The organism is Streptomyces filipinensis (assembly GCF_014649495.1).
Classification (GTDB): domain Bacteria; phylum Actinomycetota; class Actinomycetes; order Streptomycetales; family Streptomycetaceae; genus Streptomyces; species Streptomyces filipinensis.
Window position 1 is genome coordinate 336,692 of sequence record NZ_BMTD01000004.1, and the last position, 114,588, is coordinate 451,279.

Consider the following 114,588-nt stretch of genomic DNA (forward strand, 5'->3'; position numbering starts at 1 on the left):
CCTCCACGGCGACCGTTTCGTGCACCGCCACCTCCAGCTGTTCCTCGACGGCCTGCGGGCGCCCGCCCGTTCCGTCCTGCCGGGCACGGCCGTCACCATCAAGGAGCTGCGCGCGTGCTGACCGATTAGTTCGGCTCCCGATCCCAGTCCATCCCTACGGCACGTAGCAGCAGCCGCGCTCCTCCCCGCTACGGCCTTCCTCACCGCGGCCCTTTTCTCGGCATTTTTCCGTCACGAAGTCCCGAAGTGGGTACCTCCATGTCCGACACAGCCCGCAAGGCTCCCGGCGCCGGCCTGACCGGCGACGCCAACCGCTGGAAGGCGCTCGTCTTCATCGCGCTGGCCCAGTTGATGGTCGTCCTCGACGCCACCATCGTGAACATCGCTCTGCCGTCCGCGCAGACGGACCTCGGCATATCCGACGGCAACCGGCAGTGGGTCGTCACGGCCTACGCCCTCGCCTTCGGCGGCCTGCTGCTGTTCGGCGGCCGTATCGCCGACAAGTGGGGCCGCAAGCGCGCCTTCGTCACCGGCCTGGCCGGCTTCGCCCTCGCCTCCGCGCTCGGCGGCGCCGCCACGACCGGCGCGATGATGTTCGGCGCCCGTGCCCTGCAGGGTGTCTTCGGCGCGCTGCTCGCCCCGGCCGCGCTGTCGCTGCTCGCCGTGATGTTCACCGACGCCAAGGAACGCGCCAAGGCGTTCGGCATCTACGGCGCCATCGCCGGCGGCGGCGGTGCCGTCGGCCTGATCCTCGGCGGTTTCCTCACCGAGTACCTGAACTGGCGCTGGACCTTCTTCGTGAACATCCCCTTCGCCATCGTCGCCGCGGCCGGCGCCTACTTCGTCATCCGTGAGCCCGAGGGCGGCCGCAACCGCTCCCCGCTCGACATCCCCGGCGTGATCCTGTCCACCCTCGGCCTGGTCGCCCTCGTCTACGGCTTCACCCGCGCCGAGTCGGACGGCTGGAGCGACGCGGTCACCATCTCCATGTTCGTCGCGTCCGCGGTGCTGCTCGGCGCCTTCGCGTGGGTCGAGTCCCGGGTCAAGGCCCCGCTGCTGCCGCTGCGCGTGGTGACCGACCGCAACCGCGGCGGGATCTACCTCTCCCTCGGCCTCGCGATCATCGGCATGTTCGGCCTGTTCCTCTTCCTGACCTACTACCTGCAGGTCGTGAAGGGCTACTCGCCGGTCAAGACCGGCTTCGCGTTCCTGCCGATGGTGGCCGGCATGATCACCGGTTCCACCCAGATCGGCACACGGCTGATGACCCGGATCCCGGCCCGCTTCCTGATGGGCCCCGGCTTCCTGGTCGCCTCGCTCGGCATGCTGGTGCTGACCCAGCTGAAGATCGACTCCGCGTACGGCACCCAGCTGCTGCCCGCGATGGTGCTGCTCGGCCTCGGCATGGGTACGGCGTTCATGCCGGCCATGTCCCTGGCCACCCAGGGCGTCCAGCCTCGCGACGCCGGTGTCGCCTCCGCGATGGTCAACACCTCGCAGCAGGTGGGCGGCGCGATCGGCACCGCCCTGCTGAACACCATCGCCGCGTCCGCGACGACCTCGTACGTCAAGGACCACATCGCCGGCGCCACCACGAAGCCGCAGCAGCAGCTGGTCGGGCTCCAGGGCATGGTGCACGGCTACAGCACCGCGATCTGGTTCGCCGTCGGCATCCTCGGGCTCGCCGCCCTGATCGCCTTCACCTTCGTCAACGCCGGCCGGCCCGGCTCCACCACGGTGGCCTCCGGTGAGGGTGCCGGGAGCGTCGAGGACGAGGTGCCGGTGCCGGTGGTGGCGCACTGAGGTGCCCCCTCGGCGGAGCCGGAAAAGGTCCGCCCGGCGGGGCCCGGGAAGGTCCGCTCAGCGGAGCCAGGGAAGGTCCGCACCCGCTTCGTTGGGCTGAAGGCCCTCGGCGATGATCTGCATGATCTCGCCGAGGGTCTTCTGCTGTTCGGGGCTGAGCCGGTCGAACATCGCCTGCCGTACGGCGGCCACATGGCCGGGCGCGGAACGCCCCAGCACCTCGGCCCCCGCCTCGGTGAGCACCGCGAACTGACCCCGCTTGTCCGAGGGGCAGTCCTCACGGCGCACCCAGCCGTTCTTCTCCAGCCGCGCGATCGCGTGCGACAGCCGCGAGCGGGTGATCTTGGCCTGCATCGCCAGCTCGGTCATCCGCAGCCGGCGACGCGGGGCCTCGGCGAGGCCGACGAGAAGGCCGTAGTAGATGTGCGGCATGCCCGCGTCGCGCTGCAGCTGCCGGTCGAGGTGGTCCTCCAGCAGGGTGGTGGCGTGCAGGTAGGCACGCCAGACGCGCTGTTCCTCGTCGGTGAGCCAGCGGGGCTGTGCGGCGGAGTCGGATGCCGTGTTCATGTGTCCCACTGTACGAGTCCGCTCCTTGAAACTTGAACAAGTCGGGCGTATCGTCGGGCGTAGAGCTTGAGAGTTAAAGCAACTCGCATCTCGCATCTTGCAACTGGCTGCTCGCGAGCGCCGATGTGCGCTCGCCGGCGCCTGCGTCCACGGGAGCCGCCGTCATGTCCACCACCGCACAGGAGAAGCCCGCCGCCGGGCCGGAGCGCATGCCCGCCCTGTACCTCAGCCACGGCGCCCCGCCGCTCGCCGACGACCCCGTCTGGCCCGGCCAGCTCGCCGCCTGGTCCGCCGGCCTGCCCCGGCCCCGGGCGATCCTCATGGTCTCCGCCCACTGGGAGGAGGCCCCGCTCGCGCTGGGCGCGGTGGACACCGTCCCCCTCGTCCACGACTTCTGGGGCTTCCCCGAGCACTACTACCGGGTCCGGTACGACGCCCCCGGCGCACCCGAGCTGGCCGCATCCGTCCGCGGGCTGCTGCGCGCCCCCGGCACCCCCGTCCAGGACATTCCCGACCGCGGCCTCGACCACGGCGCCTACGTCCCCCTCGTCGAGATGTTCCCGGCCGCCGACATCCCCGTCCTGCAGATCTCCATGCCCACCCTCGACCCGGTCCGCCTCATGGACATCGGCCGCAGGCTCGCGCCCCTGCGCGACGAGGGCGTGCTGATCGTCGGCTCCGGCTTCTTCACCCACAACCTCGCCGCCCTGCGGCACACCGGCGGCGGCGTGCCCAGCTGGTCCTCGGAGTTCGACGACTGGGGCCGCCGCGCGCTTCAGGCCCGCGACTGGGACGCCTTGCTGGACTTCCTGAACAAGGCCCCGGCCGGCCGCTACGCCCACCCGCGCACGGAACACTTCGCCCCGCTGTTCGTCACCATGGGCGCGGCCGAGGCGGGCGGGGAGCTGGACGCGCAGAAGTCGGTGATCGACGGGTTCTGGATGGGGATGGCGAAGCGGTCGGTGCAGTTCGGCTGAGCCGCGGCCCCGGTCACAGGTCCTTCTCGTACCAGGCGACGTCCCAGTAGCGGCCGAACTTGCGGCCGACCTCGCGGTACGTGCCGACGTGCCGGAAGCCGAAACGGGCGTGCAGCCGGCCGGAGGCCTCGTTGGGCTGGGCGATCCCGGCGTAGGCGCGGTGGACGTCCTCCTCGGCCAGTGCCTTGAACAGGGCGTCGTAGAGCAGCGTGCCGACGCCGCGCCGCCCCGCGTCCGGGGCGACGTACACCGAAACCTCCACGGACGTGGCGTACGCGGGCTTCGGCCGGTAAGGGCTGGATGTGACGTATCCCAGAACGCGCTGTGAATCGCCCTCCGGATCGCCTTCCGTGGCAACCATCAGGCGGTACGGGCCGTCTTCCGGGTGGGAGAGCAGCCAAGGGCGGCGCTCTTCCGGAGTGAAGACCGCGGTATCGAATGTGATGGCCGTCTCACGCACGTAGTGGTTGTAGATCGCGGTGAGGGCGTCGAGGTCCCCCTCGACTCCTGGCCTGACCTGCACCTCTCTACGCTCCGTCGGCATCTCGCCTCCCTGTGTGGCGGAACAGGGTACTGCATGATCAGAAAAATTGGGGGACGGGTTGGGAATTCTGTCCGGATTCCAGTCGTTGTTTCCCACGGATGCAGGGCACTCGGAGAGAGTCCCAGTGACACTCCCCCCGATGCCGAGCGTTCAGCAGGACCACCCGCCAGCCCACCATCGCAAGGGAGCACGCATGGCAACCCGTGCCGTCGCCCGTCGTAAGTCCGCCACCGGCGAGACGGCCGACTCGGCAAGCAGTGTTCGCGCTCATGGCGGCGAGATCGCGGACCGCGACCTGGTCGGCATGTACCTCGACGAGATCGCGCGTACGCCGCTGCTCGACGCCGCCAAGGAGGTCGAGCTGTCCCAGACCATCGAGGCGGGTGTCTTCGCGCAGCAGGTCCTCGACGGTGAGGAGGAGTCCAGGACGGACGCCAGCCGCGAGGAACTGGAGGCGCTGGCCGCCGTCGGCGAGCGGGCCAAGGACGTCTTCATCCGTTCCAACCTCCGCCTGGTCGTGGCGGTCGCCCGGCGCTACCCGCGCAGCGGCCTGCCCCTGCTCGACCTGATCCAGGAAGGCAACGCCGGCCTGGTGCGCGCGGTCGAGAAGTTCGACTACCGCAAGGGCTTCAAGTTCTCGACGTACGCCACCTGGTGGATCCGCCAGGCGATCACCCGCTCCATCGCCGACCAGTCCCGCACGATCCGGCTCCCCGTCCACCTGGTGGAGGAGCTGGGCCGTATCCGCCGCGTGCAGCGCGAGTTCAACCGTGAGAACGGCCGCGACCCGGAGCCCGCGGAGATCGCCGTGGAGCTGGGCACGACGCCGGAGCGCGTCATCGACGTCCTCGACTGGGCCCGCGACCCGGTGTCGCTGAACATGTCGGTGGACGACGAGGGCGAGACCCAGTTCGGTGACCTCCTGGAGGACACCTCGGCGGTCTCCCCTGAGCAGTCCGTCCTGACCCTGCTGCGCAGCGAGGAACTGGACGACCTGATCGGCCGCCTGGACCAGCGCACGGCCTCCATCATCAAGATGCGGTACGGCATCGAGGACGGCCGCGAGCGCACCCTGACCGAGGTCGGCAAGGAGCACGGCCTGACCCGCGAACGCATCCGCCAGATCGAGAAGCACGCCCTCCTCGAACTGAAGAAGCTGGCCCGCGACACCGGCTTCGACGCGGCGGCGTAACAGGTGCCGGGGGGTGCCGGGTGCGCGGGGCCTGGGCGCGGCGTGTGCCGCAGCGGGGTGGGTGCCGGGTGCGCCGGAGCCGCTCCGCTGCGGCGGGGCCGCCCGGCGTGCCGCGCGTCCGGCCCACCGGGCGGCGCACGGTGCGCCGAGGCGGGTGGTGTCTTGGGGGCTTACGGTGCCCAGGGGGCGCGCACGCCGGTGGCGAAAGACGGCGCAAACATGACGTGGTCCCCTCGCTTCAACGCCCGGGTCCGCGGGAAAAACCCTTCCGGGTCCAGCAGCATCCAGGCCCCAGGAACCGCACTCCCCATGCACCGCGCAGACCGGCCGACCCCACGCGCCCCCACCGCACCACAGAGCCAGGTCCCGACGCAATCCCCCCCGGCGCCGGGACCTTCCCCGGCCGGGCTCCGGCACCCATCCCCCCTGGGTGCCGGAGCCCGGCTCTTCCTTGCCCGGCAGGCCCGCCCCTGTGCCCCAAGCAGCCGCCGAACGCCTGAGGGGGATTCAAGTCCGCGCGGACGGGAGAGCGGTGACGCACTCATGGAATGGCGGCCCACCCCGTACCTGAACCCCGGGGTGGACCGCCGGATGGCAGATTCTGCCACATGGGCATAGCCTGCCGGGATGAGCACCACCCGCAGCGCCGCCCACCAGCCGTTTTCCGCCTCCTCGCCCCTCTCGCTGACCGAGCGCCGGAAGGCCGAGACCCGGATGGAGATCGCCCGCGCGGCGGCCGCCCTGTTCGTCCGCCAGGGCCTGCGGGCGACCCGCGCCGAGGACATCGCGCAGGCGGCGGGCATCGCACCGCGGACGTTCTACCGGTATTTCGCCACCAAGGAGGAAGCGGTCGCGCCCCTCTACGCGGCGGGCGCGCAGCGCTGGACGGAAGCGGTCCGCTCGGCGCCCGACGGGCTGACCGTACCGGAGGCGCTGGAACACGCCGTCCACCACACCCTCACGCCCGGCGTCGCCGTCTCGGCTGCGTCCTGGGAATGGGTCCGCACGCTCATCCGTCTGGCCGGTGACAGCCCCGCCCTGCGCAAGGTCTGGGCCGAGGTGTGCCAGGCGTCGGAACAGAACCTGGCCGAGATCCTGGCGTCCCGCACGGTGTCAACGGGGCCGGGGGGCAGTGGACTTGAGACGAGCGGGACCGGCGGTCCGGCGGCAGGCGAGGACGCCGAGGGGAACGCGGGGGCCGAAGGATCGGAAGCGGCCGAGGGAGCGGAAGGGGCCGCGGGCGTCGAGGGGGGTGCGGGAACGACGGGAGTCGAAGGGGGCGCGGGAGTCACGGGAGCCGACGAGGGCGCGGGGGCGGTGGCCGGAGGGGACGCGGGAACCAGGCGGGTCGAAGGGGGCGCGGGAGGCGGCATCGTTGCCCTGTGTCCCGCGGCTGCCCCCGTACCGGTCACCCCCGGCCACCGCCTCACCGCGGCCGTCGCCGGTGCCGCCGTCCGTGTGGCCGTGGAGGCCTGGGCCGCCACGTCCTGCCCGCCCGCCGGTCCCGAAGGCCCCGCGGCCCTGGCCCTGCGCAACCTCGCTTCCCTGCGGGGCTTCGACTGGAGCGGCGGGCGTGACCGGTCGTCACCCTGACGCCCCCTCCTGGGCGCCGCCCGTCCCCGCCCGGCTCAGTCGCGCGCCCAACTCCCTCACACAGGACACCAGTTCAGCGGGCTCGTGCACCGTGAACTCGCAGTCGGTCAACGCCAGCCGCACCGCCAGCCACTCCACCGAATCACCGGAGGCGCCCCGCAGCACACAACCGCCCTCACCGTCGTCCTCCGGTGTGCCGAGCCACGCCGGAAGCCGCGCGGAGACCTGCTCCGCCGACGCGGCGAACCGCACCGCGAACTCATATGTCTCCTGCCGCCGTTGGATGGACTGCCGCAGGTACTCGGCGGCGTTGCCCGTCGGCAGCTCCCGCGGCGCGAACCGGGCTCCGGTCGCGAACGGCTCGCTCACCCGGTCCACCCGGAAGGTCCGCCAGTCGGCGCGGTCGAGGTCGTAGGCGACGAGGTACCACCGCCGCCCGGTCGACACCAGCCGGTGCGGTTCGGTCAGCCGCCGCGACTCGCTGCCGTCCTTGTCGCGGTAGACGAACCGCAGCCGCTCGTGCCCCGCCACCGTCGAGGCCATCACGGTCAGCGTCTCCGGCGCGATGCTCGGGCCGTCCCCGATGGTCAGCGGTGTGGTCGCCGCCTGCAGCGTGGACACCCGGTGGCGCAGCCGGGCCGGCAGCACCTGCTCCAGCTTGGCCAGGGCCCGTACGGACGCCTCGTCCACGCCCGCCACGGCATGACCGGCACCCGCCCGCAGGCCCACCGCGATCGCCACCGCCTCCTCGTCGTCCAGCACCAGCGGAGGCATCGCCTTGCCCGCGACCAGCCGGTACCCGCCGTCCGCGCCCTTCGTGGCCTGCACCGGATAGCCCAGCTCCCGCAACCGGTCGATGTCCCGCCGCACCGTTCGACGCGACACCCCGAGCCGCCCGGCCAGCTCCCCACCGGGCCACTCCCGCGGGGTCTGGAGAAGGGAGAGGAGCTGGAGGAGCCGGGCCGGAGTGTCCGTGGTCATAGATACGAGAATGCCGCAGCACTAGGACATGATCTGACCTAATAAGGGCCTACGTTCATCTCATGACCCCGAACGACCCCACGGCCGCCCCGGCGGCGCCTGTCGCACCTCCCTCCGACCGATCCCGCTGGCTCGCCCTGGCCATCGTCATGACCGCCGCCTTCATGGACCTGGTCGACGTGACGATCGTCAACATCGCCATCCCGTCCATCGAGCGGAGCGCGAACGCCTCGGTCAGCCAGATCCAGTGGATCACCGCCGGTTACGCCCTGGCCTTCGCCGCCGGTCTGATCACCGGCGGCCGTCTGGGCGACATCCACGGCCGCAAGCGGCTGTTCCTGATCGGTATCGGCGGCTTCACCCTCGCCTCCGCGCTGTGCGGCTTCGCGGCGAACCCGGAGATGCTGGTGGCCTCCCGCATCCTGCAGGGCGGCATGGCGGCGATGATGGTGCCGCAGGTCCTCTCGATCGTGCACGCCACCTTCCCGGCGCACGAACGCGGCAAGGTGTTCGGCATGTTCGGCGCGGTCGTCGGTCTGGGCGCGGTCTCCGGCCCGCTGCTCGGCGCCCTGCTGACCGAGTGGAACCTGTTCGGCCTGGAATGGCGTCCCATCTTCCTCATCAACCTCCCCGTGGGCGTCGTGGCCTGGCTGCTGGGCCGCCGCTTCATCACCGAGTCGAAGGCCCCCAAGGCGCTGAAGCTGGACCTCGTCGGTGTCGCCCTGGTCTCGCTGGGCCTGCTGATGCTGCTCTACCCGCTCACGCGCGGCCGGGAGCTGGGCTGGCCGCTGTGGGGGTACGTCTGCATGGCCGGTGCGCTCGTCGTCTTCGCGGCGCTGGTGTCGTACGAGAAACGGAAGGCGGCCAGGGACGGTTCCCCGCTCATCGAGCTGTCCCTCTTCCGGGTGAAGAGCTTCGCCGCCGGCATCGCCGTGCAGACCGTCTTCGGTGTCGCGCTCGGCATCTTCTTCCTGGTCTGGACGCTGTACATGCAGATCGGCCTGGGCTGGAGGCCGCTGCGGGCCGGGCTGACCGGCGTACCGTTCTCCCTCGCGGTGTCCACGGCGGCCGGCCTGTCGGTGCAGCAGCTGGTGCCGAGGTTCGGGCGGAAGGTGCTGCAGGCGGGCGCGCTGGTGATGGGCGCGGGCGTGCTGCTCTATCTGTGGGAGGCGCACCGCTACGGCCTGTCCATCACCTCCTGGCAGATGGCCCTGCCGCTGGTCGTGATGGGCGTCGGGATGGGGCTGATCGTCGCCCCGCTGACCGACGCGGTGCTCTCGGAGGTTCCGCGTGAGCACGCCGGTTCCGCGTCCGGCCTGATCAACACGGTGCAGCAGATGGGCAACGCGCTCGGCCTCGGGCTGGTCTCCGTGGTGTTCTTCGGCGAGATCGGCGAGCGGACGCCCCCGGACCGGGTCGGCCTCGCCTTCGTGCACGCCTTCCAGCACGCGCTGTGGTGGGTCGCCGGGATCATGGGCGTGATCTTCCTGCTCATGTCCGCCCTGCCGAAGCGGCCGGCGCAGCATGCGGAGGGGGCGGCGGAGGCGGACCTGCCGGAGGCGGAGAAGGAGCCTGAGCTGGTGCGCTGACCCGGCGCGACGGCAGCAGGGCCCGGCACCGACCAGGTGCCCGGGCCCTGCTGCCGTCCATGTGTCCGTTCATGCCCGATTGGAATCCGAACCTGTTTACTTTCCGGAAGGCCGGGCGTACGCTCGCAGGGAAACCACACGTTCGGGCATCCGTCGGAAATGAACGGACATCGGGTCTCGGGCGGTGGGCATCGCACAGCGGGCATCGGACATCGAGGCGGAGGCCAGCGACATGTACGCACCGGAACGGCAGCAGGAGATCCTCCGGCTCGCACGTGACGGCGGCCGGGTGGACGTGCTGTCGCTCGCCGAGGAGTTCCAGGTCACCGCGGAAACGATCCGCCGCGATCTGAAGGCCCTCGACCGCGCCGGCCTCGTCCGCCGGGTGCACGGCGGAGCCATCCCGGTCGGCCGCCTCGACTTCGAACCCGACCTCAGCGAGCGCGAGTCCACCGCCGCCGACGAGAAGGACCGCATCGCCAAGGCCGCCCTCGCCGAACTGCCGGCCGAGGGCACGATGATCCTCGACGCCGGTACGACGGTCGCCCGCCTCGCCGCCGCGATCCCGCTGGAGGCCTCCCTGACCGTCGTCACACACAGCCTCCCCATCGCCGCCCGCCTCGCCGACCACCCGGGCATCCAGCTCCACCTGGTCGGCGGCCGCGTACGGCACCGCACGCGCGCCGCGGTGGACGCCTGGGCGCTGCGTGCCTACGGCGAGATCCGCGCCGACGTACTGTTCGTGGCCGCGAACGGCTTCTCCGCCGAGCACGGTCTGACCACCCCGGACCTCGCCGAGGCCGCGGTCAAGCGAGCCGCGGTCGCCGCCGCCCGCCGCGTGGTGCTGCTGGCCGACTCCGCCAAGCACGGCCAGGAGCACTTCGCCCGCTTCGGCGACCTGAGCGACGTGGACCTGCTGATCACCGACAGCGGGCTGAGCCCCGAAGACGCGGCCGTCATCGAGCGCGGCGGCACGGAAGTGGTACGCGCATGATCCTCACCGTCACCCCCAACCCCTCCCTCGACCGCACCTACGAGGTCCAGCGCCTGAAGCGCGGCGAAGTCATCCGCGCCGAGACCGAGCGCATGGACCCGGGCGGCAAGGGCGTGAACGTCTCGCGCGCCGTCACGGCCGCCGGACGGCGCACGGTCGCCGTCCTGCCCCTGGGGGGTGCGCCGGGCGCGCTCGTCGCCGACCTGCTCGACGCGCAGGGCATCGAGGTCGCGCCCGTCCCGATCACCGGAGCCACCCGTTCCAACATCGCGCTCGCCGAGGCGGACGGGGTGCTGACGAAGATCAACGCGCCCGGCCCCGAACTCTCCCGGGCCGAACAGGAACTCCTCCTGGACACCGTCCGCGAGCAGTCGCGGGACGCCGACTGGATCGCGTGCTGCGGCAGCCTGCCCCTGGGGCTTGCGCCCTCCTGGTACGCCGATGTCGTCACGCGGGCGCACGCCGGGGGAGCGCGCATCGCGCTGGACACCTCGGGGCGGCCGCTGCTGGAAGCGCTGCGCGCGCGGCCGGACGTGGTGAAGCCCAACGCCGAGGAGCTCGCGCAAGCCGTCGGACGCCCCCTGGCGACCGTGGGTGACGCGCTGAAGGCCGCCGAGGAGGTGCGGGGCATGGGCGCACGCGCCGTGCTCGCGAGCCTGGGCGCCGACGGGCAGCTCCTCGTGGAGAAAGCCGGCGCCTGGTTCGCCACCGCGCGCGTGGACACCGTCCGCAGCAACGTCGGCGCCGGTGACTCCTCCCTCGCCGGCTTCCTGATCGCCGGCGGCACCGGGCCCGGCGCCCTCGCCTCCGCCGTCGCCCACGGCGCCGCCGCCGTCCAGCTCCCCGGCAGCGTCATGCCGACCCCCGCCGACCTGGACCCGGCGGCGGTGACCGTCACGGCCGAGATCCCGCTCGACCGCGAACTGACGGAGCCGGCGTCATGAACGCCCCGGTCCGCCGCCGTACGGCCGCTGCGGCCCGGCTCTGGCGGGACTCCCCGTCACCCACCACGGCCACCGTCCCCACCGCCTCCCCCCACAGCAGCACCCTCGTCCCCCACCCCGCCCACCCCTCCCCCCGGGCGATACGCGTGCAGAGGAGCCCGCGATGAGCGACATGATCACCGCGGACCTGGTCGACCTCGACCTGTCCGCCGACACCAAGGAAGCGGCGGCGCGCGCCCTCGCCGAGCGCATGGTCGCCCAGGGCCGGGTGACCGACCTGGAGGGCTTCCTCGCCGACGTGGCCGCCCGCGAGGCGCAGATGCCGACCGGCCTCGACGGCGGCATCGGCATCCCGCACTGCCGCAGCGCCCACGTCACCGAACCCACCCTCGCCTTCGGCCGCAGCGCCGCCGGCATCGACTTCGGCGCCGCGGACGGCCCGGCCGATCTGATCTTCCTGATCGCGGCCCCGGCCGGCGCCGACGACGCCCACCTCACGATCCTCTCCTCCCTGGCCCGGCAGCTGATGAACTCCGAGTTCACCTCGGCGCTGCGCGCGGTGACCGACACGGGGACGGCGGCGGCGCTGATCCGCGGGGACGAGGCCCCGAGTGCGGTGCGGGCCCCGGAGTCCATCGAGGAGAACGCGGGCGCGGGCGCGTCCGACGAGGCGGGCGCCACCGGTGCGCACGCGGCCCAGGGCTCTGCTCAAGGCTCTGTTCAGGGCGCCGCTCAGGGCGCCGCGGGCGCTGTGGGTGCCTCCGAAGACACCGCTGCGGCGCCGGCGGCGGCCTCCGCCGGCGCCGCGGCGGCCACCATCCCGCAGGCGCCAGGGGCGACCGCCCCGGCGCAGGCGACCCCCGCGGGCGCCGGCTCCACCCCGGACTCCGGCGAGCGCCCCTTCCGTATCGTCGCCGTCACCTCCTGTCCGACCGGTATCGCGCACACCTACATGGCGGCCGAGTCCCTGGAGAACGCGGGCCGCGCGGCGGGCGCCGAGGTCGTCGTCGAGACGCAGGGCTCGGCCGGTTTCACCCGGCTGGAAGCGGAGGTGATCGCGGCGGCGGACGGCGTGATCTTCGCGCACGACGTCCCCGTACGCGACAAGGACCGCTTCGCCGGCAAGCCGACCGTCGACGTCGGCGTGAAGGCGGGCATCAACCGCGCCGCCGAACTCATCACGGAGGTGCGGGAGAAGGCGGAGCGCGGCGAGACGAGCGCGCCGGCGCCCGCGTCGGGCGGCACGCCGGTCGAGCGCGCGGGCGACACCACCGAGGGGTACGGCACCAAGCTGCGCACCTGGCTGATGAGCGGTGTGAGCTACATGGTCCCGTTCGTCGCCGCGGGCGGCCTGCTCATCGCCCTGGGCTTCGCGATCGGCGGCTACAAGATCAACAAGGCGCCGTCGGTGATGAACCACTTCGCGTGGACCCAGGCCGACAGCTGGGGCGCCCTGCTGTTCCAGATCGGCGCCGTGGCCTTCGGCTTCCTGGTCCCGGTGCTGGCCGGCTACATCGCCTACGGCATGGCCGACCGGCCCGGACTGGTCCCCGGCTTCGTGGGCGGCGCGATCTCGCTGACCATCAACGCGGGCTTCCTCGGCGGCCTGGCCGCCGGTCTGATCGCCGGTGGCGTGGTGCTGGCGATCCAGCGGATCGACATCCCGGCGGCCCTGCGCGGCATCATGCCGGTGGTGGTGATCCCGCTGATCTCCTCGGCGATCGTCGGATTCCTGATGTTCGTCGTGATCGGCAAGCCCATCGCCACCGCCCAGAAGGGCCTCACCGACTGGCTGAACGGCCTCACCGGCACCAACGCGGTGCTGCTCGGCGCCCTGCTCGGCCTGATGATGTGCTTCGACCTGGGCGGCCCGGTCAACAAGGTCGCCTACACCTTCGCCACCGCCGGCATCGCGGTCTCCGACCCCAGCGACTCCGCGATGAAGATCATGGCCGCGGTGATGGCGGCCGGCATGGTCCCGCCGCTGGCGATGGCCCTGGCCACCGCCGTGCGCGGCAGGCTGTTCACCCGGACCGAGCGCGAGAACGGCAAGGCCGCCTGGGTCCTGGGCCTCTCCTTCATCTCCGAGGGCGCGATCCCGTTCGCCGCGGCGGACCCGCTGCGGGTCATCCCGTCCGCCATGGTGGGCGGCGCGCTCACCGGCGCCCTGTCGATGGCCTTCGGCGCCACCCTGCGCGCCCCGCACGGGGGCATCTTCGTGGTCCCGCTGATCGGCAACCCGCTGCTGTACCTCGTCGCCGTCGCGGCCGGCGTCTGCGCCACCACGGCCCTGGTCGTCCTCCTCAAGGGCCTGCGCAAGCAGACCCCGCAGACCACGGCCGCCGACCCCGGGGCGAACTCCGCCAACGCGCCGAAGGAGACCGGGCAGCCCGTGGCGGCCTGACCACCGCGGCCCTTCACGCCGCCACGCCTTGTCCCTTTAGTTCGCTGTGAGTTGTTCACGGCACCTGCGAGATACGTCACGGTCCGGGGCCAAAGTCCCGGACTGTGGTGTGTACTGGGACGCATGCCTGAGCACGTCTCGACTCTCCAGCTGGCCGGCGCGGCCGTTCTCACCCTGGCCGGTGTGGTCTGGGCGGTCGGCGTCATGCGCCTGCTGCGCCGCTTTCGCGCGGAGGCCGTCCGAGAGCTCCCGGCTGTCCGCCTCCCGCTCCTGCCGTCCCAGCCGAAGTCCGGACCCCCGCGGGAGTCGGTGGAGCTGTCCCCGGCGGAACGGGACGCCTTCGCCGGGTTGGTACGGCGACTCGGCGATCGCTGACCGACGCGGAGCCCGCCTCCCCCGTCCGCGCTAGCCCTGCCGCGCCGCGCGCCGCTCCATGGCTTCCCGGGCCGCGTCCTCCGACATGTACACCTCGCACATGTGGCGGCCGTCGGGTGTCGCCGTGTGCTCGACCTCCCACAGGGAGATCTCACCGCCGTCCGGCAGCAGGAACGCGTGCTCGTACAGCGCGTAGCTCAGTCCCGCGCGTCCGGCGCGCCCCGGGCGCCCGAACGCCTGGGTGATGTGGTGCGCGGTCGCCGTCGCCAGCAGCGCCGCGGTCTCCGTACCGGGCCGGTCCGGGTTCTCCGCGCGGCGCAGCAGGCGGCGCGCGTGGTCGGCCGAGTCGTCGGAGGCGAACACCTGCCGGGGCTCGGGGATCGCCCACAGCCGCGTCAGCGCGGGCAGCTCGAACTCCGGTGTCTCCGGCGGCAGCCCGAGCCGCGCGGTGGCCGCCTGCAGCTCCTCCTCGTCGACGTACACCTCGTGCTCCGGCGGGCCGCCCGGCGTGGGGTTGTGCACGAGCTCCCACAGTGTGACCGCGGAGCCGTCGGCGAGCAGCCAGGTGTGCCGGTACGTCTCCCGGTGCCGCCCCGCGCTGTGGTACGCGGAGTGCAGCGAACTGTCGTGCGCCAGCGCGCAGTCGAGCTGCCATATCACCTCGTCGGGCAGCTCGAAGGAGTTCAGGGTCCGGCCGAGGAGCCGCGCGAGATGCTCCTCCGGAGACTCGGGCGACTCGGCTGGTTCGTACGCTGCCGTCTCGTACGGAACGCTCAAGGTTTCTCCCGGCGTTGCTGCATGTCACCTTGTGGGTGCATACCGTAGCCCCTCGGTCGGACATCATGTCCGGGAACCGAGAAAACGTACGCCGGGAAAACGCGCGGGCCGCGCGAGGAGTTCCCGCGCGGCCTCACGTGTCGTCACAAGCCGCCGCTCAGCCGGCGCTTCCCGCGGTCCAGGCGCTCCACGACATGTTCCAGCCGTTGAGCCCGTTGTCCGGGGCGACGGTCGTGTCCGGGGAGTTCTTCACGATCACGACATCCCCGACGAGTGAGTTGTCGAAGAACCACTTGGCCGACGTGGCGCCCTGCGCGCCCTGCACGTCCGCGAGGCCGACACAGCCGTGGCTGGTGCCCTCCCGGCCGAAGGGCGGGTTGCCCTTGTCGTACCAGTAGTTGCCGTGGATGAACGTCCCCGACGACGTCAGCCGCATCGCGTGCGGCACGTCCGGGATGTCGTACTCGCCGCCGAAGCCGACCGTCGAGCCGTTCATGCGCGTCTGCACGAACTTCTCGGAGATCACCATCTGCCCGTTGTACGTGGTGTGCTGCGCGCTGCCCGCGGAGATCGGCACCGTCTTGATCGTCTTGCCGTCCCGCACCACCGTCATGGTCTGCGTGTTGACGTCGACCGTGGAGACCTGCGACCGCCCGACGGTGAAGGAGACGGTCTTCTTCTGCACCCCGTAGACGCCCCGCGCACCCTCGACCCCGTCCAGGTCGATGTTCAGCGTGACCTTGGAGCCGGCCTTCCAGTACTCCTGCGGCCGGAAGTCCAGCCGCCGGTCCCCGAACCAGTGCCCGACCACCTGCTGGCCGCTGCTGGAGCCGACCGTGATGTGCGACTGCACGGCCTTCTTGTCGGTGATCGACTTGTCGAAGGTGAACGACACCGGCATGCCCGCACCCACCGTGCTGCCGTTGTCCGGCGTGTAGGTGCCGATGAAGCTGCTCGACGACGTGACCGTGGTGAAGATGGAGTTCGCCGCCGCGGTACGCCCGTCGGCGTCCTTCGCCGTCGCGCCCAGCTGGTACTTCGTGCCGCGCTCCAGCTGCTGCTTCGGCTTCCAGCTGCTCCCGTCCGCCGATATCGCGCCGGCCACGGTCTGCCCCGTCCCGGCCACGGTCATCTTCACGTCGGTCAGCCTGCCGCCGCTGACCTTCACCCCGGTCGCGTTGATGGACGCGCCGGTCGAACCGTCCTTGGCCGAGATGGCGATCTTCGCCGTGGACGTCTTGGGGGAGTCCTTGCCGCCCTTGCCGTCGCTGGTCGCGTTGGCGCTGCCTCCGCAAGCGGTCAGGGTGAGGGCGCCGACCATCATGGCGGCACAGGCCCCCAGTGCGCGCCGCGCGGCAATGTCCGGCGTTGTCACGAGCTGCTCCAGGTTCGTGTGATGTGCGTGATCCGTTCCAGTGCGTGGAGAAAGAGTGCACCGGCGTCGGGGAAGGTTCCCTCCGATCCCCATGACCGCCATGACGTGACAGAACCGCGACAATTCGAGCCCCGCGGACGGCTTGCTCCCCCGGCCCGGGGCACGTCCCCGGTCCCCAACCCGACGCTGGGGCAGGGCTGTTGGACGGCACGCGGGCTCACTGCGCGCGGTGAGAGCGCGATACCGCGTCCCTCACCGCCACCGTCGGACCCTCACCACCCCTGGCGCGCCCCGTACAACTCCCCGTACGACGGCCAGGCCCCGCCCGGCCCGTCGACCGACCCGGCGGCGCGCACGCCCCGCACGATCGCGCGCGTCACGGCGTCCGCGCCGGCGGCGAGGACGTCGTTGAGCGCCAACGGGTGCTCGGCGAGCGCATGTGCGCCCGTCGCCAGCGCGAAGACCGTGTCCCCGTCGTTCATGAGGTGCACCGGCCGCACCGAGCGCGCGATCCCGTCGTGCGCCGTCCCCGCCAGCTTCTGCGCCTGTGCCCTGGAGAGGGCCGCGTCGGTCGCGACCACGGCCAGCGTCGTGTTCAGCGGGGGCGGCGCGGTCTTCGCGGCGGTCTGGGCGAGGCGCCGGCACGCCTCCTCGTGCACGCGCTCGTCGGGGTACGTCACCCGCCCCTGGCACAACTCGCCGTACAGCGCTCCGGTCCCGGGCTCGATCACCGACCCCGCGGCGTTCACGACCACCAGCGCGGCCACGGTGATCCCCGAGTCGAGCACCGTGCTCGCCGTGCCCACCCCGCCCTTGATCCACCCCGCCACGGCGCCCGTACCGGCCCCGACGCACCCCTCCGCCACCCCGGCGCCCGGCGCGCTCGCCGCGGCGGCCTCCACCGCCGCACGTCCCGTGGCCGCGTCCGGCCGCGCGCCGAAGCTCCCGCCGCGCCCCAGGTCGAAGACGCATGCGGCGGGCACGACCGGCACGACGTGCGCCGGGTCCGTCCCCACCCGCACCCCGCGCCGCTGCTCCTCCAGCCAGGCCATCACGCCGGACGCCGCTTCGAGCCCGTACGCGCTGCCGCCGGTCAGCACGACCGCGTCGATCCGCTGCACCACGTTGCGCGGATCGAGCGCGTCGGTCTCCCGGGTGCCGGGGCCGCCGCCGCGCACGTCCACGGCGCCGACCGCGCCGCCCTCCGGAGCGAGGACCACCGTGGTACCGGTGAGCCAGCCGTCCCCGCGGCGCGTGGCGTGCCCCACCCGCACACCGGCGATGTCCGTGATCGCGTCAACTGTCATGGAGGCCAGTCTGGTCCTTCCGGGCGCCCGGAAGGAGAGGAGCGGTCAGCCCGCCGGAGCGGTGGCATTCGTCGCGCGCTCCCGGTGGGTCATGCGCGCCGTCAGCGCCACTCCGGTCGCCACCGCGGCCGAGGACACGAGCCCCGCCGCGAGCACCGCCCAGTCGCCCAGGAAGGTGCAGCAGATCACCAGCAGCGCCGTGACCGGCAGGACCAGCTGCTGGGCGATGCCGACCTTGAAGTGCCGTGAGTGGAGCGCCCAGACGGTCAGCAGATACAGCGCCGTGGGCAGCGTGACGGCCGCCGACGCGGACAGCGCGGAGATGTGGGCCTTGCCGACCGCGTGTTCCACGGTCACCTCCAGGCCCGCGCCGATCGCCGCCGCGGAGGCGAAGATCAGGTAGTGCCCGTAGCCCCACAGGAAGGCCTGTCTGTTGGCGTGCAGGTGACCGTGGATGGGCACCACGAAGTAGATCCACCACGCGGAGAAGACGATCAGGAGCCCGCCTGCCGCGATCGGCAGCAACTCGCCCAGCGCGTCGTGCTCGGCCACGGCCGACTTCACGGCGACGGTGGCCGCGGCGATCGTCTCGCCGAGCACGATGATGGTGAACAGGCCGTACCGTTCGGCGATGTGGTGCGGGTGCCAGGAGGTCTCGTGGCCCCTCTCGGCGAACGGCGGCACGCACATCTCCACGACCGCCATCACGACGAAGACCCAGGGCCGCGCGGGCGCGGGCAGCAGCACCAGTCCCAGCCAGCCGACCTGGCACAGCAGCACCCCGCACGCGTAGCGCAACGCCATGGCCCGCTCCGCACCGTCGGCCGATCTCGCGACTCTCAGCCACTGCGTGGCCATGGCCAGCCGCATGATCACGTAGCCGAGCCAGACCATCAGGTAGTCGTGCTGCTGGAAGGCCGGGGAGATGCCGGCGGCCAGCACCAGGACGCCGGCGATCTGCACCAGGGTGACGACCCGGTAGAGCGCGTCGTCGTTGTCGTACGCCGAGGCGAACCACGTGAAGTTCATCCACGCCCACCAGATCGCGAAGAACAGCATGGCGTAGTTGAGGATTCCGCCGCCCGCGTGTCCCTCGGTGACGGCGTGCACCAGCTGGGCCCCCGCCTGCGCGATCGCCACGACGAAGCACAGGTCGAAGAAGAGCTCCAGCGGTGAGGAGACCCGGTGGGCCTCGTCGCGCCCGCGCGCGGTGAGCCGTCGCAGCGGTCCGGAGGACTGCGGTGCGCCCGAGGAGGCGGGCGCCGGAGCGGAACTGGACGTCATGCTTCCCAGCACAGCAGAAATCCGCCCCGAAATCTTGTGAACGAATTCACAAACGGTGGGGGTGCGGGGTGCCGGGGGAAAGGCCAGCTCAGGGCGTGCCGGGGGGCCGTACCCTTGAGGCATGAGTACCGCCCCTGCATCCGAGCCCCGCGAGCCGAAGCCCGTGCTGGTCTTCGACGACCCGCTGGACCAGCAGTCCTCGGACGACACCGACCGCGGATGGGGCGAGCGTGGGGACCGTGACAGCGCCGCCGATCTGAAGCGCTTCCTCGACGAGAAGCCGCCCCACCACCTCTGAGCCGCCCGCGTCAGCGCCGCTAGCGCTCGTCGCGCCCCGGTCCGCGCTGTGCGACCAGCGCGTCGCGGATCTCCTTGAGGACCTCCAGCTCGGTCACCTCCATGACCTCCTTCGTGCCCTCCCGGGCCGCCCGGCGGGCCGCCTGCCGGGCCAGGTACTTCGACATCGGCAGCACCATCAGGAAGTACACCACCGTCGCGGTGATCAGGAAGGTCAGCGCGGCACCGAGGACGGAGCCCCACATCAGCCGGATGCCGTGCGTCCCTTTGCACGAGGCGCTCAGGCACGAGCTGTAGTTGTCCAGGTTCTGCGTGCCGATCGCGCCGACCAGCGGGTTGATGATTCCCTTCACGACCGAGTTGACGATGTTCGAGAAGGCCGCGCCGATCACCACGGCCACGGCCAGGTCGACGACGTTGCCGCGCATGAGGAAGGCCTTGAAGCCCTGCCAGACGTTCGGTACCTGCTTCGCGCTCACCTAGGGGACTCTCCTCGCATGCACAGGGTGTGGAACGAAACGCTCCGCAACCTACGGCACGGTGAGGCCGTCCTGTCCAGTGCGACGGGTCGGTCAGGGCACTCGACGGGAGGCCGCCCGTGCCCGGAAGGCGTCCGGGACGGTTCAGCACAGCGTCACCGCCAGCCGTGCGGTGGCGCTCGCGCCGACGAGACGTGCCGCCGTGCCGCGCGGCGCCGACAACACGAGCAGTGCCCCGCTCTCCGCTCCGCCCTGCACGGGCTCCGGCACCCCGGTCACCCGGACACCGCGCGCGAGCACCCGGGCGCCACCGGCCGGCGCCTCCCCGGCGGCGATGACGTCGACGCGGTCGCCGGGTCGCAGGAGCCGGACCGTGGCCGCGTCGGCGATCCGCACCGGCGCCGTGACCAGGTCCACCGCCGGGTGCCGGCGCACGGGTGCCGTCAGCGGGTGAGCGCGGGCGCCCTCCCTGCGGTGCGGTCCGGCCCCGCTGTGCGGCCCGGCGGCGACGAGCGCGGCCGCGGTCACCGCGAGACCGGCCGCGACGGCCCGCCTGCGGTGTCGTACGAGACGCTGCAGCTGGTACCGCCCGCCGCGCACGCGGACCGGAGGGAACGGCGGGACCTCGCAGGTCGCCGGGGCGTCCGTGCCCAGGGGGCGCGGCAGCCGGAGCGGAGGCGGGAAGGGCGAGCCGGTGGGCGAGGGGGAAGGGCCCGACGGCTGCGGGGACGACGAGGACCAGGGCATGGGAATCACCGCCTGCGACGAGGAATTCGGCTTGTGATGCCACGATGAGGCCTCGCGCCGCATCCCGCCGGAGCCGGTGGATCACGGACGGACTGTGGACAACTCGCTCACTCGAACGGGGAATTCCACTCCGTCGTCCACTCATGCGTCCACCGGCTCGTCCACCGGCTCGTCCTCTGTCCGACCCCAGGAAGGGTTCACGGCGCCGCCGCTGCGCAGCGCCGCCGACGCTTCCCGTAAGAGCGCTACGGCAGCTCGAAACCAGGGTCCATTCCACCGAGCGCGTTCACGCACAGACAGTCCCGCGCCCCGGTCTCCGGCAGCGCGGCGACCGCGTCGAACAGCACGCCGCGCAACCGGTCCACGTTGGCCGCGAACACCCGCAGCACCTCTTCGTGCGAGACGCCCTCGCCGGTTTCGGCGCCCGCGTCGAGGTCGGTGACCAGGGTCAGCGACGTGTAGCACAGCTCCAGTTCCCGGGCGAGCGCCGCTTCCGGGTGACCGGTCATGCCCACGACCGACCAGCCCTGTGCCTGGTGCCACAACGATTCGGCACGCGTCGAGAAGCGCGGCCCCTCGACCACGACCAGCGTGCCGCCGTCCACCGGCTCCCAGTCCCGCCCCCGCGCGGCCTTCAGGGCGACGGCCCGTCCGGTGGGGCAGTAGGGGTCGGCCATGGACACGTGCACGACGTTCGGCACGGTGCCGCCGGGCAGCGGCAACCCGTCGAAGTACGTCTGCATCCGGGACTTCGTACGGTCCACGAACTGGTCGGGCACGAGCAGCGTGCCGGGGCCGTACTCCGGCCGCAGCCCGCCCACCGCGCAGGGGCCGAGGACCTGCCGTACGCCGACGGAGCGCAGCGCCCACAGGTTGGCGCGGTAGTTGATGCGGTGGGGCGGCAGATGGTGGCCGCGGCCGTGCCGCGGCAGGAAGGCGACCCGCCGGCCGGCGATCTCGCCGAGGAAGAGGGAGTCGCTGGGCGGCCCGTAAGGGGTGTCCACCTGGACTTCTGCCACGTCGTCGAGGAACGAGTAGAAACCCGAGCCGCCGATCACGCCGATCTCTGCATTCGCCATGACCAGCACACTAGCGGGCGGCGAAACCGCGGGGGAGCGGGTGCCGGTGAACACCGAAGACCCTGCCGTCGTACGACGGCAGGGTCCGGGGAAGAGGGTGTCAGGCGGCCGAGCTGCTGGTGGAGCCAGTCGACGACGCCGAGGCCGACGTCGAGGACGGCTTCGAGTCGGACGAAGACGTGCCCGACGTGCTGGACGGCTTCGACGCCGGGCTGCTGCTCGACGTGGAGCCACGGGAGTCGTTGCGGTAGAAGCCGGAGCCCTTGAAGACGATGCCGACCGCGGAGAACACCTTCTTCAGGCGGCCACTGCAGTTGGGGCACTCGGTCAGGGCGTCATCAGTGAACTTCTGCACCGCCTCAAGGCCCTCGCCGCACTCGGTGCACTGGTACTGGTAGGTCGGCACTGTCTTCCTCCTGGCACTCTCACTCGATGAGTGCTAACGACGGTCCATAGTGACGTATTCCGGGGGATCAGTCCACCGTCACCGGCACTCGGTGACCGACGCCACGTGCGACGGTACGGTTCTGCTGCCGTGCGACCAGCCGCGATCGCAGCGCCAGCAGGGTCACCAGCGCGAGCACGGTGCCCCCCATCGGCACCAGGAACCCCGCGCCGCCCCATAGCCGGTCCTCCAGCTGCCCGGCGACCGTCACGGCGGCCGCCTGACCGAGGGCCACGGCGCCGGTCAGCCAGGTGAAGGCCTCCGTGCGGGCACCGGCCGGGACCAGCCCCTCGACCAGCGTGTAGCCGGTGATCAGCGCCGGCGCGATGCACATGCCGACCAGCAGGCCGAGGCCGGCGAGCAGCATGGTCGAGTGCGCCGTCCACAGGGCGGAGGCGACGATCGCGAGCCCCGTGTAGCCGACGACCAGGCGCCGCTGGGGGGCGGTCTTCCAGGCGATCGCGCCGCAGACGATGCCGGACAGCATGTTTCCGGCGGCGAAGACGCCGTACAGGACGCCGTTCAGACCGGGCTCGCCGATCGACTCGGTGAACGCCGCCAGCGACACCTGCATGCCGCCGAAGACGGACCCGATGCCGAGGAAGGTCACGACCAGCACGCGCACGCCGGGCACGCGCAGCGCGGACGCGTGCTCCACACGCGCCTGCCCGCTCTCCCCGCCCACCGGCGGCTGCGTGCCCTTCTGCGCGGCGAACAGCAGCCCGCCGACCAGGGTCAGCGCGCCCTCCGTGAGCAGTCCCGCCGCCGGCGTCACGGCGGTGCACAGCGCGGTCGCCAGCAGGGGACCGAAGACGAAGGTCAGCTCGTCCGTGACCGACTCGAACGCCGCCGCGGTGGTCATCAGGGGCGAACCCTGCAGCTTCACGCCCCAGCGGGCCCGCACCATCGGGCCGACCTGCGGCACCGAGGCGCCCGTCGGGACGGCCGCCAGGAACAGCGCCCACAGGGGAGCGTGCGCCAGCGCGAGCGCCGTCAGGGACAGGCCCGCCAGCGTGTGCACGAGGACGCCGGGGACCAGCACGGCGCGCTGGCCGTAGCGGTCGGCGAGGCGACCGCTGTACGGCGCGAACAGTGCCATCGAGACACCGGTGACGGCCGCGGTGGCGCCCGCGGCGCCGTACGAGCCGGTGGTGTGCTGCACGAGCAGCACGATGGAGAGGGTGAGCATCGCGAACGGCTGGCGCGCGGCGAAACCGGGGAGCAGGAAGGTCCAGGCGCCGCGAGTGCGCAGCAGCTGTCCGTATCCCGGGCGGGACGAGGCCGGCGAGGTCTTCTCCGGTTCGGTGGTGGAGACCGTGGATCCCACGGCCCGTGCCTTTCTGCCGCCTGGTAGCGCGGGCCGTGTGGGCCCGGGTGCCGAGAGCTGTCCTCTTGCGCGGACTGCGGTAGATACCGGCGCCCACTGCGGGTGGGGGGACCCGGCCGCCATACGGTCGCGCCAGCTCTGCGTCAGGCAGAGTTGGTTCGATCAGGGTGCGCCTTCATGGTACAGGGATCAGAGCCTCCCCCGGCTGTGAAAATGAGCACCATGAAGGCCGGTCACCTGGGATTTCACGGGGTGTGAAGTGCCCGAAACGTACCCTTAACGCGAGCTGCCCGCCCCGTTCGTGCCCAGCCAGCCCGCCAGCTTGCCGCCGTGGGCGACCGCGCGCAGGCGTCGCTCGGCCGCGTCGCGCACCGGGTCGGTGGCGACGACGAGCAGCTCGTCGCCCCGGCGCAGCACTGTCGAGGGCAAGGGAACGAACGATTCTTCTTCGCGGACGACGAGCGTGACGGCGGCCCCGGGCGGCAGCCGCAGCTCGCTGACCTCCACGCCGTGCATCCGGGAGCCCTCCGGGACCGAGATGGACAGCAGGTGTCCGCGCAGCCGCTCCAGCGGCGCCGACTCGATGCCGAGGTCCGCGGCCTCGCCGTGCTCACCCAGCCGCAGGGTGCGCGCCAGCCAGGGCAGGGTCGGCCCCTGGACGAGGGTGTAGACCACGACCAGTACGAAGACGATGTTGAAGATGCGGCGGCTGCCGGGGACGCCGTTCACCATCGGGATGGTCGCCAGGATGATGGGCACGGCGCCGCGCAGACCCGCCCACGACATCAGGGTCTGCTCCTGCCACGGCACGCGGAACGGCGCCAGGCTGAACACCACGCTCAGCGGGCGGGCCACCATCGTCAGGGCCAGCCCGATGACCAGGGCGGGCCACACGTCGTCGCCCAGCTCGTGCGGGGTGACCAGCAGGCCGAGCACGACGAACATGCCGATCTGGGCGATCCAGCCGAGCCCTTCGGCGAAGCCGCGCGTGGCGGGCCAGTGGGGCAGTTTGGCGTTGCCGAGCACCATCGAGGCCAGGTAGACGGCCAGGAAACCGCTGCCGTGCGCCAGGGCGCCGGCGGCGTACGCGGTGACGGCGATGGCCATCACGGCGATCGGGTAGAGACCCGAGGCGGGCAGGGCGACGTGCTTGAGTCCCCAGGAGCCGAACCAGCCCACGGCGAGCCCTATGGCGGCGCCGATGGCCAGTTCCAGGGTTATCTCGCCCAGCAGGACGTACCAGTGCTCGACCCGGCCGGCCGTCGAGAAGGCGATGACCAGGATGACCACCGGGGCGTCGTTGAAGCCGGACTCCGCCTCCAGCGTGCCCGTCACGCGCGCGGGGAGGGGAACCCTGCGCAGCACCGAGAAGACCGCCGCCGCGTCCGTCGACGACACCACCGCGCCGATGATCAGCGCCTGCCGCCACTCCAGGCCGACCAGATAGTGCGCGCCCGCCGCGGTGACCCCGACGCTGACGGCGACGCCGGCGGTCGCCAGGACGGAAGCGGACGCCAGGACCGGTCTGATCGCCTTCCACTTCGTGCCGAGGCCGCCCTCGGCGAGGATCACGACCAGGGCCGCGTACCCCATGACCTGGGTCACCGCGGCGCTGTTGAAGTGGATCTCGCCGATGCCGTCCTGCCCCATGAGGACGCCGATCGCCAGGTAGACGAGCAGGCTGGGGAGCCCGCTGCGGGAGGAGATCCGGACGGCCGCGACGGCGACGAGCAGGACCACGGAGCAGACGAGCAGGAGCTGGTTGAGGTGGTGAACAGTCAGCGGCGGTTCCCTTCCTTGGCCCGTGCGCAGGGGCGCGAGCTCACGTACACAAGACCCGAGGCTGCGGCGCACCGCACCCAAGTACTTCGTTACCTTACCTAACTCTTGACGCTTTCTTGACGCTCGCCGAGGCAAGATCGAACGCTCGTGCGCGCTGGTTCCCGACTCCGCGTCAAGCGGGACAGGGCCCTGCGCCTATGGTTGCTCCAGCGCTCATTCAAAGTCACAGCCCGACCTGCCGCTCGCGTTAGGACAGCAAGGACAGCGATGCCCCCCAACACCACCGCCACAACGGGTGACAAGCCCGCCAAGTCCGGCAGGAAGAAGGGGCGCAAAGCCCGATTGGTCGTGCTGGTGCTGGTACTGGCCATCATCGGGGGCGTCGCCTACGGGGCGTACTGGTCGATCAGTACCGTCCGCGCCTCCTTCCCGCAGACCAAGGGTTCGATCACGCTCGACGGTCTGTCGGGACCGGTCGACGTGAAGCGGGACGGCAACGGCATCCCGCAGATCTACGCGTCCTCCGACGAGGACCTGTTCATGGCGCAGGGCTACGTCCAGGCGCAGGACCGGTTCTACGAGATGGACGTGCGCCGGCACATGACCTCCGGGCGCCTGTCGGAGATGTTCGGCAAGAGCCAGGTCAAGAACGACGAGTTCCTGCGCACGCTCGGCTGGGACCGGATCGCCAGGCAGGAGTACGACACCAAGCTGTCGGCCTCCACGAAGAAGTACCTCCAGGCGTACGCCAAGGGAGTCAACGCCTATCTCCAGGGCAAGGACGGCAAGGACATCTCCCTGGAGTACGCCGCGCTCGGCTTCACCAACGACTACAAGCCGCAGGAGTGGACCCCGGTCGACTCGATCTCCTGGCTGAAGGCGATGGCCTGGGACCTGCGCGGCAACATGCAGGACGAGATCGACCGCGCCCTGATGACCAGCAGGCTCGGCCCGCAGCAGATCCAGGACCTGTACCCGGCGTACCCCTACGGCCGCAACAAGCCGATCGTGCAGGAAGGCCAGTACAGCCAGCTGACCAAGTCCTTCGAGCAGAGCGGCGCCACGAGCACCTCTCAGAGCACCGGCACGACCGGCGCGACGGGAACGACGGGCGCGACCGGCGCGACGGGGACGTCCGGCGGCACCACGGGCACCACAGGCGCCTCTGGGGGCACGACGGGCTCGACGGGTTCCTCCACCGCCGGCGCGACCGGATCGTCGCTCACGAGCCAGCTGGGGGGGCTCTACCACGTCCTGGACGACGTGCCCACCGCCGTCGGAGTGAACGGCCAGGGCATCGGCTCCAACTCCTGGGTGGTCTCCGGGCGGTACACCATCACCAAGAAGCCGCTGCTCGCCAACGACCCGCACCTGTCGCCGTCGCTGCCGTCGGTCTGGTACCAGATGGGCCTGCACTGCCGCAGCGTCTCCAGCACGTGCCAGTACGACGTGAGCGGCTACACGTTTGCCGGGCTGCCCGGTGTGATCATCGGGCACAACGCGGACATCGCCTGGGGCATGACCAACTCCGGGGTCGACGTGACCGACCTCTACCTGGAGAAGGTGAGCTCGAACGGCTACCTGTACGACGGCAAGATCCGGCCGTTCAGGACCCGTGAGGAGACCATCAAGGTCGCCGGCGGCGCCACCAAGACGATCGTCGTGCGCCAGACGCAGGACGGGATGCCGCTGCTGTCCGACCGTGACGACGAACTCGTCGAGGTCGGCAGGAAGGCCACGGTCAACACCGCCGCCCCCGACCGCGGCGACGGCTACGGCATCGCCCTGAGGTGGACGGCGCTCGACCCGGGCACCTCCATGGACGCCGTCTTCGCGCTCGACAGGGCGGCCGACTGGAGCAGCTTCCGCAAGGCGGCCGCCCTGTTCGACGTGCCGTCGCAGAACCTGGTCTACGCCGACACCGCCGGCCACATCGGCTACACGCTGCCCGGCAGGATCCCCACGCGCTCCTCCGCCGACGACGGCTCCCTGCCGGCGCCGGGCTGGAACCCGAAGTACCGCTGGACCGGCTTCATCAAGCAGGACGAGCTGCCCTACGAGTTCGACCCCAAGCGCGGCTACATCGTCACCGCCAACCAGGCCGTGGTCGACCAGGCCAAGTACCCGTACACGCTCACCACCGACTGGGCCTACGGCACCCGCAGCCAGCGCATCGCCGACCTGATCGAGTCCAAGATCAAGAACAACGGCAAGATCTCGACCGACGACATGCGGCAGATGCAGCTGGACAGCAGCAGCGAGATCGCCAGGCTGCTGGTGCCGAAGCTGTTGAAGATCAACCTCGACGACAAGCACGTGCGCGACGCCCAGAAGCTGCTGGAGGGCTGGGACTACACCCAGGACGCCGACTCCGCGGCGGCCGCCTACTTCAACGCCGTGTGGCGCAACGTCCTCAAGCTCGCCTTCGGCAACAAGCTCCCCAAGGAGCTGCGCGTCAAGGGGCAGTGCCTGTGGGTCGACAAGATCGACAGCACCGGTCCGGTCGACGACGACACCAAGGTGCGCGAATGCGGCGAGCGTGACGCCGACCAGGCGCAGCCGGACGGCGGCGACCGCTGGTTCGAGGTCGTGCGCACCCTGATGGACAAGCCGGACAGCGACTGGTGGAAGACGCCCAAGTCGGGCACCCGTCCCGCGGCCAACAACATGGACCAGCTCTTCGCCCGCGCCATGATCGACGCCCGCTGGGAGCTGACCGCCAAGCTCGGCAAGGACATCGACACCTGGAGCTGGGGCCGGCTGCACCGCCTGTTCCTGAAGAACCAGACGCTCGGCACCGACGGCCCCCAGGTGCTGCAGTACATCCTCAACCGCGGCCCCTGGAAGCTCAGCGGCGGCGAGGCCACGGTGAACGCCACCGGCTGGAACGCCGCCGGCGGCTACAACGTCATCTGGGTGCCGTCGATGCGGATGGTGGTCAACCTCAAGGACTTCGACAAGTCCCGGTGGATCAACCTGACCGGCGCCTCCGGGCACGCCTTCAGCGCGCACTACACGGACCAGACGAGCCTGTGGGCCAAGGGTGAGCTGCTGCCCTGGTCGTTCTCGGGCAACGCGGTCGACAAGAGCACGAGCGACACACTCGTCCTCAAGCCGTGAGCCGCTGACGGCACGGCACAGCGGAAACGGCCCTCCACGCACGCGTGGAGGGCCGTTTCCGCTGTGCCGTGTCCGATCAGGCGCCTGGGAAGCGGCGCACGCCGGAGGGCGTCACCACCGCGTGCACGGGCTTGTCGTGTGCCTCCGCCGGGACGTGCGCGACGACCTCCGTGTCGTACAGCAGCACCACGAGCCGGGGGCGTGCGCCCGCGCGCTCCAGACGGGCCAGCACACGGTCGTACGACCCTCCGCCGCGCCCCAGGCGCATGCCGCGCGCGTCGACCGCGAGCCCGGGCAGCAGCACGACGTCCGCGGCCGTCACGGCGTCCGGGCCGAGACGCGCGCCGGAGGGCTCGAAGAGCGCCATCCTCCCGCCGTGTTGGACCCGCGCCAGGGAGTCCGGGCCGGCGTACGCGCCCCAGTCGAGGTCGTTGTCGGGCAGCAGCACCGGGAGCAGCACCCGTACGCCCCGCGCGCGCAGCGCGTCCAGCAGCGCCGTCGTGCCCGGCTCACCGCCCACGGAGACGTACGCCGCCACCGTGCGCGCATGCGTCAGTTCCGGCAGTTCCAGCGCGCGCTCCGCCAGGGCGCGGCCCGTCGCGTCGACGTCATCGTCCGTCAACCTGTTCCTCACCGAGAGGAACTCCCGCCGCAACATTCGCTTGTCAGTCTCGCTCGCGCGTCCGTCGTGTTCCACGGCTCGTCCTCGCACCCTTCCAATGCAGCCATATAAGGGTCAACCAGCCGGAGCCACAGAATCCCTGCAAAGGCACCGGATAAGGTTGCGGGCATGACTCAGTCGCACCCCAGGATCAGCAAGGCTGTCATTCCCGCGGCAGGCCTCGGCACCCGGTTCCTGCCGGCCACCAAGGCCACTCCCAAGGAGATGCTGCCGGTCGTAGACAAGCCAGCGATCCAGTACGTGGTCGAGGAGGCCGTGTCGGCGGGGCTCGACGACGTGCTCATGATCACCGGACGCAACAAGCGTCCCCTTGAGGACCACTTCGACCGCAACTACGAGCTGGAATCGGCGCTCGAGAAGAAGGGCGACGCCGAACGGCTCGCGAAGGTGCAGGAGTCCAGCGACCTGGCGACCATGCACTACGTGCGGCAGGGAGACCCCAGGGGCCTCGGCCACGCGGTGCTGTGCGCCGCCCCGCACGTCGGCCACGAGCCCTTCGCGGTGCTCCTGGGCGACGACCTGATCGACCCCCGCGACCCGCTCCTGCAGCGCATGATCGAGGTGCAGGAGCAGCACGGCGGCAGCGTGATCGCCCTCATGGAGGTCGCGCCCGAGCAGATCCACCTCTACGGCTGCGCGGCCGTGGACACCACCGACGAGGGTGACGTCGTACGGATCACCGGTCTCGTCGAGAAGCCGGATCCGGCGGACGCCCCGTCGAACTACGCGATCATCGGCCGGTACGTCCTCGACCCGCACATCTTCGACATACTCCGCAAGACCGAGCCGGGCCGCGGCGGCGAGATCCAGCTCACCGACGCCCTCCAGCAGCTCGCGACGGACGAGAAGGTCGGCGGCCCGGTGCACGGCGTCGTCTTCGAGGGCCGCCGCTATGACACCGGCGACCGCGGCGACTACCTGCGTGCCATTGTCAGACTCGCGTGCGAACGTGAAGACCTGGGCCCGGACTTCCGGACCTGGCTTCGCAGTTACGTAGCCGAGGAGATGCAGCAGTCTTGAGCAGCGCCGCGACCCGCCCCGCCGGCCCGGACGACCTGTGGTCGGTGGACGACCACCTGGAGGACATCCTCTCGACCGTCCGCGCCCTCGAACCCATCGAGCTGCAACTGCTCGACGCCCAGGGCTGCGTCCTGGTCGAGGACGTCACGGTGCCGGTGTCCCTGCCGCCGTTCGACAACAGCTCCATGGACGGGTACGCGGTGCGGGTCGCGGACGTCGCGGGCGCCAGCGAGGAGTTCCCGGCCGTCCTGGAGGTCGTCGGCGACGTCGCGGCGGGCGCGGCCGACCCGCTGCGGGTCGGCCCCGGCCAGGCCGCCCGCATCATGACCGGCGCCCCGCTCCCGCCCGGCGCGGAGGCCGTCGTCCCCGTGGAGTGGACCGACGGCGGACTCGGCGAGGGCCCGGTGAGCGGCATGCGGGCGCGCAGCCTGGCCCCCGAGGGCGCCGAGGGGCAGGTGCGTGTGCACCGCCCCGCCGAGGCACGCGCGCACGTGCGCGCCACGGGCAGCGACGTGAAGGCCGGCGACCGCGCCCTTCAGGCCGGGACGATCCTCGGCCCGCCGCAGATCGCACTGCTGGCCGCGATCGGCCGCGCGACGGTACGCGTGCGCCCGCGCCCGCGCGTGGTCGTCGTGTCCACCGGCAGCGAACTCGTCCAGCCCGGCGAGGAACTGGGCCGCGGCCAGATCTACGACTCCAACAGCTTCGCCCTCACCGCGGCCGCGCGGGACGCCGGCGCCATCGCCTACCGGGTCGGCGCCGTCGCGGACGACGCCGAGACCCTCCGCTCCACCATCGAGGACCAGCTCATCCGCGCCGACCTGCTGGTGACCACGGGCGGGGTGAGCGTCGGGGCGTACGACGTGGTCAAGGAGGCCCTGTCGTACGCCGGTGACGAGGACGAAGCGGGCAGCGGCGTGGACTTCCGCAAGCTCGCCATGCAGCCCGGCAAGCCCCAGGGCTTCGGCTCCATCGGCCCCGACCACACACCGCTGCTGGCCCTGCCGGGCAACCCCGTGTCGTCGTACGTCTCCTTCGAGCTCTTCGTCCGGCCCGCCATCCGTGCCCTGATGGGCCTCACGGACGTGCACCGGCCCCGCGCCCGGGCCGTCCTGAAGGCGGACAAGGCGCTGCGCTCGCCCAAGGGGCGCCGGCAGTTCCTGCGCGGTGCGTACGGCGACGGAGAGGTGACCCCCGTGGGCGGCGCCGGCTCGCACCTGATCGCCGCCCTGGCGCAGGCCGACGCGTTGATCGTCGTCCCCGAGGACAGCGAGTCCGTCGAGCCCGGCGCCGAGGTGGAGGTGGTCCTGCTCGGCTGAGCCCTGCTGGTTGGCGGTAGCGTGTCGCGCACAGCAGGCCCGTGCACCGCACTGCGACGGGCCCGGACCGGGAGCGCCACAGCCATGACAGTGCCTTCCCGGGGGGAGACCCCCGGACCCCCTGCGCAGGACCGACTGACGCACATCGACGAGGCGGGCGCCGCCCGCATGGTCGACGTGTCCGGGAAGGACGTGACCGCGCGCACCGCCCGCGCCAGCGGCCGCGTCCTCGTCTCGCCCCGCGTGGTCGAGCTGCTGCGCGGTGAGGGGATGCCCAAGGGGGATGCCCTGGCCACCGCGCGGATCGCCGGCATCATGGGCGCCAAGCGCACCCCCGACCTGATCCCGCTGTGCCACCCGCTGTCGGTGTCCGGTGTGAAACTGGACCTGTCGGTCGCGGACGACGCCGTGCGGATCCAGGCCACCGTGAAGACGACGGATCGTACGGGCGTCGAGATGGAGGCCCTCACCGCCGTGACGGTCGCCGCGCTCACCGTGGTCGACATGGTCAAGGCGGTCGACAAGGGAGCGGTCATCACGGACGTACGGGTGGAGGAGAAGACAGGCGGCAAGTCGGGCGACTGGAGCCGGGCATGACCTACCGCGCTCTGGTGGTCACCGCCTCCAACAGGGCTGCCGCGGGCGTCTACGAGGACAAGGGCGGCCCCCTGATCGCCGACGGCCTCAAGAGCCTCGGGTTCGACGTCGACGGCCCCCGGGTCGTCCCGGACGGGGACCCCGTCGAGGCAGCCCTGCGCGCGGGAGCCGGCGCCGGCTACGACGTGATCGTCACCACCGGCGGCACCGGTATCTCACCGACCGACCGCACGCCCGAGGCGACCCGCGCGGTGATCGACCGCGAGGTGCCGGGCATCGCGGAGGCCATCCGGGCGTTCGGCCGGGAGAAGGTGGCGACCGCGGCGCTCTCCCGGGGCCTGGCCGGCGTGGCGGACCGCACCCTGATCGTGAACCTGCCGGGCTCCACGGGCGGGGTGAAGGACGGCCTCGCCGTGCTCGAACCCCTGCTGGTCCACGCCGTCGAGCAGATCCGCGGCGGCGACCACCCCAGACCCGGACCCACGAGCGGGGGTGCGAGCTGAACAGCCCTTCCTGGCCCGTCGTGCTGGCGGACGGCGATGTCGTCCTCCGGCCGATAAAGCTGCGCGACCAGCGGGCCTGGCGCGAGGTGAACCGGCGCAACCGGGACTGGCTGCGCCCCTGGGAGGCGACCATTCCGCCGCCCACGCCGAGCGGGCCGATCGTGCACCGGCCGACCTACCGCCAGATGGTCCGGCACCTGCGCTCCGAGGCCAACGCGGGCCGGATGCTGCCGTTCGTCATCGAGTACCAGGGGCAGCTCGTCGGACAGCTGACGGTCGCCGGGATCACCTGGGGGTCGATGTGCTCGGGCCACGTCGGCTACTGGGTGGACGAGTCGGTGGCCGGACGCGGGGTGATGCCGACGGCCGTGGCGCTGGTGGTGGACCACTGTTTCCGGGCCGTCGGACTGCACCGCATCGAGGTCTGCATTCGCCCCGAGAACCGGCCCAGCCGCCGGGTCGTGGAGAAACTCGGATTCCGCGAGGAGGGGCTCCGGCCGCGTTATCTGCACATCGACGGGGCCTGGCGCGACCATCTGGTGTTCGCGCTCACCGCGGAAGAGGTGCCCGACGGGTTGCTCGCACGGTGGCAGCGGGCACGCTCTCGGCAGGAGCGGCACAGTGAGGGGCGGCACAGCGAGCGGGAGAACAGTCCCGGGAATCCCGGCTAGCCCCCGAAATTGAATATGTGTTCGAAATTGACCGTCTGCTGACCGTCTCAGGGCATTGAATTCACACCTGCGGCGGTCCGCTGATCGCATCGGTCGCAAAAGAAGCTGGAAATATCAGCCAGATCGTGCGACACACCGGCCCAATTGGCAGATGGCCTCATGCAAACCCCTCTACGGTGTGAGACGTGAGCAGCAGCGGCCTCATCTACGCAGTCATTGTCGGGGCCTGGGCCGCCTACTTGGTGCCGATGTGGCTCCGTAGGCAGGACGAGCTGAACGAGGCCCGTCCGACGGAACGCTTCAGCACCGCCATCCGGCTGCTGTCCGGACGGGCGGGAATGGAGCGCCGGTACGCCAAGGACCTGCGGGCGCGCTCCGACCAGGAGGGGGAGCCGGACACCGGCGATCCGGACGCCGTCACCGACTCGGTGGACGTCCGGGCCTTCGCCGTGCCTCCGACCCGCCGTCAGGTGCACGCCGACGCCGAACCCGACGCACCCGTGAAGGCGGAACCGGTACGCGCGCAGGCCGCGGTCCCGGCACCCAAGCCGACGCCCGCGTCCGGCACCGTGCCCGCACCCGCGTCCGGCACCGTGCCCGGCACCGCGCCCCCGTCCGGCACCGTGCCCGCCCAGAAGCGAGTACCGTCCGCGCGGCGCGGGCCCTCGGCGCAGGCGGCCGCGGCGCGCGCCCAGCGCTCGAAGGTCCTCGCGCGCCGCCGACGCACCACCGTGGTGCTCTTCCTCGGCTTCACGTTCGGCGCCATCGTCGCCGCGGTCGGCGGACTCGCCTTCCTGTGGGCGCCGGCCGTACCCGCCGGCCTCCTCAGCGGGTACATCGCCTACCTGCGCTCCCAGGAGCGCCGTCGCTTCGCCTACCAGATGGACCGCCGGCGGGCCGAGGACGCCGCCCAGCGGCTGCGGGAACGCCAGCCGCGTCGGCGCGCGCCCCTGGAGGAGGGTCCGGCCGCGGACGAATCGGAGGAGGTCCCTCAGTCCGGGACGGACACCGGGCTCGCCGCGCTCGCCGCGGACCGGCGCGCCCTGGTCGAGCAGACGGACCACGCCGAGTGGGTCGACCAGCAGCGCGAACGGCAGCGGCGGCCCGGCGGGGACAGCTGGGACCCGGTACCGGTGCCCCTGCCGACGTACGTCACCGCGCCGGTCGCGCCGCGTGCCACCTCCGATGTGGATCTGGGGGCGCCCGGCACCTGGAGTTCGGCGCGCTCCAGCTCGGTCGCCCCGGAGCACGAGGCGGGCCACGCACCGGAGAGCGGGGCGGCCGACGAGCGGACGCCGGCGGCCGGGGGCAAGCCGGCGGACGGCCGTAGCGACGCCCGCCGGGCGGCCTCCGCGCGCCGGGCACGCGAGCGCGGCGGCACGCCCCTCTTCGATCAGTACGAGGACGGCGACCGCCCGCGCGCGGCCAACGAGTGACGGCCGCCACACTTCGGGAAGGCGCGCTGACCAGTCAGGGAGCGGATTTCCAAGCACCCCGATCGGGATGCTAAAGTTTCACTCGTTGCAAGGGCCTGTGGCGCAGTCCGGTAGCGCACCTCGTTCGCATCGAGGGGGCCAGGGGTTCAAATCCCCTCAGGTCCACGCAGCATGAAGCCCCAGTCGGCGAAAGCCGACTGGGGCTTCATCGTGTCTACAGCTTCTTCGCGAAGCAGCGGCTCTCCTCGTGGTGCCGGTAGTAGCCGAACTTGACGCACGGTTCGTAGCCGCTGGAGGAGTACAGGGCGATGGCCTCCGGCTGCTTGGTGCCCGTCTCCAGGACCATGCGGACGCGCCCGGCCATGCGGGCGTCCTCCTCCAGGGCCGAGAGCATCCGGCGCGCGAGCCCCCGGCCGCGCATCTGCGCGATCACGAACATGCGCTTGAGCTCGGCGTCGCCGTCCTCGTTGCCCTCGTCGTTGCGGTCCCGGCTGCGCCAGCCGCCGGTCGCGACAGGCCGGTCGTGCTCGTCGTACGCGATCAGGTACACGCCCCCGGGCGGGTCGAAGTCCGTGGTGCCGAGTACGGTGGCGTCGCCGTCGTCGCCGTAGCGCTCGGCGTACTCGGCCTGGACCTCGTCGTTGAGCTTCACGGCGTCGGGGTGGTCGAAACGAACACGACGTATATTCATGCTGGGCATCGTACTTCTATGCGGTGGACGGGTACGGGGCTTTCGGGGCCCCGACCAGTGTGCCGGTATCGTGCCCTGGTGCTGACTGTGACCTCGGTGAACGTGAACGGGCTGCGAGCCGCCGCCAAGAAGGGCTTCGTGGAGTGGCTCGCGCAGACCTCCGCGGACGTCGTCTGCCTGCAGGAGGTGCGCGCAGAGCCGCACCAGCTGCCCGAGGAGGTCCGGCAGCCCGACGGCTGGCACGTCGTGCACGCCCCCGCGGCCGCCAAGGGCCGTGCCGGTGTCTCCCTCTACACCCGGCGTGAGCCCGACCGCGTCCGGGTCGGGTTCGGCTCCGGCGAGTTCGACGGCAGCGGACGCTATGTCGAGGCCGACCTGCCCGGCGTCACCGTCGCCTCCCTGTACCTGCCCTCCGGCGAGGTCGGCACCGAGCGCCAGGAGGAGAAGCTCCGCTTCATGGGCGAGTTCCTCGCCCACCTCAAGGACCTGCGCGAGCGGGCCGCCGCCGACGGCCGCGAGGTGGTCGTGTGCGGCGACTGGAACATCGCCCACCAGCAGGCCGACCTCAAGAACTGGCGCGCCAACACCAAGAACTCGGGCTTCCTGCCGGAGGAGCGGGACTGGCTCGGCCGGGTGTTCGCCCCCGAGGAGGGGGGCTACGTCGACGTCGTGCGTGCCCTGCACCCCGAGGTCGACGGACCGTACACCTGGTGGTCGTACCGGGGGCGGGCGTTCGACAACGACGCCGGATGGCGCATCGACTACCACGTCACCACCCCCCGGCTCGCGGGCAAGGCCGTGAAGGGCTTCGTCGAGCGCGCGGCCACGCATGCCGAGCGCTGGTCCGACCATGCGCCGGTGACCGTCGTCTACGACCTGTAGCCGGGCCCGTCCGGGCGGGCGCGCTCAGGCGTCCGTGCCGCCCGCCTTCGCGGCGAGGCGGCGGTCCAGGGCCAGGGACAGTTCCGCCTCCACCACGCTGCGGGCCAGGGGGCGCAGGCGGGGCAGCTCCTCTTCGGGGGCGTGCCGCAGGATCAGGGTGGCGAAGAGTTCGGCCAGGGCGTCGGCGTGTTCGCGGACGCGGGCTGCGGCCGTGAGGACCTCGCCGAGCGGGATGCCCTCGCGGACCAGTGCGGAGGAGACGTCCAGCAGGCGGCGGCTGATGTGGACGATCTCGTCGCCGTCGGTGCCGAGGTAGCCCAGTTCGAGGGCGGCGGCGAGGTTCTCCGGGGTGACCTGGCCCTCGAAGCGGGCGGCGAGTTCCTCGGGGGTGAGGCGGACCGGCTCCTCCTCGCTCGGGGTGCCGACGCCGAGCAGGTCGGCGACGTCCCGGCCCTGGTCGAGGGCCTCCGCGAGTTCCGCGATGCCGTTCAGGGTGTGGCCGCGCTCCAGCAGGGCGGTGATGGTGCGCAGCCGGGCCAGGTGGTGGTCGTCGTACCAGGCGATACGGCCCTCCCGGCGCGGTGGCGGGATCAGCTTGCGTTCGCGGTAGAAGCGCAGCGTGCGCACGGTGATGCCGGCGAGCCGCGCCAGCTCCTCCATGCGGTACTCGCGCCCGCCTTCCTTGCGTTCCACGTCCTCTGCCACGCCCGCAGCCTATGTTGTACCGCCGGTAACTTTCGTTCCGCGCCCCCTACCGCTCGGTACGGAGCTGCTCTACAGTCCCATTGCGCCAGTGTTCACTGGCAGAGTCCAAAGGCGATGCGTGGAGGCTTCGGGATGGCCGAGCACGAGCATGTACGGGTGGCGGTGATCGGGTCCGGGTTCGGCGGGCTGGGGGCCGCCGTGCGGCTGCGCCGCGAAGGGATCACCGATTTCGTCGTCCTGGAGCGGGCGGACAGCGTCGGCGGCACCTGGCGGGACAACAGCTACCCCGGGTGCGCCTGCGACGTGCCCTCCCATCTCTACTCCTTCTCCTTCGCGCCCAACCCCGACTGGCCGCGCACCTTCTCCGGGCAGCGGCACATCCGCGCCTACCTGGAGCACGTCACCGACCTCTTCGGACTGCGCCCGCACCTCCGCTTCGACTCCGAGGTCAAGCTGATGACCTGGGACGCCGAGAACCTGCGGTGGGAGATCGAGACCGCGCGGGGCACGCTCACCGCCGACGTCGTCGTCTCCGCCACCGGGCCGCTGTCCGACCCGAAGATCCCGGAGATCCCGGGGCTGGCGTCCTTCCCGGGCAAGGTGTTCCACTCCGCCCGCTGGGACCACGACTACGACCTGCGCGGCAAGCGCGTCGCGATGGTCGGCACCGGCGCCTCCGCCATCCAGATCGTGCCGTCCATCCAGCCGCAGGTCGGCCGGCTCACGCTCTTCCAGCGCACCCCGCCCTGGGTCATGCCCCGCGTCGACCGCGCCATCACCGGCGCCGAGCGCCGGCTGCACCGGGCCGTGCCCCTCACCACCCAGCTCAGGCGCGGCCTGCTCTGGGGCATCCGGGAGCTGCAGGTCCAGGCGTTCACCAAGCACCCCGACGAACTCGGACTCGTCGAGCGGCTCGCCAAGCGCAACATGGCCCGCGCCATCAAGGACCCGGCCCTGCGCGCCAAGCTCACCCCCGACTACCGCATCGGCTGCAAGCGGATCCTGCTGTCCAGCACGTACTACCCCGCGCTGGCCGAGCCGAATGTGGACGTCGTCGCCAGCGGGCTCGGTGAGATCCGCGGCTCGACCGTCGTCGCGGCCGACGGCACCGAGACCGAGGTCGACGCGATCGTCTTCGGGACCGGCTTCCACGTGACCGACATGCCCATCGCCGAGCGGGTGGTCGGGGCGCAGGGCGGCACGCTCGCCGAGTCCTGGAAGGGCGGCATGCGGGCGCTGCGCGGTGCCACGGCCGCCGGGTTCCCGAACTGGATGACGATCATCGGGCCCAACACCGGCCTCGGGAACTCCTCCATGATCCTCATGATCGAGTCCCAGCTGAACTACATGGCCGACTATCTGCGGCAACTGGACGTCCTCGGAGGCCGTACGGCCCTCGATGCCCGGCCCGCGGCCGTCGAGGACTGGAACCGCGAGGTCCAGGAGCGCATGAAGCGCACCGTGTGGAACACCGGCGGCTGCACCAGCTGGTACCTGGACGAGAGCGGCCGCAACACCACCATCTGGCCGGGTACGACGTCGGAGTTCCGGCGTGCGACCCGCCGGGTGGACCTCGCCGAGTACGAGGTCGTCCGCAGGCCGGCAGCGGTGTCCCACAAGCGGAGCGAGGTCGTCGCATGAGCCGCCGAGCCGCTGTGACCCCGGTGGCCTCCGGGCCGTACGCCCCGCCCACCCCTTCCCGCGCACTCACCGTCGTCTCCGCCGACGGCGCGCGGCTGCACGTCGAGGTGCACGGCCCCGAGGACGCGCCCCCCGTGGTCCTCTCCCACGGCTGGACCTGCTCGACCGCCTTCTGGGCCGCGCAGATACGGGACCTGGCGACCGACCACCGGGTGATCGCATACGACCAGCGGGGGCACGGGAACAGCCCCGCGAGCTCCGCGTGCACCACCCACGCGCTGGCGGACGACCTCGAAGCGGTGCTCGCGCGGACGCTCGCGCGCGAGGAGAAGGCGCTGATCGTCGGCCACTCCATGGGCGGTATGACGGTCATGGCCGCGGCCACGCGCCCCCGCTTCCGGGAGCACGCCGCCGCCGTCCTGCTGTGCAGCACCGGCAGCTCGCGGCTGGTCGCCCGGTCACGTGTGGTGCCGCTCGGCGCCGGGCGGCTGCGGACCTGGCTCACCGGGCACGTGCTCGGCTCCCGTGCCCCCCTCGGACCGGTCACACCGGTGGCGAAGAGCGTCCTCAAGTACGCCACCATGGGCGCTGGTTCCGCCCCGCACATGGTGGAGGCGTGCGCGCGGATCGTGCACGCCTGCCCGCGCGCCGTCCGCCACGCGTGGGCCGGTGTGCTGGAGGCGCTCGATCTCGACCACGGCGTACGGGAGTTGCATGCGCCCACGGCCATCGTGCACGGCGCGGCCGACCGGCTCACGCCCCCTGTACACGCCCGCGCGCTGGTCGCCGCGCTTCCGCACTGCGTGGGCCTCACCGAGCTGACCGGTGTCGGCCACATGACCCCGATCGAGGCTCCGGACCTGGTGACCGCCAGGATCCGGGAGCTCGTCACCACGTACGTCACCGTCACGGGCACCGAGCCCGAGGACGGGCACCGTGCCACCCCGGCGCAGATCAAGGAGGGCGCATGAGCAGGGTCAGCCTCGAAGGGCAGGTCGCGGTCGTCACCGGAGCGGCGCGCGGGGTCGGTGAGCTGCTGGCGCGCAAGCTGTCCGCGCGCGGCGCGAAGGTCGCGCTGGTCGGCCTGGAGGAGGAGGCGCTCAAGGACGTCTCCTCGCGTCTGCACAGCGACAGCGCCCACTGGTACGCCGACGTCACCGACCACGAGACGATGAGCCGGGTCGCGCAGGAGGTGAAGGCGCGGTTCGGGAAGGTCGACATCGTGGTGGCCAACGCCGGTGTGGCGGCGGGCGGTCCGTTCGCCGACTCCGATCCGCAGGCGTGGCGGCGGGTGATCGAGGTGAACCTGATCGGTTCGGCGGTGACCGCGCGGGCGTTCCTGCCGGTGCTCGTGGAGAGCCGGGGCTATCTGCTGCAGGTCGCCTCCCTCGCGGCGATCACCCCGGCGCCGATGATGACGGCGTACTGCGCGTCCAAGTCGGGCGTGGAGGCGTACGCGCACAGCCTGCGCGCCGAGGTCGGCTACCAGGGCGTGCGCGTCGGCGTCGCCTACCTGTCCTGGACCGACACCGACATGGTGCGCGGCGCCGACCAGGACGACGTCATGCGGGAGTTGCGCCAGCGGCTGCCGTGGCCGTCCAACAAGACGTACCCGCTGGGACCGGCGGTGGACCGGCTGGTCGCCGGGATCGAGCGCCGCTCGGCGCATGTGTACGGGCAGTGGTGGCTGCGGGGCATGCAGGGCGTGCGCGGATATCTGCCGGCGCTCATCGGGACGGTCGGGCAGCGCGAGATGAAGCGGTTCGCGCCCCGGCTGCAGGGGATGCGGTCGGGGCTCGTGGGCGCGGGCGGGGAGGCCGACGAAGCGGCACGGGCTACACCCCGTAACTGATCCACATGCGTACCGTGGTCGGCCGTGTGAATCTGGTCGAGGCCCCTTCGAGGGGCCGATTCCCCACCTCACCCACCACGGGAGTGAACCCACATGGGTATGAAGGACAAGGCCAACGAGTGGCAGGAACAGGGCAAGCAGAAGCTCGGTGAGACCCGTGAGCGGGCCGGCCAGCGCGGCCAGCAGCAGTCGCAGCGCGGCCAGCAGCAGTCGCAGCGTGGCCAGCAGCAGTCGCAGCGCGGCCAGCAGCCCCAGCGCGGTCGCGAGAACATGCGCGACATCGAGGACACGGAAGCGGAGATGGAAGACCGCTTCGACCGGGACTACGACGCCTAGTCGCTGCGCTCGGCTCTGGCCGGTCTGGCGTGGGGCGCCCTTCCTCAGGGAGGGCGCCCTGCGCTTTGTCCGCCTGCGCTCTCTGCGCCCGCGGGGAGTCACGCCGTCTGCCCGCGGGCGGGATCGGTCGGGGTGCGAATCAGCCCGGGCGCGGGGGGAGTTCGGGACGGGAGCGGTCGGGGAGGTCCTCGTACGCCGGGGGTGTCGCGGCCGGGTTGGCGGTCAGGAGGTCCAGGGCCAGTTCGATGGCGGCGTCCATCTCGACGTGGCGGCCCTCGGCCCAGTCCAGGGGGGTGCGCAGGCTCTCCACGTCCGGGGCGACGCCGTGGTTCTCCACGGACCAGCCGTAGGCGTCGAACCAGGCCGCGTTCATCGGCACCGTGATGACGGTGCCGTCGCCCAGCCGGTGGCGGCCGGTCATGCCGACCACGCCGCCCCAGGTGCGCTGGCCGACGACCGGCCCGAGCTTCAGCAGCTTGAACGCAGCCGTGATCATGTCGCCGTCCGACGACGTCGCCTCGTCGGCGAGGGCCACGACCGGACCCCTCGGCGCGTTGGACATGTACGACACCGGTTGCGCGTCCCTCGTCAGGTCCCAGCCCAGGATGGTCCGGGTCAGCTTCTCGATGACGAGTTCGCTGATGTGCCCGCCCGCGTTGCCGCGCACGTCCACGATCAGGGCCGGCAGGGACACCTCCATGCGCAGGTCGCGGTTGAACTGGGCCCAGCCGGAGCCCCCCATGTCGGGGATGTGCAGATAGCCGCACTTGCCGCCGCTCAACTCCCGTACGACGGCCCGGCGTTTGGCGACCCAGTCCTGGTAGCGCAGCGGCCGCTCGTCGACGAGCGGGACGACGGCGACCCGGCGGGCCCGGCCCGGCTCGCCTTCCGGCGGGGTGAAGGTCAGCTCCACGGTCGTACCGCCCGACCCGGCGAGAAGCGGGTACGGACCGGTCACCGGATCGACGGGACGGCCGTCGACGTGGGTGAGGACGGCGCCCTCGCGGATGCCGGTGCCGGCCAGCGGTGAGCGGGCCTTGGAGTCGGAGGAGTCGCCGGGCAGGATGCGCTTGACCGTCCAACGGCCGTCCCGTGACACGAGGTTGGCGCCGAGGAGGCCTTGCCAGCGCTGGTAGTGGGCCGGGCCCTCGTTGCGGCGGGCGGCGGTGACGTAGGCGTGCGAGGTGCCCAGTTCGCCCAGGACCTCGCGCAGGAGATCGGCGAACTCGTCGGGGGAGGCGACCCGTTCGACGAGGGGGCGGTACTGGTCGAGCACCGCGTCCCAGTCGATGCCGCTCATGCCCGGGTCCCAGAAGTAGGCGCGGATGATCCGGCCGGCCTCGTCGTAGGCCTGGCGCCACTCGGCGGGCGGGTCGACCACGTGGAGGATGCGGCGCAGGTCGATCCAGACGGTCGTGTCGCTGTCGCCCAGCTCCGTGGAGGGCACCGCGCGCAGGTCGCCCTCGTCGACGACGACCAGGCGGGTGCCGTCGCCGCTGACCGCGAACCAGTCCAGGTGGTCGACCAGTTCGGACTTCTTCGCCTTGGTGATGTTGAAGTACTCCAGGGTCGGGCGGCTGGTGGTGTCGGCCGGGTTGGCGAAGGTCTCGCCGAGCGCGCCGGAGATGGGCCAGCGCAGCCAGACCAGGCCGCCGCCGGCGACCGGGTGCAGCGCGGAGTACTTGGAGGCGATCACCGGGAACGGGGTGACCCGCATGGCCAGGCCCTCCGCCTCCACGGTCACCGTGCCGGCCTCGCCGGTCTCCTCGTCCTCGGCCGGGTCGAGCCCGCCGGCCGCCGGACGGCCCTCGGGGTTCAGGGCGAAGGGGGAGGGGGTCGCCGAGCTCAGCGGGACGAGGTACGGGCGGCAGCCGAGCGGGAAGGACAGGTCGCCGGTGTGGACGTCGTAGACGGGGTCGAAGCCGCGCCAGGAGAGGAAGGCGAGATAGCGGCCGTCGCGGGTGAAGACGGGGTTCTCGTCCTCGAAGCGGCCGTTGGTCACGTCCACGACGAGCCGGTCCTTGATGCGGGCCAGCTTGATCTGGCGCAGGGAGCGGCCGATGCCCGGGTGCGACCAGGTGATCCAGGCGCCGTCCGGGGAGAAGGCGAGGTCGCGGACGGGCCCGTTGACGGAGCGGATCAGCTCGGTGACCCGGCCTCCGGCGGTTTCGCCGGCCCCGGTGCCCCGCGCGCCGGCATCCGCCGCGGGCCCTGCGGCGCCACCGTCGCCCTCCGGGGCCTCCCCGCCCTGCCCGCCCGCCGGAACCTCTCCGCCCTCCCCGCCCTCCTGGACCTCCCCGCCCTCCTGGACCTCCCCGCCCTCCTGGACCTCCCCGCTCGCCGGGCCCTCCGTGTCCGCCGTCACGTCGATCAGCAGCAGCCGTCCGTCGTGCGAAGCGATCGCCAGCCGTTCGCCCAGCGGGTCGGAGATCATCTCCAGGACCCGGCCCAGTTGGCCGGAGGCGAGCCGGCGGGGTGCGCGGTCGCCGGTCGCGCGGGGGAGCTGGGCGATCTCGACGGCGTCCTCGCCCTCCGCGTCCGTCACATAGGCCACCTGGCCGGTCGTGCCCAGCATCTCCGGCAGCCGTACCCGCACTCCGGGCGGGTCGGTGATCGTACGGGCGGGGCCGTCGCGGTGGGTGAGCCAGTACAGGCTGCCGCGTACGACGACGGCGCTGGCCCGGCCGGTCTCGTCCACGGAGATGCCGTCGACGTTCTGCGCGGCCGGAACCGGGTACCGGCGGCGCCCGGTGGCCGGACCGCTCAGGCGGATCTCCAGCTTGCGCGGTACGCCGCCCGGGGAGAAGTCGTCCACCAGCCACAGGTCGCCCGCGCACTGGTAGACCACACGGTTGCCGTCGCCGGCGGCGTGCCGGGCGTAGAAGGCGTCGTGGTCGGTGTGGCGGCGCAGGTCGGTGCCGTCCTGGGCACAGGAGTAGAGGTTGCCGACGCCCTCGTGGTCGGAGAGGAAGACGATCCGGCCGGCGACGAACATCGGGCTGGCCAGATGGCCGCCGATGCCGGGCACGAGCTGCCGGCCGTGCAGCCAGAGCCGGCCCATGGCGCCGCCGCGGTAGCGCTTCCAGGAGGCCGGTTCGTGCGGCGGGGTGCCGGTGAGCAGCAGGGTCTTGTGCTGTCCGTCGACGTCGGCGACCTGGATGTCGGCGACCGGGCCCCAGGGCAGTTTGCGGCCGGGGTCGCCGTCCGGGGACACCTTGTAGGCCGAGGTGAAGTACGAGAAGGGCTCGCCGTGCGAGGCGACGGCCAGGATGTCGCCCTCGGGGGTCCAGCCGCAGACCTGGGTGTCGGCGCTGCCCCAGTACGTCAGCTGCCGCGCGGGACCGCCGTCGACGTCGATCAGGTGGATCTCGGGCACCAGGCTGCGCCAGCTCGTGTACGCGATGCGGCGGCCGTCGGGCGAGAAACGCGGGTGCCCGTCCTTCGTACGGTCCGCCGTGAGCCGCCAAGGCCTGCCCGGGGCGTCGAGGGGGGCCAGCCACAGGTCGTCCTCGGCCACGAAGCACAGCAGGTCGCCGCTGAGGTGGGGGAAGCGCAGATAGCTCACCTCCCCATGCTTTTCCGCCCGCTGGGGCACAGCAACTTATGAGCGCTTCACAGGCGTGACCCAGCACACGTACGAAACTGTTTCGTTTCGAACGGTCTCAGGGTATCTTCATGGTGTACGAAGCAGCAGGAGGATCCGGAGCGGAGGGTGAGTGGCATGACCGAGGCCGTCGCAGCGGCACGTCGCAGCCGGATCACGCCCGAGCGCGAGGCCGAGTTGTACGAGGCCGTGCTCGACCTGCTCCGGGAGGTCGGCTACGACGCCCTGACCATGGACGCCGTCGCCGCCCGCACCCGGTCCAGCAAGGCCACGCTCTACCGCCAGTGGGGCGGCAAGGCCGAGCTGGTGGCGAAGGCGGTGCGGCACAGCAAGCCCGGCGGCTCCGCCGACGAGGTCGACACCGGGTCGCTCAGAGGTGACCTGCACGCCCTCACCCTGCGTTCGGACGACTGCGAGATGGAGCAGAACTCCGCGCTGATGCGGGGTCTGGCGATGGCCGTCCACGGCAATCCCGACCTCCTGCGGGCGTTCAGGGACCATCTCATCGAGCCGGAGATGGCGGAGTTCCGCCGTGTGCTGCAGCGGGCGATCGACCGGGGCGAGGTCCGTGCGGACAACCCCGCGATCGACTACGTGATGCACATGATGATCGGCGGGTTCGCGGCCCGTTCGCTCATCGACGAGCAGCCGCCGACCCAGGCCTTCCTCCTGTCGTACATCGACGCCGTGGTCCTCCCCGCCCTCGGCGCCACCACCAGCTGATCCCTTCAGATCCCCGAGCAAGCCCACCACCTGACGTCACCGCTCACGTCGTCGGGCTGATCACCCCTGCCCTGATGAACCCCACGACCTGACCGGGAGTACGCCTCCGTGGCCACGTTTCTGTACAGACTCGGCCGTCTCGCCTTCCGGCGACGGCACTTCGTCGCCCTCATATGGGTCGCGCTGCTCACCCTCGCCGGGGTGGGCGCCGCCTCCGCGCCGGCCGCCGGCAACACGTCCTTCTCCATCCCCGGCACCGAGGCCCAGAAGGCCTTCGACCTGCTGGAACAGCGCTTCCCCGGCATGAGCGCCGACGGCGCCACCGCGCGCGTCGTCTTCAAGGCGCCCAGCGGCGAGACGATGACCGGCAAGGCCAACAAGGCCACCGTCGAGAAGACGGTGAAGGAGCTGAAGAGCGGCTCCGAGGTCGTCTCCGTCGCCGACCCCTACGCCGGGCACGCCGTCAGCAAGAACGGCACGATCGCCTACGCCTCGGTGAAGTACAAGGTCTCCGGCATGGAGCTGGAGGACTCCTCGAAGGACGCCCTGAAGGAGGCCGCGCAGCACGCGCGGGACGCCGGGCTGACCGTCGAGGTCGGCGGCGACGCGCTCAGCGCGACCCCCGAGACCGGCTCCAGCGAGGTCATCGGCATCGGGATCGCCGCCGTCGTCCTCGTCATCACCTTCGGTTCGCTGCTCGCGGCCGGCTTCCCGCTGCTGACCGCCATCATCGGCGTCGGCATCGGTGTCTCCACGATCACGGCGCTCGCCAGCGCCCTGGATCTCGGCTCCACCACCTCCACCCTGGCGTCGATGATCGGCCTCGCCGTCGGCATCGACTACGCCCTCTTCATCGTCTCCCGCTACCGCGCCGAACTGGCCGAGGGCCGCGAGCGCGAGGAGGCGGCCGGACGGGCCGTCGGCACGGCGGGCTCGGCGGTCGTCTTCGCCGGCCTCACCGTCGTCATCGCCCTGGTCGGCCTGTCGGTCGTCAACATCCCGATGCTGACCAAGATGGGCGTCGCCGCGGCGGGCACGGTCGCCGTCGCCGTCCTCATCGCGCTGACGATGATCCCGGCGCTGCTCGGCTACGCGGGCCGCAGGATCAAGCCGGCCGGCCAGAAGAGCAGGCTGCTCGGCGGCGGCCGTACGCCCAAGGAGCCGGGCCGGCCCAACATGGGCACCCGCTGGGCGAGTTTCGTCGTACGCCGTCCGGTCGCCGTCCTGCTGCTCGGCGTGCTCGGCCTCGGCGCGGCGGCGATCCCGGCCGCCTCCCTGGAGCTGGGTCTGCCCGACGACGGCTCCCAGCCGGTCTCCACCACCCAGCGCCGCGCCTACGACCTCCTCTCCGAGGGCTTCGGACCGGGGTTCAACGGCCCGCTGATGATCGTGGTCGACGCCAAGGACAGCCCCCGTCCCAAGGCCGCCTTCACCGAGGTCGGCGACGAGATCAAGGGCCTGAAGGACGTCGTCACGGTCACTCCGGCGGCGGCCAACCAGGCCGGCGACACCGCGACGATCACCGTCGTGCCGGGGTCCAAGCCGTCCTCGCAGACGACCGAGGACCTGGTGCACGCCATCCGTGACAAGGGCGCGGACATCGCCGAGAAGACCGACTCCAGGGTTCTGGTCACCGGCTCCACGGCGATGAACATCGACGTCTCGCAGAAGCTGAACGACGCGCTGCTGCCCTACCTCGCCCTGGTCGTCGGCCTGGCGTTCCTGCTGCTGATCGTGGTCTTCCGCTCGGTCCTCGTCCCGCTGAAGGCGGCCCTCGGCTTCCTGCTCAGCGTGCTCGCGGCCCTCGGCGCCGTGGTCGCGGTCTTCCAGTGGGGCTGGCTGTCGGGCCTGATGAACGTCGAGCAGACCGGCCCGGTCATGTCGATGATGCCGATCTTCATGGTGGGTGTCGTCTTCGGCCTCGCGATGGACTACGAGGTCTTCCTCGTGACCCGGATGCGGGAGGCGTTCGTCCACGGGGAGAAGCCCAGCCAGGCCGTGGTCACGGGATTCAGGCACGGCGCCCGGGTCGTGACCGCCGCCGCCGTCATCATGATCGCCGTCTTCTCCGGCTTCATCGGCTCCACCGAGTCGATGGTCAAGATGATCGGCTTCGGCCTCGCGACCGCCGTCTTCTTCGACGCGTTCATCGTCCGCATGGCCATCGTCCCGGCGGTGCTCGCGCTGCTCGGCAAGCGGGCCTGGTGGCTGCCGAGGTGGCTCGACCGCGCGCTGCCCAACGTCGACGTGGAGGGCGAGGGCCTGCGCACGGCCGAGGAGCGCAGGGACGCCGACCCCGACGGGGAGAGGGAGCTGGTACGGGTCTGACGTACCGCTCCTGACGGCAGAGCGGCCGGTGAGGGTGCCCGTGGGGACGGGGCCGCACCCTCACCGGCCTTCCGCTGTGCACGGCGAACGTCGCGGCAAAACCCCGTGAGTGCGGCCCCGGCGATGCCGTAGCGTGCCGGGCATGACGACGACAGCCGCCACTGACGCCGACGAGTCCGCAGCCCACCCCCGTCTCGTCGGCGCCGACCTGGCGGACGTTCGCGAGCGGACCGCGTGACGCCGCTCGTCGCGGCCGCCGTCCTGCTCGCCGCCGTGACCCACGCCAGCTGGAACGCCATCGCGCACCGCATCACCGACAAACTGGTGGGGTTCACCCTGATATCCGGGGGCGGGGTGCTGATCGGGCTCGCGATCGCACCGTTCGCGGCCTTCCCGGCAGGGCCCGCCTGGCCGTATCTGCTGGCCTCGGCGGTCGTCCACATCGCCTACTACGCCCTGCTGATGACCTCCTTCCGGCTCGGTGACTTCGGGCAGGCATACCCCATCGCGCGCGGCAGCGCCCCGCTGGTGGTCACCGTGCTGGCCGCCGTCTTCGCGCACGAGGTGCCCGGCAACTGGGCGCTGGCCGGGATCGCCGTGTCCTGCGTCGGGCTCATGGGCGTCAGCCTGTGGGGACTGCGCGGAAGCCGGCCGGACTGGGCGGCGATCGGCGCGGCCTTCGCGACCGGGCTGACGATCGCCGTGTACACGGTGATCGACGGCCTGGGCGTACGGGCCGCGCACACCCCGCTCGGGTACATCGCCTGGCTCATGGCCGTCCAGGGCGTCGTCATCCCGGGCTACATGTACGCACGCGCGCGTGCCGACACCGTCCGGCTGCTCCGGCCCCACGCCACCCTCGGCCTCCTCGGCGCGGCCCTGTCCGTCGCCGCGTACGCCCTCGTGCTGTGGGCCCAGACCCGCGCCGAACTCGCGCCGGTCGCCGCGCTGCGCGAGTCCTCGATCATCGTCGGGGCCGCGATCGGCGCGGTGTTCTTCAAGGAGCGTTTCGGGGCACCCAGAATCGCGGCGGCCGGGCTGCTGGTGGTGGGCATCGGGTTGATGGTGCACGCCGGGTAGGCGGATGGTCCGGTCGGCGGGTGGCCCGGTAGTGGTGGGGGGAAGCACCGGGCAGCGACGGGAACGAAAGGGAGCCGACCATGACCGACAAACCGACCGTCAGCGTTCTGGGCACCGGCATCATGGGGGCCGCGATGGCCCGGAACCTGTGCCGTGCGGGCCTCCAGGTGCGCGTGTGGAACCGTACGCGGGAGAAGGCCGAGCCGCTCGCCGCCGACGGCGCACGGGTCGCCGGCAGCCCCGCCGAGGCCGTCGAGGGCTCCGACGTCGTCCTGACGATGCTGTACGACGGCAACACCGTCCTCGACGTCCTGCGCGAGGCCGCCCCCGCACTGCGACCCGGCACGGTGTGGGCGCAGTGCACCACCGTCGGGACGGACCTGGTCGCCGACCTGGCCGCCTTCGCCCGGGAGCACGGGCTCGTCTTCTACGACGCCCCCGTCCTCGGCACCCGCCGGCCCGCCGAGGACGGCCTGCTGACCGTGCTGGCCGCCGGGCCCGAGGTGGGGCGGGAGACCGTCGAGCCCGTCTTCGCCGCGGTCGGCGCCAAGACCATGTGGACGGGGACCGACGGGGGCGCGGGCAGCGCGAGCCGGCTGAAGCTGGTCACCAACAGCTGGGTGCTCGCCGCCACCGCCGCCGCGGGCGAGGTCCTCGCCCTCTCCCAGGCCCTCGGCGTGGATCCCCAGGGTTTCTTCGACCTGATCGAGGGCGGCCCGCTCGACATGGGCTACCTGCGGGCCAAGGCCGCGCTGGTGCTCGACGGCAGGCTGTCCCCGGCGTCGTTCGCGGTGGCCACCGCCGAGAAGGACGCCCGTCTCATCGTCCAGGCCGGTGAGCGCGGCGGCGTACGGCTGGACGTCGCCGCCGCGACCGCGGAACGGCTGGCCCGTGCCGCCGCCCAGGGCCACGCGGACGAGGACATGGCCGCCGCGTACTTCGCCAGCTTCGACGACGGGCAGCAGGACGGGACGCCGGGCCGCCGGCCGCCGGCGTCGACATGACGGGCCGGGGTGCCGGGGGCACCCTGGAAGCAGCGGTTCTCGGAGGTGATCGTCATGATGCACACCACTGTCGGATGGCACGTCGAGCTGGAGTTCATGGAGGATGCCGACCACACGCGTGCGGCGGCCCTGGTGCGCCTGCCCGACGGCAGCGAGGTACGGGCGCACGGCCACGCCACCCGGCACCGTGTCGACGCCAACCAGCCCCGGGTCGGGGAGGAGATCGCCGGCGCACGTGCCCTCAACGAACTGGCCATGCAACTGCTGACCAAGGCCCACGACGAGATCGACGCGGAGTCCGGACGGACCTCGCACACGATCAACGTGTGACGGCGCGCGGCCCTATCCGAGAGCCGTGCGTACCGCCCGCACCAGCGCCTGCGCCCGCGGGTCCGCCGTCACGCTCTTGCGGAAGCCGTTGGTGACGTAGCCGAAGGCGATGCCGGTCTCCGGGTCGGCGAAGGCCAGGGCGCCACCACGGCCCGGGTGACCGAAGGAGCCGGGGGAGAGCAGCGGGGACGCCGCTCCGTGCAGCATGTAGCCGAGGCCGAACCGGGTGCCGACCACCAGGACCCGGTCCGGTCCGGCGGACCGCTCGGCGCGGGCCAGTTCCCTCGTCTCAGGGCTGAACAGGCGGGTGCCGCCGTCCACCTCGCCGATGAGCGAGGCGTAGAAGCGGGCCAGGCCGTCAGCGGTGGCGATGCCGTTGGAGGCGGGCAGGGCGGCCGCGCGGTAGGCGGCGTCGTTCTCGTCGGGCAGCGGGGTGATCGCGGCGAACGCGCGCCGGGTCAGCGACTCCGGGTCGGCGTAGGCCTCGGCCACCGCGCGCTTGGGACGGGTCTTCAGGCCGCCCACGGCCTCGGGCGCCGCGGCCGGGCCGACGCGGCCCACGCGCGCGTGCTCCGACTCCGGCAGGCCGAGCCACAGGTCCGCGCCGACGGGACCCGCGATCTCGTCCGCGATCCACGCCCCGACCGGACGCCCGGTGATCCGCCGGATCAGTTCGCCGGTGAGCCAGCTGTAGGTCTGGGCGTGGTAGCCGTGGCCCGTGCCCGGCTCCCACACCGGAGCCTGTGCGGCGACGGCCGCGGCGCCCAGGTCGGGGTCGGCGGCCTCGGCGGGGGTCAGCGGGCGGTCCAGGACGGGCACCCCCGCGCGGTGCGCGAGCAGGTGCCGGACGAGGGTGTGCTCCTTGCCGGCCGCCTTGTACTCGGGCCAGTACGCGCCGACCGGGGCGTCCAGGTCCAGCTCGCCGCGCTGGTGCAGGAGCAGGAGCGCGGCGGCGGCGACGCCCTTCGTCGCCGAGCGCACGATCTGCGCGGTCCCGGGCTCCCACGGGGCCGTACCGGCTGTGCCGTCGACGTCCTTGGCGCCGGCCCACAGGTCGACGACCCTGTGCCCGTCGCGGTAGACGGCGACGGCCGCGCCGCGTTCCCCGAGCAGGGTGAAGTTCGCTGCGAACGCCTCCCTGACCGGCTCGAAGCCCTCGGCCACTGTGCCGTTCACGTCCACGCCCGCCGTCCTTTCGCTCACTGCCCCGTCGCCTGTGACAGTGGGTGCAACGCGGGCTGTGTGCCTGTGATTCCTCGGCGGGATCAGCCCAGGAGGATCGTTACGTCGATGTTGCCGCGTGTCGCGTTGGAGTATGGGCAGACCTCGTGGGCCGCGTCCACCAGCTGGGCCGCCAGGTCCGGGTCCAGGACCGGCAGGGAGACGCTGAGGGCGACCGCGAGGCCGTAGCCGCGGTGCCCGTTCGGGCCGATGCCGACCTTGGCGGCCACCGTGGAGCCGGTCAGGTCGTAGCCCGCGCGGTTGCCGACGAGGATCAGCGCGTTGTGGAAGCAGGAGCTGTAGCCGGCCGCGAAGAGCTGTTCCGGATTGGTGCCGTTGCCGTCGCCGCCCAGCTCCGGGGGCATCGCGACCTTCAGTTCGAGCTGGCCGTCCTGGCTGGTGACATAGCCGTCGCGGCCGCCGTGGGCGGTGGCCTCGGCGACGTACATGATCTTCGTCGGACGGGTGTCGACAGTGGTGTCCTCGGTCATGGCCGGCCTCCCCCGGAACAAGTGGCGCACAAGTACATCGTGCACAAGGTACTGGCCGGTAGGTCAGCAGGGTCCACGCGGGGGTCGCAACCGGGGGTAACGCGAGATCGGCGCGGGAGGGTCCGGGGCGGGACGGTGTGCGGGATCAGCGCCGGTCGGCCGCGTCGGCGCGTTCGGTCAGCGCCCACAACTCCTCGCGCAACCGCACGACGTCCTGCGCGTCGAGGCCTGTCGTGGAGAGCAGCGCACCCGGCACGCGCGCCGCGCGCTCCCTCAGTTCCTCGCCGCGCCCCGTGCACGCGACAAGCACCGAGCGCTCGTCGCCGGCCGCGCGCTCCCTGCGTACCAGGCCCGCGCCCTCCAGTCGCTTGAGCAACGGGGAGACGGTCCCGTAGTCCAGCCGCAGGGAGCGCGCCAGTTCCTTCACGCTGGTCTCGCCGCGCTCCCACAGCACCAGCAGCACGAGGTACTGGGGATAGGTGAGCCCGAGGTCGTCCAGCAGCGGACGGTAGGCGGCGGTCACGGCGCGCTGGGCGGCGTACAGCGCGAAGCACAGCTGGTCGTCCAGCAGCAGCGACCCCTCGACGGCGCGGTCCTCGTTCGTCACCCGCCCATTGTCACGGACGTCGGATCGAAGCCGAACGGCAGCTCCAGCCGGTGGGCCCGCATCAGCTCGTCGTCCGAGAGCAGCCCGGCGGTCGGGCCGTCGGCCGCGATCACGCCGTCGCTGAGGATCAGCGAGCGCGGGCACAGCTCCAGGGCGTAGGGCAGGTCGTGGGTGACCATGAGGACGGTGACGTCCAGGGAGCGCAGGATGTCGGCGAGCTCGCGGCGGGAGGCCGGGTCGAGGTTGGACGACGGCTCGTCGAGGACGAGGATCTCCGGCTCCATGGCGAGCACGGTGGCCACGGCCACGCGCCTTCGCTGTCCGAAGGACAGGTGGTGCGGCGGACGGCCGGCGAAGTCCTGCATGCCGACCCGCTCCAGGGCGGTGCGCACCCGCTCCTCCAGCGCGGCGCCCCTGATCCCGGCGGCGGCCGGCCCGAACGCCACGTCCTCCCGCACGGTCGGCATGAACAGCTGGTCGTCCGGGTCCTGGAAGACGATGCCGACCTTCTGCCGGACGGCGGCCATGTGCTGCTTGCCGACGGGCAGTCCGGCCACCGTCACCGTGCCCGTGCCGCCGCCCAGGATGCCGTTGAGGTGCAGCACCAGGGTGGTCTTGCCCGCCCCGTTGGGGCCGAGCAGGGCGACCCGCTCCCCGCGCGTGATCGAGAAGTCGACACCGAACAGGGCCTGGTGGCCGTCGGGGTAGGCGAAGGCGAGGCCGGAGACCTCCAGCGAAGCGGTACTCACAGGATCCATCCCAGCAGACAGACGACGAGGGCGGCGCAGGGGAGCGTGAGGGCGTGCCGCCACTGCGCGCCGGACGCGGTCACCTCGTCGATGACCGGCATGGAACCGGCGTAGCCGCGGCTCACCATGGCCAGGTGCACGCGCTCCCCGCGCTCGTAGGAGCGGATGAACAGCGCGCCGGCGGACTTGGCGAGGACACCCCAGTGACGTACGCCCCTGGCCTCGAAGCCGCGCGACTCGCGGGCGATCCGCATCCGGCGCATCTCGTCGGTGATGACGTCACCGTAGCGGATCATGAAGGAGGCGATCTGGACCAGCAGCGGTGGGAGCCGCAACCGCTGCAGGCCCAGCAGGAGTTCGCGCAACTCGGTGGTGGCTGCCAGCAGTACGGAGGCGGCGACGCCGAGCGTGCCCTTGGCGAGCACGTTCCAGGCGCCCCACAGGCCGTTCACGCTCAGCGAGAGGCCGAGCGCATGCACCCGCTCGCCCTCCGCCACGAACGGCATGAGCACCGCGAACGCCACGAACGGCACCTCGATCAGCAGCCGCCTGAGCAGGAACGCGGCGGGTACGCGCGCGTGGGCCGCGACGGCGGCGAGCAGGACGGCGTACCCCGCGAACGCCCACATCGCCTCGCGCGGGGTCGACACGACGACCACCACGAACAGGAAGGCGGCGGCGAGCTTGGTGTGCGGCGGCAGGCCGTGCACGGGCGAGTGCCCGTGCCGGTACAGCCTGTGCGCGTGTCCGGCCCCCATGTCACAGCCCCGTGTCGACGGGCGAGACGTCCTCGGGCCGGCGCCGGCGCAGCGCCCAGAACACCGCGCTGCCGGCCACGACCGTGACGCCGACACCGATCACCCCCGCGAGGCCGCCGGACAGACGGGCGTTCGAGACGTTCCTGACGCCGTAGTCGGCGAGCGGGGAGTCGGCGGCGGCGTGCTTCTCCGCCTTCCGGTCGATCCCCTGGTCGTGCGCGACCTTCTCCAGGCCGTCAGGGTTCGCGGAGGCGTAGAAGCTGACGAATCCGGCGAGGACGAGGGAGGTGACCAGGCCCGTCGCCCACAGTGTGCGCCGCGAGGTGCGCGCCGCCGCGGGCGTGCGGGCCGCGACGGGCGCCGGCGCGTCCACCAGCACGCCGTCCACGCGCAGCTTGAGCCGCTGCCGCAGGCCGCGCGCGCCGTGCACGAGATCCGGGCGTACGGCGATCACGGCGCTCACCGTGAGCGCGGTGATGACGGCCTCGCCGACGCCGATCAGGACATGGACGCCGATCATCGCCGTCGCGACCTTGCCGAGGGAGACGTCGGTCGTCCCGCCGACCGCGTACAGGAGCGTGAAGACGACCGCGGCGGCCGGTACGGACACCAGCGCGGCGACGAAGGAGGCGACGGTCACCGAGCGCCGCTTGCGGGGCAGGACGGCGAGCAGCGCGCGGAAGACGGCGTACGAGACGACCGTCGTGGTGATCGCCATGTCGGTGATGTTCACGCCGAGCGCGGTGAGCCCGCCGTCCGCGAACAGCACACCCTGCATGAGCAGCACCACGGAGACACAGAGCACGCCCGTGAACGGCCCGACCAGGATCGCGGCGAGCGCTCCGCCCAGCAGATGGCCGCTTGTTCCGGCCGCCACGGGGAAGTTGAGCATCTGTACGGCGAAGATGAACGCCGCCACCAGGCCGGCCAGCGGGGCCGTCCGCTCGTCGAGCTCGCGGCGGGCGCCGCGCAGGCTCACCGCGAGGGCGCCGGCGGCGACCACTGCGGTGACGGCTGAGGTGGGGGCGTCGATGAATCCGTCAGGTACGTGCACCGGACGATTTTAGGCCCTTGTTGCGAACACTTTGCAAGAACCAGTCGGTCGTGCGGCGGTTTCCACGGGGGCGGGCACGCTTCGGCAGGCGAGAAACGGAATATGTGCGACATTGGAGAGCAAGCGGATGCACATCTTTCGCATAGGTCACTCAGCGTGAAGGGGCGATCCGATGTCTGTGGTCGAGCAGTACGCGCGCGCCCATATCGTCACGGACGAGGAGGACCCGGGGGCCGTACCGGTGGTACTCCGCTACGACCCTGACTCCGATCCACGGTCGGTACGGGTCGGCCTGCCCGGCCCGCACGAGTGGACGTTCTCCCGCGCGCTGCTGGAACGCGGGCTGCGGTCACCGGCCGAGAGCGGCGCGGTACGGGTGTGGCCGTGCGGCCGCGTCCAGGCCGTCGTCGAGTTCCATTCCGACAACGGTGTCGAGGTCGTCCAGTTCGACTCGAAGGCCCTGCTCAGATTCCTGCGCCGGACCTACACCGCGGGACCCGTACGGACCTGATCAGCCGCCCGTCTTCAGCAGGGTCGCCACGATCGGACCGGCCGTGTCGCCGCCGTGGCCGCCCGCCTGCACCACGCCCGCGGCGGCCAGGTCGCCCTTGAAGGCGGTGAACCAGCCGTTCGGCTTCTTCTGCCCGTCGACCTCGGCGGAGCCCGTCTTCGCGCCGTAGTCCCCGCTCATGCCCGCCATCGCCTTGGCGGCCGTGCCGTAGTCCGCCGTGAACCGCATGACGTCCTTCAGCTGGGACCGCGTCGTCGAGGACATGGTGTGCGCCGCCTTCGCCAGCGTGCGGTGGTCCACCTCGGGAGCCACCAGGTACGGCTGGTGGAAGGCGCCCGAGGCGACCGTCGCCGCCACGGACGCCATGTTGAGCGGGTTCATGCGCACCCCGCCCTGCCCGATCAGCGAGGCGCCCATCTGCGCGCCGCTCTGCACCGGGACGGAACCGTCGAACGAGGGGACGCCGATGGCCCAGTTGTCCATGCCGAGGCCGTAGACCTGCTGGGCCTCCTTCGTCAGGTCGCCGTTCGACAGCTTCGGCGCGAAGTTGATGAAGGCGTTGTTGCAGGAGGCTCCGAAGCTCTGCTTGAACGTGCCCTTCTTGATCTCGGAGTCGTCGTCGTTGTGGAACGTCCAGCCGGCCAGCTTGTACGTCTTGGGGCACGGGTGCGACGCGTCGGGGGTGACGAGCTTCTTCTCGAACAGCATCGTCGACGTCACGATCTTCATCGTGGAGCCCGGTGCGAGGGAGCCCTGGAAGGCGACGTTGAAGCCGTGCCCGCTGTTGGCGACCGCGAGGATCTCCCCGGTCGAGGGCCGCACGACGACCACGGACGCCCGCGCCCGCTTGCCGACCTGCTGCTCGGCCGCCGCCTGCAGGGTGGGGCTCAGCGTCGTCTTCACCGTGCCCGGGGTGCCCTTGCTCAGCTCCACGAGCGTCTTGTCGGACAGCTCGGCCTTCTGCGCCGCCTTGCCGCGCACCACGCGCAGCTCGACGCCCGCCTTGCCGCCCGCCGTCTTGCCGTACTTCTCGCGCAGCCCGTCCAGCACCGTGCCCAGCGACGGGTACGTGGCGGTCGTCAGCTCGCCGCCGTCACGGTCCAGCGCCTTGATCGGCGGCGTGCCGGACGCGCCGGTGACCAGGGTGTCCCCGTCCTTCAGGTCCGGGTGGACGACCGAGGAGTGCCAGTCGACCAGCGGCTTGCCGTCGCTCGCCCGCCGCACCACGGTGAGCGCGCTGTCGTACGCCAGCGGCTTGCTGAGGCTGTGGTACGACACCGTCGCCTTGACGGAGAACGGCACCTCGGTGCCCTTGGCCGCGCCCGGCGTGAGGGTGACGCCCTTCACGGACGCGTCCTTGGTGAAGCCGGTGAGCAGCTTGACGGCGGCGGAGGCGTCGTCGGTGGCGGCCGCCGCCTCGGTGAGCCTGCCGTGCTGCCACGCGGTGAGAAAACGGCTGGAGACCGTGCGGACCTCGGCGGCGCTGAGCGGGCCGGTCTTGACCGCCTTGTGGCCGGCCGCGGCGGAGGCGCGCTCGTCGGCCGCGGCACCGCCGTCGTACAGCGCGTAGACGCCGAACCCGGCGCCGCCGAGGACCAGGGCGATCATCCCGCCGAGCACGACGGGACTGGTCGTCTTCCGCCGCTCGGCGACGCGCCTTCTCTTGCCCACAGCCTCAGTTCCTCCGTACGTTCCCCAGGCTCCCCGCAGCCCTCACACACCCCAACGACGGCACTCACCTTAAAGTCCCCACCTCAGAGGGTGACGTCGGCGGCGGATCCGTAGCAGGCTTGCGACAATCCGACTAGACCCAGGTGTCCAGCCACATCCGCGACCGCCACGAGTCGATGGGGATCGCGGTGCCCGTGTACAGGGGCCAGAAGTAGATGAAGTTCCAGGCGATCAGCAGCACCAGCACGCCCGCCGCGGACGCGCCGATCACCCGGCGGGTGTCGGAGGAGCCCGGCGGCCCGATGATCGCGCCGATCATCATCGCCACCGCCAGACACAGGAACGGCAGGAAGACGACCGCGTAGAAGAGGAAGATCGTCCGCTCCTGGTACAGGAACCAGGGCAGATAGCCGCCCGCGATCCCGCACGCCACGGCACCGGCCCGCCAGTCGCGGCAAAACGCCCACCGCCACAGCACGTAGAGGATCGCGAAGCAGGCCGCCCACCACAGCAGCGGGGTGCCGATCGCCAGCACCTCACGGGCGCACTTCTGGCCGGCGTCGGCCGGGCAGCCGTCCGCGCCGGGGTTGGGGGACTCGTAGAAGTACGACACCGGGCGGCCCAGCACGATCCAGCTCCACGGGTTGGACTGGTAGGTGTGCGGGGACGTCAGGCCGACGTGGAACTCGTACACCTCGTGCTCGTAGTGCCACAGACTGCGCAGCCAGTCCGGCAGGAAGGTCCAGCTGCCGCCCTTGCCGTCGGTGGCCGCCCAGTTGCGGAAGTAGCCGCCCGTGCCGTCCGCCGGGGAGAGGATCCAGCCGGTCCAGGAGGCCAGGTAGACGGCGATCGCCACGGGGACCGTCGCCAGGAAGGCGATGCCCGTGTCGTACTTCAGGGCCGCCGCGTACGGGCGCAGGGCGCCCGCGGTCCTGCGGGCGCCGACGTCCCACAGCACCGCCATCACACAGAACGCGGCCAGGATGTACAGGCCGTTCCACTTCGTGCCGACGGCCAGGCCCAGCATCAGCCCGGCCGCCCAGCGCCAGGGCCGCAGACCGAGACGGAACGTGTCGGCCACGTCCGCGTCCGGGCGGACCCGGCCGTCCGGGCCGGCCGGCAGCGCGGCGGCCAGCCTCTCCCGCGACCGGTCCCGGTCGACGACCAGACAGCCGAACGCGGCCACCACGAAGAACATCAGCACGCCGTCGAGCAGCGAGGTCCGGCTCATCACGAAGTGCAGGCCGTCCACCGCCATCAGCGCGCCCGCGAGGCAGCCGAGGAAGGTCGAGCGGAACAACCGGCGCCCGATCCGGCACAGCAGCAGGACGGAGAGGGTGCCCAGCAGCGCGGTCATGAACCGCCAGCCGAACGGGTCGAACCCGAACACCAGCTCGCCGAGCCCGATGACGTACTTGCCGACCGGCGGGTGCACGACGTACGCCGCGTCCGTCGGGATCGCGAGGTGGCCGTGCGTCTGCAGCACCAGGTCGTTGGCGTTCTTGTCCCAGTTGACCTCGTAGCCGCGGTGGACGAGCGCCCAGGCGTCCTTGGCGTAGTACGTCTCGTCGAATATCACCGCGCGCGGGCTGCCCAGGTTCCAGAACCGCATCAGGCCCGCCATCAGCGTCACCAGCAGCGGACCGCCCCAGCCCGACCAGCGGGTGATCCGCTCGGCGAGGACCGGCGGCACGCCGAGCGCCCGCCACAGCCGGGGGCCCGGCTCGGCGTACGGGGGCACCAGCCGGTCGCGTACGTCGCCCCCGGGGGCGTCCTCGGCCGGAACGTACCCGAATCGGCGCAGCCGCTGCCGCCACGACGGCCGCTGGTCGTGCGGCGCCTGGCCCTGCCGGAGGTCCATGGAGGACGCGGTATCGGTCACCGCGCCATCGTAGGGAACGGTTCTGTGCGAGTCCCGTGCATGTGCCGTACCGGTCGGCGGGCGGCCGCTCCCGGCAGGGCTGTCAGTGGTTCCTGGGAGGATGGAGGGCGTGACTGGAACCCTTGTCCTCGCAGGTACCCCCATCGGCGACATCGCGGACGCGCCGCCCCGGCTGGCCGAGGAGCTGGCCCGCGCCGACGTGGTCGCCGCCGAGGACACCCGGCGGCTGCGCCGGCTCACCCAGGCCCTCGGCGTCACGCCGAAGGGCCGCGTGGTGTCGTACTTCGAGGGCAACGAATCCGCCCGTACGCCGGAGCTGGTCGACGAGCTGCTCGGCGGCGCGCGCGTGCTGCTCGTGACCGACGCCGGGATGCCGTCGGTGTCCGACCCGGGCTACCGGCTGGTCGCGGCCGCCGTGGAGCGGGACATCCGGGTCACCGCCGTGCCGGGACCGTCCGCCGTGCTCACCGCGCTCGCCCTGTCCGGGCTCCCCGTCGACCGGTTCTGCTTCGAGGGCTTCCTGCCGCGCAAGGCGGGCGAGCGGCTGTCCCGGCTGCGTGAGGTCGCGGGCGAGCGGCGCACCCTCGTCTACTTCGAGGCCCCGCACCGGCTCGACGACACCCTCGCCGCGATGGCCGAGGTCTTCGGCGCGGACCGGCGGGCCGCCGTGTGCCGGGAGCTGACCAAGACGTACGAGGAGGTCCGGCGCGGTCCGCTGGCCGAGCTGGCGCGGTGGGCCGCGGAGGGCGTCCGCGGGGAGATCACCGTCGTGGTCGAGGGGGCGCCCGAGGCCGGGCCGGAGGAACTCGACGCGGAGGAGCTGGTGCGCCGGGTGCGCGTGCGGGAGGAGGCCGGGGAGCGGCGCAAGGAGGCGATCGCCGCGGTCGCGGTGGAGGCGGGGGTGCCGAAGCGGGTCGTCTTCGATGCGGTGGTCGCCGCCAAACGTGCCGGTGAGTGAGGCGTGTCCGGCCGGGTAGCGGCCGCCGGGTTTCGCTCCGCCGCGGGGCGCGGGTCGTTTTCGGTTGCTCGCGCCCACGCGGCGGAGCCGCCTGCCGATACCGGCCCGCCCCTCTTCGGAGAGCTACGGAAACCCCCTCTGAGCAGGGCTGTTCTCGTGTGAGCGAATGGGCCATGGAACGGCAAAAGGCTGTCGCCGAAAGCAAAGCCCGCGGGGGGTGGAGAGGGCGTTTTCTGCAAGGAACTGCCAAATCGCCTCCAACACTCGACAGCCCTGATGCGTTCACGTCGGCAGAAGAGTCCACTGGTCGAAGAGACGCCCCGTTGCGGGGCGTTTGTCCAGCGGAACAAGAGGAGCTGGCATGAGTGAGATCGCAGGGCAGTCCGGCCTCCGCGGTACGGCGACAGCCGTCGTTCACGAGTCGTATTCGTTTGCCTGCATGCGATGCGGGCACGGCTGGGAGCAGTCGTACGAGATAGAGCACCACACGGACGCCGAAGGGCAGGAGTTCGTGCTGTACGTGGCCGACGGCCGGGTCGTGCCGTCGCCACTGAGCCGGCCCAGCTGCCACAACTGCGACGGCCACGTCGTGCGGATCATGCGCGCCGGGCAGGTCTCCTCGGTGCGCGGCGCCGCGGAGCGGCACCACAGCGTGCCGCAGGCGGGCCCGGTCGAGGCGCCGGAGGTGCCCGCGTCGCCCAAGGAACCGCACCACTGGCACCTGTCCGATCTCCTGCACCCCTTCCAGCGCAAGGCGAGCTGAGCGGATCGCCGGCCGCGGCGGACATGCCCCTTTCGTAGGATCGGGGCATGCCTTCGAACGCCGGTCAGACCGCCAAGGGCGACAAGAACACAGCGCCGCCGCTTCCGGCACCGCTGCGGGTTCCGGTCGCCGACTCCCACACGCACCTCGACATGCAGTCCGGCACGGTCGAGGAGGGCCTCGCGAAGGCCGCGTCCGTGGGGGTGACGACGGTCGTGCAGGTCGGCTGCGACATCAAGGGCTCGCGCTGGGCCGCCGAGACCGCGGCCGCGTACGACAGCGTCCACGCCGCCGTCGCCCTCCACCCCAACGAGGCGCCGCGCATCGTCCACGGTGACCCCGACGGCTGGTCGCGGCGGGGCGCCCGGCAGCCGGGCGGCGACGCGGCGCTGGACGAGGCCCTCGCCGAGATCGACCGGCTCGCCGGACTGCCCCAGGTGAAGGGCGTCGGGGAGACCGGGCTGGACCACTTCCGCACCGGGCCCGAGGGCAAGGCCGCCCAGGAGCGGTCCTTCCGCGCCCACATCGAGATCGCCAAGCGGCACGGCAAGGCGCTCGTCATCCACGACCGCGACGCGCACGCCGACGTCCTGCGCGTCCTGAAGGAGGAGGGCGCCCCCGGGCGCACCGTCTTCCACTGCTACTCCGGCGACGCCGAGATGGCGGAGATCTGCGCCCGCGAGGGCTACTTCATGTCCTTCGCCGGCAACGTCACCTTCAAGAACGCCCAGAACCTCCGGGACGCCCTCGCCGTCGCCCCGCTGGAGCTGGTCCTCGTGGAGACCGACGCGCCGTTCCTGACGCCCGCGCCCTACCGCGGCCGGCCCAACGCCCCGTACCTCGTCCCGGTCACGGTCCGTGCCATGGCCGCCGTGCGCGGCATCGACGAGGACGCGCTGGCGACGGCCCTCGCCGCCAACACCGCGCGCGCCTTCGGCTACTGAGTCCCAGTTCGACCAGCACGCCGCGATCCCCTGTTCGAGCGGCGAGCGCGCGCTCGCCGGGCAACAGTACGTAGTCGCGTCGCTTTGGAGAGTGACGGTCGCTCCGCTAGGTTCTGGGGGCCCGATCCGGACCCCTCTGGCACCTCTGGAGCGTGTCGGCGTGAGCAAGTCGCAGTACGAGACGTTCGAGACGTGGGGGACGTACGATCCGTACGGCCCCGGCGCCTCCGTGTACACCGCGGACACCCAGCCGTATGGGCTGTACGAGGACACCTACCGGCCCGCGTACGAGGCGCAGGCGTACTTCGTCACCGAGCCGGTGCTGCCCCGGCAGGGCGTGCGCGTGCCGCAGGCCGGGGGCGCGCCGCAGGCCCGGAGCGCGCCGGACGAGGACGGGGTGCCCGGACCCGAGGTACCCGCCGGAGCGGGCGGCCGGGCCGCGCGCCGACGCAGGGGGCGCTGTGCCGAGCGCCCGGAGTCCGCCGTGCGCCGCCTGCTGCCGCAGGCCCTGGTCGTGGCCTTCCTCGCCGGCGGCACCACCGCGTTCGTCGCCAAGGACAAGGCGGTCGAGCTGACCGTCGAGGGCAAGCAGCGCACCCTGCACACCTTCGCCGACGACGTCAGCGAGCTGCTCGCCGAGGAACGCGTGCCCGTGGGAGCGCACGACGTGATCGCGCCCGCCCCCGGTACGGCGCTCGCCAGCGGTGACACGGTCGCCGTGCGCTACGGGCGCCCCGTCCGGCTCACCCTGGACGGCCAGCAGCACGAGGTGTGGACGACGGCGCACACGGTGGAAGGGGCCCTGGACGAGCTGGGGGTGCGCGCGGAGGGCGCGTACCTGTCCACCTCGCGCTCCCGGAACATCGGACGCGCCGGGCTCACGCTCGACGTGCGCACCGAGCGCGCCGTCACGGTCATGGCCGACGGCCGGACCCGCACCCTGCGCACCAACGCCGCCACCGTCCGCGAGGTCATCGAGGAGGCCGGGATCGGCCTGCACGGCCAGGACATCACCTCCGTGCCGCTCGACAGCTTTCCGCGGGACGGGCAGACGGTGACCGTGCTACGCGTCAGCGGCACCCGGGAGATCCACGACGAACAGATCCCCTTCGCGGTGGAGCGCGCCGAGGACCCCACCCTCTTCAAGGGCACCGAGGTCGTCGTCCAGGCGGGCCGGCCCGGACTGCGGCGCGACACCTACCTCCTGCGCATCGTCAACGGCGTACGGGAGAAACCGCGCCGGGAGACCTCCGAGGTGGTGCGCAAGCCGCGCAAGCAGATCGTGAAGGTGGGCACCAAGCCGCTGCCGCCCTCGGTGGCCGGCGCCGACCACCTGAACTGGCACGGGCTCGCCGCCTGCGAGTCCGGTGGCCGCCCGACCGCGGTCGACCCCTCCGGGACGTACGGGGGCCTCTACCAGTTCGACACGCGCACCTGGCACAGCCTCGGCGGCAACGGACGCCCCCAGGACGCCACGGCGGAGGAGCAGACGTTCCGCGCGAAGAAGCTGTACACGCGGCGCGGGTCGACGCCCTGGCCGCACTGCGGGGCCAAGCTGCACGGCTGACGCCGGGGCGCGGCGGCATCCGGCCGGCGCCCCTCCCCCGTCCAGCCCGCGGCGCCGGGTACCTGGCAACCCGGCGCCGCGGACCCCCGTACCCTTGTCCCGTGAGCAGCCCCACCCCCGACGCCCTCCTCGGCCCCGCCGACATCCGTGAGCTGGCGGCAGCGCTCGGTGTCCGTCCCACCAAGCAGCGCGGCCAGAACTTCGTGATCGACGCCAACACGGTCCGCCGCATCGTCCGCACCGCCGAGGTCCGCCCCGAGGACGTGGTCGTCGAGGTCGGCCCGGGGCTCGGCTCCCTCACGCTCGCGCTGCTGGAGACCGCCGACCGGGTCACCGCCGTCGAGATCGACGACGTCCTGGCCGCGGCGCTGCCCGCGACCATCGGCGCGCGCATGCCGGAGCGCGCCGACCGGTTCGCCCTCGTCCACTCCGACGCGATGCACGTCGCCGAGCTGCCCGGCCCGCCGCCGACGGCGCTGGTGGCGAACCTCCCCTACAACGTCGCCGTGCCCGTGCTGCTGCACATGCTCGACACCTTCCCGAGCATCGAGCGCACCCTCGTCATGGTGCAGGCCGAGGTCGCCGACCGGCTGGCCGCCGCGCCCGGCAACAAGGTGTACGGCGTGCCGTCCGTGAAGGCCAACTGGTACGCCGAGGTCAAGCGCGCCGGAGCCATCGGCCGCAACGTCTTCTGGCCCGCGCCGAACGTCGACAGCGGTCTGGTCTCCCTCGTCCGGCGGACCGAGCCGCTGAAGACGACGGCCTCCAAGGCGGAGGTCTTCGCGGTGATCGACGCGGCCTTCGCGCAGCGCCGCAAGACGCTGCGGGCCGCGCTCGCCGGCTGGGCCGGTTCGGCGGCGGCCGCGGAGGCCGCCCTGGTCGCGGCCGGGGTCTCGCCGCAGGCGCGCGGGGAGTCGCTGACGGTGGAGGAGTTCGCGCGGATCGCCGAACACAAGGAGAGCGGCACGTGAGCGTCACGGTACGGGTACCGGCCAAGGTCAACGTCCAGCTCGCGGTGGGCGCCGCCCGCGCGGACGGCTTCCACGACCTCGCCAACGTCTTCCTCGCCGTCGGCCTCCACGACGAGGTGACGGTGACCCCCGCGGACGAGCTCCGGATCACCTGCGAGGGCCCGGACGCCGACCAGGTCCCCCTCGACCGCACCAACCTCGCCGCGCGCGCCGCGCTCGCGCTCGCCGCGCGCCGGGGCATCGAACCGAACGTCCACATCCACATCGCCAAGGACATCCCGGTCGCCGGCGGCATGGCGGGCGGCAGTGCGGACGGCGCGGGCGCGCTGCTCGCCTGCAACACGCTGTGGGGCACGGGCGCATCCCGCGCCGAGCTGCTCGCGATCTGCGCCGAGCTGGGCAGCGATGTGCCGTTCAGCCTGGTCGGGGGCGCGGCTCTCGGCGTCGGACGGGGGGAGCAGCTGACCGTCCTGGAGGTCGGCGGCACCTTCCACTGGGTGTTCGCGATGGCCGGGCGGGGGCTGTCCACCCCGGCGGTCTTCCGCGAGTTCGACCGGCTCGCCCAGGGGCAGGACATCCCGGAGCCGGTGGCTTCGGCGGAGCTGCTGGAGGCGCTGGCGAAGGGGGACGCGGAGGCGCTGGCCGCGGCCGTCTCCAACGACCTTCAGCCGGCGGCGCTGTCCCTGTTCCCGGAGCTGGCGGACACGCTGGAGGCGGGGCGCGGGGCGAGCGCGCTCGCCGCGCTGGTGTCCGGATCGGGACCGACCACGGCGTTCCTCGTGCGGGATGCCGAGGCGGCGGAGAAGGTGGCGGCTGCCCTGCGGGCGTCCGGGACGTGCGGGGCGGTGCGGACGGCGGCGGGGCCGGTGGCGGGGGCGACGGTCCTCTAGGACTTCAGAGTTCGTCGATCGCCGTCAGGCCGATGTCGATGGGGTACGGCTTGTCGACCTTGATGCGGTCCCGGTGCATGCCGGTGTGGATGTATGCCATTGCGGTCGTCCACGGTGTAGCCGTCCTGGGGCGGCACCGGCCACTGGACGCGGTGCTCTGCGGACTCGGCGGTCATGGTTCCTCCCATGGACGGGATCCTGCTGCCTGCCCTCCACCGCAGCGGGCCGTTTCCCGATCGCGTCATCACAGAGAGTGACCGCCCCCTCGCGCCCCGCCCTCACCCTCGCAGGCCCTACGCTAGAAGGCTGACCGACCCCCGCACGCAGGAGTGAAATGGCCGTCAACCTGGTCAATGTCGAGAACGTCAGCAAGGTGTACGGCACCCGTGCCCTGCTGGACGGCGTCTCGCTCGGCGTGTCGGAAGGGGACCGGATCGGGGTCGTCGGACGCAACGGCGACGGCAAGACCACCCTCATCCGGATGCTCGCCAAGCTGGAGGAGGCCGACACCGGACGGGTCACCCACTCCGGCGGGCTGCGGCTCGGCGTGCTCACCCAGCACGACTCCCTCGACCCCGCCGCCACCGTCCGCCACGAGGTGATCGGTGACATGGCCGACCACGAGTGGGCGGGCAACGCCAAGGTCAGGGACGTGCTGACCGGACTGTTCGGCGGGTTGGACCTGCCGGGCTTCCCGAAGGGGCTGGACACCGTCATCGGACCGCTCTCCGGTGGTGAGCGGCGCCGGATCGCGCTGGCCAAGCTGCTCATCGAGGAGCAGGACCTGCTCGTCCTGGACGAGCCCACCAACCACCTCGACGTCGAGGGCATCGCCTGGCTCGCGAAGCACCTGCAGAACCGGCGCTCGGCGCTGGTCTGCGTGACCCACGACCGGTGGTTCCTGGACCAGGTCTGCACCCGCATGTGGGACGTGCAGCGGGGCGACGTGTACGAGTACGAGGGCGGCTACTCCGACTACGTCTTCGCGCGCGCCGAGCGCGAGCGGATCGCGGCCACCGAGGAGGCCAAGCGGCAGAACCTGATCCGCAAGGAGCTGGCCTGGCTGCGGCGCGGCGCCCCCGCCCGTACGTCCAAGCCGCGCTTCCGGGTCGAGGCCGCCAACGAGCTGATCGCGGACGTGCCGCCGCCCCGGGACAGCAGCGAGCTGATGAAGTTCGCCTCCTCGCGGCTCGGCAAGACGGTCTTCGACCTGGAAGACATCACCGTGCAGGCCGGGCCCAAGGTGCTGCTCAAGCACGTCACCTGGCAGCTGGGACCCGGCGACCGGATCGGCCTCGTCGGCGTGAACGGCGCCGGCAAGACCTCCCTGCTGCGGGCCATGGCCGCGGCGGCGCGCACGGAGGGTGAGGAGCAGCCGGCCGGTGGGCGCATCGCCGTCGGCAGGACCGTCAAGCTCGCCTACCTCTCCCAGGAGGTCGCCGAGCTGAACCCGAACACGCGGGTCCTGGAAGCCGTCCAGCAGGTCCGCGAGCGCGTCGACCTCGGCAAGGGACGTGAGATGACCGCCGGGCAGCTGTGCGAGACGTTCGGCTTCAGCAAGGAGAAGCAGTGGACGCCGGTCGGCGACCTGTCGGGTGGTGAGCGCCGGCGCCTGCAGCTGCTGCGCCTGCTCATGGACGAGCCCAACGTCCTCTTCCTGGACGAGCCCACCAACGACCTCGACATCGAGACCCTCACCCAGCTGGAGGACGTCCTCGACGGCTGGCCCGGCTCGATGGTCGTCATCTCCCACGACCGGTTCTTCCTCGAGCGCACGACGGACCGGGTCTTCGCCCTCCTCGGCGACGGCACCCTGCGGATGCTGCCGCGGGGCATCGACGAGTACCTGGAACGGCGGCAGCGGATGGAGGAGGCGGTCGCCGCCCAGGCCGCCGCCGCGGCGCCCAAGCCGGCCGTGCAGGAGAAGAGCGCCGCCGACCAGCGTGCCGCCAAGAAGGAACTCCAGAAGATCGAGCGCCAGTTGGACCGGATCTCCGAGAAGGAGACCAGGCTGCACGCCCAGATCGCCGAGAACGCCACCGACTTCGGGAAGGTCGCCGACCTGGACGCCCAGTTGCGCGACCTCGCCGGTGAGCGCGAGGAACTGGAGATGCGCTGGCTGGAGTTGGCGGAGGACGCGTAGCGCACCCGCGGTGGGCAGGCGTCCGGCGCGCGGCTGAAATCAAGCCGCGCGCGGCGCTGTTGCGTGCGCCGCGTGAAGGGGGCGTGAAGGCGCGTAACGGCGACATCACGGCCAGGTCGTCCCTTGGGAACAGCGGCGGATCCGAGCCCCTGTGCTGTCGGTACCGAGTGATAGAAAGGGCCGTCTGAGAACTGTCTGAGTAACGACCCAGGGTCTGTCAAGAACCTCAGGGCGTGGCTAAAAATCAGTGAACGAGGGGGAAGAGCGCTGATGACCCAGCCGCCCAACCAGCCGCCGCAGGGCGGTTTCGGAGCGCCGCAGGGCCAGCCGCCGCAGGGTGGCGGCTTCGGAGCCCCGCAACCGCCACCGGCCCCGGGCGGTTTCGGCGCCCCCCAGGGAACTCCGGGCGCCCCGGGTATGCCTCCCCCGCCGCCGGCCCAGCCCCCGGCCGCACCGCCGCAGCCGCCCCAGCCCGGCTACGGCTACCCCCAGCAGCCGGGGCCGTACGGCGCACCGGCCGCGCCCGGCACCCCCGGGCCCTACGGCTACCCGCAGCAACCGGGCCCCTACGGGGCGGCGCCCCAGCCCGGGTTCGGCCACCCGCAGCAGCCGACGTACCCGGGCGCGCCCGGTGCCGCGCCCGGCGGGCAGCCCCGGCGCAGGACGGCGCTGATCATCGGTGCCGCGGTGGCCGCGCTGCTGGTCGTCGGCGGCACGGTGTACGCGGTCACGAGCGGCGACGACGGCGGAAAGAAGAAGCCCGTCGCCCAGCAGAGCGACGACCCCAAGCACTCCGCCTCCGCGTCCGCCTCGCCGAGCGCGTCGAGCGGCGGCGGTGACGACCCGGAGGACCTCAACGCGGGCCGCAAGGCCGGTGAGGCGAAGGTGCTCTGGTACGAGTCGGCACCGGACGCGCCCCGTTCCGGCGCCGACGCCCCCGGCATGTGGATCACCGGCAAGACGGTGGTGAAGGCGGCGTACAAGCAGGTCTTCTCCTACGGCGTAGGCGACGGCAAGCCCGCCTGGAGCCCGATCACCCTGCCGCAGAAGATCTGCGCGGTCACCCCGCGGCAGTCGGACGACGGCAAGGTCGTCGTGGCGTACATGAGCGGCGCCGACGACAAGGCCGTGTGCAACCAGCTGCAGCAGATCGACCTGGACACCGGCGAGAAGGGCTGGAGCGGCAAGGTCGACCGCCGCGGGGCGTTCGACATCCAGGTCGAGATCAACCTGTCCGTCAGCGGCAGGACGCTGATGGTGGGCCGCGTGGGGTCGGGCACGGCGTACGACATCGACAGCGGCAAGAAGCTGTACAGGAAGGGGCAGTACGGCGCCTCCTGCGGTCCGTACGCGTACGCGGGTGGCGCCGGCCGGCTGATCCAGGCGTCCTCCTGCGCCGCGTTCGAGCCGAACGAGCACGACGAGATCCAGGAACTGGACCCGGCCACCGGCAAGGTCAAGTGGTCCCAGCCGGTCAAGAAGGGCTGGGAGGTGACCAAGGTGTACTCCCTGGACCCGCTCGTGGTGTACCTGACCAACTCGGACAAGAAGGCCTGGAACATCACGACGTTCACCAACGACGGCAAGTTCCGCTCCGAGGTGAAGGTCGACGAGAAGTTCGCCCCCCGCTGCGGCTTCCTCGACCGGGACCTGCAGAGCTGCCAGGGCGTCACGGCCGACGCCGACACGCTGTACCTGCCGACGGACAGCACCAGTTCCGCCAACGAGATCGTCGCGATCAGCCTGGCCGACGGCAAGGCGCGGTGGCGGGCCAAGTCCCCGGCCGACGAGCCGATGTACCCGATGAAGGCCGAGGGCGGCAAGCTCGTCGCCTACGTGCAGCCGTCGTACGACACGGGCGGCCAGGTGGTCTCGATCCCGGTCGCCGGCTCCTCCCACCGGACCACCAAGCTGTTGCAGAACCCGCAGGGCACGGCCGAGATCGAGAGCACCTTCTACGACGGTGTCGTGGACTGGGCCGACGGCCGGTTCTTCATCTCCGCCGGCCGGCTGAACGGCAGCGACGAGTCGAAGGAGAAGCTGATCATGGCCTTCGGCAACTGAGCCGCCGTCCCGGCTTCCTCCCCGTCCGTACCAAGCCTGTTCCGCCGTCCCTTTCGCCGAACGGCTCTCCGAGCCCCACCGAGGTACCCGTCCCATGACCCAGCCGCCCCCTCCGCCGCCGAACCAGCCCCCGCAGCAGGGCGGCTTCGGCCCTCCGACCCCACCGCAGCAGCCCCCGCAGCCGCCTCAGCCGCAGCCCGGCTACGGGTACCCGCAGCCCGCTCAGCCGCAGCCCGGCTACGGCTACCCGCAGCCCGCTCCGGCCCCGCAGCCGCCCCAGCCGCCCCAGTCCGGTTACGGCTACCCCGGCCCGCAGCAGAACCCGTACGGCCAGCAGCCCCCGGCCTACGGCCACCCGCAGAACCCGTACGGGCAGCCCACGCAGCCGGGTTACGGCTACCCGGGCCAGCCGCCGACCGTGCCGATGCAGCCGCAGCCGGGGCAGAGCGGCGGCGGACGGAACAACTCGGTGCTGCTCATCGTCGTCGCCGCCGTCGTCGCCATCGCGCTGATCGTCGCCGGCGGCATCTGGTACGCCAGCTCCTCCGGGGACGACGGCAAGAGCCACAACACCGCCTCGTCCAGCGGCGGCACCGGCGGCAAGACCGGCAGCGGCGGCAAGGAGAAGGTGCCGGCCGACCCCGCGGGCAAGGTCCTCTTCGAGGTGCCCATGCCCCACGCGAACGACCTGATCAGCACGATCGGTTCGTGGCTGACCGACAAGGTGTACGCCAAGAGCGGCGTCAACGAGATCGTCGGCTACGACCCGGCCAAGGGCACCAAGCTGTGGACGATCAAGCTGCCCGGCCCGCTCTGCGCGGCGAGCAAGCACGTCACCGACGACGACAAGACCGCGATCACCTACCAGCCGAGGCCGGACACGAAGACGTCCATCGGCGGGTGCACCCAGATCGCCGCGATCGACCTCGACGCGGGGACGAAACTGTGGACGAAGACGGTCAAGTCCGGTGACTACCCGGTCGACTACGAGAACGTGACGGTCGCTCAGCGCACCGTCGCGCTGGGCGACTCCGAAGGCGGCGCCGCCTTCGACCTCGACTCCGGCAAGCCGCTGTGGCTGCCGAAGCCGGGCGACGACTGCTACGACGCGGGGTACGGCGGCGGCGCCAAGCTGGTCGCGGTGCGCCACTGCGGAGACATCGACAACGAGCGGGTGTCCATCCAGACCATCGACCCGAAGACCGGGAAGGTGCTCTCCGAGTACAAGATGGACCCGGGCATCGAGGACGCCTCCGTCGTCTCCACCGAGCCGCTGGTGGTGGCCGCCGAGGTGGGAGACGAAAGCGACGCCCTGGACTACTTCTCCATCGACAACAAGACCGGCAAGCTGCTCGCCCACATCTCCGCGCCGGACAACACCTACGGCGGCAAGTGCGACGGCAGCACCCGTATCGAGGACTGCCACCAGATCGTCGTCGGCAACGGCAAGCTGTACCTGCCGACCGCGGAGCACGACGGCACCGGCGAGTTCAGCAGGACCAACGAGATCGTCTCGTTCGACCTGCACACCGGCAAGCCGACCGGCCAGCGTGCCGAGGCCGGGGACGGCTACACGCTCTCGCCGCTGCGCATGGACGGCGGCAACCTGATCGCCTACAACGAACCGCCGTACGACAAGGGCGGCCAGGTCGTCAGCATCGACGGCGGGACCTTCAAGTCGACCAAGCTGCTGGAGAACCCCTCCACGCGGAGCGTGCACGACGTGGAGATCGACATGCTGCCGGAGTTCGCGGAGCTCCTCTTCGCCAACGGCCGCCTGTACATGTCGGAGGTCCACGCCCGCAAGGCGTCCTCCTCGTACGGCAAGGACCTGGCGGTGGCGTTCGGCACGGGCGGCTGACGGCCTCGCCGACCTCATGACGAGTCTCGCCCGAATGGGTGACTTACCAAGAAGTGCCCCGGATTTCATCGATCCGGGGCACTTCTCATCAAGAGGGGCAGCGCGACGTCGAACAAGCGTGTAGCTTCCGGGGGCATATGGAGGGCGGAGGTGCCGGGGGGCCCTCTGTCCTTGCGGACCGGTGGGCGTCCATAGTGGGGCATCCATGGGGGGGACTGGGGGGTTGCTCTATGGGAGTGCGGCTCATGGTCGTGGACGACCATCGCCTGCTCGCGGAAGCGCTGGCGTCGGCGCTCAAGCTGCGCGGGCACCGGGTGCTCGCCGCGGCGGCACCGGCCGCGGGCGCGGCGGACCTGGTGATCGCGCGGGCGCCGGAGGTGTGCCTGCTGGGTACGGCGGCGCCGGCCGAGCCGGGCGTGTTCGACCCGGTGGTGAAGATCAAGCGGGAGCGGCCGCAGGTGGCGGTGCTGGTGCTCGGCCCGGTGCCGTCGCCGCGCGGGATCGCGGCGGCCTTCGCGGCCGGGGCGTCGGGGTACGTACGGCACGACGAGCGGATCGAGGGTGTCGAGCGGGCGATCATGAAGGCGCGGTCGGGGGAGGCGGCGGTGGCTCCGCAGCTGCTGCAGGGGGCGTTCGGGGAGCTGCTCAATCCCGCCGCGCAGCCCGATGACGAGGCCCAGCGGCTGCTGTCGGTGCTGACGCCGCGGGAGGTGGAGGTGCTGGTGCGGGTGGCCGACGGGGAGGACACGCGGCTGATCGCCGCCGGGATGGGGATCGCGCCGAGTACGGCGCGGACGCATGTGCAGCGGGTGCTGATGAAGCTGGGGGTGGGGTCGCGGCTGGAGGCGGCGGCACTGGCCGCGCGGACAGGCCTGCTGGACCGGGCGGGCCCGCTGAACCCCGGCCCGGACTAGCCGCCCGAAGGGACGGCGGCGGTATGAACCCGGCGGCACCGCAGTCCCCCGAGGGACGCGGGGACTTCGCGCAGTCCCCCAAGGGGCGCGGGGAACCGCGCGAGCAGCCACCACGAACTCGCGGCCGGGGACGGCCCGCCGCCCTGCGGCAAAGCCGCCCCCGGCCGGCGTTCACTCCCCCGGCGAACCCTCCGGAGGAAGCTGCTGAGGCGCCACGGGCCGAAGCTTCAGCCAGGCCAGGAAGAAGATGCCCAGCAGGAGCATGCCGATCCCGGTCCACAGGTTGATGTTGACGCCCTGGGCCTTGTCGATGGCGGACCGGGAGTCGGTGATCCCGGTGATCGTGACGATGACGCCGTACAGGACGAACAGGCCGCCGATGATGCGGCGCAGGTCGAAGATGCGGGCCGCGGTCGCGGACTTGCCCTCCAGCTCGGTGACTTCCCGCTGGACGTCCTCCTCGCTGTAGTGGAAGGGCTCGTGGCCCTTGTGTGCGCGGTCGGAGTGCGCGTTGTCGCTCATGGTTTCCTCGATCCTCCCGCGTCAGAACGAGAACGGGACGTAGCAGGCGGCGGCCAGCACGACCGCGCCCCAGCCCAGCAGGGCCGGCCTGCGGTACCAGGCGTCGTCGCCGGCGGCGGGCGGTTCGGACATGCCGGGGGAGCGGGTGCCGTAGACCAGCCCCTGCAGTTCCTGGGCCGGCTTCGGCTGGGTGAACAGGGACACGACGACCATCACGATCGCGCCGGCGACGAAGCCCGCGATCGCGGAGACGAAGTTGGCGCCCTGGTCGGAGGGGAGGGAGATGATGCCCTTCTTGTAGAACACGAAGTAGTTGATCATCGCCGCGGTCGTACCGGCGAGCAGACCCCAGAAGCCGGACTTGGCGGAGGCGCGCTTCCAGAACATGCCGACGATGAAGACGACGAACATCGGCACGTTGAAGAAGGAGAACAGCGTCTGCAGATAGCTCATGATGTTCGAGAACGAGGACGCCAGGAACGCCGTGCCGATCGAGGCGAACACGCCGATCACGGTGATCAGGCGGCCGAAGCGCACGTAGTACGCGTCCTCGCGGCCCCGCACCACGTACTTCGCCCAGATGTCGTTGGTGAACACCGTGTTGAAGGACGACACGTTGGCCGCCATGCCCGCCATGAAGGCCGCCAGCAGACCGGTGACGGCGATGCCGAGCACACCGTTGGGCAGCAGCTCCTGCATCAGGTACGGGATGGCGTCGTTGTACTGGTAGCCGGAGGCCGGGGTGCCGAACTTCGGGACGATCGCGGCGGCCACCAGGCCCGGGATCATCACCAGGAAGACGATGAAGATCTTGGGGTAGGCGGCGATCAGCGGGGTCCGCTGCCCGGCGGAGAGGTTCTTCGCGGACAGGGCGCGCTGCACCTCGGCGAAGTTGGTGGTCCAGTAGCCGAAGGAGAGCACGAAGCCGAGGCCGAGGACGATGGTCAGCCAGTTGGCGCCGAGCGGGTTGGCATGACCGATGCCGGTGCCGCCCCAGGCCGTGGTGAAGTCGGCGCCGTGCGTCGCGGTGAGCTTGTGGGTGAGCCCGTTCCAGCCGCCGACCTTCTTCAGGCCGAGGATGGTGATCGGGATGAGGGCGGCCAGGATCACGAAGAACTGCAGCACCTCGTTGTAGATCGCCGAGGACAGACCGCCCAGGGTGATGTACGCGAGCACGAACGCGCCGGCCACCACGATCGCGACCCACTGCGGCCAGCCCAGCAGCGCCTCGACGACGATCGCGAGGGCGTAGAGGTTGACGCCCGCGATCAGGATGGCGGCGAACGCGAACAGGATCGAACTGAGCAGGTGGGCGGCCCGGTCGAAGCGCAGCAGCAGGAACTCGGGGACCGAGCGGACCTTGCTGCCGTAGTAGAACGGCATCATCACCAGGCCCAGGAAGACCATGGCGGGGATGGCGCCGATCCAGTACCAGTGCACGGTGTAGGCGCCGTACTGGGCGCTGTTCGCGGCCATGCCCAGGATCTCGGTGGCCGCCAGGTTCGCCGAGATGAAGGCGAGGCCGGTGATCCAGGCGGGCAGCGAGCGTCCGGAGAGGAAGAAGTCGAGGCTGGTCTTCACCGAGCGGCGGGCCGCGAAGCCGATGCCCAGGACGACGACGAAGTAGATCGCCAGGATCGTGTAGTCCAGCCAGTTGGTGGGGAGCCGTAGCTGCGCCGCCAGATACACGGGGCTGTCTGTGGGGGTTTGCATGAGAACTCGCTTCGTTGCGCGAACTGATCCAGAGCGGAACCTACGTCTCCGCGTTCAGATATTGAACACTTCTGTTGGTGTTCTTTGTTTGATTGTGATGAAGCCCGAGGTTGTGAGGTTGTGGTCTGTTATGTTTGATTGTGTTGAGTGATTGGGTGCGGGGTGTAGAGGAGTCCGGCGTTGAAGAAGACCTCGACACGGCTGGCCGACGGTCGTGAGCTGATCTACTACGACCTGCGGGACGACGCCGTGCGCGACGCCGTCGACCGACGACCGCTGGACCGTACGGTCACCACCTCCGAGATCCGCCGTGACGTGCTGCTCGGCGACTCGGTCGCCGTCGCCTCGCACCGGCAGGGCCGCACGTACCATCCGCCGGCCGACCAGTGCCCCCTGTGCCCCACGCGGGGCGACCGGCTCAGCGAGATCCCGGACTCGTCGTACGACGTCGTCGTCTTCGAGAACCGGTTCCCCTCCCTCGCCGGCGACTCCGGCCGCTGCGAGGTCGTCTGCTTCACGTCCGACCACGACGCCTCCTTCGCGGACCTGACCGCCGAGCAGGCGCGCCTGGTGCTCGACGCGTGGACGGACCGCACGTCGGAGCTGTCGCACCTGCCCGCCGTCGAGCAGGTCTTCTGTTTCGAGAACCGCGGTGCCGAGATCGGTGTGACCCTGGGCCACCCGCACGGGCAGATCTACGCCTACCCCTTCACCACCCCGCGCACCGCGCTGATGCTCCGCTCGCTCGCCGCGCACCAGGAGGCCACCGGCGGCGAGAACCTCTTCGACGCCGTCGTGGAGCGGGAACTGACCGGGGAACGGGTCGTCCTTGAGGGTGAACACTGGGTCGCGTTCGTGCCGTACGCCGCGCACTGGCCGTACGAGGTCCACCTGTACCCGAAGCGGCGCGTCCCCGACCTGCTCGCGCTGGACGAGGCGGCACGCACAGAATTCCCCCAGGTCTATCTGGAACTCTTGAGGCGCTTCGACCGGATCTTCGGCACCGGTGAGCCTCCGACGCCGTACATCGCGGCCTGGCACCAGGCCCCGTTCGGCGCGCTGGAGGAGTTCGACGGTGTGACGCGCGACGACTTCGCGCTCCACCTCGAGCTTTTCACCATCCGCCGCACTTCCGGCAAGCTGAAGTTTCTCGCGGGTTCCGAGTCCGGCATGAGCGTGTTCATCAACGATGTGCCGCCGGAGCGCGCGGCCGAGCGACTGCGAGAGGTAGCGAGTTCATGAAGTACCTGGTGACGGGTGGCGCGGGTTACGTCGGCAGTGTCGTGGCCCAGTACCTGCTGGAGGCCGGCCACGAGGTCACCGTCCTCGACAACCTCTCCACCGGCTTCCGCGAGGGCGTGCCGGCGGGCGCCGCGTTCATCGAGGGCGACATCCGCGACGCCGCCAAGTGGCTCGACCCCTCCTACGGCGGCGTGCTGCACTTCGCCGCGTTCTCGCAGGTCGGCGAGTCGGTGGTGAAGCCGGAGAAGTACTGGGACAACAATGTCGCCGGCTCCATGGCGCTGCTCGGCGCGATGCGCGACGCGGGCGTGCGCACGCTCGTCTTCTCCTCCACGGCGGCGACCTACGGCGAGCCGGAGCAGGTCCCGATCGAGGAGAGCGCGCCGACCCGGCCGACCAATCCCTACGGCGCCTCCAAGCTGGCCGTCGACCACATGATCACCAGCGAGGCGAACGCCCACGGCCTGGCGGCGGTGTCCCTGCGCTACTTCAACGTGGCCGGCGCCTACGGCGCCCAGGGGGAGCGCCACGACCCCGAGTCCCACCTCATCCCGCTGGTCCTCCAGGTCGCCCAGGGCCGCCGCGACGCGATCTCCGTCTACGGCGACGACTACCCCACCCCGGACGGCACCTGCGTGCGCGACTACATCCACGTCGCGGACCTCGCCGAGGCCCACCTGCTGGCCCTGACCGCCGCGCGGCCCGGCGAGCACCTGATCTGCAACCTCGGCAACGGCAACGGCTTCTCCGTGCGCCAGGTCATCGAGACCGTCCGCGAGGTCACCGGCCACCCGATCCCCGAGGTGATCGCCTCGCGCCGGGGCGGCGACCCCGCGGTGCTGGTCGCCTCGGCGGACACCGCCCGCGAGAAACTGGGCTGGAACCCGTCCCGCGCGTCCCTCGCGGGCATCGTCGCGGACGCGTGGGAGTTCGCACAGGGCATCGAGAAGTCTGCAAGGGAGCACTAGTGGGGGCACAGCAGGTCGCGGAGCGCTTCACCGAGCTGTACGGCGCGGAGCCGGAGGGGGTGTGGGCGGCCCCGGGCCGGGTCAACCTGATCGGCGAGCACACCGACTACAACGACGGCTTCGTGATGCCGTTCGCGCTGCCGCAGCAGGCGATCGCGGCGGTCTCCCGCCGCACCGACGGGATCCTGCGCCTGCACTCGGCGGACATCGAGGGCGGCGTGGTGGAACTGCCGCCGGACGCCCTGGAGCCCGGCCGCGACACGGACTGGACGGCGTACCCGGCGGGCGTGGCCTGGGCGCTGCGCGAGGCGGGCCACGGCGTGACCGGCGCGGACGTCCACCTGTCCTCGACGGTCCCGACGGGCGCGGGCCTTTCGTCGTCGGCGGCCCTGGAGGTGGTGATCGCGCTCGCGCTCGACGACCTGTACGGACTGGGCCTGCCCGGCTGGAAGCTCGCCCGGCTGTGCCAGCGCGCCGAGAACGTCTACGTCGGCGCGCCGACCGGCATCATGGACCAGACGGCGTCGGCCTGCTGCGAGCAGGGGCACGCGCTGTTCCTGGACACCCGTGACCTGTCCCAGCAGCAGATCCCCTTCGACCTCGCGGCCGAGGGCCTGCGCCTGCTCGTCGTGGACACCCAGGTCAAGCACGCCCACAGCGGCGGCGAGTACGGCAAGCGCCGCGCGGGCTGCGAGAAGGGCGCCGCCCTGCTCGGCGTCGACGCGCTGCGGGACATCCCGTACGCCGGCCTGGACGCGGCGCTGGCCCGGCTCGGCGACGAGGAGGAGGTACGCCGCCTGGTCCGGCACGTGGTGACGGAGGACGAGCGGGTCGAGCGGACGGTGGCCCTCCTGCGCGCCGGCGACACCCGCGCCATCGGCCCCGTCCTGACCGAGGGCCACGCCTCGCTGCGCGACGACTTCCGCGTCTCCTGCCCCGAACTGGATCTGGTGGTGGACACGGCCCTGTCCGCCGGCGCCCTGGGCGCCCGGATGACCGGTGGCGGCTTCGGCGGCTCGGCGATCGTCCTGGCGGAGGCCACGGACGTCGACACCCTCACCAAGACGGTCGAGGAGGCCTTCGCGGCGGCGGGCCGCACGGCCCCCCGCGTCTTCGAGGCGGTGCCGTCGGCGGGGGCGCGGCGCTTGGTCTGATCGTGCGCTACCGTCGTCAGCCCCGCACGCGGGTGCGGGGCTGACGCTCTTTCACGGGAGGCGTGGCGGATGCAGGCCGACGAGATACGGTCCCGCTTCGACGGCCGGGGCCAGGTCGAACTCCGCCTCGGCACGGGGCACAGAGCGCTGGCCGAGCGGATCGCGCACGCGCTCGGGTACCGGCTGGTCCTGGCCGAGCAGCTGAGCGGCCCGAGCGCTGTGCTGCTCGGCTACCGCGGCCCCGTCACCGTGCGGCTGCTCTTCCGGCGCGACGACGACCCCCGGGCCCGCCGCCGGGCGGAGCGGACCATCGAGCGGCTGCGGGCGGGCGGCCCGGTGCTGGCGGACGACGAGCCGCCGCCGCCCCCGCCGCCCCCTCCCGCTCCGGCGCCGCCGCTGACGCCCCGGCCGCCGCAACCCCGTCCGCGGCGCTCGCTGGAACCCCAGCCCCCGCCACCGGTGGGCGCGCCCCGGCCGCGGATCCCGCCCCGGCCACCCTGTCCGCCACCGCCACCGCCCCCGGCCCCGCCGGGCCCGTCCCGGGCTCGAAGGCCGCGATGACCCCGTCAGACCAGCCGCTTCGTCAGCGTGTACTCCGTGATCCCCGGCGGATAGTCGGGGATCACGCCCACCACCTCGTAGCCGTGCTTCCGGTAGAACGCGGGGGCCTGGAAGTCCCAGGTCTCCAGGCGGGAGGCCGTGCAGCCGCGGCCGGCGGCGATGCGCTCGGCCTCGGCGAGCAGACGTGAGCCCAGTCCGGTGCCGCGGTGCACGGCGTCGACCCACAGGTAGGTGATGTGCAGCCAGGTCGCCCAGGTGTGGCCGACCAGGCCGCCGGCCAGCTCGCCGGAGGAGTCCAGTGCCCAGACGTGGAGGGGGACGTCGCGTTCGGCGGGGGTGCCGCGCAGGGCCGCCAGCACCGGGGACGCCGCCGTGTTGGTGTCCCGCAGCCGCGAGCGGAGCAGATCACGTCGGACTTTGTCGACTTCCGCCTCAATACGAAACATGCGGCACACCATAAACGCGCCGGACGGCCAGTTCTGTAAATCTCCTTCCGCAGCGTGCTCCCATCCGTACTCTGAGGAACAGCACCGGTGGGGGCCGGTGCCGATCAGGGGGCGAGACAGGCGGGTACGACACCCGCGGTGGGGGTAGCAGTTTCCGCGACGGCGGCGGCCGTGCGGCGCGCGTCCTTCCCGTGGGGTGTCGTACCCGCGCGGTCGTCGTTCTCCCTTGCGGACCGGCTGCTGGCGGCCGGGCCCTTTCCGGACCTTGGTTGTCCCCTGCTCCGCGCGGAGCCTGGGGAAGGGGGTTACGTGGTTCGTATCCGAGTCCTGGTCGTCGACGACCACCGCATCTTCGCCGAGTCGCTCGCCGCCGCCCTGGCCGCCGAGCCCGACGTCGACGTCTTCGCCGCCGGCAGCGGCCCCGCCGCGCTGCGCTGCCTGGAGCGGGCGGCCGGTGAGGGCCGCCGCTACGACGTCCTCCTCGTCGACGCCGACCTGGGCGGCAACGTCCCCGGCACCCGGCCGGCCGTGCCCGTGCAGGAGGGCGACGAGGAGGGGCTGGTCGACGGGATCTCGCTGGTCGCGGGCGTGCGCACCGCCCAGCCCGCCGTGCGGATCGTCGTGCTCGCCGAGAAGGACGATCCCCGGCGGGCGGCGCTCGCGCTGCAGGCCGGCGCCTCGGGCTGGGTCGCCAAGGACTGCTCGCTGTCCCGGCTGCTGACGGTGATCCGGGGCGTGCTGCGCGACGAGACCCATCTGCCGCCCGCCCTGCTCACGGGCGTACTGCGGGAACTGACCGCGGCCCGCCGGCACCGCAGCGAGAGCGAGCGGCTGGTGGAGTCGCTCACCCCGCGCGAGCGGGAGGTGCTGCGCTGCATGGTCGCGGGGCTGGGCAGGAAAGCCGTCGCCGAGCGGCTGTTCCTCTCCCCGCACACCGTGCGCACCCACATGCAGAACGTCCTCGGCAAACTCGGCGTCCACTCCACGCTGGCCGCTGTGGCACTCGCCCGCCGCGCCGGCGTCGGCCCGGCCGACCTAGCCGGGGATGTTGTCGAACGGGGCGGTCAGCTGGCGTAGCAGACCGGCCAGCTCCGCGCGCTGGGTGCGGGACAGCTCGCCGAGGATCGCCCGCTCCTGCTCCAGCAGGCCCGCGAGCGCCTGGTCCGCGCGGTCCCGGCCGGTGTCGGTCAGCCGCACCAGCACACCGCGCCGGTCGCTCGGGTCGGGCAGCCGCTCCACCAGGCCCTTCTTGGCCAGCCGGTCGATGCGGTTGGTCATCGTGCCCGAGGTGACGAGGGTCTGGGTCAGCAGCTGGCCGGGGGAGAGCTGGTACGGCGTGCCCGCGCGCCGGAGCGCGGTCAGCACATCGAACTCCCAGGGCTCCAGCTGGTGTTCGGCGAAGGCGAGCCTGCGCGCACGGTCCAGATGCCGGGCGAGCCGGCTCACCCGGCTGAGCACTTCCAGCGGCTCCACGTCGAGGTCCGGACGTTCCCGGCGCCACGCTGCGACCAGCCGATCGACCTCGTCCTCCATGGAGATCAGTGTAGTGGTTGTGTCGACATGAAGTCTCTTGAGATCGAGTCTCTTGACATCAAGATATAGCCCGGGGAGAGTGACGGGTATGACGACTCCCTTCTGGGACCCCGGCCAGTACCTGCGGCACGCCGGTCACCGGGCCCGCCCCTTCACCGACCTCCTCGCCCGCGTCCCCGACCTGCCCACACCGGCGCCCCGCATCGCCGACCTCGGCTGCGGCCCGGGCAACGTCACCGTCCTGCTCACCCAGCGCTGGCCCACCGCCCACGTCACCGGCTACGACAACTCGCCCGAGATGCTCGACGCGGCCCACACCGGCCACGAGGGGCCGACGCCCGGCGGGGGCCGCCTGGACTTCGCGCGCGCCGACGCCCGCACCTGGACGCCCGAGGAGCCCTGCGACCTGATCGTCTCCAACGCGACCCTCCAGTGGGTGCCGGGCCACGCCGAGCGCTTCGGCGACTGGATCACCGGCCTGCGCCCCGGCGGCGCCCTCGCCTTCCAGATCCCCGACAACGTCGACGCCCCGCTGCACGCCCTGATGCGCGAACTCGCCGGCACCCCCCGCTGGAAGGCCCGCCTCGCCGGCGTCCTGCGCCGCACCGACTCCGTGCACACCCCCGGCGCCTATCTGGACCGCCTCGCCCGCCTCGGCTGCGCCGCCGACGTGTGGCAGACGACGTACTTCCACGTCCTCACCGGCGAGGACCCGGTCCTGGAGTGGGTGAAGGGCACCGGACTGCGGCCCGCCCTGACCGCCCTCGCCGACGACCCCGAGGCCAGGGACGCGTTCCTCGGCGAGTACCGGGACCTGCTGCGGCGGGCCTACCCGAGCGCCCCGTACGGCACCGTCCTGCCCTTCCGCCGGCTGTTCGCCGTCGCCGTGAAGGGGGCCTGACGATGCTCCTCGCGGTCGATCACGTGCAGCTGGCCGCCCCGCCCGGAGCGGAGGACGAGCTGCGCGCGTACTACGCCGACGTCCTCGGGATGACGGAGATCCCCAAGCCGCCGGCGCTCGCGGCGCGCGGCGGCTGCTGGTTCCAGGCCGGGGCGGTGCGGCTCCATCTGGGCGTCGAGGACGCCTTCCGTCCCGCGAAGAAGGCCCACCCGGGGCTGCGGGTCACCCGGATCGAGGCGTACGCGGCCCGGCTGAGCGCGAAGGGCGCCCCGGTGACCTGGGACGACAACCTCCCCGGCCACTTGCGTTTCTACTCCGAGGACCCCGTCGGCAACCGCCTGGAGTTCCTCCAGCCCCGGTAGCTGATCAGCGTCCACCGGGCGAACGTCACCGCGAGCGCGAGGGGGACCAGCGGCGAGAGCGCGCGGCCCGCCTTGTTCCAGCCGCCCTGGTCCACCGGGACCCAGCTCCCCCAGGGCTCCTGGGCCACCCGCACCGGCATGGACACGGGGTAGGAGGTGAAGCCGGTCGCCGTGATGCGGTGCGTCCTGCCGCCGGAGGCCGCCAGCCCCGTGCAGTCCCAGTCGCCGCCGGTGGAGCCGCCGCGCGACGTGGTGGAGGGCCCGGTCGTCCAGCAGTGCGTCGTCCGCAGGGCCAGCGGATGCCCCATCAGCCCCAGGTGCCCCACGGCCGAACCTGCCAGGTAGCCGGTGAGAGCGAACAGGCCCGCGGCGACGAGACCCCACACGGCCGTCCCCCACGCCTGCTGCCGTCTCGTACGGACCCTGCGCTGCCAAGCCACCGCGTGATCGTACGCCGCGGCCCCCGCGCCTATGACTTGCGGTGCCCTATCAGCCGCGGCTTCTGCTCCAGCCCGTCCAGCCCGTGCCACGCCAGGTTCACCAGATGCGCCGCGACCTCCGCCTTCTTCGGGCGACGCACGTCCAGCCACCACTGGCCCGTCAGGGCCACCATGCCGACCAGCGCCTGCGCGTACAGCGGCGCCAGCTTCGGATCGAAACCCCGGGACTTGAACTCACGGCCCAGGATGTCCTCCACCTGGGTGGCGATGTCGGAGATCAGCGAGGCGAAGGAGCCCGTCGACTGCGGGATGGGGGAGTCGCGGACGAGGATGCGGAAGCCGTCCGTGTACTCCTCGATGTAGTCGAGCAGCGCGAACGCCGCCTGCTCGCACAGCTCCCGGGGATGGCCGGCCGTCAGCGAGCCGGTCACCATGTCCAGCAGCCGCCGCATCTCGCGGTCGACCACCACCGCGTACAGGCCCTCCTTGCCGCCGAAGTGCTCGTACACCACCGGCTTGGACACGCCGGCCTTGGCCGCGATCTCCTCCACCGAGGTGCCCTCGAAACCCTTCGCGGCGAAGAGGGTGCGACCGATCTCCAGCAGCTGCTGGCGGCGCTCGGCACCGGTCATACGGGTCCGGCGGGTCCGCCGCGGTTTGTCGTTGCTGGAGGTGCTGCTGGAGTCGGTCGCCACGGCGTCAATCATGCCGCCTTCGCGGTCTCCTTCCGGCGCCGGGAGCCGTCCTGGCCGGAGTTCCGGCGCGAATCGATACGCGAGCGTGACGGCCAGCGCACGTCGTACGCCCAGCCGAGCAGCTCGAACCAGCGGATGATCCGGGCCGAGGAGTCGATCTGGCCGCGCATCACCCCGTGCCGCGCCGAGGTCGGGTCGGCGTGGTGCAGGTTGTGCCACGACTCACCGCAGGACAGCACCGCCAGCCACCACACGTTGCCCGAACGGTCCCGCGACTTGAACGGCCGCTTGCCCACCGCGTGGCAGATCGAGTTGATCGACCACGTCACATGGTGCAGCAGCGCCACCCGGACGAGTGAACCCCAGAAGAACGCGGTGAACGCGCCCCACCAGGACATCGTCACGAGTCCGCCGACCAGCGGCGGCGCCAGCAGGGACACGGCCGTCCACAGGACGAACTGGCGGGAGATCGCCCGCAGCGCCGGGTCCTTGATCAGATCCGGCGCGTACTTGTCCTGCGGCGTCTGCTCCTCGTCGAACATCCAGCCGATGTGCGCCCACCACAGGCCCTTCATCAGCGCCGGGAGCGTCTCCCCGAACCGCCACGGGGAGTGCGGGTCCCCCTCCGCGTCGGAGAACTTGTGGTGCTTGCGGTGATCGGCCACCCAGCGCACCAGCGGGCCCTCGACCGCCATCGAGCCCATGATCGCGAGCGCGATCCGCAGCGGCCGCTTCGCCTTGAACGAGCCATGGGTGAAGTACCGGTGGAAACCGATCGTGATGCCATGGCAGCCCAGGTAGTAGAAGAACACCAGCAGGCCCAGATCGAGCCAGCTCACCCCCCAGCCCCAGGCCAGCGGCACAGCCGCCACGAGCGCCAGGAACGGCACGGTGATGAACAAAAGCAGCGTGATCTGCTCGATCGAACGCTTCTGCTCGCCACCCAGCGTGGCGGAGGGAGTGAGAGTGTCGTTGGCCTTACGGGCTTCTTCGATCACATCGGAACTTGAGGTCATGCGCGTCCCCTGTGGGGTCGAGGGTCGAGGCAGATGCCGGGCCTCCGGGACCGGACGGGAGTGGACGGCACGTCCCTACGGTTCCGTAACCTACGGCGTCGTAAGTATGGCAGCGTGTCATGCGGCGGCAAGAGCCCCAGAGCCAGCGCGTCCACATGGACACCTATCCTTGGATTCGGTCGGACAGCGCGGTCCGCTGAAGTTTCCTTCCCGGACACTCCGGCCCGTATGCGGCGCCCGCCGCCTGGTAGCCGGCCGGGTTCCCTCCCAGACGAGCTTCAACACTGCAAGGAGCCGCACCTGTGAGCAGTGCCGACGACCAGACCACCACGACCAGCAGCGAGCTGCGCGCCGACATCCGCCGGCTGGGTGATCTCCTGGGCGAGACACTCGTCCGGCAGGAGGGCCCCGAGCTCCTCGACCTGGTCGAGAAGGTCCGCCGCCTCACCCGCGAGGACGGCGAGGCCGCCGCAGAGCTGCTGCGCGGCACCGAACTGGAGACGGCGGCCAAGCTGGTCCGCGCCTTCTCCACGTACTTCCATCTCGCCAACGTCACCGAACAGGTGCACCGAGGCCGTGAACTGCGCGCCCGGCGCGCCGCCGAGGGCGGCCTGCTGGCCCGCACCGCCGACCGGCTCAAGGACGCCGACCCCGAGCACCTCAGGCAGACCGTCCAGAACCTCAACGTCCGCCCGGTGTTCACGGCACACCCCACCGAGGCCGCGCGCCGCTCGGTCCTCAACAAGCTCCGGCGCATCGCCGCGCTCCTGGAGACCCCCGTCCAGGGCTCCGACCGGCGCCGCCTCGACGTCCGCCTGGCCGAGAACATCGACCTGGTGTGGCAGACCGACGAACTGCGTGTCGTCCGCCCCGAGCCCGCCGACGAGGCCCGCAACGCCATCTACTACCTCGACGAGCTGCACGCGGGCGCCGTCGGCGACGTCCTGGAGGACCTGACGGCGGAGCTGGAGCGGGTGGGCGTACGGCTGCCCGACGACACGCGGCCGCTGACGTTCGGCACCTGGATCGGCGGCGACCGCGACGGCAACCCCAACGTCACCCCCCAGGTCACCTGGGACGTCCTCATCCTCCAGCACGAACACGGCATCAACGACGCCCTGGAGATGATCGACGAGCTGCGCGGACTGCTCTCCAACTCCATCCGCTACACCGGCGCCACCGAAGAGCTCCTGGAGTCGCTGCGCGCGGACCTGGAACTGCTCCCCGAGATCAGCCCCCGCTACAAGCGCCTCAACGCCGAGGAGCCCTACCGGCTCAAGGCCACCTGCATCCGGCAGAAGCTGGAGAACACCAAGCAGCGCCTGGCCAAGGGCACCGCGCACGAAGAAGGCCGCGACTACCTCGGCACCAGCGAGCTGCTGAACGACCTGCGGATCATCCAGGCCTCGCTGCGCGAACACCGCGGTGGCCTGCTCGCCGACGGCCGCCTGGCCCGCACCATCCGCACCCTCGCCGCCTTCGGCCTCCAGCTCGCCACGATGGACGTCCGCGAACACGCCGACGCCCACCACCACGCCCTCGGCCAGCTCTTCGACCGCCTCGGTGAGGAGTCCTGGCGCTACGCCGACATGCCCCGCGAGTACCGCGCCAAGCTCCTCGCGAAGGAACTGCGCTCCCGAAGGCCGCTCGCCCCCACCCCGGCGCCCGTCGACGCGGCCGGCGCCAAGACCCTCGGCGTCTTCCAGACCGTCAAGAAGGCCCTCACGGTCTTCGGCCCCGAGGTCGTCGAGTCCTACATCATCTCCATGTGCCAGGGCGCCGACGACGTCTTCGCCGCCGCCGTCCTCGCCCGCGAGGCCGGCCTCGTCGACCTGCACGCCGGCTGGGCCACGATCGGCATCGTGCCGCTCCTGGAGACCACCGACGAGCTGAAGGCCGCCGACACCATCCTGGAGGACATGCTCTCCGACCCGTCCTACCGGCGCCTGGTCGCGCTGCGCGGTGACGTCCAGGAGGTCATGCTCGGCTACTCCGACTCCTCCAAGTTCGGCGGCATCACCACCAGCCAGTGGGAGATCCACCGCGCCCAGCGCCGCCTGCGCGACGTCGCCCACCGCTACGGCGTCCGTCTGCGCCTCTTCCACGGCCGCGGCGGCACCGTCGGCCGCGGCGGCGGCCCCTCCCACGACGCCATCCTCGCCCAGCCCTGGGGCACCCTGGAGGGCGAGATCAAGGTCACCGAGCAGGGCGAGGTCATCTCCGACAAGTACCTCATCCCCTCCCTCGCCCGGGAGAACCTGGAACTGACCGTCGCGGCCACCCTGCAGGCCTCCGCCCTGCACACCGCCCCCCGTCAGTCCGACGAGGCCCTGGCCCGCTGGGACGCCGCCATGGACGTCGTCTCCGACGCCGCCCACGCCGCCTACCGCGCCTTCGTCGAGGACCCGGACCTGCCGACGTACTTCCTCGCGTCGACGCCGGTGGACCAGCTCGCCGACCTGCACCTGGGCTCCCGGCCCTCCCGCCGCCCCGGCTCCGGCGTCTCGCTCGACGGACTGCGCGCCATCCCGTGGGTGTTCGGCTGGACCCAGTCCCGGCAGATCGTTCCCGGCTGGTTCGGCGTCGGCTCCGGCCTCAAGGCCCTCAGGGCAGCCGGACTCGACGGCGTGCTCGACGAGATGCACCAGCAGTGGCACTTCTTCCGCAACTTCATCTCCAACGTCGAGATGACCCTCGCCAAGACCGACCTGCGGATCGCCCAGCACTACGTCGACACCCTCGTCCCCGACGAGCTCAGGCACGTCTTCGACACCATCAGGGCCGAGCACGAGCTGACCGTGCGCGAGGTTCTGCGGATCACCGGCGGCAGCGAGCTCCTGGACGCCCAGCCCGACCTGAAGCAGACCTTCGCCATCCGCGACGCCTACCTGGACCCCATCTCCTACCTCCAGGTCACCCTGCTCAAGCGCCAGCGTGACGCGGCAGCCGCGGGCACCGACCCCGACCCGCTGCTCTCCCGCGCCCTGCTCCTCACCGTCAACGGCGTGGCAGCCGGCCTGCGCAACACCGGCTGACCCGCTGACACACGGGTGCCCCCGAGGTCGTACGACCCCGGGGGCACCCGTGTGTACGGGGGACTCTCAGCCCCGCCGGGCCGTCCGGCGACGCGCCACCAGACAGCCGCCCACGGCGACCAGCGCCGCGGCAGCGGCCGACAGCAGACCCACCGGAGCGCCGTTGCCGGTCTCGGCGAGGTCACCGCCGGCGGACGGGGAGGAGGACGCGGCCGCGGCGGAGGGGGATCCGGACGCGGACACACCCGGGGCCGCACCGGACGACGCCGAAGACGCCGAAGCCGGCGACGCCGAAGAAGACGACGACGCCGAGGAAGGCGACGACGCCGAGGAAGGCGACGACGGCGACGCCGAGCCGGTCGGCCTGCCGCCGCCTGCCCCGGAGCCCTTGCAGTCCGTCCAGAACACCTTGTGCTTGGCCGCGCCCTTCTCACCCGCGAAGTTCCAGAACAGCTTGTAGTGCCCGTCGGGCAGCGAGAGGTCGTCCGTACGGCCGTGACCGCCCGAGTCCAGGGTGATCGCGCCGGACCTCACGGTCCCGCCCTTCGTCGGCGCCCACGCCTCGATGTGCCAGGCGACCCGCTGCCCGCCGTCGAAGCCGAAGGCGTCCAGGTAGAACGTGCACACGTGCGGCTCGTTGCGGCGTGCTTCCTCGCCGGTCCGGGCATCGTGGATCTTGACCGTGCCGTTGTCACCGGGAGCGGTCGCGTGGGCGGCGGGGGCGCACAGCAGCGCCGCCGAGACACCGGCGGTCAGCGCGCCGGCGCGGAAGAGGGTACGCATGGGCTGTCCATCTTCGAGTGGTGAACGGGGAAGATGTGGAGGGGGCGGTTCAGCTTCCGGTCCCGCCAGGCAGCCGGTCAATCACGAACAGGCAACACACAAGCCCCCCACAGACGTGAAGAACGCCCCGACCCCTCACAGGGTCACGAACGTCGCCGTCAGCAGCACGGCCCCCGACCCCGCCAGCACCCACGCCACCCGCGTCAGCCGCATCCCGCCCGCCACCACCACCGACGCCAGCAGCAACGCCCCGCCGAACGGCACCCAGGCATACAGGATCCCCGCCGGACCCGAGCGCACCGCGTCCGACGTACCCGGCCTCAGCACGACGTCGTACGTGCGCCCCGCGCGCACCGCGACCGACTTGCCGAGCTCCACATGCGCGCGTGCCCGCGCCCCCGCCGACGTCGGCGTGAACGGCCCCGTACAGACATCCCCCGCGCACCGCGTCACCCGCACCGTGCCGGCCTCATGCCCCTTGGCCAGCATCACGTGCTGCGCGGTCCCCCAGGAACCCCACACCCCGGCGAACAGGATCAACGCGGCGACCGCGCCCATCGCCGCGACCCGCCCGAACCGCAGAGCGGTCACGGAGGTCCGACGAGCAGAGGTGGCTGTGGCAGGCATGGCCGGGATCATTGGCCATACCGCTACGACCGGTCAACTCCAGAGCCGGTCCGGCTACTGGTTGTACGCCGACTGAGCGCGCTCCAGACCCTCGGTGACCAGACACTCCACCGCATCCGCCGCACGGTCCACGAAGTAGTCCAGCTCCTTGCGCTCCGCCGACGAGAAGTCCTTCAGCACGAAGTCCGCCACCTGCATACGACCCGGAGGCCGGCCGATCCCGAACCGCACCCGGTGGTAGTCCGGCCCCATCGCCTTCGTCATCGACTTCAGACCGTTGTGCCCGTTGTCACCGCCGCCCAGCTTCAGCCGCAGCACCCCGTGGTCGATGTCCAGCTCGTCGTGCACGGCCACGATGTTCGTCACCGGCACCTTGTAGAAGTCCTTCAGCGCGTTCACCGGACCGCCGGACAGATTCATGTACGACATCGGCTTCGCCAGGATCACCCGCCGGTTCGCCGGCCCCGCCGGACCGATCCGCCCCTCCACCACCTGCGCCTGCGCCTTGCCCGCACGCTTGAACTTCCCCCCGATCCGCGCCGCGATCAGGTCCACCACCATGAACCCGACGTTGTGCCGGTTCATCGCGTACTCCGGCCCGGGATTCCCGAGCCCGACGATCAGCCAGGGGGCGCTGGCGGGGGTGCTCACGTCCATGTCTCCTTGATACGCGCCAGCCGCTGCTCCCGGCGAGGGGAGCAGCGGCTGAAACAGTTGATGACGCCGGAGAGGATCAGGCCTCGGCCTGCTCCTCGCCCTCCTCGGCCTCGCCCGCGGCTTCCTCGGCCTGGGCCTGCAGCACCTGCAGCACCACGGCGTCCGCGTCCACGGCCAGCGAGACACCGCTGGGCAGCGTGATGTCCTTGGCGTGGACAGAGGCACCGGCCTCCAGACCCTCGACCGACACCGTGAGGGCCTCGGGGATGTGCGTCGCCTCGGCCTCGACCGGCAGCGCGGTCAGCACGTGCTCCAGCAGGTTGCCACCCGGGGCCAGCTCGCCCTCGGCGTGCACCGGAACCTCGACCGTGACCTTCTCGCCACGCTTGACCAGCAGCAGGTCGACGTGCTCCAGGAAGCCCTTCAGCGGGTCACGCTGCACGGCCTTCGGAAGCGCCAGCTCGTTGGTCTTGCCGTCGATGTCCAGGGAGATCAGGACGTTCGGCGTACGCAGCGCCAGCAGCAGGTCGTGACCCGGGAAGGTCAGGTGCAGCGGCTCGGAGCCGTGGCCGTAGAGAACACCCGGGACCTTGTTGTCACGGCGGATGCGACGGGCGGCACCCTTGCCGAACTCGGTACGGGTCTCGGCGGTGAGCTTCACCTCGGACATATCGATCACTCCTCGTAGGAACTCGAACGGACGGGGTCACCCGGCCACGAACGGCCTGCTACGAAGAGCGCGTCGATAACGGACCACCGTACGCACGCGTACGGCCTCCCTCGCCGAGCAACTGGAGCAGTTTACTCGGAGAAGGAGGCCGTACTCAAAAGGATCTTCCGTCACCGCGCGGAGCGCGGCTGCAGAAACCTCACTGCTCGTCGAAGAGGCTGGTCACAGACCCGTCCTCGAACACCTCACGCACCGCACTCGCGATCGTCGGGGCGATCGACAGCACCGTGATCTTGTCCAGATCCCGGCCCAGCTCCGCCGGCGTCGGCAACGTGTTCGTGAACACGAACTCACTCACCCGGGAGTTCTTCAGCCGGTCCGCGGCCGGACCCGACAGCACACCGTGCGTCGCCGTCACGATGACATCCTCCGCACCGTGCGCGAACAGCGCGTCGGCAGCCGCACAGATCGTGCCACCCGTGTCGATCATGTCGTCGACCAGCACACACACGCGACCCTTGACCTCACCCACGACCTCGTGGACCGTCACCTGGTTCGCCACGTCCTTGTCACGCCGCTTGTGCACGATCGCCAGCGGCGCACCGAGCCGGTCGCACCACCGGTCCGCCACCCGCACCCGACCCGCGTCCGGCGACACGACCGTCAGCTTGTTCCGGTCCACCTTCTCGCCCACGTAGTCCGCGAGCAGCGGAAGCGCGAACAGATGGTCCACGGGACCGTCGAAGAAGCCCTGGATCTGGTCCGTGTGCAGATCCACGGTCAGGATCCGGTCCGCACCCGCCGTCTTCATCAGGTCGGCGATCAGACGCGCCGAAATCGGTTCACGACCCCGGTGCTTCTTGTCCTGCCGCGCGTAACCGTAGAACGGCACGATCACCGTGATGGAGCGGGCCGACGCACGCTTCAGCGCGTCGATCATGATCAGCTGCTCCATGATCCACTGGTTGATCGGAGCCGTGTGGCTCTGGATCACGAAGCAGTCCGCACCACGCGCCGACTCCTGGTAACGGACGTAGATCTCACCGTTCGCGAAGTCGAAGGCCTTCGTCGGGACGACCCCGACACCCAGCTGCTGGGCGACCTCCTCGGCAAGCTCGGGGTGGGCGCGGCCGGAGAAGAACATCAACTTCTTCTCGCCGGTCGTCTTGATCCCGGTCACAGCACTGTCTCCTCAGAGGTTGTCTCAGCCAGCCGGCTGCTCAGCGACCTCTCGGCTGGGCGTGAGAGGCCGAATCAGCTGGTAAGGGTGCGGGTGCACGCGTGCGGATGTGCACTTATCACGGTACGCCGACTTCGACGCACCCGTTTCCCGTCACTCCTCGCCCTCACCCGCCCGGGACGCCGCCTCGGCGGCCTTCGCCGCCGCACTCCCCGGACGCTTCCGCGCCACCCAACCCTCGATATTCCGCTGCTGACCACGGGCCACGGCCAGCGAACCGGGCGGCACATCCTTGGTGATCACAGACCCGGCGGCGGTGTACGCACCGTCCCCGACCGTGACAGGCGCCACAAACATGTTGTCCGAACCCGTCCGGCAATGCGACCCCACCGTCGTGTGGTGCTTCTCCTGACCGTCGTAGTTCACGAACACGCTCGCCGCCCCGATGTTCGTGTACTCACCGATCGTCGCGTCACCCACGTACGACAGATGAGGCACCTTCGTACCCTCACCGATCTTGGCGTTCTTCGTCTCGACGTACGTCCCGATCTTGCCCTTCGCACCCAGACGCGTACCGGGCCGCAGGTACGCGAACGGCCCCACACTCGCCCCCGCGCCCACCACGGCACCCTCGGAGACCGTGTTGTCCACCCTCGCCCCCGCACCGACCCGCGTGTCCCCCAGCCGGCTGTTCGGCCCCACCTCGGCACCCTCACCCAGATGCGTCGACCCGGTCAGCAGCGTGTTCGGATGCACGACCGCGTCCCGCTCGAACGTGACCGTCACGTCCACCCACGTCGACGCCGGATCGACCACGGTGACCCCGGCCAGCATCGCCGCCGTCAGCAGCCGTTCGTTCAGGATGCGACGGGCCTCCGCCAGCTGCACCCGGTTGTTGATCCCGGCGATCTCCCGGTGATCGGCGGCCAGACAGGCACCCACCCGGTGACCGGCCTCGCGGAGGATGCCCAGGACATCGGTCAGGTACTCCTCGCCCTGACTGTTGTCCGTACGGACCTTCTTCAACGCGTCCGCCAGCAACTGCCCGTCGAACGCGAACACCCCGCTGTTGATCTCCCGGATCGACCGCTGCGCGTCCGTCGCGTCCTTGTGCTCCACGATCGCCGTCACGGCGCCCGTCGCCTCGTCCCGCACGATCCGGCCGTACCCCGTGGCATCCGGCACCTCGGCCGTCAGCACGGTCACGGCGTTGCCGTCACCGGCGTGCGTCCCCGCCAGCTGCTTCAGCGTCTCGGCGGTCAGCAGCGGCGTGTCCCCGCACACGACCACGACGGTCCCGTCCACGGCCCCGCCCAGCTCCTCCAGGCCCATGCGCACGGCATGCCCGGTCCCGTTCTGCTCGGCCTGCACGGCCGTCCTGGTGGCCGGGTCGATCGCGGTCAGATGCGCGGCGACCTGCTCCCGGGCGTGCCCCACGACGACCACCAGGCTGTGCGGGTCCAACTCACGGGCGGCGGCCAGCACATGGCCCACGAGGGAACGGCCGCAGATCTCGTGCAGGACCTTCGGTGTGGCCGACTTCATACGGGTGCCCTCACCCGCTGCGAGAACGACGACGGCTGCCGGGCGGATGGCGCTCACGGGGTTGCCCTTCGGCTGTGGTGAGTGGGGATGACAGCCGCAGGATACCGGGGCGTTCCTCAAGGGACATGAGAGCGGGCCCTGACGGGGGGTTCACCGGTCAGGGCCCGAACGTAGGTCTTGTGCGCCGTGGCTCCCCCGCAAGGATTCGAACCTTGTCCTGCTGGTACCAAAAACCAGTGTGCTGCCAGTTACACCACGGGGGACAGCGCATCAGACCTTACCCGAGACGTGCCTCGGCTCGGGCCACGATCCCGGCCCACCAGCCCTCGATGCGGTCGTACAAGTGGGCGCTCCTGGCTGCGCCGACGACCAGGCAGCCGGTCGGTTCCGAGGTGGTCCGGTTACGGAGTGTGGTGTGTGGCGGTAGGGGAAAGTCACCGGAAAAGGCCTGGCCGCCGCCCGTAGGCTGGAGGTATGACCACGACGGGGGAAGAGCAGGCCAGGGCCCGCACCGGGCCGTGGTGGTGGGCCAGATGGCGCAGTGCGGCGCTCGACGGGAGTCTCGCGCTGGTGTCGGCCGTGGAGTGCGGCGCGGAGGGGATTCCGTTCGCCCGGGACGCGGGGATCCCGGTGGTGGTGGGGGTCGTTTTCGGGGTGATCGCCGGTTCGGTGCTTCTCGTGCGGCGGAAGTGGCCGATCGCCGTCGTGCTCGTGGCCATCGCGATCACGCCCGCGCAGATGGGGTTCCTGCTGGGTGTCGTCGGCCTGTACACGCTGGCCTCGTGTGAGCTGCCGCGCCGGATCATCGGTGCGCTGGCGGGGATGTCGCTGGTGGGGACGGCGGTGGTGACGTTCGTGCGGGTGCGGCAGGACATGGCGCGGGGTGACCTGACGCTGGGTGACTGGTTCGTGCCGTTCGCGGCGGTGACGACGGCGTTGGGGCTGACGGCTCCGCCGGTGCTGCTGGGGTTGTACGTGGGGGCTCGGCGGCGGTTGATGGAGAGCTTGCGGGAGCGGGCGGACAGTCTGGAGCGGGAGCTTCAGTTGCTCGCCGAGCGGGCGGAGGAACGGGCCGAGTGGGCCCGGAACGAGGAGCGGACGCGGATCGCCCGTGAGATGCATGACGTGGTGGCGCACCGGGTGAGTTTGATGGTGGTGCATGCGGCGGCGTTGCAGGCGGTGGCGCGCAAGGATCCCGAGAAGGCCGTGAAGAACGCGTCGCTGGTGGGGGACATGGGGCGGCAGGCGTTGACGGAGTTGCGGGAGATGCTCGGGGTGTTGCGGGCTGGGGAGGACGTGGGCCGGCGGGCGCAGAGGGTGCCGTTGGCCGCGGTGCGGGAGGCGGCTGCGGCTGCGGCTTCTCGTGCGGTGGTGGAGGACGGGCCGTGTCTGTCGGAGCTGGAGGAGCTGGTCGGGCAGTCGGCGGCGGCGGGGATGGTCGTGGATCTGTCGGTGGAGGGGGAGGTGCGGTCGTATGCGGCGGAGATCGAGCAGACGGCGTTCCGGGTGGTGCAGGAGGCGTTGACGAACGTCCACAAGCACGCGGCGGGTGCGAAGACGCGTGTGCGGCTCGCGCATCGGGTGTCGGAGATCGCGATGCAGGTGGAGAACGGGCCGCCGCCGGAGCCGGGGTCGGCGTCGGCGGCGGGATTGCCGTCGGGTGGGAACGGCCTGGTGGGGATGCGGGAGCGGGTGGTGGCGCTGGGCGGGGTGTTTGTGTCGGGGCCGACGGAGGCCGGGGGTTTCAGGGTGTCGGCGGTGATTCCGGCGGCGTAGACCCTTGGGGGCGGGGGTCAGCCGGCGGTGAGGCGTACGGGTTCGATGCCGGTGATGAGGGTGGCGAGGGCGTGGTCGATGTCGGGGCCGACGTACCAGTCGCCGGTGTGGTCGAGGGTGTAGACGCGGCCTTCGGTGTCGATGGCGAGGGTGGCGGTGGTGTCGGTCTCTTCGCCGAGGGGACACAGCTCGGTGCCGAGGGCGCGGCCGAGGTCGCCGAGGGTGCGGGCGTGGTGGAGGCCGTGGAGGGGGTCGAGGTGGAGGGTGGCGGGGGCGATCTGGCGGCCGGGGCCGCCCGGGGTGATGGTGAGGCCGCCGAATTCGGCCCAGGCTTCGACGGCCGCGGGGAAGACGGTGTGCCGGTGTCCGGCGGGTGAGGTGTGGTCGCGGAGGGCGTCGGCCCAGATCTCGGCCTGTTTTATGTCCCAGCGTCCGGGTTGCCAGCCGGCGGCGCGCAGGGCGGTGTCGACGAGCACGGGGAAGCGGGGTGGGGTGTTCCCGTGCTCGTGGCGGGTGGCGGCGGGCTTGGGGGTGGTGCCGTGTTCGGGGTGCATCTGCCCTTCGTTCGTCGTGCGTCGTGCCGGCGGTGTCGTGCGGTGGTACCTGGGTTGACGGCGGTGGTCAGCCGTCGGTTGCCGTGGGGTCGACGATGCGGACGCCGAAGTGGGCGCTGAGGGCGGTGCAGGCGCGGCAGGGGGTGGCGAAGCTGCCGTGGAGGGGGTCGCCGTCCTCGCGTATGCGGCGGGCGGTGAGTTTGGCGTGTTTGAGTGCCTTGCGTGCTTCGCCGTTGCTCATGGGTTTGCGGGCGGCGCGTTTGCTGCGGGTGGCGTCGGCGGCGGTGAGGTGCCGGGAGATGAGGATGGTCTCGGCGCAGCGGCCGGTGAAGCGGTCGCGTTCGCCGCTGGTGAGGGTGTCGAGGAAGTCCTGGACGAGGGGGTGCAGGGCGGGGGGCTGGTCGCCGCGGGCGGCGGTGCCGGTGAGGGTGGCGCCGCGGACGGAGAGGGCGGCGGCGACGGTGGGCAGGATGCCGTCGCGGCGGTGGCGGAGGGTGGGGGCGGGGGGTGTGTCGGTGCCGCTCCAGCCGATGCGTGGGTCGCCGGCCCGCACGTCGGTTCCTCCGGTTCGCAAGCTATTCATGATCGTTTTCCCTCCCCGGGCGTCCCCCGAAGGACACAGGGTGCCAAATGCCGTGGCCTGTGCGGAAGCTGGGGCGGTGCGACACGCCCGTGCCGGGGGTGGGTGGTCACGGTGGGGTGACGGCCGGTCACGGAAGCGGACGAGGTGTTTCCTCGCGGACGCGGTGGGCCGGTGACCGGGGTTCGTGTACCGCATAGGCTGTCGCCGTTCGCGATCGACACCGCCGATTGAGGCCAGAGAGAACGCCGCAGGGGGCTACCGCCATGACGACAGGTCGGCTCGGGCTGGGGGCACCGCCCAGCCGCCAGGCCGGGGGACAAGCCGTGCCGCCGAACGCGGCGTACGCCGGGCAGGTCGTGCACTTCCCGGATCCGGTCCGGGCGGCGCGTCACCCGAGAGGGGTACGGGTCGATGAGCGTGGTTACCCGGATTTCTCTCCGTACGCGCGTGTGGCGGTGGAGATCGCCGAGCCGCCGGAGGGTTTCGGTGTCGACGAGTTGCGGCTGACGGACTACGTGTCGGCGAACGCGGCGTTGGCGGTGGAGCAGCACGAGTTGTGGGACACGGTGCCGGATGTGGCGACGCCGCACGGCTGGACGTGGCATCACGTGGCCGGCACGCGGCGGCTGGAGCTGGTTCCGGTCGAGGTGAAGGCGTTGTTGCGGCACCACGGTGGGGTGGCGACGACGCCGGTGGACCACGGCAAGCGGGGGACGCGGCCGTTGCAGGAGACGCGGCCGGCGCATTTCGGGCTGCCGAAGTCGGGTGTGGCGGTGTCGGAGGCGCAGGTGCAGGGCGTCGAGGAGGATCTGGGGTACCGGCTTCCGGGCGCGTATCGCTCGTTCCTGAAGGCGGCGGGTGGTTGTGCGCCCGTGGGTACGGCGCTGGACGCCGAGTTGGGTCTGCTGCTGGACCAGCCGTTCTTCACGGTGCGGGACGAGGCGGCGGTCAACGACCTGGTGTATGTGAACAAGTGTCTGCGTGACCATCTGACGAAGGACTACCTCGGGGTCTCGTTCGTGCAGGGCGGGTTGCTCGCGGTGAAGGTGAAGGGCGAGCGGCTCGGTTCGGTGTGGTTCTGCGCGTACGACGACGTGCGTGATGCGGATCCGTCGTGGTCGCCGGCGGAGCGGGTGGAGCGTCTGCTGCTGCCGTGCGGTGAGGATTTCGACGCCTTCCTGTCGCGGTTGGCGGGGAATCCGCCGGAGTTGGAGACGGTGGCGAATCTGATGGTCGACGGCGGTTTCGCCCGGGCCGTTCCGGTGTCCGCCGGCTCGGCGTCGTCCGGTCCGGTGGGGGAGTGAGTTTCAGGCGATGGTGACCTACGCGCAGGCGCAGGAGCGCGCCGAGGAGTGGATCAACGGCGACGTGCCCGTGTACCAGCATCGTGAGGTGCGGGTGCGGGAGTTCGAGCTGGGTTTCGTGGTGTGGGGGGAGGACCGGGCGGAGGGTCCGCGTTCGGACGCGGGTGGTCAGCGCCTGGTGATCGCGCGGGACAGCGGGGAGGCGACGCTGTGGCCGGCGCTGCCGGTGGGTGAGGTGATCCGCCGGTACGAGGAGGAGTACGGCCGTCCCGACGAGCCGCGGGACGCGGCTCCGGCGGCGGCCGCGCGGGTGGACCTGAACCAGACGTCGTTCCTGTTGACTCCTCCGGAGTGGTTGCAGGAGGCGGCGGACAAGCTGGGTATCGGGGACCGGCGGGCCGAGGGTGCCGGTGCGGGTGCCGGTGCCGCTTCTGGTGCGGGTACCGGGGGTTCGAGCCCGGTTGCCGATGCCGGTGCTTCGGAGGGTGCGGGTTCGCCTGCCGGTGCCGGTGCCGGTGGCGGTTCCGGGGCGGCCGGTGTCGGCGGTGGGGTCTCGTCCGGTGCGGCGGGGCTGGCCCAGACGCAGGCCGGCCCGGGCGCGTCCGGTGTGCCCGCGGCGCCTGCTCCTCAGGGCGCGCCTGCCGCCGAGGTACCGGTGGGGGCCACGCCCTGGGCCGGTACCGACACGAACGCGGGCTCCGGTGAGGAGGACCGTTCCGTGCCGTTGCCCGCGACGGTGTTCGCGCCGCCGCTGAGCGAGGCCGGCGACGAGGCTCCGCGGCCGCGGACGAGTGCGCCGGAGGCGAAGACGGCGCTCATCTCGGGAGGCAGCCAGCTGCCGCCGACGGCGATCGCTCCGGCGCTCGATCCTTCGAACGCGCCGGGCGCGCCTGGTACACCGGGGGCGCCCGGCGCTCCTGGCGTGGCGGGCGTTCCGCAGGGCAGTACACCCCCTCCGCCGTCCGGCACGCCGCCGTACGGCTATCCGCAGCCGCCGGCGGCTCCCGGCACGCCCCCGCCGGGGGTGTCCGCGTATCCGCCGCCGTCAGGCGCGCCGTTCGCGCCCCCCGCCGCTCCTGGTGCGCCGGGCGCTCCGCAGGGCGACACGCCCCCGCCGGGCGCCGCGCCGTACGGCTATCCGCAGGGTCCGGGTGCCCCGCAGGGTGCTCCGGGCTACGGCTATCCGCAGGCGCCGGGTGGTCCGGCGGGTGCGCCGCAGCCTCCGGCCGATGCCGGTGCGTCCGCGCGGCCTCTCGCGCCGAACGCCGGGGACATCGCGGATGCCGCGACGAGCAAGGCCGCGCCGCCGCCGAAGAAGGCGCGCGGTGGAGCGGGCATGCCGCCCCCGCCGCCGGGTGTTCCCGGCGCGCCGGGCGCGCGCCCGGCGGATGCGGCGATGCCGGCCGCGCCGGGTGGTGCGTACGTGCGGACTCAGCTGGTGTCGGCGCTCGGGCCGGAGGGCCCCGAGGGACAGGGCGGCGCGGGTGCGCCGGCCGGTCCGGGCGGCGCGGAAGGGGCGCAGGCACCGGGCGCGCCGACTCCGGGCGCCCCCAACCCGCCCGCGACGCCTTCGGGCCAGGTCCACCACGCGGCCACGATGCTGGCCGACCCCAGCCAGCTGGGCGCAGGCATGCCGCAGCCGCCGGGCGCCCCGGGCGCGCAGGGTGGTCCCGGCGCTCCGGGCCTGCCGCATCCGCCCGGCGTTCCCGCGGCTCCGGGTCCCCCGGGCATGCCGCCCGTGCCGGGCGCGCCGCACCCTCCGGGCGCCCCCGGCATGCCGCACACGCCCGGCGCGCCGCACGCTCCGGGAGTCCCCGCGGGTCCCGGCGCGCCGCAGCCGCCGAGCGCCCCCGTGGCTCCCGGCATGCCCGGCGCTCCGGGTGCTCCGGGCGGTGGGCGCGGAGCCGTGCACCATGCGGAGACCGTGCTGGCCGCGCCGCCGGTGGCAGGTCCGGGCGTGCCCCCGCCGCCCGGTCCCGGTCCGCTCGGTGCGCCGGGCGCCGCCGGTATGCCGCCGGGTGTTCCGGGGGCGCCGCAGCCGATGCCGCCGGGCGCGATGCCGCCGCCCGGCGCGCCGGTGCCGGGACAGCCGTCGGCGTACGGGTATCCGCAGCAGGGGCAGCCGACGGTCGGTCCCGGCTATCAGGCCGTGCTGCGCTACCGCGCGCAGGACGGTTCGGAGCAGCAGCTGATCCGGCGTTCGGCGCCGGGCACCCCGCACCCGGAGTGGCAGATCTTCCACGAGCTGCGGGCGATGAACGTCCCGTCGGACCAGGTGCTGGAGCTGCACACGGAGCTGGAGTCGTGCGAGCTGCCGGGTGCCTACTGCGCGCGGATGATCCGGGAGCAGTGGCCGCAGGCGCGGATCACGAGCATCGCGCCGTACGGCACGGACCATGCGAGCCGGCAGCAGGGGATGCAGCAGTTGCTGGCGCATCAGGGTGAGTTGCACCAGGTCGCGGACGGGCCGGCGCGTCCGGCGCCGGTGCGGGCGCCGCTGGCGCCGGTGCAGCCCGCCCCGGCGATGCCGCCTGAGGGCATCGCGCAGGAGCTGGCGGCGGCGTTCGGGCCGGCGGTCTTCCGGTTCGAACAGCAGGCCGTGTCCCGGCAGGGTGTGCCGCCGATCGTGGCGCACACGCTGGTCGTGGCCGGTCTGCCGCTGGACATGAGCCCGTTCTTCTGGGCGCAGGCGCAGCCGGGCCGGCCGGTGCCGACGCTGGCGGAGCTGGCGGCCGAGCGCGGGGTGCAGCCGGCGGCGGACGCGGGCTCGTACCTCGTCATGGGCACCGACTTCGGCCGGGCGGTCTGTGTGCAGTACGGGACGGCGAACATCGTGGCCGTGCCCGTCGAGGCGGGGCCGGGCGGTGCTCCGGTGCCGCCGCAGTTCGTGAACACCGGGCTGCCGGAGTTCGCGCGCTGCCTGGCCCTGCTGGGCCGGATGTGGCGCCTGCGGTACGGGCTCAACCAGGAGCAGGCGGGCCGCTGGACCGTCGACTTCCAGGCGCAGCTGGCCGCCCTGGACCCGGCGGCGCTCGGTTCGCCGGAGAGCTGGTGGTCGGTGCTGCTGGAGCAGATGTGGGACGGGCTGCTGTGAGTACGCCCTCCGGGTGGGAGTGCGTCGTGCCCTTCACGCGTGCGTGAAGGGCCGGCTCCCCCTGGCCGTCACCCTTGAGGACGAGCGGCTGCGGACGGTTCCGCACGCCGCGCCGAGCCGGAAATGCCCGATGCCGAGCGTGACGCGACCGCGGAGTGTCGCGTTATGAACGCTTACGTCCGATCCATCAAGATATGCGCGAAATCATTATGTCGTGTATGTCCGGTGGAGAGGGGTTCCCAGGGTGAGCAGTGCATCGACGTCACCGCACGGCTTTGTGACCGTCCGGGGGCGCGGCTACCGCACCGACCAGGTCGACGCGTTCCTGGAGGTGTTGTCGCGCGACCGCGACGCCGCGTGGGAACGTGCCGCGCGGCTGACCGTGCTCGCCAAGGACATGGAGGCGGAGGCCGCGCGGATGCGCGAGGTCGTCGCCCAGCTCCCCCCGCAGACGTACGAGTCGCTCGGTGGGCGCGCACGGCGCTTGTTCCAGGTCGTGCTGGAGGAGGCGGCGGACCTCCGCGAGCGCACGCGGCATGACGCGCACCGGCAGGCCGTGCAGGCCGAGGTGCGCGCCGACAGCGCGCGCCGCCGGGCGCAGGCGGCGGCGAACGCGCTGCGCATGACGGCGGACGAGTACGCCCGTCAGCGGCTCGTCGCCGCGCGCGCCGAGGCCGACGCCATCCGTATCGGCGCGCGGCGCGCGGTGAAGGAGGAGCGCAGGGAGCGGCTCGCCGGGCTGCGCGAGGTGCGGGAGCGTGCGGCCGCCCTGGAAGCCGAGCTGTCCCGGAAGCAGGCCGAGCGGTGGGCCGAGGTCGAGCGCGAGGAGGCCGAACGGATCGCCGCCCTGGACGCCCGGTACGCCGACCGGGCGAGCCGGGCCGACGCGGCGCTGGCCGACGCCGAGCGGGCGCTGGCCGAGGCGGAGGAGTTCGCGCGCCGCAGCCAGGAGGAGGCACGCGCGCGTGCGACGGACATCATCGTCGCCGCGCGGATGCACGAGGAGCGCCTCGCCCGGGAGACGGACCAGGTGCTGCGCGAGCACGGCGATGCCTGGGACCACGTGCAGGCGCACATGGACGAGGCACGCAGCGACCTGATCTCCCTGACGGGGCGGGCGACGCTGGAGTAGCCCTCCCGGGCCGCCGCCCCCAGCGCCCCGTCACCTTCCCTCCCGCACCGCCCCCGCCAGGATCCGCCCCTCCACCGCCTCGTAACGGCGGCGCTGTTCCTCCGCCTTGGTGCGGCCGGAGGCCACCGTGCCGAGCCAGCCGAAGAGGAAGCCGGCCGGGATGGAGACGATGCCGGTGGTGGTGAAGGGGAACCAGTTGAAGTCGGCGTGCGGGAAGGCCGAGACGGGTGAGCCGGAGACCAGATTGGTGCCCGGCATGAGCAGCAGCACGGTCAGCGAGCCGCCGATCAGTGTGCTCAGCAGCCCGCTGCGGGTGTAGCGGCGCCAGAAGAGCCCGTACACCAGGGCGGGTGCGACGGCCGAGGCGCCCAGGCAGAAGGAGAGCGTCACGAGGGGCTGCAGGCTGTGGTGCTGCACCAGCGTGGCCAGCAGGATCGTCGGCAGGCCTATGGCGAGCGCGGAGACGCGGGCCAGGGCCATCTCGCGCGGGGCCGGCATCTCCTGCACTCGGGCCGCGAACACGTCGTGGGCGAGGGAGTTGGCGCAGGCGAGGATCATGCCGGCGACCGAGGCCAGCAGGGTCAGGAAGATCGCGGTGGTGACCATGGTGAACAGGAAGGTCTCCGCCGTGGAGACATCGCCGCCGAAGGCCGCCCGCGAGCCCAGCAGGTAGGCGGTGTTGCCCTGCGGGTCGGCCCCCGCGATCACGGCACGGCCGACCAGGGCCGTGGCACCGAACCCCACCACCGTGATGACCAGCACGAACAGGGCGACGATCGACACCGCCCAGGACATCGAGCGGCGTACCTGGCGGGCACTGGCAGCGGTGTACATGCGCATGGTGATGTGCGGCAGACACGCGCCGCCGAGCACGACGGTCAGCTGCGAGGCGACCATGTCCAGGCGTGACCTGCCCGAGGTGCCGAACTGCAGCCCCGAGTGCAGGAAGGCCGGCCCGGCGCCGCTCTGCCGGGAGGCCGCGGCGAACAGGGCACCGGGGTCCCAGTCGAAGCGGTGCAGGATCAGTACGGCGACCACGGCACCCGAACCGACCAGCATCACGATCTTCAGGATCTGGATGAGGGCGGTGCCCTTCATACCGCCGATCGCCGCGTAGGCGATCATCAGGGTGCCGAGTCCCACGACGCATCCGGTCTCCAGCGACTCGTTGGAGAAGCCCAGGATGAACGCCATCAGCTGCCCGGTTCCGGCGAGTTGGACCAGCATCAGCGGCAGCAGGGCGGCGATGGTCACCACACAGGCCGTGATGCGCACACAGCGGCCCGGCAGCCGGCGGGCCAGCGCGTCGCCCATGGTGAACCGGCCCGCGTTGCGCAGCGGTTCGGCCAGCAGGAACATCAGGAGCATCAGCGACAGCGCCGTACTGAGCGCGAGGACGACGCCGTCGTAGCCGCACAGGGCGATCACTCCGCCCGTGCCGAGGACGGTGGCCGCGGAGATGTAGTCGCCCGCGATGGCGAGGCCGTTGCGCAGCGGGGACAGGGAGCCGTATCCGGTGTAGAACTCGTCGAGGTCGTCCCGGTCGGGGCCGGTCATCACACACAGCAGCAGGGTCACCGTGGCGACGGTGGAGAAGGCGACCAGGGACATGGCCTGGGACGAACCGCTGAAACCCGTGAAGCCCCCCACGGCGGGGGAGCCGGCCGCGCCGGTCATCGGGTCGCCCCTCGGCGTGCGTCCAGTTCGGCCTCCTTGCGGATGCGGTCCGCGAGCGGATCGACGTGCCGGCGGGCGGTGTGCTCGTACAGGGCGATCGCCAGCCAGGTGACCGGCAGTTGGACCAGGGCGAGCAGCAGGCCGGCGGGGATGCCGTCGGCGACCGTGCGCGTCATGGCTCCGGGCGCGCACGCGGACAGGACCAGGAACAGCGTGAAGTAGCCCAGCGCGGTGAGCGTGGCGGTGCGCCGCTGCCAGCGGTAGGCGCCGCGCAGTACCCGCAGGTCGCTGTGGTGGCCGAGGAGTTCACGCGGCGGCCGGCGGTCCGGTGCGGCCGGCCGCGGGGGAGCGGGCTGCCACGGGTAGGTGAGCGACGAGGGGGGAGAGGCGTCGTACGGCGGTGGGGCCGGGGAGTACGGCGGCCGGGGCGGGTCGTACGGCGAAGGGAACGCGTCGTGCGGCGGACGCTGCGGATCGTAGGGCGGTTGGGGCGGGGCGTACGACGAGTGGGGCCGGTCGTAGGACATCCCGGGGCTCCTTGCGAGGCTCGGGTCCGTGGCGGCGGACCGCAGGGAGGGGGTGGGGAGCCACGCACGCTACTCGCGCGCTCCCCGCCGCGCGGCCTTTTCACCAAACTGGCCAGTCGGTATGCGCTTACTACGTGAAAACGCCCTCCTGGTCGGGGAACGACCCGCGTTGACAGGCCGCCGTCCGCCCGCGGTCGGACCCGTCGGCACCCGGATGTCCGACCGCGGGCCGGCCCCCGTGCCCTCGTGGACGCACGCGCGCGTACCTCTCCGAAGCGACGTGCGCTCCCCTGTCAGTACCCCGTGGGGCGCCCCGCGGCGGGTGCACCGGGGGTGTGCGGGGCAGCGTTCCGTGCCCGCCCCGCGGCGACCGTCACTCGTCGCGTACCGGGAACGTCCGGGGCGCCACCAGCAGCAGCACCACGAAGGCCAGGGCCGCCGCGCCCGCCGCGCCGAGGTACACCGCGTGCACCGCGTCGGCGATCGCCCGCCGGGTCGTCTCGGGGGCCGTCCCGGCGTCCAGCGCGCGCGTGACGGAGTCCAGATCGCCCGCCCCGCCCAGCCGCGCGGCCAGCACCCCGTTGGCGACGGCGCCGAACAGCGAGGCGCCCACCGTCTGTCCGGTCTGCCGGCAGAACAGCACCGACGCGGTCGTGGTGCCCCGCTCCGACCAGCCCACCGTCGACTGCACCCCGATGATCAGCGGCAGCTGGAACAGGCCGAGCGCCCCGCCCAGCGCCAGCATCAGCAGCATCGGCTGCCACCAGGACCCGGGATACGGCAGGAACGGGAAGGCCAGCAGGATCAGGGCCCCCAGCCCGATGCCGGTCAGCGCGGTGTCCCGGAAGCCGATGCGCCGGTACACGTGCTGGCTGAGCGCCGCCGAACCCGACCAGGTCAGCGTCCACACGCACAGCACGAGACCCGCGGCCGCGGGCCCGAGTCCGAGCACCGACTGCGCGTACGTCGGCAGGAACACGCTCGGCGCCACCATCAGCAGCCCCAGCGCGCCGAGCGCCAGGTTGACGGCCGCGATGGTCCGGCGCCGCCACACCCACCCGGGGATGACCGGCTGCGCCGCCCGCCGCTCCACCACGACCACCACACCGGCCAGCGCCAGGCCCGCGCCGAACAGCGCCAGCGACGGCGCCGACAGCCACGGCCAGGCGACGCCGCCCTGCACCAGCGCCGTCAGCAGCACCGCGCCGCACGCGAACACCGCGAGCGCGCCGGCCCAGTCCACACGCGCGCGTGCCGTGCCGTCCGGCCGCTCCCGCTCCGGCTCGTGCAGATGACGGACGACCAGCCACAGCGCGGCGGCCCCGATCGGCAGGTTGACCAGGAAGATCCAGCGCCAGTCGGCGTAGGCGGCGAGCATCCCGCCGAGGCCCGGCCCGGCCACGGCCGACACCGCCCACACGGTGGACAGCCTGGCCTGGATCCTCGGGCGTTCCGCCAGGGGGTACAGATCGGCGGCCAGCGTCTGCACGGTGCCCTGCAACGCCCCGCCGCCCAGGCCCTGCACGATCCGGAACGCGATCAGCGCGGCCATGTTCCAGGCCGCCGCGCACAGCGTCGAGCCCACCAGGAACACGGCCGCCCCCGCGACCAGCACCGGTTTGCGGCCGAAGCTGTCGGACAGCTTGCCGTAGACGGGGAGCGTGACGGTCACGGCCAGCAGATAGCCCGAGAAGAGCCAGGAGAAGACGGAGAACCCGCCGAGGTCGCCGACGATCTGCGGCACGGCCGTGGAGACGATGGTGGCGTCCAGTGCGGCCAGCGCCATCGCCAGCATCAGCGCGGCGACCACCGCGCCCCGCCGCCGGGTGTCCCCTCCGCGGACCGCACCGCCGCGTATCGCGGGTGTCGTACCCCCCACCGCGCACCCCTCCCCGGGACTCCCCGCCGGAACCTGCCCCTTGCAACTATCCGCGGTACGACAGCTTGCCACGCGGCGGCGGTCTTGACCCTGACGCGACGGGAGGGTGGAGGCTTTCCGCGACGAAGGGTGGAGACGCCCCTGAGAGCCCCTCCGCCCGGAGGTGGAGCACCCCTAGGGGTATCTCCGTACTACGGCTCGGGGAGGCTTCGTCCCGGCGGAGGACGAGACGGGCCGGGCGCGCTCCTTAACCTGGCTTTACGCCGCTGGGGGGCGGCCGGCCGCACCGGGCGGGGTGGGGTTTTCCCCCGGGAAAGAGGGGGCTCCGCACCAGAGCGCGGCGGCTCCGCCGACCGCGAGACTCGACGGCGTACCCAGAACGACACCCCGGCACACCGGGGCTTCGCTGACGCACCGCACCGACCTGCTGACCGACATAGGAGACATACCGTGACATCGGCTGTGACCATTCCCAGGCACGGGGGCACTGGAGGGCGTACGGCCGTTGCCGCGCGGGCGCGGCAGGTCGTGAAGGCGTACGGGTCCGGCGAGACCCGTGTCGTCGCCCTCGATCACGTCGACGTGGACATCGCACGCGGCCAGTTCACCGCGATCATGGGCCCCTCGGGGTCCGGCAAGTCCACGCTGATGCACTGCCTCGCCGGGCTCGACACCGTCACCGGCGGCCAGATCTACCTGGACGAGACCGAGATCACCGGCCTGAAGGACAAGAAACTCACCCAGCTGCGCCGGGACCGGATCGGCTTCATCTTCCAGGCGTTCAACCTGCTGCCGACGCTGAACGCGATCGAGAACATCACGCTGCCCATGGACATCGCCGGGCGCAAGCCGGACCGTGCCTGGCTGGACCGCGTGGTGGAGACCGTCGGGCTCGCCGGGCGCCTCAAGCACCGCCCGACCCAGCTCTCCGGCGGCCAGCAGCAGCGCGTCGCCGTGGCCCGCGCCCTCGCCGCCCGCCCGGAGATCATCTTCGGGGACGAGCCGACCGGCAACCTCGACTCCCGCGCGGGCGCCGAGGTGCTGGGCTTCCTGCGCCGTTCGGTGGACGAACTCGGCCAGACCATCGTCATGGTCACCCACGACCCCGTCGCCGCCTCCTACGCCGACCGCGTGCTCTACCTCGCCGACGGCCGGATCGTCGACGAGATGTACCAGCCGACGGCCGACCAGGTCCTGGACCGCATGAAGGACTTCGACGCCCGGGGGCGTACGTCATGACCGTCCTGAAGACCTCGATGCGCAACTTCTTCGCGCACAAGGGCCGGATGGCGCTGTCGGCGGTCGCGGTCCTGCTGTCGGTGGCGTTCGTGTGCGGCACGCTGGTGTTCACCGACACGATGAACACCACCTTCGACAAACTGTTCCAGGCCACGGCCTCGGACGTGACGGTCAGCGCGAAGGGCTCCTCGGACACCGGTCAGACGACCTCCCGCACCGGCAAGCCGCCGGTCATACCGGCCTCCGTGCTCGGCGAGGTCCGCGGGGCGCAGGGGGTGAAGGCGGCCGAGGGGACGGTGTTCTCCACCTCGGTGACCGTCGTCGACGCCAAGAAGGACAAGCTCTCGCCCACCAGCGGCGCGCCCACCATCGTCGGCAGCTGGAACGGCAACGACGCCCGCACCATGGAGATCACCACCGGTACGGCGCCCAAGGGCCCGGGCCAGGTCATGGTCGACGAGGACACCGCCGACAAGCACCACCTCAAGCTCGGCGACGACATCGGCATGATCTCGGTCGTGGGCACGCACCACGCGCGCGTGTCCGGCATCGCCGCCTTCAAGGTCACCAACCCCGGCGCGGCGATCTTCTACCTGGACACGAGGACCGCCCAGCGGACCCTGGTCGGACAGACCGGCGTCTACACCGACGTCAACGTCACCGCCGCCCAGGGCGTGACCGACGCCCAGCTGAAGAGGAACGTGACCGCGGCCCTCGGCCACGGCTACAAGGTGCAGACCGCCAAGGAGGTCGCCGCCGCCAACCAGAAGAGCGTCGAGGGCTTCCTGAACGTCATGAAGTACGCGCTGCTCGGCTTCGCCGGGATCGCCTTCCTCGTCGGCATCTTCCTGATCATCAACACCTTCTCCATGCTGGTCGCCCAGCGCACCCGCGAGATCGGCCTGATGCGCGCCATCGGCTCCTCCCGCAAGCAGGTCAACCGGTCGGTGCTGATCGAGGCGCTGCTGCTCGGCGTGATCGGCTCCGTGCTCGGTGTCGGCGCGGGCATCGGCATCGCGGTCGGCCTGATGAAGCTCATGGGCACGATGGGCATGCACCTGTCCACCGACGACCTGACCGTCGCCTGGACGACCCCCGCCCTCGGCCTGCTCCTCGGTGTCGTCGTCACCGTCCTGGCCGCCTACCTGCCCGCCCGGCGCGCCGGCAAGGTCTCCCCGATGGCCGCCCTGCGCGACGCGGGCGCCCCGGCCGACACCAAGGCCGGCGCCGTCCGCGCCGTCGTCGGCCTGCTCCTCACCGCCGCCGGCGGCTGGAGCCTGTACGTCGCCGCCACCGCCGACAAGGCCAAGGCCGGCTCGGGCTGGCTGGGCCTCGGCGTGGTGGCCACCCTGCTCGGCTTCGTCGTCATCGGCCCGCTGCTCGCCGGCGGACTGGTCCGGATCCTCGGCGCGGTCATCCTGCGGATCTTCGGCCCCGTGGGCCGCATGGCCGAGCGCAACGCGCTGCGCAACCCGCGCCGCACCGGCGCCACCGGCGCCGCCCTGATGATCGGCCTCGCCCTGGTGGCCTGCCTGTCGGTGGTCGGTTCCTCCATGGTCGCCTCGGCCACCGACGAGCTCGACCGGACCGTCGGCGCGGACTTCATCATCCAGAGCGACAACCAGGGCGGACTCATCGACCCGCAGGCGGTCAGGGCCGTCAAGGACACGGCGGGCCTGAAGCGGGTCACCGAGTACAAGTGGACCGAGGCGGACTTCACCCTGCCGGACGGCACCGCCCTCAAGAAGAACACGATCATGGCCACCGACCCGACCTACGCGAGCGACGTGCGGACCAAGACGGTCGCCGGCGAGTTGAAGGACGCCTTCCGGCCCGACTCGATGTCGGTACCCGAGAAGTTCGCCGGGGAACACGGCATCCGGCTCGGCTCCAGGATCACCGTGGCGTTCGCGGAGGGCTCCACGACCCACCTGACCGTACGGGCGATCACCAGCAGCGACGGTCTCATCGACGCTGGCGCCAAGTACACGTCCGTCCAGACGATGGCGAAGTACCTCCCCGCCCACAGGATGCCGCTGGACGAGATGCTCTTCGCCACGGCCGAGGACGGGCACCAGGCAGCCGCCTACAAGGCGCTGAAGTCGGCCCTGCACGACAACCCGGCCCTGACCGTGCGCGACCAGACCGACTACAAGAAGGCCCTCAAGGACCAGATCGGCCAGCTGCTGAACATGATCTACGGCCTGCTCGCCCTCGCGATCATCGTCGCGGTCCTGGGTGTCGTGAACACCCTGGCCCTGTCGGTGGTCGAGCGGACCCGGGAGATCGGCCTCATGCGGGCCATCGGTCTCTCCCGCCGCCAGCTGCGCCGCATGATCCGCCTGGAGTCCGTGGTGATCGCCGTCTTCGGCGCCCTGCTCGGCCTGGGCCTCGGCATGGGCTGGGGCGCGACCGCCCAGAAGCTCCTCGCCCTGGAGGGCCTGAAGGTCCTGGACATCCCCTGGCCGACGATCAGCACCGTCTTCGTCGCCTCGGCCTTCGTGGGCCTGTTCGCCGCGCTGATCCCGGCGTTCCGGGCGGGCCGCATGAACGTACTGAACGCGATCGCGACGGACTAGCCGCACCGGCCGGACCGACGAGACCACCGCACACGGGGGTTGCGGGGGAGAACCCGGTGCCGGGAAGTCCTGAGGACTTCCCGGCACCGGGTTCTGCGGCTGTCCACAGGCGGAGGTCCGGGGGCGGCGCCCCTGGGAGGCCGGCTGCAGCACCGGGCACCGAAAACACGGGGTTGTCCACAGGCTCCGACGCCACCCCCGGCGGAGTCGTAGGCTGGACAGCCCCGGCTGCTCACCGCACCGGGCTACTTGCGTTGCCCACCCCTGGACCCCCCTGGACGGAAAGCCCCCTCCATGAGCCTGCACGGTCTGCTCGACGCCGTCGTCAAGGACCCCGCCCTCGCGGAAGCGATCACCGCGGCCGCGGACGGCAACCGCATGCACGTCGACCTCGTCGGCCCCCCGGCCGCCCGCCCCTTCGCCATCGCCGCCCTCGCCCGCGAGACCGGCCGCCCGGTGCTCGCGGTCACGGCGACGGGCCGCGAGGCCGAGGACCTGGCGGCGGCGCTGCGCTCCCTCCTCCCCCCGGAGGGAGTCGTGGACTACCCCTCCTGGGAGACCCTCCCGCACGAGCGGCTCAGCCCGCGCAGCGACACCGTCGGCCGCCGCCTCGCCGTCCTGCGCCGCCTGGCCCACCCCAGCCCCGACGACCCCGAGACCGGCCCTGTCTCCGTCGTCGTCGCGCCCGTGCGCTCCGTGCTGCAGCCGCAGGTCAAGGGCCTCGGCGACCTGGAGCCGGTGTCCCTGAGGACCGGCCGCACCGCCGACCTGAACGACGTGGTGGACGCCCTCGCGGCCGCCGCCTACGCGCGCGTGGAGCTGGTCGAGAAGCGCGGCGAGTTCGCCGTGCGCGGCGGCATCCTGGACGTGTTCCCGCCCACCGAGGAACACCCCCTGCGCATCGAGTTCTGGGGCGACGACGTCGAGGAGATCCGCTACTTCAAGGTTGCCGACCAGCGCTCCCTCGAAGTCGCCGAGCACGGCCTGTGGGCGCCGCCGTGCCGCGAACTGCTGCTCACCGACGACGTCCGCGCACGCGCGCGTGCCCTCGCCGAGGCACACCCGGAGCTGGGCGAACTCCTGAACAAGATCGCCGAAGGCATCGCCGTCGAGGGCATGGAATCCCTGGCCCCCGTCCTCGTGGACGACATGGAGCTGCTCCTCGACGTCCTCCCCGAGGGCGCGATGGCCGTGGTCTGCGACCCGGAGCGGGTGCGCACGCGCGCGGCCGACCTCGTCGCGACCAGCCAGGAGTTCCTGCAGGCCTCCTGGGCGGCCACCGCCGGCGGCGGCGAGGCCCCCATCGACGTCGGCGCCGCCTCCCTGTGGTCCATCGCCGACGTCCGCGACCGCGCGCGCGAGCTGGACATGATGTGGTGGTCCGTCTCGCCCTTCGCCGCGGACGAACAACTCGACGCCGACACCCTCAAGCTCGGCATGCACGCGCCCGAGACCTACCGCGGCGACACCGCCCGGGCCCTCGCCGACACCAAGGGCTGGCTCGCCGACGGCTGGCGCGCGGTGTACGTCACCGAGGGCCACGGCCCCGCCGCCCGCACGGTGGAGGTGCTCGGCAACGAGGGCATCGCCGCCCGCATGGACGCCGACCTCGGCGAGCTCAGCCCCTCCGTCGTCCACGTCTCCTGCGGCTCGATCGAATACGGCCTGGTGGACCCGGCGCTGAAACTCGCCGTGCTCACCGAGACCGACCTGTCCGGCCAGCGCGCCACCGGCCGCGAAGGCGCCCGGATGCCGGCCCGCCGCCGCAAGACCATCGACCCGCTCACCCTGGAGCCGGGCGACTACATCGTCCACGAACAGCACGGCGTCGGCCGCTACATCGAGATGGTCCAGCGCACCGTCCAGGGCGCCACCCGCGAGTACCTGGTCGTGGAGTACGCGCCCGCCAAGCGCGGCCAGCCCGGCGACCGCCTCTACATCCCGACCGACCAGCTGGAGCAGATCACCAAGTACGTCGGCGGCGAGGCCCCCACCCTGCACCGGCTCGGCGGGGCCGACTGGACGAAGACCAAGGCCCGCGCCAAGAAGGCGGTCAAGGAGATCGCCGCCGACCTGATCAAGCTCTACAGCGCGCGCATGGCCGCCCCCGGCCACACCTTCGGACCGGACACGCCCTGGCAGCGCGAGCTGGAGGACGCGTTCCCCTACGCGGAGACCCCCGACCAGCTCACCACCATCGCCGAGGTCAAGGAGGACATGGAGAAGTCGGTCCCCATGGACCGCCTGATCTGCGGCGACGTCGGCTACGGCAAGACCGAGATCGCGGTGCGGGCCGCCTTCAAGGCCGTACAGGACGGCAAACAGGTCGCCGTCCTCGTCCCGACGACGCTGCTGGTGCAGCAGCACTTCGGGACGTTCTCCGAGCGGTACGCGCAGTTCCCGGTGAACGTGCGGGCGCTCTCCCGGTTCCAGACCGACACCGAGGCCAAGGCCGTCCTGGAGGGCCTGAAGGACGGTGCCGTGGACGTCGTCATCGGCACCCACCGCCTGTTCTCCTCCGAGACGAAGTTCAAGGACCTCGGCCTCGTCATCGTCGACGAGGAGCAGCGCTTCGGCGTCGAGCACAAGGAGCAGCTGAAGAAGCTCCGGGCGAACGTGGACGTGCTGACCATGTCCGCGACCCCGATCCCGCGCACCCTGGAGATGGCGGTCACCGGCATCCGCGAGATGTCCACGATCACCACCCCGCCGGAGGAGCGCCACCCGGTGCTCACCTTCGTCGGGCCCTACGAGGAGAAGCAGATCGGCGCCGCCATCCGCCGTGAACTGCTGCGCGAGGGCCAGGTCTTCTACATCCACAACCGGGTCGAGTCCATCGACCGCGCGGCGGCGAGGCTGCGCGAGATCGTCCCCGAGGCGCGCATCGCCACGGCCCACGGCCAGATGTCGGAGTCCGCGCTGGAGCAGGTCGTCGTCGACTTCTGGGAGAAGAAGTTCGACGTGCTCGTGTCGACCACGATCGTCGAGTCCGGCATCGACATCTCCAACGCCAACACGCTGATCGTGGAGCGCGGCGACAACTTCGGCCTCTCCCAGCTGCACCAGCTGCGCGGCCGGGTCGGCCGAGGCCGCGAGCGCGGCTACGCCTACTTCCTCTACCCGCCGGAGAAGCCGCTGACGGAGACCGCCCACGAACGCCTGGCGACCATCGCCCAGCACACCGAGATGGGCGCCGGCATGTACGTGGCGATGAAGGACCTGGAGATCCGCGGCGCCGGAAACCTGCTCGGCGGCGAGCAGTCCGGCCACATCGCGGGCGTCGGCTTCGACCTGTACGTCCGCATGGTCGGCGAGGCCGTCGCCGACTACCGCGCCTCCCTGGAGGGCGGCGTGGAGGAGGAGCCGCCGCTTGAGGTCAAGATCGAGCTGCCCGTCGACGCGCACGTCCCGCACGACTACGCCCCCGGCGAGCGGCTGCGCCTGCAGGCCTACCGGGCCATCGCCTCCGCCAACACCGAGGAGGACATCAAGGCCGTCCGCGAGGAACTCACCGACCGCTACGGCAAGCTGCCCGAACCGGTGGAGAACCTGCTGCTGGTGGCCGGGCTGCGGATGCTCTCGCGCGCGTGCGGCGTCGGCGAGATCGTCCTGCAGGGCACCAACATCCGCTTCGCGCCGGTGGAGTTGCGCGAGTCGCAGGAACTGCGGGTCAAGCGCCTCTACCCGGGCACGGTCATCAAGCCGGCCCTGCACCAGGTGCTGGTCCCGCGCCCCAAGACCGCGAAGGTCGGCGGCAAGCCGCTGGTCGGCCGGGAACTGCTCGGATGGGTCGGGGAGTTCCTCGCCTCGGTCCTGGGGTCGTAGAAAGTCCGGTGCGGGGGACGGGGGACGGGGGGCGCGTGCGGATCGGTGAACTGGCGGCGGCGACCGGGGCGACACCGCGCGCCCTGCGCCACTACGAGCAGCAGGGCCTGATCACGTCCGAACGCGCCGCCAACGGCTACCGCGAGTACGACGCCGGCACCGCCGTGCGCGTCCGCAACATCCGGCACCTGCTGGAGGCGGGTCTCGTCCTGGAGGACGTACGGGTGTTCCTGCCCTGCCTGGACGGCGACGTCACCGCCGGCCCCGCCTCCGCCGTGGCCCTCGGTGTGGTCCGGGGCCGGCTGGCGGTGCTGGACGCGCGGATCGCGGCGCAGACGGCGGTACGGGACCGGCTGGCGGCGGCGCTGCGGGAGGCGGGGGACGGGGCTTCCTGAGGGCTCGGCGTCAGGCGACGACCGCCCCGCCGTCCACGGGCAGCACCACGCCCGTCACGAACGACGCCTGCGGGGAGGCGAGCCGGGTGATCGCCCAGGCGACCTCCTCGGGACGGCCGACCCGGCCGAGCGGGGTGTGGTCGAGCTGCCACCGGCGGATGGCGGCGCGCTGCTCGGCGGTGTAGCCGGAGTGGTCGGCGATCGGTGTCTCGATCGCGCCCGGGGCCACGGCGACGACCCGGATGCCGTGCGGCGCCAGTTCGACCGCCCAGCCGCGGGTCAGCACCTCCAGGGCCGCCTTGCCCGCCGCGTAGAGGGAGTTGCCCGGCCAGGCCCGCTGACCCACCGACGTCGTCACGTTCACCACCACGCCCCGGCTCTCCTCCAGCGCCCCGAGCGCGGCCTGGGTGAGCAGGACGGGCGCGAGGAGGTTCGTGCCGAGCTGCGGCTCCACGGCCGCGCGCGTGTACGTCCGCAGGGACTGGGTGTTGACGACGGCCGCGTTGTTGACCAGGACGTCGAGGCGGCCATGCCGCTCGAGCGTGGCACGGACGACGGTCCGCGGGCCGTCCTCCGCGGTGATGTCGGCGGGCAGCGGTGTGATCCCGGGGTGGCCGTCGGCCGTCTCGGCCAGCGGCGCCGCCCGGCGGCCGACCGCGACGACCCGTGCGCCCTCGGCGGCGAACGCCCGCGCGGTGGCCCGGCCGATACCGGTACCGGCCCCGGTGACGACGACGATACGGGGGCTCTGGGTGAGGGTGTCTTCGCTCATGCCGGGATCCTCGGACCCTGACGCCAGTGTCAGGGTCAAGCGGGCCTGCCGGCTTCCGTCGCGGGGAACCCGCCGCGCACGGTGTGAGCGGGCGCGCGGCCGGGTTCCTCGGACTCCCCCACCGAGCCCCTCATATGCCCCAACTCCGGTCCGTATTGCCCTGGATGACACCTTTCGGTCCCCTCTGGCGGAAGACGGCGGTCCGTTACCGTGGGCACAGGAACGATCCGCCCGACCACCAGGGCGGACAAGGGCGAGCAAGGGGGACGTACCGTGACGCGTCTGAGGGGCGGGGTGGTCACCGCGGTGGTCGTCATGACGGTCGCCGTGACCGGCTGCAAGAGCGAGCAGACCGACGGGTCCTCCGGACCCGGGGGGACGCGGGGCGGGGGAGCGGTCCTCGCCGCCGTCGACTCACTGACCGTCAAGGGACGCGCCCCGAAGACCGGGTACTCCCGGGCCCGGTTCGGCGCCGCCTGGGCGGACACCGACTCCAACTCCTGCGACACCCGCGACGACATACTCAAACGCGACCTGAAGGACGTGAAGTTCACCGGCGGTTCCTGCAAGGTCACCTACGGGCTGCTCGAACCCGACCCCTACTCCGGCAAGGACATCACCTACCGGCGCGGGCGCAGCCTGGTCGACATCGACCATGTCGTCGCCCTCTCCGACGCCTGGCAGAAGGGCGCCAAGTACTGGGACGCGAGCAAGCGCATAGCGCTGGCCAACGACCCGCTCAACCTCATCGCCGTCGACGCGAGCGCCAACCGCGGCAAGGGCGACGGCGACGCGGCCACCTGGCTGCCGCCCAATGCGAGGTACCGCTGCACCTATGTGGCCGCCCAGGTCGCGGTGAAGAAGAAGTACGGGCTGTGGGTCACCGCCGCCGAGAAGGCCGCCATGAAGAAGGTCCTCACCGGCTGCCCCGACCGCAAACTCCCCACGGGTGGCAACCCCACCAAGGCGCCGGACCGTTTCCGGGCACGGTGAGCCCGGGCCGGCCGAGAGGACGGCGGCCCCTGCCGCGCACGGCGCTGACCAGTAAATCCGTTTCCGCGGAGCGGGCTCGGGCGCCTACCGTGAGCGTCATGGACGTCAAGGTGAGCAGCATCGCCGAGCAGCCCGACCGGCTGCCGGCGTTGTTCGAGATGGCCGACACATGGCCCGAGTTCGTGACCAACGACCCCGTGGGCACGGCCTACTTCCGCCGTATCGCCGGCGACCTGCCGGAGTACGCGCTGTTCGCCGAGGACGAGCACGGCGAGATCGTCGCCCACGGCTTCAGCGTGCCCTTCGCCCTCGACACCGACGGCCGGCGCACCCTGCCCGCGCGCGGCTGGGACCAGACCCTGCTCTGGGCCTTCGCCGACCTGCGCCACGGCAGAAGCCCGGACACGGTCAGCGCCGTCTCCATCACCATCGCCCCGCGAGCCCAGGGCCACGGGCTGTCCGCCGTCATGCTCTCGGCGATGCGCGACCGTGCCCGGGCCCGCGGCTTCCGCGAGGTCGTCGCCCCCGTCCGCCCCAGCGCCAAGCACCGCGAACCGCACACCCCGATCACCGAGTACGCCCGCCGGGTCCGCCCCGACGGGCTGCCCGAGGATCCCTGGCTGCGCGTCCACGCGCGCGCCGGCGCACACATCGACTCCATCGCACCGGCCTCCATGACCGTGGGCGCCTCGCTGGAGGAGTGGCGCCGCTGGACGGGGCTGCCGTTCGACACCGCCGAGGACGTCGAGGTGCCCGGCGCGCTGGTCCCGGTCCGCTGCGAACCGGAGCGCGGGTACGCCGTCT

At 71.9% G+C, this 114,588-nt stretch carries 100 protein-coding genes, 2 tRNA genes and 2 pseudogenes (2 of these 104 only partly in view); 58 read left to right on the plus strand and 46 right to left on the minus strand.

Going from position 1 to position 114,588, the window contains the following annotated elements; all coding sequences use genetic code 11:
* Positions 1-121, plus strand: the 3' portion of a protein-coding gene (locus IE244_RS12470) for a TetR/AcrR family transcriptional regulator (RefSeq protein ID WP_191873443.1). Its footprint begins 527 nt before the window's first position; only the last 121 of its 648 coding nucleotides appear in the window; its start codon lies off the left edge, out of view; its stop codon occupies positions 119-121.
* A 137-nt stretch (positions 122-258) separates the two neighbouring features.
* Entirely contained in the window at positions 259-1,803 is a 1,545-nt protein-coding gene (locus IE244_RS12475; RefSeq protein WP_191873445.1) for an MFS transporter, read from the plus strand.
* A 57-nt stretch (positions 1,804-1,860) separates the two neighbouring features.
* Here IE244_RS12475 and IE244_RS12480 read toward each other — a convergent pair whose 3' ends face one another.
* On the minus strand, positions 1,861-2,370 hold the full coding sequence (locus tag IE244_RS12480) for a MarR family winged helix-turn-helix transcriptional regulator (RefSeq protein ID WP_191873447.1): 510 nt from the start codon (positions 2,368-2,370) through the stop codon (positions 1,861-1,863).
* Between the two features lie 164 nt (positions 2,371-2,534).
* Between IE244_RS12480 and IE244_RS12485 the strand changes: the two genes are divergently transcribed.
* Positions 2,535-3,347, plus strand: coding sequence for a dioxygenase family protein (locus IE244_RS12485; RefSeq protein WP_373305739.1), 813 nt, complete (start codon positions 2,535-2,537; stop codon positions 3,345-3,347).
* Positions 3,348-3,360: 13 nt separating this feature from the next.
* Here the strand turns inward: IE244_RS12485 and IE244_RS12490 are convergent, their stop codons facing one another.
* Positions 3,361-3,891 (minus strand): GNAT family N-acetyltransferase, encoded by a 531-nt coding sequence (locus tag IE244_RS12490; RefSeq protein ID WP_191873449.1) that lies wholly within the window; start codon positions 3,889-3,891, stop codon positions 3,361-3,363.
* Positions 3,892-4,084: 193 nt separating this feature from the next.
* Here IE244_RS12490 and IE244_RS12495 point away from each other — a divergent pair, with 193 nt between their 5' ends.
* Entirely contained in the window at positions 4,085-5,083 is a 999-nt protein-coding gene (locus tag IE244_RS12495; RefSeq protein ID WP_191873451.1) for a sigma-70 family RNA polymerase sigma factor, read from the plus strand.
* Positions 5,084-5,797: 714 nt separating this feature from the next.
* A pseudogene (locus IE244_RS42970) lies at positions 5,798-6,190 on the plus strand (TetR/AcrR family transcriptional regulator); the annotation flags it as partial.
* 477 nt (positions 6,191-6,667) lie between these two features.
* Here the strand turns inward: IE244_RS42970 and IE244_RS12505 are convergent.
* Positions 6,668-7,657: a helix-turn-helix transcriptional regulator gene (locus IE244_RS12505; protein ID WP_191873453.1), complete on the minus strand. Its 990-nt coding sequence runs from the start codon at positions 7,655-7,657 to the stop codon at positions 6,668-6,670.
* 62 nt (positions 7,658-7,719) lie between these two features.
* Here IE244_RS12505 and IE244_RS12510 point away from each other — a divergent pair, with 62 nt between their 5' ends.
* The 5 genes from IE244_RS12510 (at position 7,720) to IE244_RS12530 (ending at position 13,963) form a co-directional block, all read left to right on the plus strand.
* Positions 7,720-9,246, plus strand: coding sequence for an MFS transporter (locus IE244_RS12510; protein WP_191873455.1), 1,527 nt, complete (start codon positions 7,720-7,722; stop codon positions 9,244-9,246).
* Positions 9,247-9,478: 232 nt separating this feature from the next.
* A complete protein-coding gene (locus IE244_RS12515) occupies positions 9,479-10,240 on the plus strand; it encodes a DeoR/GlpR family DNA-binding transcription regulator (RefSeq protein ID WP_191873708.1) in 762 nt (253 codons plus the stop codon).
* A complete protein-coding gene (pfkB, locus tag IE244_RS12520) occupies positions 10,237-11,184 on the plus strand; it encodes a 1-phosphofructokinase (protein ID WP_191873457.1) in 948 nt (315 codons plus the stop codon). Before IE244_RS12515 ends, pfkB begins: the two co-directional genes overlap by 4 nt.
* A gap of 163 nt (positions 11,185-11,347) precedes the next feature.
* Positions 11,348-13,588: a PTS fructose transporter subunit IIABC gene (locus IE244_RS12525; protein ID WP_191873459.1), complete on the plus strand. Its 2,241-nt coding sequence runs from the start codon at positions 11,348-11,350 to the stop codon at positions 13,586-13,588.
* 123 nt (positions 13,589-13,711) lie between these two features.
* On the plus strand, positions 13,712-13,963 hold the full coding sequence (locus IE244_RS12530) for a hypothetical protein (RefSeq protein ID WP_191873461.1): 252 nt from the start codon (positions 13,712-13,714) through the stop codon (positions 13,961-13,963).
* Positions 13,964-13,993: 30 nt separating this feature from the next.
* Here IE244_RS12530 and IE244_RS12535 read toward each other — a convergent pair whose 3' ends face one another.
* From IE244_RS12535 to IE244_RS12550, 4 genes are all read right to left on the minus strand, one after another.
* Positions 13,994-14,740, minus strand: a complete 747-nt coding sequence (locus IE244_RS12535) for a DUF6227 family protein (RefSeq protein WP_191873463.1) — start codon at positions 14,738-14,740, stop codon at positions 13,994-13,996.
* A gap of 157 nt (positions 14,741-14,897) precedes the next feature.
* Positions 14,898-16,115 carry a L,D-transpeptidase gene (locus IE244_RS12540; protein WP_191873465.1) on the minus strand — a complete coding sequence of 406 codons (1,218 nt, stop codon included), beginning with the start codon at positions 16,113-16,115 and terminating at the stop codon, positions 14,898-14,900.
* A 272-nt stretch (positions 16,116-16,387) separates the two neighbouring features.
* Positions 16,388-17,422, minus strand: a complete 1,035-nt coding sequence (locus tag IE244_RS12545; protein WP_191873467.1) for a P1 family peptidase — start codon at positions 17,420-17,422, stop codon at positions 16,388-16,390.
* Between the two features lie 45 nt (positions 17,423-17,467).
* Complete coding sequence (locus IE244_RS12550; protein WP_191873469.1) at positions 17,468-18,706, minus strand: low temperature requirement protein A; 1,239 nt, start codon at positions 18,704-18,706, stop codon at positions 17,468-17,470.
* Positions 18,707-18,827: 121 nt separating this feature from the next.
* On the opposite strand from IE244_RS12550, the gene IE244_RS12555 reads away from it, so the two are divergent.
* Positions 18,828-19,004 (plus strand): hypothetical protein, encoded by a 177-nt coding sequence (locus tag IE244_RS12555; protein ID WP_191873471.1) that lies wholly within the window; start codon positions 18,828-18,830, stop codon positions 19,002-19,004.
* 19 nt (positions 19,005-19,023) lie between these two features.
* Here IE244_RS12555 and mscL read toward each other — a convergent pair whose 3' ends face one another.
* The 6 genes from mscL to IE244_RS12585 form a co-directional block, all read right to left on the minus strand.
* Positions 19,024-19,482 (minus strand): large conductance mechanosensitive channel protein MscL, encoded by a 459-nt coding sequence (gene mscL, locus IE244_RS12560; protein WP_191873473.1) that lies wholly within the window; start codon positions 19,480-19,482, stop codon positions 19,024-19,026.
* A 144-nt stretch (positions 19,483-19,626) separates the two neighbouring features.
* Positions 19,627-20,229 carry a CpaB family protein gene (locus IE244_RS12565; protein ID WP_229854069.1) on the minus strand — a complete coding sequence of 201 codons (603 nt, stop codon included), beginning with the start codon at positions 20,227-20,229 and terminating at the stop codon, positions 19,627-19,629.
* A 245-nt stretch (positions 20,230-20,474) separates the two neighbouring features.
* Positions 20,475-21,308, minus strand: a complete 834-nt coding sequence (locus IE244_RS12570) for an S-methyl-5'-thioadenosine phosphorylase (protein ID WP_191873475.1) — start codon at positions 21,306-21,308, stop codon at positions 20,475-20,477.
* 100 nt (positions 21,309-21,408) lie between these two features.
* Positions 21,409-21,714, minus strand: coding sequence for an FmdB family zinc ribbon protein (locus IE244_RS12575; RefSeq protein WP_191873477.1), 306 nt, complete (start codon positions 21,712-21,714; stop codon positions 21,409-21,411).
* 67 nt (positions 21,715-21,781) lie between these two features.
* Positions 21,782-23,080, minus strand: coding sequence for an MFS transporter (locus IE244_RS12580; RefSeq protein ID WP_191873479.1), 1,299 nt, complete (start codon positions 23,078-23,080; stop codon positions 21,782-21,784).
* A 276-nt stretch (positions 23,081-23,356) separates the two neighbouring features.
* Positions 23,357-24,892, minus strand: a complete 1,536-nt coding sequence (locus IE244_RS12585) for a potassium/proton antiporter (RefSeq protein WP_191873710.1) — start codon at positions 24,890-24,892, stop codon at positions 23,357-23,359.
* Between the two features lie 237 nt (positions 24,893-25,129).
* On the opposite strand from IE244_RS12585, the gene IE244_RS12590 reads away from it, so the two are divergent.
* On the plus strand, positions 25,130-27,982 hold the full coding sequence (locus IE244_RS12590) for a penicillin acylase family protein (RefSeq protein WP_191873481.1): 2,853 nt from the start codon (positions 25,130-25,132) through the stop codon (positions 27,980-27,982).
* Between the two features lie 76 nt (positions 27,983-28,058).
* On the opposite strand, the gene IE244_RS12595 is transcribed toward IE244_RS12590, so the two are convergent.
* Positions 28,059-28,640: a 5-formyltetrahydrofolate cyclo-ligase gene (locus IE244_RS12595; RefSeq protein ID WP_191873711.1), complete on the minus strand. Its 582-nt coding sequence runs from the start codon at positions 28,638-28,640 to the stop codon at positions 28,059-28,061.
* A gap of 132 nt (positions 28,641-28,772) precedes the next feature.
* Here IE244_RS12595 and galU point away from each other — a divergent pair, with 132 nt between their 5' ends.
* The 7 genes from galU (at position 28,773) to IE244_RS12630 (ending at position 34,375) form a co-directional block, all read left to right on the plus strand.
* Positions 28,773-29,684 (plus strand): UTP--glucose-1-phosphate uridylyltransferase GalU, encoded by a 912-nt coding sequence (galU, locus tag IE244_RS12600; protein WP_191873483.1) that lies wholly within the window; start codon positions 28,773-28,775, stop codon positions 29,682-29,684.
* A complete protein-coding gene (gene glp, locus IE244_RS12605; protein ID WP_191873485.1) occupies positions 29,681-31,003 on the plus strand; it encodes a molybdotransferase-like divisome protein Glp in 1,323 nt (440 codons plus the stop codon). Before galU ends, glp begins: the two co-directional genes overlap by 4 nt.
* 84 nt (positions 31,004-31,087) lie before the next feature.
* Positions 31,088-31,600, plus strand: coding sequence for a cyclic pyranopterin monophosphate synthase MoaC (moaC, locus tag IE244_RS12610; RefSeq protein WP_031169670.1), 513 nt, complete (start codon positions 31,088-31,090; stop codon positions 31,598-31,600).
* Positions 31,597-32,103: a MogA/MoaB family molybdenum cofactor biosynthesis protein gene (locus IE244_RS12615; RefSeq protein ID WP_191873487.1), complete on the plus strand. Its 507-nt coding sequence runs from the start codon at positions 31,597-31,599 to the stop codon at positions 32,101-32,103. Before moaC ends, IE244_RS12615 begins: the two co-directional genes overlap by 4 nt.
* A gap of 20 nt (positions 32,104-32,123) precedes the next feature.
* Complete coding sequence (locus IE244_RS12620) at positions 32,124-32,774, plus strand: GNAT family N-acetyltransferase (RefSeq protein WP_037686022.1); 651 nt, start codon at positions 32,124-32,126, stop codon at positions 32,772-32,774.
* 185 nt (positions 32,775-32,959) lie between these two features.
* The gene (sepX, locus tag IE244_RS12625; RefSeq protein WP_191873488.1) at positions 32,960-34,210 is read left to right on the plus strand and encodes a divisome protein SepX/GlpR; all 1,251 of its coding nucleotides are present in this window, start codon (positions 32,960-32,962) and stop codon (positions 34,208-34,210) included.
* Positions 34,211-34,301: 91 nt separating this feature from the next.
* Positions 34,302-34,375: transfer RNA gene (locus IE244_RS12630), tRNA-Ala, on the plus strand.
* Between the two features lie 49 nt (positions 34,376-34,424).
* On the opposite strand, the gene IE244_RS12635 is transcribed toward IE244_RS12630, so the two are convergent.
* On the minus strand, positions 34,425-34,901 hold the full coding sequence (locus IE244_RS12635; protein ID WP_191873490.1) for a GNAT family N-acetyltransferase: 477 nt from the start codon (positions 34,899-34,901) through the stop codon (positions 34,425-34,427).
* Positions 34,902-34,979: 78 nt separating this feature from the next.
* Here IE244_RS12635 and IE244_RS12640 point away from each other — a divergent pair, with 78 nt between their 5' ends.
* Positions 34,980-35,783: an exodeoxyribonuclease III gene (locus IE244_RS12640; protein WP_191873492.1), complete on the plus strand. Its 804-nt coding sequence runs from the start codon at positions 34,980-34,982 to the stop codon at positions 35,781-35,783.
* 24 nt (positions 35,784-35,807) lie between these two features.
* On the opposite strand, the gene IE244_RS12645 is transcribed toward IE244_RS12640, so the two are convergent.
* Positions 35,808-36,443 carry a MerR family transcriptional regulator gene (locus IE244_RS12645; protein WP_191873712.1) on the minus strand — a complete coding sequence of 212 codons (636 nt, stop codon included), beginning with the start codon at positions 36,441-36,443 and terminating at the stop codon, positions 35,808-35,810.
* Positions 36,444-36,620: 177 nt separating this feature from the next.
* Here IE244_RS12645 and IE244_RS12650 point away from each other — a divergent pair, with 177 nt between their 5' ends.
* The 4 genes from IE244_RS12650 (at position 36,621) to IE244_RS12665 (ending at position 40,317) form a co-directional block, all read left to right on the plus strand.
* Complete coding sequence (locus IE244_RS12650; RefSeq protein WP_191873494.1) at positions 36,621-38,129, plus strand: flavin-containing monooxygenase; 1,509 nt, start codon at positions 36,621-36,623, stop codon at positions 38,127-38,129.
* Complete coding sequence (locus IE244_RS12655) at positions 38,126-39,100, plus strand: alpha/beta fold hydrolase (RefSeq protein ID WP_191873496.1); 975 nt, start codon at positions 38,126-38,128, stop codon at positions 39,098-39,100. The genes IE244_RS12650 and IE244_RS12655 overlap by 4 nt, the downstream gene beginning before the upstream one ends.
* Complete coding sequence (locus tag IE244_RS12660; protein ID WP_191873498.1) at positions 39,097-39,981, plus strand: SDR family oxidoreductase; 885 nt, start codon at positions 39,097-39,099, stop codon at positions 39,979-39,981. Before IE244_RS12655 ends, IE244_RS12660 begins: the two co-directional genes overlap by 4 nt.
* Positions 39,982-40,074: 93 nt before the next feature.
* Complete coding sequence (locus IE244_RS12665) at positions 40,075-40,317, plus strand: hypothetical protein (protein ID WP_191873500.1); 243 nt, start codon at positions 40,075-40,077, stop codon at positions 40,315-40,317.
* A gap of 139 nt (positions 40,318-40,456) precedes the next feature.
* Here the strand turns inward: IE244_RS12665 and IE244_RS12670 are convergent, their stop codons facing one another.
* Positions 40,457-43,882, minus strand: a complete 3,426-nt coding sequence (locus IE244_RS12670; protein ID WP_191873502.1) for a S41 family peptidase — start codon at positions 43,880-43,882, stop codon at positions 40,457-40,459.
* Positions 43,883-44,038: 156 nt separating this feature from the next.
* On the opposite strand from IE244_RS12670, the gene IE244_RS12675 reads away from it, so the two are divergent.
* The 5 genes from IE244_RS12675 to IE244_RS12695 all read left to right on the plus strand — a co-directional run bounded on the left by IE244_RS12675 (position 44,039) and on the right by IE244_RS12695 (position 49,386).
* Positions 44,039-44,644 (plus strand): TetR/AcrR family transcriptional regulator, encoded by a 606-nt coding sequence (locus IE244_RS12675; protein WP_191873504.1) that lies wholly within the window; start codon positions 44,039-44,041, stop codon positions 44,642-44,644.
* A 108-nt stretch (positions 44,645-44,752) separates the two neighbouring features.
* Entirely contained in the window at positions 44,753-46,972 is a 2,220-nt protein-coding gene (locus IE244_RS12680) for an MMPL family transporter (protein WP_191873506.1), read from the plus strand.
* 234 nt (positions 46,973-47,206) lie between these two features.
* On the plus strand, positions 47,207-48,052 hold the full coding sequence (locus IE244_RS12685) for an EamA family transporter (RefSeq protein ID WP_191873508.1): 846 nt from the start codon (positions 47,207-47,209) through the stop codon (positions 48,050-48,052).
* A gap of 80 nt (positions 48,053-48,132) precedes the next feature.
* Positions 48,133-49,056, plus strand: coding sequence for an NAD(P)-dependent oxidoreductase (locus tag IE244_RS12690; RefSeq protein ID WP_191873510.1), 924 nt, complete (start codon positions 48,133-48,135; stop codon positions 49,054-49,056).
* A 54-nt stretch (positions 49,057-49,110) separates the two neighbouring features.
* On the plus strand, positions 49,111-49,386 hold the full coding sequence (locus tag IE244_RS12695; RefSeq protein WP_031169699.1) for a DUF1876 domain-containing protein: 276 nt from the start codon (positions 49,111-49,113) through the stop codon (positions 49,384-49,386).
* 12 nt (positions 49,387-49,398) lie between these two features.
* Here IE244_RS12695 and IE244_RS12700 read toward each other — a convergent pair whose 3' ends face one another.
* From IE244_RS12700 to IE244_RS12725, 6 genes are all read right to left on the minus strand, one after another.
* Positions 49,399-50,568, minus strand: coding sequence for a serine hydrolase domain-containing protein (locus tag IE244_RS12700; protein ID WP_191873512.1), 1,170 nt, complete (start codon positions 50,566-50,568; stop codon positions 49,399-49,401).
* 83 nt (positions 50,569-50,651) lie between these two features.
* On the minus strand, positions 50,652-51,098 hold the full coding sequence (locus tag IE244_RS12705) for an organic hydroperoxide resistance protein (protein WP_191873514.1): 447 nt from the start codon (positions 51,096-51,098) through the stop codon (positions 50,652-50,654).
* Positions 51,099-51,243: 145 nt separating this feature from the next.
* The gene (locus IE244_RS12710) at positions 51,244-51,705 is read right to left on the minus strand and encodes a MarR family winged helix-turn-helix transcriptional regulator (protein WP_191873516.1); all 462 of its coding nucleotides are present in this window, start codon (positions 51,703-51,705) and stop codon (positions 51,244-51,246) included.
* Positions 51,702-52,463 carry an energy-coupling factor ABC transporter ATP-binding protein gene (locus tag IE244_RS12715; RefSeq protein ID WP_191873518.1) on the minus strand — a complete coding sequence of 254 codons (762 nt, stop codon included), beginning with the start codon at positions 52,461-52,463 and terminating at the stop codon, positions 51,702-51,704. Before IE244_RS12715 ends, IE244_RS12710 begins: the two co-directional genes overlap by 4 nt.
* A complete protein-coding gene (cbiQ, locus tag IE244_RS12720) occupies positions 52,451-53,212 on the minus strand; it encodes a cobalt ECF transporter T component CbiQ (RefSeq protein ID WP_191873520.1) in 762 nt (253 codons plus the stop codon). Before cbiQ ends, IE244_RS12715 begins: the two co-directional genes overlap by 13 nt.
* Position 53,213: 1 nt before the next feature.
* Positions 53,214-54,266, minus strand: a complete 1,053-nt coding sequence (locus IE244_RS12725; RefSeq protein WP_191873522.1) for an energy-coupling factor ABC transporter permease — start codon at positions 54,264-54,266, stop codon at positions 53,214-53,216.
* Between the two features lie 172 nt (positions 54,267-54,438).
* On the opposite strand from IE244_RS12725, the gene IE244_RS12730 reads away from it, so the two are divergent.
* A complete protein-coding gene (locus IE244_RS12730) occupies positions 54,439-54,777 on the plus strand; it encodes an SsgA family sporulation/cell division regulator (RefSeq protein ID WP_191873524.1) in 339 nt (112 codons plus the stop codon).
* Here the strand turns inward: IE244_RS12730 and IE244_RS12735 are convergent, their stop codons facing one another.
* A complete protein-coding gene (locus IE244_RS12735; RefSeq protein ID WP_191873526.1) occupies positions 54,778-56,448 on the minus strand; it encodes a penicillin-binding transpeptidase domain-containing protein in 1,671 nt (556 codons plus the stop codon).
* 133 nt (positions 56,449-56,581) lie between these two features.
* Positions 56,582-58,330: a dolichyl-phosphate-mannose--protein mannosyltransferase gene (locus IE244_RS12740; protein WP_191873528.1), complete on the minus strand. Its 1,749-nt coding sequence runs from the start codon at positions 58,328-58,330 to the stop codon at positions 56,582-56,584.
* A gap of 109 nt (positions 58,331-58,439) precedes the next feature.
* On the opposite strand from IE244_RS12740, the gene rsmI reads away from it, so the two are divergent.
* The 6 genes from rsmI (at position 58,440) to IE244_RS12770 (ending at position 64,423) form a co-directional block, all read left to right on the plus strand.
* The gene (gene rsmI, locus IE244_RS12745) at positions 58,440-59,288 is read left to right on the plus strand and encodes a 16S rRNA (cytidine(1402)-2'-O)-methyltransferase (protein WP_191873530.1); all 849 of its coding nucleotides are present in this window, start codon (positions 58,440-58,442) and stop codon (positions 59,286-59,288) included.
* Between the two features lie 361 nt (positions 59,289-59,649).
* The gene (locus IE244_RS12750; RefSeq protein WP_031169720.1) at positions 59,650-60,051 is read left to right on the plus strand and encodes a hypothetical protein; all 402 of its coding nucleotides are present in this window, start codon (positions 59,650-59,652) and stop codon (positions 60,049-60,051) included.
* A 47-nt stretch (positions 60,052-60,098) separates the two neighbouring features.
* Positions 60,099-60,995, plus strand: a complete 897-nt coding sequence (locus tag IE244_RS12755) for a TatD family hydrolase (RefSeq protein WP_191873532.1) — start codon at positions 60,099-60,101, stop codon at positions 60,993-60,995.
* Positions 60,996-61,155: 160 nt separating this feature from the next.
* Positions 61,156-62,562, plus strand: coding sequence for a resuscitation-promoting factor (locus IE244_RS12760; protein WP_191873534.1), 1,407 nt, complete (start codon positions 61,156-61,158; stop codon positions 62,560-62,562).
* A 101-nt stretch (positions 62,563-62,663) separates the two neighbouring features.
* Complete coding sequence (gene rsmA, locus IE244_RS12765) at positions 62,664-63,533, plus strand: 16S rRNA (adenine(1518)-N(6)/adenine(1519)-N(6))-dimethyltransferase RsmA (RefSeq protein ID WP_191873536.1); 870 nt, start codon at positions 62,664-62,666, stop codon at positions 63,531-63,533.
* Positions 63,530-64,423 (plus strand): 4-(cytidine 5'-diphospho)-2-C-methyl-D-erythritol kinase, encoded by an 894-nt coding sequence (locus IE244_RS12770; RefSeq protein ID WP_191873538.1) that lies wholly within the window; start codon positions 63,530-63,532, stop codon positions 64,421-64,423. Before rsmA ends, IE244_RS12770 begins: the two co-directional genes overlap by 4 nt.
* Before the next feature lie 104 nt (positions 64,424-64,527).
* Here IE244_RS12770 and IE244_RS41870 read toward each other — a convergent pair.
* A pseudogene (locus IE244_RS41870) lies at positions 64,528-64,599 on the minus strand (Uma2 family endonuclease); the annotation flags it as partial.
* 158 nt (positions 64,600-64,757) lie between these two features.
* Between IE244_RS41870 and IE244_RS12775 the strand changes: the two are divergent.
* The 4 genes from IE244_RS12775 to IE244_RS12790 all read left to right on the plus strand — a co-directional run bounded on the left by IE244_RS12775 (position 64,758) and on the right by IE244_RS12790 (position 71,405).
* The gene (locus IE244_RS12775) at positions 64,758-66,566 is read left to right on the plus strand and encodes an ABC-F family ATP-binding cassette domain-containing protein (RefSeq protein ID WP_191873540.1); all 1,809 of its coding nucleotides are present in this window, start codon (positions 64,758-64,760) and stop codon (positions 66,564-66,566) included.
* A 270-nt stretch (positions 66,567-66,836) separates the two neighbouring features.
* The gene (locus IE244_RS12780) at positions 66,837-68,630 is read left to right on the plus strand and encodes an outer membrane protein assembly factor BamB family protein (RefSeq protein WP_191873542.1); all 1,794 of its coding nucleotides are present in this window, start codon (positions 66,837-66,839) and stop codon (positions 68,628-68,630) included.
* 94 nt (positions 68,631-68,724) lie between these two features.
* Positions 68,725-70,491 (plus strand): outer membrane protein assembly factor BamB family protein, encoded by a 1,767-nt coding sequence (locus IE244_RS12785; protein WP_191873544.1) that lies wholly within the window; start codon positions 68,725-68,727, stop codon positions 70,489-70,491.
* 230 nt (positions 70,492-70,721) lie between these two features.
* Positions 70,722-71,405: a helix-turn-helix transcriptional regulator gene (locus IE244_RS12790; RefSeq protein ID WP_191873546.1), complete on the plus strand. Its 684-nt coding sequence runs from the start codon at positions 70,722-70,724 to the stop codon at positions 71,403-71,405.
* Positions 71,406-71,576: 171 nt separating this feature from the next.
* Here the strand turns inward: IE244_RS12790 and IE244_RS12795 are convergent, their stop codons facing one another.
* A complete protein-coding gene (locus tag IE244_RS12795) occupies positions 71,577-71,927 on the minus strand; it encodes a hypothetical protein (RefSeq protein WP_191873548.1) in 351 nt (116 codons plus the stop codon).
* Positions 71,928-71,948: 21 nt separating this feature from the next.
* Entirely contained in the window at positions 71,949-73,640 is a 1,692-nt protein-coding gene (locus IE244_RS12800) for a sodium:solute symporter family protein (protein WP_191873550.1), read from the minus strand.
* 180 nt (positions 73,641-73,820) lie between these two features.
* Here IE244_RS12800 and galT point away from each other — a divergent pair, with 180 nt between their 5' ends.
* The 4 genes from galT (at position 73,821) to IE244_RS12820 (ending at position 77,565) form a co-directional block, all read left to right on the plus strand.
* A complete protein-coding gene (gene galT, locus IE244_RS12805; RefSeq protein WP_191873552.1) occupies positions 73,821-74,882 on the plus strand; it encodes a galactose-1-phosphate uridylyltransferase in 1,062 nt (353 codons plus the stop codon).
* On the plus strand, positions 74,879-75,850 hold the full coding sequence (gene galE, locus IE244_RS12810; protein ID WP_191873553.1) for a UDP-glucose 4-epimerase GalE: 972 nt from the start codon (positions 74,879-74,881) through the stop codon (positions 75,848-75,850). Before galT ends, galE begins: the two co-directional genes overlap by 4 nt.
* Positions 75,850-77,004: a galactokinase gene (gene galK / locus IE244_RS12815; protein WP_191873554.1), complete on the plus strand. Its 1,155-nt coding sequence runs from the start codon at positions 75,850-75,852 to the stop codon at positions 77,002-77,004. The genes galE and galK overlap by 1 nt, the downstream gene beginning before the upstream one ends.
* A gap of 69 nt (positions 77,005-77,073) precedes the next feature.
* Positions 77,074-77,565, plus strand: coding sequence for a hypothetical protein (locus IE244_RS12820; protein WP_191873555.1), 492 nt, complete (start codon positions 77,074-77,076; stop codon positions 77,563-77,565).
* Positions 77,566-77,570: 5 nt separating this feature from the next.
* Here the strand turns inward: IE244_RS12820 and IE244_RS12825 are convergent, their stop codons facing one another.
* Positions 77,571-78,011: a GNAT family N-acetyltransferase gene (locus tag IE244_RS12825; protein ID WP_229854070.1), complete on the minus strand. Its 441-nt coding sequence runs from the start codon at positions 78,009-78,011 to the stop codon at positions 77,571-77,573.
* Between the two features lie 309 nt (positions 78,012-78,320).
* Here IE244_RS12825 and IE244_RS12830 point away from each other — a divergent pair, with 309 nt between their 5' ends.
* Positions 78,321-79,088, plus strand: coding sequence for a LuxR C-terminal-related transcriptional regulator (locus tag IE244_RS12830; RefSeq protein WP_031169759.1), 768 nt, complete (start codon positions 78,321-78,323; stop codon positions 79,086-79,088).
* Here IE244_RS12830 and tamR read toward each other — a convergent pair.
* Positions 79,047-79,544 (minus strand): MarR family transcriptional regulator TamR, encoded by a 498-nt coding sequence (gene tamR / locus IE244_RS12835; protein ID WP_191873557.1) that lies wholly within the window; start codon positions 79,542-79,544, stop codon positions 79,047-79,049. The genes IE244_RS12830 and tamR overlap by 42 nt on opposite strands.
* A gap of 88 nt (positions 79,545-79,632) precedes the next feature.
* Between tamR and IE244_RS12840 the strand changes: the two genes are divergently transcribed.
* A complete protein-coding gene (locus IE244_RS12840; protein WP_191873558.1) occupies positions 79,633-80,445 on the plus strand; it encodes a trans-aconitate 2-methyltransferase in 813 nt (270 codons plus the stop codon).
* A gap of 2 nt (positions 80,446-80,447) precedes the next feature.
* Positions 80,448-80,807, plus strand: coding sequence for a VOC family protein (locus IE244_RS12845; RefSeq protein ID WP_191873559.1), 360 nt, complete (start codon positions 80,448-80,450; stop codon positions 80,805-80,807).
* Here the strand turns inward: IE244_RS12845 and IE244_RS12850 are convergent.
* The 3 genes from IE244_RS12850 to IE244_RS12860 are packed head-to-tail and all read right to left on the minus strand — an operon-like array spanning position 80,756 to position 82,958.
* Positions 80,756-81,247: a hypothetical protein gene (locus tag IE244_RS12850; protein ID WP_191873560.1), complete on the minus strand. Its 492-nt coding sequence runs from the start codon at positions 81,245-81,247 to the stop codon at positions 80,756-80,758. The genes IE244_RS12845 and IE244_RS12850 overlap by 52 nt on opposite strands.
* A 29-nt stretch (positions 81,248-81,276) precedes the next feature.
* Positions 81,277-81,954, minus strand: coding sequence for a TetR/AcrR family transcriptional regulator (locus tag IE244_RS12855; protein ID WP_161294816.1), 678 nt, complete (start codon positions 81,952-81,954; stop codon positions 81,277-81,279).
* Complete coding sequence (locus tag IE244_RS12860) at positions 81,951-82,958, minus strand: acyl-CoA desaturase (protein WP_191873562.1); 1,008 nt, start codon at positions 82,956-82,958, stop codon at positions 81,951-81,953. Before IE244_RS12860 ends, IE244_RS12855 begins: the two co-directional genes overlap by 4 nt.
* A gap of 302 nt (positions 82,959-83,260) precedes the next feature.
* Between IE244_RS12860 and ppc the strand changes: the two genes are divergently transcribed.
* Positions 83,261-85,993 (plus strand): phosphoenolpyruvate carboxylase, encoded by a 2,733-nt coding sequence (ppc, locus tag IE244_RS12865; protein ID WP_191873564.1) that lies wholly within the window; start codon positions 83,261-83,263, stop codon positions 85,991-85,993.
* 66 nt (positions 85,994-86,059) lie between these two features.
* Here the strand turns inward: ppc and IE244_RS12870 are convergent, their stop codons facing one another.
* From IE244_RS12870 to IE244_RS12900, 7 genes are all read right to left on the minus strand, one after another.
* Entirely contained in the window at positions 86,060-86,776 is a 717-nt protein-coding gene (locus IE244_RS12870; protein ID WP_191873566.1) for a hypothetical protein, read from the minus strand.
* A gap of 135 nt (positions 86,777-86,911) precedes the next feature.
* Positions 86,912-87,415 carry a hypothetical protein gene (locus IE244_RS12875; protein ID WP_191873568.1) on the minus strand — a complete coding sequence of 168 codons (504 nt, stop codon included), beginning with the start codon at positions 87,413-87,415 and terminating at the stop codon, positions 86,912-86,914.
* Between the two features lie 42 nt (positions 87,416-87,457).
* Positions 87,458-88,060 carry an aminoacyl-tRNA hydrolase gene (pth, locus tag IE244_RS12880; protein ID WP_191873570.1) on the minus strand — a complete coding sequence of 201 codons (603 nt, stop codon included), beginning with the start codon at positions 88,058-88,060 and terminating at the stop codon, positions 87,458-87,460.
* Between the two features lie 76 nt (positions 88,061-88,136).
* Entirely contained in the window at positions 88,137-88,730 is a 594-nt protein-coding gene (locus IE244_RS12885) for a 50S ribosomal protein L25/general stress protein Ctc (protein ID WP_191873572.1), read from the minus strand.
* Between the two features lie 199 nt (positions 88,731-88,929).
* Positions 88,930-89,910 carry a ribose-phosphate diphosphokinase gene (locus tag IE244_RS12890; RefSeq protein WP_191873574.1) on the minus strand — a complete coding sequence of 327 codons (981 nt, stop codon included), beginning with the start codon at positions 89,908-89,910 and terminating at the stop codon, positions 88,930-88,932.
* A 153-nt stretch (positions 89,911-90,063) separates the two neighbouring features.
* On the minus strand, positions 90,064-91,512 hold the full coding sequence (gene glmU / locus IE244_RS12895) for a bifunctional UDP-N-acetylglucosamine diphosphorylase/glucosamine-1-phosphate N-acetyltransferase GlmU (RefSeq protein ID WP_191873576.1): 1,449 nt from the start codon (positions 91,510-91,512) through the stop codon (positions 90,064-90,066).
* A 130-nt stretch (positions 91,513-91,642) separates the two neighbouring features.
* Positions 91,643-91,718 (minus strand) — tRNA-Gln (locus IE244_RS12900).
* Between the two features lie 211 nt (positions 91,719-91,929).
* Between IE244_RS12900 and IE244_RS12905 the strand changes: the two genes are divergently transcribed.
* Complete coding sequence (locus IE244_RS12905; RefSeq protein ID WP_191873578.1) at positions 91,930-93,231, plus strand: sensor histidine kinase; 1,302 nt, start codon at positions 91,930-91,932, stop codon at positions 93,229-93,231.
* 17 nt (positions 93,232-93,248) lie between these two features.
* Here IE244_RS12905 and IE244_RS12910 read toward each other — a convergent pair whose 3' ends face one another.
* The gene (locus tag IE244_RS12910; protein ID WP_191873580.1) at positions 93,249-93,785 is read right to left on the minus strand and encodes an SUKH-3 domain-containing protein; all 537 of its coding nucleotides are present in this window, start codon (positions 93,783-93,785) and stop codon (positions 93,249-93,251) included.
* A 67-nt stretch (positions 93,786-93,852) separates the two neighbouring features.
* Positions 93,853-94,368 carry a YwqJ-related putative deaminase gene (locus tag IE244_RS12915; RefSeq protein WP_191873582.1) on the minus strand — a complete coding sequence of 172 codons (516 nt, stop codon included), beginning with the start codon at positions 94,366-94,368 and terminating at the stop codon, positions 93,853-93,855.
* Positions 94,369-94,631: 263 nt separating this feature from the next.
* Here IE244_RS12915 and IE244_RS12920 point away from each other — a divergent pair, with 263 nt between their 5' ends.
* The 3 genes from IE244_RS12920 (at position 94,632) to IE244_RS12930 (ending at position 99,898) form a co-directional block, all read left to right on the plus strand.
* Positions 94,632-95,672, plus strand: a complete 1,041-nt coding sequence (locus IE244_RS12920) for an SMI1/KNR4 family protein (RefSeq protein WP_191873583.1) — start codon at positions 94,632-94,634, stop codon at positions 95,670-95,672.
* Positions 95,673-95,682: 10 nt separating this feature from the next.
* Positions 95,683-98,766, plus strand: coding sequence for an SUKH-4 family immunity protein (locus IE244_RS12925; protein ID WP_191873584.1), 3,084 nt, complete (start codon positions 95,683-95,685; stop codon positions 98,764-98,766).
* A gap of 244 nt (positions 98,767-99,010) precedes the next feature.
* On the plus strand, positions 99,011-99,898 hold the full coding sequence (locus IE244_RS12930; RefSeq protein WP_191873585.1) for a coiled-coil domain-containing protein: 888 nt from the start codon (positions 99,011-99,013) through the stop codon (positions 99,896-99,898).
* 30 nt (positions 99,899-99,928) lie between these two features.
* On the opposite strand, the gene IE244_RS12935 is transcribed toward IE244_RS12930, so the two are convergent.
* From IE244_RS12935 to IE244_RS12945, 3 genes are all read right to left on the minus strand, one after another.
* Positions 99,929-101,575, minus strand: a complete 1,647-nt coding sequence (locus tag IE244_RS12935) for a sodium/solute symporter (protein WP_191873586.1) — start codon at positions 101,573-101,575, stop codon at positions 99,929-99,931.
* Positions 101,572-102,102 (minus strand): DUF485 domain-containing protein, encoded by a 531-nt coding sequence (locus tag IE244_RS12940; RefSeq protein WP_191873587.1) that lies wholly within the window; start codon positions 102,100-102,102, stop codon positions 101,572-101,574. Before IE244_RS12940 ends, IE244_RS12935 begins: the two co-directional genes overlap by 4 nt.
* A 373-nt stretch (positions 102,103-102,475) precedes the next feature.
* On the minus strand, positions 102,476-103,981 hold the full coding sequence (locus IE244_RS12945; protein ID WP_191873588.1) for an MFS transporter: 1,506 nt from the start codon (positions 103,979-103,981) through the stop codon (positions 102,476-102,478).
* A 450-nt stretch (positions 103,982-104,431) separates the two neighbouring features.
* Here IE244_RS12945 and IE244_RS12950 point away from each other — a divergent pair, with 450 nt between their 5' ends.
* The 4 genes from IE244_RS12950 (at position 104,432) to IE244_RS12965 (ending at position 112,019) form a co-directional block, all read left to right on the plus strand.
* On the plus strand, positions 104,432-105,220 hold the full coding sequence (locus tag IE244_RS12950; RefSeq protein WP_191873589.1) for an ABC transporter ATP-binding protein: 789 nt from the start codon (positions 104,432-104,434) through the stop codon (positions 105,218-105,220).
* Positions 105,217-107,799, plus strand: coding sequence for an ABC transporter permease (locus IE244_RS12955; RefSeq protein WP_191873590.1), 2,583 nt, complete (start codon positions 105,217-105,219; stop codon positions 107,797-107,799). Before IE244_RS12950 ends, IE244_RS12955 begins: the two co-directional genes overlap by 4 nt.
* 294 nt (positions 107,800-108,093) lie before the next feature.
* Positions 108,094-111,624, plus strand: coding sequence for a transcription-repair coupling factor (gene mfd, locus IE244_RS12960; RefSeq protein ID WP_191873592.1), 3,531 nt, complete (start codon positions 108,094-108,096; stop codon positions 111,622-111,624).
* Between the two features lie 35 nt (positions 111,625-111,659).
* Positions 111,660-112,019: a MerR family transcriptional regulator gene (locus IE244_RS12965; protein WP_191873594.1), complete on the plus strand. Its 360-nt coding sequence runs from the start codon at positions 111,660-111,662 to the stop codon at positions 112,017-112,019.
* A 10-nt stretch (positions 112,020-112,029) separates the two neighbouring features.
* Here the strand turns inward: IE244_RS12965 and IE244_RS12970 are convergent, their stop codons facing one another.
* A complete protein-coding gene (locus IE244_RS12970) occupies positions 112,030-112,791 on the minus strand; it encodes an SDR family NAD(P)-dependent oxidoreductase (protein WP_191873596.1) in 762 nt (253 codons plus the stop codon).
* A 273-nt stretch (positions 112,792-113,064) separates the two neighbouring features.
* Here IE244_RS12970 and IE244_RS12975 point away from each other — a divergent pair, with 273 nt between their 5' ends.
* Positions 113,065-113,784, plus strand: coding sequence for an HNH endonuclease family protein (locus tag IE244_RS12975; protein WP_191873598.1), 720 nt, complete (start codon positions 113,065-113,067; stop codon positions 113,782-113,784).
* Between the two features lie 98 nt (positions 113,785-113,882).
* Positions 113,883-114,588: the 5' portion of a GNAT family N-acetyltransferase gene (locus IE244_RS12980; protein ID WP_191873601.1), read on the plus strand. It continues 38 nt past the right edge of the window; the window shows 706 of its 744 coding nt (coding positions 1-706); it begins with the start codon at positions 113,883-113,885; the stop codon falls past the right edge of the window.

What these genes read in the sequence shown, in the direction of transcription:
- IE244_RS12475 (WP_191873445.1), top strand. Translation starts at nt 259, where the DNA reads ATGTCCGACACAGCCCGCAAGGCTCCCGGCGCCGGCCTGACCGGCGAC.
- IE244_RS12480 (WP_191873447.1), bottom strand. Translation starts at nt 2,370, where the DNA reads ATGAACACGGCATCCGACTCCGCCGCACAGCCCCGCTGGCTCACCGAC.
- IE244_RS12485 (WP_373305739.1), top strand. Translation starts at nt 2,535, where the DNA reads ATGTCCACCACCGCACAGGAGAAGCCCGCCGCCGGGCCGGAGCGCATG.
- IE244_RS12490 (WP_191873449.1), bottom strand. Translation starts at nt 3,891, where the DNA reads ATGCCGACGGAGCGTAGAGAGGTGCAGGTCAGGCCAGGAGTCGAGGGG.
- IE244_RS12495 (WP_191873451.1), top strand. Translation starts at nt 4,085, where the DNA reads ATGGCAACCCGTGCCGTCGCCCGTCGTAAGTCCGCCACCGGCGAGACG.
- IE244_RS12505 (WP_191873453.1), bottom strand. Translation starts at nt 7,657, where the DNA reads ATGACCACGGACACTCCGGCCCGGCTCCTCCAGCTCCTCTCCCTTCTC.
- IE244_RS12510 (WP_191873455.1), top strand. Translation starts at nt 7,720, where the DNA reads ATGACCCCGAACGACCCCACGGCCGCCCCGGCGGCGCCTGTCGCACCT.
- IE244_RS12515 (WP_191873708.1), top strand. Translation starts at nt 9,479, where the DNA reads ATGTACGCACCGGAACGGCAGCAGGAGATCCTCCGGCTCGCACGTGAC.
- pfkB (WP_191873457.1), top strand. Translation starts at nt 10,237, where the DNA reads ATGATCCTCACCGTCACCCCCAACCCCTCCCTCGACCGCACCTACGAG.
- IE244_RS12525 (WP_191873459.1), top strand. Translation starts at nt 11,348, where the DNA reads ATGAGCGACATGATCACCGCGGACCTGGTCGACCTCGACCTGTCCGCC.
- IE244_RS12530 (WP_191873461.1), top strand. Translation starts at nt 13,712, where the DNA reads ATGCCTGAGCACGTCTCGACTCTCCAGCTGGCCGGCGCGGCCGTTCTC.
- IE244_RS12545 (WP_191873467.1), bottom strand. Translation starts at nt 17,422, where the DNA reads ATGACAGTTGACGCGATCACGGACATCGCCGGTGTGCGGGTGGGGCAC.
- IE244_RS12550 (WP_191873469.1), bottom strand. Translation starts at nt 18,706, where the DNA reads ATGACGTCCAGTTCCGCTCCGGCGCCCGCCTCCTCGGGCGCACCGCAG.
- IE244_RS12555 (WP_191873471.1), top strand. Translation starts at nt 18,828, where the DNA reads ATGAGTACCGCCCCTGCATCCGAGCCCCGCGAGCCGAAGCCCGTGCTG.
- IE244_RS12565 (WP_229854069.1), bottom strand. Translation starts at nt 20,229, where the DNA reads ATGCCCTGGTCCTCGTCGTCCCCGCAGCCGTCGGGCCCTTCCCCCTCG.
- IE244_RS12570 (WP_191873475.1), bottom strand. Translation starts at nt 21,308, where the DNA reads ATGGCGAATGCAGAGATCGGCGTGATCGGCGGCTCGGGTTTCTACTCG.
- IE244_RS12590 (WP_191873481.1), top strand. Translation starts at nt 25,130, where the DNA reads ATGCCCCCCAACACCACCGCCACAACGGGTGACAAGCCCGCCAAGTCC.
- IE244_RS12595 (WP_191873711.1), bottom strand. Translation starts at nt 28,640, where the DNA reads ATGTTGCGGCGGGAGTTCCTCTCGGTGAGGAACAGGTTGACGGACGAT.
- galU (WP_191873483.1), top strand. Translation starts at nt 28,773, where the DNA reads ATGACTCAGTCGCACCCCAGGATCAGCAAGGCTGTCATTCCCGCGGCA.
- moaC (WP_031169670.1), top strand. Translation starts at nt 31,088, where the DNA reads ATGACAGTGCCTTCCCGGGGGGAGACCCCCGGACCCCCTGCGCAGGAC.
- IE244_RS12615 (WP_191873487.1), top strand. Translation starts at nt 31,597, where the DNA reads ATGACCTACCGCGCTCTGGTGGTCACCGCCTCCAACAGGGCTGCCGCG.
- IE244_RS12635 (WP_191873490.1), bottom strand. Translation starts at nt 34,901, where the DNA reads ATGAATATACGTCGTGTTCGTTTCGACCACCCCGACGCCGTGAAGCTC.
- IE244_RS12645 (WP_191873712.1), bottom strand. Translation starts at nt 36,443, where the DNA reads ATGGAGGAGCTGGCGCGGCTCGCCGGCATCACCGTGCGCACGCTGCGC.
- IE244_RS12650 (WP_191873494.1), top strand. Translation starts at nt 36,621, where the DNA reads ATGGCCGAGCACGAGCATGTACGGGTGGCGGTGATCGGGTCCGGGTTC.
- IE244_RS12655 (WP_191873496.1), top strand. Translation starts at nt 38,126, where the DNA reads ATGAGCCGCCGAGCCGCTGTGACCCCGGTGGCCTCCGGGCCGTACGCC.
- IE244_RS12660 (WP_191873498.1), top strand. Translation starts at nt 39,097, where the DNA reads ATGAGCAGGGTCAGCCTCGAAGGGCAGGTCGCGGTCGTCACCGGAGCG.
- IE244_RS12665 (WP_191873500.1), top strand. Translation starts at nt 40,075, where the DNA reads ATGGGTATGAAGGACAAGGCCAACGAGTGGCAGGAACAGGGCAAGCAG.
- IE244_RS12675 (WP_191873504.1), top strand. Translation starts at nt 44,039, where the DNA reads ATGACCGAGGCCGTCGCAGCGGCACGTCGCAGCCGGATCACGCCCGAG.
- IE244_RS12690 (WP_191873510.1), top strand. Translation starts at nt 48,133, where the DNA reads ATGACCGACAAACCGACCGTCAGCGTTCTGGGCACCGGCATCATGGGG.
- IE244_RS12695 (WP_031169699.1), top strand. Translation starts at nt 49,111, where the DNA reads ATGATGCACACCACTGTCGGATGGCACGTCGAGCTGGAGTTCATGGAG.
- IE244_RS12705 (WP_191873514.1), bottom strand. Translation starts at nt 51,098, where the DNA reads ATGACCGAGGACACCACTGTCGACACCCGTCCGACGAAGATCATGTAC.
- IE244_RS12715 (WP_191873518.1), bottom strand. Translation starts at nt 52,463, where the DNA reads ATGGATCCTGTGAGTACCGCTTCGCTGGAGGTCTCCGGCCTCGCCTTC.
- cbiQ (WP_191873520.1), bottom strand. Translation starts at nt 53,212, where the DNA reads ATGGGGGCCGGACACGCGCACAGGCTGTACCGGCACGGGCACTCGCCC.
- IE244_RS12730 (WP_191873524.1), top strand. Translation starts at nt 54,439, where the DNA reads ATGTCTGTGGTCGAGCAGTACGCGCGCGCCCATATCGTCACGGACGAG.
- IE244_RS12750 (WP_031169720.1), top strand. Translation starts at nt 59,650, where the DNA reads ATGAGTGAGATCGCAGGGCAGTCCGGCCTCCGCGGTACGGCGACAGCC.
- IE244_RS12755 (WP_191873532.1), top strand. Translation starts at nt 60,099, where the DNA reads ATGCCTTCGAACGCCGGTCAGACCGCCAAGGGCGACAAGAACACAGCG.
- IE244_RS12775 (WP_191873540.1), top strand. Translation starts at nt 64,758, where the DNA reads ATGGCCGTCAACCTGGTCAATGTCGAGAACGTCAGCAAGGTGTACGGC.
- IE244_RS12780 (WP_191873542.1), top strand. Translation starts at nt 66,837, where the DNA reads ATGACCCAGCCGCCCAACCAGCCGCCGCAGGGCGGTTTCGGAGCGCCG.
- IE244_RS12785 (WP_191873544.1), top strand. Translation starts at nt 68,725, where the DNA reads ATGACCCAGCCGCCCCCTCCGCCGCCGAACCAGCCCCCGCAGCAGGGC.
- IE244_RS12790 (WP_191873546.1), top strand. Translation starts at nt 70,722, where the DNA reads ATGGGAGTGCGGCTCATGGTCGTGGACGACCATCGCCTGCTCGCGGAA.
- IE244_RS12795 (WP_191873548.1), bottom strand. Translation starts at nt 71,927, where the DNA reads ATGAGCGACAACGCGCACTCCGACCGCGCACACAAGGGCCACGAGCCC.
- IE244_RS12800 (WP_191873550.1), bottom strand. Translation starts at nt 73,640, where the DNA reads ATGCAAACCCCCACAGACAGCCCCGTGTATCTGGCGGCGCAGCTACGG.
- galE (WP_191873553.1), top strand. Translation starts at nt 74,879, where the DNA reads ATGAAGTACCTGGTGACGGGTGGCGCGGGTTACGTCGGCAGTGTCGTG.
- IE244_RS12820 (WP_191873555.1), top strand. Translation starts at nt 77,074, where the DNA reads ATGCAGGCCGACGAGATACGGTCCCGCTTCGACGGCCGGGGCCAGGTC.
- IE244_RS12825 (WP_229854070.1), bottom strand. Translation starts at nt 78,011, where the DNA reads ATGTTTCGTATTGAGGCGGAAGTCGACAAAGTCCGACGTGATCTGCTC.
- tamR (WP_191873557.1), bottom strand. Translation starts at nt 79,544, where the DNA reads ATGGAGGACGAGGTCGATCGGCTGGTCGCAGCGTGGCGCCGGGAACGT.
- IE244_RS12840 (WP_191873558.1), top strand. Translation starts at nt 79,633, where the DNA reads ATGACGACTCCCTTCTGGGACCCCGGCCAGTACCTGCGGCACGCCGGT.
- IE244_RS12845 (WP_191873559.1), top strand. Translation starts at nt 80,448, where the DNA reads ATGCTCCTCGCGGTCGATCACGTGCAGCTGGCCGCCCCGCCCGGAGCG.
- IE244_RS12855 (WP_161294816.1), bottom strand. Translation starts at nt 81,954, where the DNA reads ATGATTGACGCCGTGGCGACCGACTCCAGCAGCACCTCCAGCAACGAC.
- IE244_RS12860 (WP_191873562.1), bottom strand. Translation starts at nt 82,958, where the DNA reads ATGACCTCAAGTTCCGATGTGATCGAAGAAGCCCGTAAGGCCAACGAC.
- IE244_RS12870 (WP_191873566.1), bottom strand. Translation starts at nt 86,776, where the DNA reads ATGCGTACCCTCTTCCGCGCCGGCGCGCTGACCGCCGGTGTCTCGGCG.
- IE244_RS12875 (WP_191873568.1), bottom strand. Translation starts at nt 87,415, where the DNA reads ATGATCCCGGCCATGCCTGCCACAGCCACCTCTGCTCGTCGGACCTCC.
- pth (WP_191873570.1), bottom strand. Translation starts at nt 88,060, where the DNA reads ATGGACGTGAGCACCCCCGCCAGCGCCCCCTGGCTGATCGTCGGGCTC.
- IE244_RS12885 (WP_191873572.1), bottom strand. Translation starts at nt 88,730, where the DNA reads ATGTCCGAGGTGAAGCTCACCGCCGAGACCCGTACCGAGTTCGGCAAG.
- IE244_RS12905 (WP_191873578.1), top strand. Translation starts at nt 91,930, where the DNA reads ATGACCACGACGGGGGAAGAGCAGGCCAGGGCCCGCACCGGGCCGTGG.
- IE244_RS12910 (WP_191873580.1), bottom strand. Translation starts at nt 93,785, where the DNA reads ATGCACCCCGAACACGGCACCACCCCCAAGCCCGCCGCCACCCGCCAC.
- IE244_RS12915 (WP_191873582.1), bottom strand. Translation starts at nt 94,368, where the DNA reads ATGAATAGCTTGCGAACCGGAGGAACCGACGTGCGGGCCGGCGACCCA.
- IE244_RS12920 (WP_191873583.1), top strand. Translation starts at nt 94,632, where the DNA reads ATGACGACAGGTCGGCTCGGGCTGGGGGCACCGCCCAGCCGCCAGGCC.
- IE244_RS12925 (WP_191873584.1), top strand. Translation starts at nt 95,683, where the DNA reads ATGGTGACCTACGCGCAGGCGCAGGAGCGCGCCGAGGAGTGGATCAAC.
- IE244_RS12935 (WP_191873586.1), bottom strand. Translation starts at nt 101,575, where the DNA reads ATGACCGGCGCGGCCGGCTCCCCCGCCGTGGGGGGCTTCACGGGTTTC.
- IE244_RS12940 (WP_191873587.1), bottom strand. Translation starts at nt 102,102, where the DNA reads ATGTCCTACGACCGGCCCCACTCGTCGTACGCCCCGCCCCAACCGCCC.
- IE244_RS12955 (WP_191873590.1), top strand. Translation starts at nt 105,217, where the DNA reads ATGACCGTCCTGAAGACCTCGATGCGCAACTTCTTCGCGCACAAGGGC.
- mfd (WP_191873592.1), top strand. Translation starts at nt 108,094, where the DNA reads ATGAGCCTGCACGGTCTGCTCGACGCCGTCGTCAAGGACCCCGCCCTC.
- IE244_RS12970 (WP_191873596.1), bottom strand. Translation starts at nt 112,791, where the DNA reads ATGAGCGAAGACACCCTCACCCAGAGCCCCCGTATCGTCGTCGTCACC.